The organism is Curtobacterium sp. MCBA15_007 (genome assembly GCF_001864905.1).
Lineage (GTDB): Bacteria > Actinomycetota > Actinomycetes > Actinomycetales > Microbacteriaceae > Curtobacterium > Curtobacterium poinsettiae.
The window spans coordinates 8074-119610 of the sequence record NZ_MJGM01000014.1 but is presented as its reverse complement, the minus strand read 5'-3'; the positions used below and the strand labels follow the sequence as shown (position 1 = coordinate 119610).

116 protein-coding genes and 3 pseudogenes (1 of these 119 only partly in view) are annotated in these 111537 nt (G+C 70.5%); 44 read left to right on the top strand and 75 right to left on the bottom strand.

The features are described from left to right. A protein-coding gene (locus BIU95_RS07970; protein ID WP_071251327.1) for an LLM class flavin-dependent oxidoreductase crosses the window boundary here: on the bottom strand, window positions 1-180 show its start. It extends 858 nt beyond the left edge of the window; only the first 180 of its 1038 coding nucleotides appear in the window; its start codon is at window positions 178-180; the stop codon falls past the left edge of the window. A gap of 50 nt (window positions 181-230) precedes the next feature. Between BIU95_RS07970 and BIU95_RS07965 the strand changes: the two genes are divergently transcribed. Next, a complete protein-coding gene (locus tag BIU95_RS07965; RefSeq protein ID WP_056069831.1) occupies window positions 231-563 on the top strand; it encodes a TraR/DksA C4-type zinc finger protein in 333 nt (110 codons plus the stop codon). 130 nt (window positions 564-693) lie between these two features. After that, the gene (locus tag BIU95_RS07960) at window positions 694-1143 is read left to right on the top strand and encodes a TIGR02611 family protein (protein WP_017886915.1); all 450 of its coding nucleotides are present in this window, start codon (window positions 694-696) and stop codon (window positions 1141-1143) included. A 134-nt stretch (window positions 1144-1277) separates the two neighbouring features. On the opposite strand, the gene BIU95_RS07955 is transcribed toward BIU95_RS07960, so the two are convergent. Then, entirely contained in the window at window positions 1278-2531 is a 1254-nt protein-coding gene (locus BIU95_RS07955; protein WP_042540827.1) for an MFS transporter, read from the bottom strand. 103 nt (window positions 2532-2634) lie between these two features. On the opposite strand from BIU95_RS07955, the gene BIU95_RS07950 reads away from it, so the two are divergent. Both BIU95_RS07950 and BIU95_RS07945 read left to right on the top strand, forming a co-directional pair. Further along, window positions 2635-3000 (top strand): helix-turn-helix transcriptional regulator, encoded by a 366-nt coding sequence (locus tag BIU95_RS07950; protein WP_071251325.1) that lies wholly within the window; start codon window positions 2635-2637, stop codon window positions 2998-3000. Continuing rightward, complete coding sequence (locus BIU95_RS07945) at window positions 2997-4604, top strand: methyltransferase (protein ID WP_254783314.1); 1608 nt, start codon at window positions 2997-2999, stop codon at window positions 4602-4604. The genes BIU95_RS07950 and BIU95_RS07945 overlap by 4 nt, the downstream gene beginning before the upstream one ends. Window positions 4605-4607: 3 nt before the next feature. On the opposite strand, the gene BIU95_RS07940 is transcribed toward BIU95_RS07945, so the two are convergent. Next, window positions 4608-5471, bottom strand: a complete 864-nt coding sequence (locus BIU95_RS07940; RefSeq protein ID WP_031259567.1) for an NAD(P)-dependent oxidoreductase — start codon at window positions 5469-5471, stop codon at window positions 4608-4610. Between the two features lie 113 nt (window positions 5472-5584). Then, window positions 5585-6175, bottom strand: coding sequence for a TetR/AcrR family transcriptional regulator (locus BIU95_RS07935; RefSeq protein WP_052481929.1), 591 nt, complete (start codon window positions 6173-6175; stop codon window positions 5585-5587). A gap of 175 nt (window positions 6176-6350) precedes the next feature. Between BIU95_RS07935 and BIU95_RS07930 the strand changes: the two genes are divergently transcribed. Further along, window positions 6351-8831 (top strand): glycoside hydrolase family 3 C-terminal domain-containing protein, encoded by a 2481-nt coding sequence (locus tag BIU95_RS07930; RefSeq protein WP_071251323.1) that lies wholly within the window; start codon window positions 6351-6353, stop codon window positions 8829-8831. 548 nt (window positions 8832-9379) lie between these two features. Here BIU95_RS07930 and BIU95_RS07925 read toward each other — a convergent pair. After that, on the bottom strand, window positions 9380-10393 hold the full coding sequence (locus tag BIU95_RS07925; RefSeq protein WP_071251321.1) for an LLM class flavin-dependent oxidoreductase: 1014 nt from the start codon (window positions 10391-10393) through the stop codon (window positions 9380-9382). 182 nt (window positions 10394-10575) lie between these two features. On the opposite strand from BIU95_RS07925, the gene BIU95_RS07920 reads away from it, so the two are divergent. Both BIU95_RS07920 and BIU95_RS07915 read left to right on the top strand, forming a co-directional pair. After that, window positions 10576-13146: an RNA helicase gene (locus BIU95_RS07920; RefSeq protein WP_071251318.1), complete on the top strand. Its 2571-nt coding sequence runs from the start codon at window positions 10576-10578 to the stop codon at window positions 13144-13146. A gap of 64 nt (window positions 13147-13210) precedes the next feature. Continuing rightward, window positions 13211-13462 carry a DUF6458 family protein gene (locus tag BIU95_RS07915; protein WP_071251316.1) on the top strand — a complete coding sequence of 84 codons (252 nt, stop codon included), beginning with the start codon at window positions 13211-13213 and terminating at the stop codon, window positions 13460-13462. Between the two features lie 237 nt (window positions 13463-13699). Here BIU95_RS07915 and BIU95_RS07910 read toward each other — a convergent pair whose 3' ends face one another. Both BIU95_RS07910 and BIU95_RS07905 read right to left on the bottom strand, forming a co-directional pair. Next, window positions 13700-14221, bottom strand: a complete 522-nt coding sequence (locus BIU95_RS07910; RefSeq protein ID WP_017886904.1) for a ribonuclease H — start codon at window positions 14219-14221, stop codon at window positions 13700-13702. A gap of 94 nt (window positions 14222-14315) precedes the next feature. Further along, a complete protein-coding gene (locus tag BIU95_RS07905) occupies window positions 14316-15146 on the bottom strand; it encodes a hypothetical protein (RefSeq protein ID WP_139179700.1) in 831 nt (276 codons plus the stop codon). A gap of 118 nt (window positions 15147-15264) precedes the next feature. Between BIU95_RS07905 and BIU95_RS07900 the strand changes: the two genes are divergently transcribed. Beyond that, window positions 15265-15603: a hypothetical protein gene (locus tag BIU95_RS07900; protein WP_017886901.1), complete on the top strand. Its 339-nt coding sequence runs from the start codon at window positions 15265-15267 to the stop codon at window positions 15601-15603. A gap of 6 nt (window positions 15604-15609) precedes the next feature. Here BIU95_RS07900 and BIU95_RS07895 read toward each other — a convergent pair whose 3' ends face one another. The 3 genes from BIU95_RS07895 to BIU95_RS07885 all read right to left on the bottom strand — a co-directional run bounded on the left by BIU95_RS07895 (window position 15610) and on the right by BIU95_RS07885 (window position 18444). Further along, window positions 15610-16176: a hypothetical protein gene (locus BIU95_RS07895; RefSeq protein ID WP_017886900.1), complete on the bottom strand. Its 567-nt coding sequence runs from the start codon at window positions 16174-16176 to the stop codon at window positions 15610-15612. A gap of 55 nt (window positions 16177-16231) precedes the next feature. Continuing rightward, entirely contained in the window at window positions 16232-17050 is an 819-nt protein-coding gene (locus tag BIU95_RS07890; RefSeq protein WP_071251312.1) for an aldo/keto reductase, read from the bottom strand. A gap of 188 nt (window positions 17051-17238) precedes the next feature. Beyond that, window positions 17239-18444, bottom strand: a complete 1206-nt coding sequence (locus BIU95_RS07885) for an MFS transporter (protein ID WP_056069857.1) — start codon at window positions 18442-18444, stop codon at window positions 17239-17241. Window positions 18445-18799: 355 nt separating this feature from the next. Between BIU95_RS07885 and nrdH the strand changes: the two genes are divergently transcribed. From nrdH to nrdF, 4 genes are all read left to right on the top strand, one after another. Next, a complete protein-coding gene (gene nrdH / locus BIU95_RS07880; RefSeq protein WP_017886897.1) occupies window positions 18800-19033 on the top strand; it encodes a glutaredoxin-like protein NrdH in 234 nt (77 codons plus the stop codon). 111 nt (window positions 19034-19144) lie between these two features. Further along, window positions 19145-19561 carry a class Ib ribonucleoside-diphosphate reductase assembly flavoprotein NrdI gene (gene nrdI, locus BIU95_RS07875; RefSeq protein WP_031259561.1) on the top strand — a complete coding sequence of 139 codons (417 nt, stop codon included), beginning with the start codon at window positions 19145-19147 and terminating at the stop codon, window positions 19559-19561. Window positions 19562-19578: 17 nt separating this feature from the next. After that, window positions 19579-21684: a class 1b ribonucleoside-diphosphate reductase subunit alpha gene (gene nrdE / locus BIU95_RS07870; protein ID WP_017886895.1), complete on the top strand. Its 2106-nt coding sequence runs from the start codon at window positions 19579-19581 to the stop codon at window positions 21682-21684. Window positions 21685-21774: 90 nt separating this feature from the next. After that, entirely contained in the window at window positions 21775-22749 is a 975-nt protein-coding gene (gene nrdF, locus BIU95_RS07865; RefSeq protein WP_017886894.1) for a class 1b ribonucleoside-diphosphate reductase subunit beta, read from the top strand. A 164-nt stretch (window positions 22750-22913) separates the two neighbouring features. Here nrdF and BIU95_RS07860 read toward each other — a convergent pair whose 3' ends face one another. The 4 genes from BIU95_RS07860 to BIU95_RS07845 all read right to left on the bottom strand — a co-directional run bounded on the left by BIU95_RS07860 (window position 22914) and on the right by BIU95_RS07845 (window position 27235). Further along, complete coding sequence (locus BIU95_RS07860) at window positions 22914-23765, bottom strand: carbohydrate ABC transporter permease (RefSeq protein ID WP_017886893.1); 852 nt, start codon at window positions 23763-23765, stop codon at window positions 22914-22916. Continuing rightward, complete coding sequence (locus BIU95_RS07855) at window positions 23762-24748, bottom strand: carbohydrate ABC transporter permease (protein ID WP_235045669.1); 987 nt, start codon at window positions 24746-24748, stop codon at window positions 23762-23764. Before BIU95_RS07855 ends, BIU95_RS07860 begins: the two co-directional genes overlap by 4 nt. Window positions 24749-24821: 73 nt before the next feature. Beyond that, window positions 24822-26147 carry an extracellular solute-binding protein gene (locus BIU95_RS07850; protein ID WP_071251310.1) on the bottom strand — a complete coding sequence of 442 codons (1326 nt, stop codon included), beginning with the start codon at window positions 26145-26147 and terminating at the stop codon, window positions 24822-24824. Between the two features lie 44 nt (window positions 26148-26191). Then, on the bottom strand, window positions 26192-27235 hold the full coding sequence (locus BIU95_RS07845; protein WP_071251308.1) for a hypothetical protein: 1044 nt from the start codon (window positions 27233-27235) through the stop codon (window positions 26192-26194). Window positions 27236-27422: 187 nt separating this feature from the next. Here BIU95_RS07845 and BIU95_RS07840 point away from each other — a divergent pair, with 187 nt between their 5' ends. Next, window positions 27423-28475 carry a LacI family DNA-binding transcriptional regulator gene (locus BIU95_RS07840; RefSeq protein WP_031259559.1) on the top strand — a complete coding sequence of 351 codons (1053 nt, stop codon included), beginning with the start codon at window positions 27423-27425 and terminating at the stop codon, window positions 28473-28475. Between the two features lie 223 nt (window positions 28476-28698). Further along, window positions 28699-29163, top strand: coding sequence for a hypothetical protein (locus tag BIU95_RS07835; RefSeq protein ID WP_139179699.1), 465 nt, complete (start codon window positions 28699-28701; stop codon window positions 29161-29163). Window positions 29164-29299: 136 nt separating this feature from the next. On the opposite strand, the gene BIU95_RS07830 is transcribed toward BIU95_RS07835, so the two are convergent. The 10 genes from BIU95_RS07830 to BIU95_RS07790 all read right to left on the bottom strand — a co-directional run bounded on the left by BIU95_RS07830 (window position 29300) and on the right by BIU95_RS07790 (window position 37885). Next, window positions 29300-30535: an acyl-CoA dehydrogenase family protein gene (locus BIU95_RS07830; RefSeq protein ID WP_071251306.1), complete on the bottom strand. Its 1236-nt coding sequence runs from the start codon at window positions 30533-30535 to the stop codon at window positions 29300-29302. Window positions 30536-30951: 416 nt separating this feature from the next. Beyond that, window positions 30952-31377: a hypothetical protein gene (locus BIU95_RS07825; RefSeq protein WP_071251305.1), complete on the bottom strand. Its 426-nt coding sequence runs from the start codon at window positions 31375-31377 to the stop codon at window positions 30952-30954. Window positions 31378-31473: 96 nt separating this feature from the next. Next, window positions 31474-32292 (bottom strand): CPBP family intramembrane glutamic endopeptidase, encoded by an 819-nt coding sequence (locus tag BIU95_RS07820; protein WP_254783320.1) that lies wholly within the window; start codon window positions 32290-32292, stop codon window positions 31474-31476. A gap of 194 nt (window positions 32293-32486) precedes the next feature. Then, entirely contained in the window at window positions 32487-32900 is a 414-nt protein-coding gene (locus BIU95_RS19210; RefSeq protein ID WP_368086288.1) for a DUF1648 domain-containing protein, read from the bottom strand. 11 nt (window positions 32901-32911) lie between these two features. After that, the gene (locus BIU95_RS07815; RefSeq protein WP_083389297.1) at window positions 32912-33874 is read right to left on the bottom strand and encodes a sporulation-delaying protein SdpB family protein; all 963 of its coding nucleotides are present in this window, start codon (window positions 33872-33874) and stop codon (window positions 32912-32914) included. Continuing rightward, window positions 33865-34419 carry an SdpA family antimicrobial peptide system protein gene (locus tag BIU95_RS07810; RefSeq protein ID WP_139179697.1) on the bottom strand — a complete coding sequence of 185 codons (555 nt, stop codon included), beginning with the start codon at window positions 34417-34419 and terminating at the stop codon, window positions 33865-33867. Before BIU95_RS07810 ends, BIU95_RS07815 begins: the two co-directional genes overlap by 10 nt. Continuing rightward, window positions 34419-34964, bottom strand: coding sequence for a hypothetical protein (locus BIU95_RS07805; RefSeq protein WP_071251297.1), 546 nt, complete (start codon window positions 34962-34964; stop codon window positions 34419-34421). Before BIU95_RS07805 ends, BIU95_RS07810 begins: the two co-directional genes overlap by 1 nt. A 27-nt stretch (window positions 34965-34991) precedes the next feature. Then, window positions 34992-35549 carry a hypothetical protein gene (locus tag BIU95_RS07800; RefSeq protein ID WP_071251295.1) on the bottom strand — a complete coding sequence of 186 codons (558 nt, stop codon included), beginning with the start codon at window positions 35547-35549 and terminating at the stop codon, window positions 34992-34994. Between the two features lie 292 nt (window positions 35550-35841). Further along, window positions 35842-36891 (bottom strand): methionine synthase, encoded by a 1050-nt coding sequence (locus tag BIU95_RS07795; protein WP_071251293.1) that lies wholly within the window; start codon window positions 36889-36891, stop codon window positions 35842-35844. A gap of 37 nt (window positions 36892-36928) precedes the next feature. After that, window positions 36929-37885, bottom strand: coding sequence for a putative oxygenase MesX (locus BIU95_RS07790; RefSeq protein ID WP_071251291.1), 957 nt, complete (start codon window positions 37883-37885; stop codon window positions 36929-36931). A gap of 120 nt (window positions 37886-38005) precedes the next feature. Between BIU95_RS07790 and BIU95_RS07785 the strand changes: the two genes are divergently transcribed. Beyond that, the gene (locus tag BIU95_RS07785; protein ID WP_056069929.1) at window positions 38006-38947 is read left to right on the top strand and encodes a LysR family transcriptional regulator; all 942 of its coding nucleotides are present in this window, start codon (window positions 38006-38008) and stop codon (window positions 38945-38947) included. A 74-nt stretch (window positions 38948-39021) separates the two neighbouring features. Here the strand turns inward: BIU95_RS07785 and BIU95_RS07780 are convergent, their stop codons facing one another. Both BIU95_RS07780 and BIU95_RS07775 read right to left on the bottom strand, forming a co-directional pair. After that, a complete protein-coding gene (locus tag BIU95_RS07780; RefSeq protein WP_071251289.1) occupies window positions 39022-40422 on the bottom strand; it encodes a family 20 glycosylhydrolase in 1401 nt (466 codons plus the stop codon). Window positions 40423-40673: 251 nt separating this feature from the next. Beyond that, complete coding sequence (locus BIU95_RS07775) at window positions 40674-41252, bottom strand: hypothetical protein (protein ID WP_071251287.1); 579 nt, start codon at window positions 41250-41252, stop codon at window positions 40674-40676. A gap of 207 nt (window positions 41253-41459) precedes the next feature. On the opposite strand from BIU95_RS07775, the gene BIU95_RS07770 reads away from it, so the two are divergent. Further along, on the top strand, window positions 41460-41975 hold the full coding sequence (locus tag BIU95_RS07770; protein ID WP_071251286.1) for a GNAT family N-acetyltransferase: 516 nt from the start codon (window positions 41460-41462) through the stop codon (window positions 41973-41975). A gap of 94 nt (window positions 41976-42069) precedes the next feature. Here the strand turns inward: BIU95_RS07770 and BIU95_RS18600 are convergent, their stop codons facing one another. Then, window positions 42070-42210 carry a hypothetical protein gene (locus BIU95_RS18600; RefSeq protein WP_156463817.1) on the bottom strand — a complete coding sequence of 47 codons (141 nt, stop codon included), beginning with the start codon at window positions 42208-42210 and terminating at the stop codon, window positions 42070-42072. A 9-nt stretch (window positions 42211-42219) separates the two neighbouring features. Continuing rightward, window positions 42220-43053, bottom strand: a complete 834-nt coding sequence (locus BIU95_RS07765) for an ornithine carbamoyltransferase (RefSeq protein ID WP_071251284.1) — start codon at window positions 43051-43053, stop codon at window positions 42220-42222. A 271-nt stretch (window positions 43054-43324) separates the two neighbouring features. Here BIU95_RS07765 and BIU95_RS07760 point away from each other — a divergent pair, with 271 nt between their 5' ends. After that, window positions 43325-44593: an MFS transporter gene (locus BIU95_RS07760; protein ID WP_071251282.1), complete on the top strand. Its 1269-nt coding sequence runs from the start codon at window positions 43325-43327 to the stop codon at window positions 44591-44593. A 16-nt stretch (window positions 44594-44609) separates the two neighbouring features. On the opposite strand, the gene BIU95_RS07755 is transcribed toward BIU95_RS07760, so the two are convergent. The 4 genes from BIU95_RS07755 to BIU95_RS07740 all read right to left on the bottom strand — a co-directional run bounded on the left by BIU95_RS07755 (window position 44610) and on the right by BIU95_RS07740 (window position 48993). Continuing rightward, window positions 44610-46343 (bottom strand): glycosyltransferase, encoded by a 1734-nt coding sequence (locus BIU95_RS07755; protein ID WP_071251280.1) that lies wholly within the window; start codon window positions 46341-46343, stop codon window positions 44610-44612. A 3-nt stretch (window positions 46344-46346) separates the two neighbouring features. Continuing rightward, a complete protein-coding gene (locus tag BIU95_RS07750; protein WP_017886877.1) occupies window positions 46347-47534 on the bottom strand; it encodes a hypothetical protein in 1188 nt (395 codons plus the stop codon). Between the two features lie 281 nt (window positions 47535-47815). After that, window positions 47816-48544 carry a hypothetical protein gene (locus tag BIU95_RS18180; RefSeq protein WP_139179696.1) on the bottom strand — a complete coding sequence of 243 codons (729 nt, stop codon included), beginning with the start codon at window positions 48542-48544 and terminating at the stop codon, window positions 47816-47818. Window positions 48545-48678: 134 nt separating this feature from the next. Further along, a complete protein-coding gene (locus BIU95_RS07740) occupies window positions 48679-48993 on the bottom strand; it encodes an SdpI family protein (RefSeq protein ID WP_017886875.1) in 315 nt (104 codons plus the stop codon). Window positions 48994-49308: 315 nt separating this feature from the next. Here BIU95_RS07740 and BIU95_RS07735 point away from each other — a divergent pair, with 315 nt between their 5' ends. Continuing rightward, the gene (locus tag BIU95_RS07735) at window positions 49309-49659 is read left to right on the top strand and encodes a hypothetical protein (protein WP_017886874.1); all 351 of its coding nucleotides are present in this window, start codon (window positions 49309-49311) and stop codon (window positions 49657-49659) included. On the opposite strand, the gene BIU95_RS07730 is transcribed toward BIU95_RS07735, so the two are convergent. Genes BIU95_RS07730 through BIU95_RS07715 form a run of 4 tightly spaced genes read right to left on the bottom strand, consistent with a single transcriptional unit; the run spans window position 49656 to window position 53214 of the window. Then, window positions 49656-50084 (bottom strand): hypothetical protein, encoded by a 429-nt coding sequence (locus BIU95_RS07730; RefSeq protein ID WP_042540680.1) that lies wholly within the window; start codon window positions 50082-50084, stop codon window positions 49656-49658. The two genes, BIU95_RS07735 and BIU95_RS07730, sit on opposite strands and share 4 nt — an antisense overlap. A gap of 46 nt (window positions 50085-50130) precedes the next feature. Further along, window positions 50131-50808 (bottom strand): DUF402 domain-containing protein, encoded by a 678-nt coding sequence (locus BIU95_RS07725; protein ID WP_017886872.1) that lies wholly within the window; start codon window positions 50806-50808, stop codon window positions 50131-50133. A gap of 40 nt (window positions 50809-50848) precedes the next feature. Next, complete coding sequence (locus tag BIU95_RS07720) at window positions 50849-51511, bottom strand: response regulator (RefSeq protein ID WP_071251278.1); 663 nt, start codon at window positions 51509-51511, stop codon at window positions 50849-50851. Next, window positions 51508-53214, bottom strand: a complete 1707-nt coding sequence (locus BIU95_RS07715; protein ID WP_071251274.1) for a sensor histidine kinase — start codon at window positions 53212-53214, stop codon at window positions 51508-51510. Before BIU95_RS07715 ends, BIU95_RS07720 begins: the two co-directional genes overlap by 4 nt. A 153-nt stretch (window positions 53215-53367) precedes the next feature. On the opposite strand from BIU95_RS07715, the gene BIU95_RS07710 reads away from it, so the two are divergent. Continuing rightward, window positions 53368-54861 carry a CitMHS family transporter gene (locus BIU95_RS07710; protein WP_139179695.1) on the top strand — a complete coding sequence of 498 codons (1494 nt, stop codon included), beginning with the start codon at window positions 53368-53370 and terminating at the stop codon, window positions 54859-54861. 33 nt (window positions 54862-54894) lie between these two features. Here the strand turns inward: BIU95_RS07710 and BIU95_RS07705 are convergent, their stop codons facing one another. Next, window positions 54895-55968 carry a low specificity L-threonine aldolase gene (locus tag BIU95_RS07705; RefSeq protein ID WP_071251272.1) on the bottom strand — a complete coding sequence of 358 codons (1074 nt, stop codon included), beginning with the start codon at window positions 55966-55968 and terminating at the stop codon, window positions 54895-54897. Window positions 55969-56055: 87 nt separating this feature from the next. On the opposite strand from BIU95_RS07705, the gene BIU95_RS07700 reads away from it, so the two are divergent. After that, entirely contained in the window at window positions 56056-56634 is a 579-nt protein-coding gene (locus tag BIU95_RS07700; RefSeq protein ID WP_071251361.1) for a TetR family transcriptional regulator, read from the top strand. Window positions 56635-56716: 82 nt separating this feature from the next. Here the strand turns inward: BIU95_RS07700 and BIU95_RS07695 are convergent, their stop codons facing one another. Next, window positions 56717-57361, bottom strand: coding sequence for a GntR family transcriptional regulator (locus BIU95_RS07695; protein WP_017886866.1), 645 nt, complete (start codon window positions 57359-57361; stop codon window positions 56717-56719). A gap of 97 nt (window positions 57362-57458) precedes the next feature. Between BIU95_RS07695 and BIU95_RS07690 the strand changes: the two genes are divergently transcribed. The 4 genes from BIU95_RS07690 to BIU95_RS07675 all read left to right on the top strand — a co-directional run bounded on the left by BIU95_RS07690 (window position 57459) and on the right by BIU95_RS07675 (window position 60531). Further along, complete coding sequence (locus BIU95_RS07690; RefSeq protein ID WP_017886865.1) at window positions 57459-58166, top strand: DUF969 domain-containing protein; 708 nt, start codon at window positions 57459-57461, stop codon at window positions 58164-58166. After that, complete coding sequence (locus tag BIU95_RS07685; protein WP_071251271.1) at window positions 58163-59245, top strand: DUF979 domain-containing protein; 1083 nt, start codon at window positions 58163-58165, stop codon at window positions 59243-59245. Before BIU95_RS07690 ends, BIU95_RS07685 begins: the two co-directional genes overlap by 4 nt. Continuing rightward, window positions 59232-60287, top strand: coding sequence for a DUF2891 family protein (locus tag BIU95_RS07680; protein ID WP_254783312.1), 1056 nt, complete (start codon window positions 59232-59234; stop codon window positions 60285-60287). Before BIU95_RS07685 ends, BIU95_RS07680 begins: the two co-directional genes overlap by 14 nt. Before the next feature lie 61 nt (window positions 60288-60348). Beyond that, on the top strand, window positions 60349-60531 hold the full coding sequence (locus BIU95_RS07675) for a hypothetical protein (RefSeq protein ID WP_071251269.1): 183 nt from the start codon (window positions 60349-60351) through the stop codon (window positions 60529-60531). A gap of 52 nt (window positions 60532-60583) precedes the next feature. On the opposite strand, the gene BIU95_RS07670 is transcribed toward BIU95_RS07675, so the two are convergent. The 4 genes from BIU95_RS07670 to pxpA all read right to left on the bottom strand — a co-directional run bounded on the left by BIU95_RS07670 (window position 60584) and on the right by pxpA (window position 63239). After that, the gene (locus BIU95_RS07670; RefSeq protein WP_017886861.1) at window positions 60584-60886 is read right to left on the bottom strand and encodes a putative quinol monooxygenase; all 303 of its coding nucleotides are present in this window, start codon (window positions 60884-60886) and stop codon (window positions 60584-60586) included. A gap of 63 nt (window positions 60887-60949) precedes the next feature. Beyond that, on the bottom strand, window positions 60950-61834 hold the full coding sequence (locus tag BIU95_RS07665; RefSeq protein ID WP_071251267.1) for a biotin-dependent carboxyltransferase family protein: 885 nt from the start codon (window positions 61832-61834) through the stop codon (window positions 60950-60952). Next, window positions 61831-62463 (bottom strand): allophanate hydrolase subunit 1, encoded by a 633-nt coding sequence (locus BIU95_RS07660; protein WP_071251265.1) that lies wholly within the window; start codon window positions 62461-62463, stop codon window positions 61831-61833. Before BIU95_RS07660 ends, BIU95_RS07665 begins: the two co-directional genes overlap by 4 nt. Continuing rightward, window positions 62460-63239 carry a LamB/YcsF family protein gene (pxpA, locus tag BIU95_RS07655; protein WP_056069985.1) on the bottom strand — a complete coding sequence of 260 codons (780 nt, stop codon included), beginning with the start codon at window positions 63237-63239 and terminating at the stop codon, window positions 62460-62462. The genes BIU95_RS07660 and pxpA overlap by 4 nt, the downstream gene beginning before the upstream one ends. 168 nt (window positions 63240-63407) lie before the next feature. On the opposite strand from pxpA, the gene BIU95_RS18595 reads away from it, so the two are divergent. Continuing rightward, window positions 63408-63578, top strand: a complete 171-nt coding sequence (locus BIU95_RS18595) for a hypothetical protein (RefSeq protein WP_017886857.1) — start codon at window positions 63408-63410, stop codon at window positions 63576-63578. A 211-nt stretch (window positions 63579-63789) separates the two neighbouring features. Continuing rightward, window positions 63790-65154, top strand: a complete 1365-nt coding sequence (locus tag BIU95_RS07650; protein WP_052481922.1) for an MFS transporter — start codon at window positions 63790-63792, stop codon at window positions 65152-65154. A gap of 99 nt (window positions 65155-65253) precedes the next feature. On the opposite strand, the pseudogene BIU95_RS19165 reads toward BIU95_RS07650, so the two are convergent. The 4 genes and pseudogenes from BIU95_RS19165 to BIU95_RS07635 form a co-directional block, all read right to left on the bottom strand. Continuing rightward, a pseudogene (locus BIU95_RS19165) lies at window positions 65254-65403 on the bottom strand (DivIVA domain-containing protein); the annotation flags it as partial. 9 nt (window positions 65404-65412) lie between these two features. Continuing rightward, a pseudogene (locus tag BIU95_RS18930) lies at window positions 65413-65508 on the bottom strand (DivIVA domain-containing protein); the annotation flags it as partial. 53 nt (window positions 65509-65561) lie between these two features. Continuing rightward, window positions 65562-65906, bottom strand: coding sequence for a hypothetical protein (locus BIU95_RS07640; protein WP_056069993.1), 345 nt, complete (start codon window positions 65904-65906; stop codon window positions 65562-65564). A gap of 145 nt (window positions 65907-66051) precedes the next feature. Then, window positions 66052-66912, bottom strand: a complete 861-nt coding sequence (locus BIU95_RS07635; RefSeq protein WP_071251263.1) for an alpha/beta hydrolase — start codon at window positions 66910-66912, stop codon at window positions 66052-66054. Between the two features lie 125 nt (window positions 66913-67037). Between BIU95_RS07635 and BIU95_RS07630 the strand changes: the two genes are divergently transcribed. Then, entirely contained in the window at window positions 67038-67643 is a 606-nt protein-coding gene (locus BIU95_RS07630) for an LppP/LprE family lipoprotein (protein WP_175470738.1), read from the top strand. On the opposite strand, the gene BIU95_RS07625 is transcribed toward BIU95_RS07630, so the two are convergent. After that, window positions 67637-68350 carry a hypothetical protein gene (locus BIU95_RS07625; protein WP_217639432.1) on the bottom strand — a complete coding sequence of 238 codons (714 nt, stop codon included), beginning with the start codon at window positions 68348-68350 and terminating at the stop codon, window positions 67637-67639. The two genes, BIU95_RS07630 and BIU95_RS07625, sit on opposite strands and share 7 nt — an antisense overlap. Before the next feature lie 9 nt (window positions 68351-68359). Between BIU95_RS07625 and BIU95_RS07620 the strand changes: the two genes are divergently transcribed. From BIU95_RS07620 to BIU95_RS07610, 3 genes are all read left to right on the top strand, one after another. Beyond that, on the top strand, window positions 68360-69391 hold the full coding sequence (locus BIU95_RS07620) for a YeiH family protein (RefSeq protein ID WP_071251256.1): 1032 nt from the start codon (window positions 68360-68362) through the stop codon (window positions 69389-69391). Between the two features lie 78 nt (window positions 69392-69469). Beyond that, entirely contained in the window at window positions 69470-70081 is a 612-nt protein-coding gene (locus BIU95_RS07615) for a hypothetical protein (protein ID WP_017886850.1), read from the top strand. Next, window positions 70081-70311 (top strand): helix-turn-helix transcriptional regulator, encoded by a 231-nt coding sequence (locus BIU95_RS07610; RefSeq protein WP_017886849.1) that lies wholly within the window; start codon window positions 70081-70083, stop codon window positions 70309-70311. The genes BIU95_RS07615 and BIU95_RS07610 overlap by 1 nt, the downstream gene beginning before the upstream one ends. Before the next feature lie 17 nt (window positions 70312-70328). Here BIU95_RS07610 and BIU95_RS07605 read toward each other — a convergent pair whose 3' ends face one another. The 10 genes from BIU95_RS07605 to BIU95_RS07560 are packed head-to-tail and all read right to left on the bottom strand — an operon-like array spanning window position 70329 to window position 81557. Further along, entirely contained in the window at window positions 70329-71147 is an 819-nt protein-coding gene (locus tag BIU95_RS07605) for a GntR family transcriptional regulator (RefSeq protein WP_071251254.1), read from the bottom strand. Continuing rightward, window positions 71144-71776, bottom strand: a complete 633-nt coding sequence (locus tag BIU95_RS07600) for a TetR-like C-terminal domain-containing protein (protein ID WP_042540652.1) — start codon at window positions 71774-71776, stop codon at window positions 71144-71146. The genes BIU95_RS07605 and BIU95_RS07600 overlap by 4 nt, the downstream gene beginning before the upstream one ends. Then, window positions 71773-72396 carry an isochorismatase family protein gene (locus BIU95_RS07595; protein ID WP_071251251.1) on the bottom strand — a complete coding sequence of 208 codons (624 nt, stop codon included), beginning with the start codon at window positions 72394-72396 and terminating at the stop codon, window positions 71773-71775. Before BIU95_RS07595 ends, BIU95_RS07600 begins: the two co-directional genes overlap by 4 nt. A 46-nt stretch (window positions 72397-72442) precedes the next feature. Beyond that, entirely contained in the window at window positions 72443-73900 is a 1458-nt protein-coding gene (locus BIU95_RS07590; RefSeq protein ID WP_052481919.1) for an MFS transporter, read from the bottom strand. A gap of 43 nt (window positions 73901-73943) precedes the next feature. Further along, the gene (locus tag BIU95_RS07585) at window positions 73944-75587 is read right to left on the bottom strand and encodes an amidase (RefSeq protein WP_071251249.1); all 1644 of its coding nucleotides are present in this window, start codon (window positions 75585-75587) and stop codon (window positions 73944-73946) included. Next, entirely contained in the window at window positions 75584-76495 is a 912-nt protein-coding gene (locus BIU95_RS07580) for a carbon-nitrogen hydrolase family protein (protein ID WP_071251247.1), read from the bottom strand. Before BIU95_RS07580 ends, BIU95_RS07585 begins: the two co-directional genes overlap by 4 nt. Further along, on the bottom strand, window positions 76492-77592 hold the full coding sequence (gene rutA, locus BIU95_RS07575; protein ID WP_042540642.1) for a pyrimidine utilization protein A: 1101 nt from the start codon (window positions 77590-77592) through the stop codon (window positions 76492-76494). The genes BIU95_RS07580 and rutA overlap by 4 nt, the downstream gene beginning before the upstream one ends. A gap of 43 nt (window positions 77593-77635) precedes the next feature. After that, window positions 77636-78673, bottom strand: coding sequence for an ABC transporter permease (locus BIU95_RS07570; RefSeq protein ID WP_071251245.1), 1038 nt, complete (start codon window positions 78671-78673; stop codon window positions 77636-77638). Then, window positions 78673-80379, bottom strand: a complete 1707-nt coding sequence (locus tag BIU95_RS07565; protein ID WP_052481918.1) for a sugar ABC transporter ATP-binding protein — start codon at window positions 80377-80379, stop codon at window positions 78673-78675. The genes BIU95_RS07570 and BIU95_RS07565 overlap by 1 nt, the downstream gene beginning before the upstream one ends. After that, window positions 80376-81557, bottom strand: coding sequence for a sugar ABC transporter substrate-binding protein (locus BIU95_RS07560; RefSeq protein WP_071251243.1), 1182 nt, complete (start codon window positions 81555-81557; stop codon window positions 80376-80378). Before BIU95_RS07560 ends, BIU95_RS07565 begins: the two co-directional genes overlap by 4 nt. Window positions 81558-82215: 658 nt before the next feature. Here BIU95_RS07560 and BIU95_RS07555 point away from each other — a divergent pair. Continuing rightward, window positions 82216-82728 carry an NADPH-dependent FMN reductase gene (locus BIU95_RS07555; RefSeq protein ID WP_017886838.1) on the top strand — a complete coding sequence of 171 codons (513 nt, stop codon included), beginning with the start codon at window positions 82216-82218 and terminating at the stop codon, window positions 82726-82728. Next, on the top strand, window positions 82725-83228 hold the full coding sequence (locus BIU95_RS07550) for a flavin reductase family protein (protein WP_017886837.1): 504 nt from the start codon (window positions 82725-82727) through the stop codon (window positions 83226-83228). The genes BIU95_RS07555 and BIU95_RS07550 overlap by 4 nt, the downstream gene beginning before the upstream one ends. Window positions 83229-83349: 121 nt before the next feature. Here the strand turns inward: BIU95_RS07550 and BIU95_RS07545 are convergent, their stop codons facing one another. The 6 genes from BIU95_RS07545 to BIU95_RS07520 form a co-directional block, all read right to left on the bottom strand. After that, the gene (locus tag BIU95_RS07545; protein ID WP_071251241.1) at window positions 83350-84426 is read right to left on the bottom strand and encodes an ABC transporter permease; all 1077 of its coding nucleotides are present in this window, start codon (window positions 84424-84426) and stop codon (window positions 83350-83352) included. Continuing rightward, a complete protein-coding gene (locus tag BIU95_RS07540; RefSeq protein WP_031259546.1) occupies window positions 84423-85304 on the bottom strand; it encodes an ABC transporter ATP-binding protein in 882 nt (293 codons plus the stop codon). Before BIU95_RS07540 ends, BIU95_RS07545 begins: the two co-directional genes overlap by 4 nt. 473 nt (window positions 85305-85777) lie before the next feature. Then, window positions 85778-86497, bottom strand: a complete 720-nt coding sequence (locus BIU95_RS07535; protein ID WP_071251239.1) for a response regulator transcription factor — start codon at window positions 86495-86497, stop codon at window positions 85778-85780. Then, window positions 86479-87753, bottom strand: coding sequence for a sensor histidine kinase (locus tag BIU95_RS07530; protein ID WP_175470737.1), 1275 nt, complete (start codon window positions 87751-87753; stop codon window positions 86479-86481). The genes BIU95_RS07535 and BIU95_RS07530 overlap by 19 nt, the downstream gene beginning before the upstream one ends. Before the next feature lie 82 nt (window positions 87754-87835). Continuing rightward, entirely contained in the window at window positions 87836-88144 is a 309-nt protein-coding gene (locus BIU95_RS07525; RefSeq protein WP_017886832.1) for a transcriptional regulator, read from the bottom strand. Beyond that, window positions 88141-88482, bottom strand: a complete 342-nt coding sequence (locus BIU95_RS07520) for a hypothetical protein (RefSeq protein WP_017886831.1) — start codon at window positions 88480-88482, stop codon at window positions 88141-88143. Before BIU95_RS07520 ends, BIU95_RS07525 begins: the two co-directional genes overlap by 4 nt. 195 nt (window positions 88483-88677) lie before the next feature. On the opposite strand from BIU95_RS07520, the gene BIU95_RS17720 reads away from it, so the two are divergent. Further along, window positions 88678-89046 carry a YciI family protein gene (locus BIU95_RS17720; protein WP_083389291.1) on the top strand — a complete coding sequence of 123 codons (369 nt, stop codon included), beginning with the start codon at window positions 88678-88680 and terminating at the stop codon, window positions 89044-89046. Here the strand turns inward: BIU95_RS17720 and BIU95_RS07510 are convergent. After that, on the bottom strand, window positions 88952-90154 hold the full coding sequence (locus BIU95_RS07510; protein ID WP_071251234.1) for an MFS transporter: 1203 nt from the start codon (window positions 90152-90154) through the stop codon (window positions 88952-88954). The two genes, BIU95_RS17720 and BIU95_RS07510, sit on opposite strands and share 95 nt — an antisense overlap. A 62-nt stretch (window positions 90155-90216) precedes the next feature. On the opposite strand from BIU95_RS07510, the gene BIU95_RS07505 reads away from it, so the two are divergent. Next, window positions 90217-90807: a TetR/AcrR family transcriptional regulator gene (locus tag BIU95_RS07505; protein ID WP_071251232.1), complete on the top strand. Its 591-nt coding sequence runs from the start codon at window positions 90217-90219 to the stop codon at window positions 90805-90807. Further along, window positions 90804-91697: an alpha/beta hydrolase family protein gene (locus BIU95_RS07500; protein WP_071251230.1), complete on the top strand. Its 894-nt coding sequence runs from the start codon at window positions 90804-90806 to the stop codon at window positions 91695-91697. The genes BIU95_RS07505 and BIU95_RS07500 overlap by 4 nt, the downstream gene beginning before the upstream one ends. Before the next feature lie 118 nt (window positions 91698-91815). On the opposite strand, the gene BIU95_RS07495 is transcribed toward BIU95_RS07500, so the two are convergent. Then, window positions 91816-92298: a RimK/LysX family protein gene (locus BIU95_RS07495; RefSeq protein WP_017886827.1), complete on the bottom strand. Its 483-nt coding sequence runs from the start codon at window positions 92296-92298 to the stop codon at window positions 91816-91818. Between the two features lie 87 nt (window positions 92299-92385). Here BIU95_RS07495 and BIU95_RS07490 point away from each other — a divergent pair, with 87 nt between their 5' ends. The 4 genes from BIU95_RS07490 to BIU95_RS07475 all read left to right on the top strand — a co-directional run bounded on the left by BIU95_RS07490 (window position 92386) and on the right by BIU95_RS07475 (window position 98407). After that, the gene (locus BIU95_RS07490) at window positions 92386-93564 is read left to right on the top strand and encodes a RimK family alpha-L-glutamate ligase (protein ID WP_042537686.1); all 1179 of its coding nucleotides are present in this window, start codon (window positions 92386-92388) and stop codon (window positions 93562-93564) included. A 69-nt stretch (window positions 93565-93633) separates the two neighbouring features. Then, window positions 93634-94707 carry a 3-oxoacyl-ACP synthase III gene (locus tag BIU95_RS07485; RefSeq protein WP_042537701.1) on the top strand — a complete coding sequence of 358 codons (1074 nt, stop codon included), beginning with the start codon at window positions 93634-93636 and terminating at the stop codon, window positions 94705-94707. 8 nt (window positions 94708-94715) lie between these two features. Beyond that, window positions 94716-97421 (top strand): alpha/beta fold hydrolase, encoded by a 2706-nt coding sequence (locus BIU95_RS07480; protein WP_071251228.1) that lies wholly within the window; start codon window positions 94716-94718, stop codon window positions 97419-97421. After that, window positions 97418-98407, top strand: a complete 990-nt coding sequence (locus BIU95_RS07475) for an NAD(P)-dependent oxidoreductase (RefSeq protein WP_071251226.1) — start codon at window positions 97418-97420, stop codon at window positions 98405-98407. The genes BIU95_RS07480 and BIU95_RS07475 overlap by 4 nt, the downstream gene beginning before the upstream one ends. Here the strand turns inward: BIU95_RS07475 and BIU95_RS07470 are convergent. The 10 genes from BIU95_RS07470 to BIU95_RS07425 all read right to left on the bottom strand — a co-directional run bounded on the left by BIU95_RS07470 (window position 98383) and on the right by BIU95_RS07425 (window position 104230). Then, window positions 98383-98958, bottom strand: a complete 576-nt coding sequence (locus tag BIU95_RS07470) for a gamma-glutamylcyclotransferase family protein (RefSeq protein ID WP_231564040.1) — start codon at window positions 98956-98958, stop codon at window positions 98383-98385. The genes BIU95_RS07475 and BIU95_RS07470 overlap by 25 nt on opposite strands. Before the next feature lie 100 nt (window positions 98959-99058). Then, window positions 99059-99475: an MFS transporter permease gene (locus BIU95_RS07465; protein WP_071251223.1), complete on the bottom strand. Its 417-nt coding sequence runs from the start codon at window positions 99473-99475 to the stop codon at window positions 99059-99061. Beyond that, window positions 99472-100404, bottom strand: coding sequence for an Asp23/Gls24 family envelope stress response protein (locus BIU95_RS07460; RefSeq protein ID WP_071251221.1), 933 nt, complete (start codon window positions 100402-100404; stop codon window positions 99472-99474). The genes BIU95_RS07465 and BIU95_RS07460 overlap by 4 nt, the downstream gene beginning before the upstream one ends. 78 nt (window positions 100405-100482) lie before the next feature. Further along, window positions 100483-100656, bottom strand: a complete 174-nt coding sequence (locus BIU95_RS07455) for a CsbD family protein (protein WP_017885408.1) — start codon at window positions 100654-100656, stop codon at window positions 100483-100485. A gap of 83 nt (window positions 100657-100739) precedes the next feature. Next, on the bottom strand, window positions 100740-101303 hold the full coding sequence (locus BIU95_RS07450; protein ID WP_071251219.1) for a hypothetical protein: 564 nt from the start codon (window positions 101301-101303) through the stop codon (window positions 100740-100742). After that, complete coding sequence (locus BIU95_RS07445; RefSeq protein ID WP_056070061.1) at window positions 101300-101875, bottom strand: DUF6286 domain-containing protein; 576 nt, start codon at window positions 101873-101875, stop codon at window positions 101300-101302. Before BIU95_RS07445 ends, BIU95_RS07450 begins: the two co-directional genes overlap by 4 nt. A gap of 9 nt (window positions 101876-101884) precedes the next feature. Continuing rightward, window positions 101885-102199 (bottom strand): hypothetical protein, encoded by a 315-nt coding sequence (locus BIU95_RS07440; protein WP_017885411.1) that lies wholly within the window; start codon window positions 102197-102199, stop codon window positions 101885-101887. After that, window positions 102196-102387 (bottom strand): DUF2273 domain-containing protein, encoded by a 192-nt coding sequence (locus tag BIU95_RS07435; protein WP_017885412.1) that lies wholly within the window; start codon window positions 102385-102387, stop codon window positions 102196-102198. The genes BIU95_RS07440 and BIU95_RS07435 overlap by 4 nt, the downstream gene beginning before the upstream one ends. Then, window positions 102384-102842 (bottom strand): Asp23/Gls24 family envelope stress response protein, encoded by a 459-nt coding sequence (locus BIU95_RS07430; RefSeq protein WP_017885413.1) that lies wholly within the window; start codon window positions 102840-102842, stop codon window positions 102384-102386. Before BIU95_RS07430 ends, BIU95_RS07435 begins: the two co-directional genes overlap by 4 nt. Before the next feature lie 161 nt (window positions 102843-103003). After that, window positions 103004-104230, bottom strand: a complete 1227-nt coding sequence (locus BIU95_RS07425) for a helix-turn-helix domain-containing protein (protein WP_071251217.1) — start codon at window positions 104228-104230, stop codon at window positions 103004-103006. A gap of 82 nt (window positions 104231-104312) precedes the next feature. Between BIU95_RS07425 and BIU95_RS07420 the strand changes: the two genes are divergently transcribed. The 5 genes and pseudogenes from BIU95_RS07420 (at window position 104313) to BIU95_RS07395 (ending at window position 111430) form a co-directional block, all read left to right on the top strand. After that, entirely contained in the window at window positions 104313-104603 is a 291-nt protein-coding gene (locus tag BIU95_RS07420) for a metal-sensitive transcriptional regulator (protein ID WP_027466001.1), read from the top strand. Next, window positions 104600-107083, top strand: a pseudogene (locus tag BIU95_RS07410) (heavy metal translocating P-type ATPase); the annotation flags it as partial. The gene BIU95_RS07420 and the pseudogene BIU95_RS07410, both read left to right, overlap by 4 nt. Before the next feature lie 237 nt (window positions 107084-107320). Beyond that, window positions 107321-109042 carry a glucose-6-phosphate isomerase gene (gene pgi / locus BIU95_RS07405; protein WP_071251213.1) on the top strand — a complete coding sequence of 574 codons (1722 nt, stop codon included), beginning with the start codon at window positions 107321-107323 and terminating at the stop codon, window positions 109040-109042. Between the two features lie 238 nt (window positions 109043-109280). Continuing rightward, on the top strand, window positions 109281-109817 hold the full coding sequence (locus BIU95_RS07400) for a hypothetical protein (RefSeq protein ID WP_139179692.1): 537 nt from the start codon (window positions 109281-109283) through the stop codon (window positions 109815-109817). A gap of 155 nt (window positions 109818-109972) precedes the next feature. Then, window positions 109973-111430: a sugar porter family MFS transporter gene (locus BIU95_RS07395; protein WP_042539908.1), complete on the top strand. Its 1458-nt coding sequence runs from the start codon at window positions 109973-109975 to the stop codon at window positions 111428-111430. Window positions 111431-111537 lie beyond the last annotated feature (107 nt).

The following is a 111537-nucleotide window of genomic DNA, read 5'->3' as shown; positions in this document are numbered from 1 at the left end:
TGCGGCCTGCTGCGGCGCGAAGTGGTGGACGCGGAAGTAGGCGCCATCGACGCCTGCTTCCTCCGCTGCGACGGCGAGGTCGATCGCCTGCACCAGGGCCTCTCGCCCGCTGCGCACCTTCGACCCCGGCACGTCACGCCAGTGTCCGAACGACAGGAACCCGATCTTCGTCATGTCCATGCGAACGCATCCGGGGGCGGGGTCATTCCGCCGCGACTACCGTGTCCGGGATGGAGGACCCCCGCCCCGCACTCGAAGCCGAACGCGCCCGCAACGAACGGCTGCTGACCGAGGTCGAGCGGAGCATGCGTGACGTCAGTGACGCCCGGCAGGATGCCAACTCCGACGACGAGCACGACCCCGAGGGTGCGACCCTGGCGTGGGAACGTGGCTCGCTCGGTGCGGTCCGCGACGGTGCGCAGCTGCGGATCCGCCAGGTGGACGCCGCGCTCGCACGGATCGACGAGGGCACCTACGGCCGCTGCACGGTCGGCGGCGAGCCGATCCCGGAGGCCCGGCTGGCCGCCGTCCCGTGGGCGGCGACGTGCGTCGCGCACGCCTGAGGGGTGGGCGGACGCTGCCGCGTGACGGACTGGAGGCGCGGCGCAACCCCGCCCCGCGCCTCCCGGCCTGCGCACCCCGCGTCCACCGCGTGCGCCGCTGATTCCCAGCCGCGCGCCCTACGTTTTCGGCATGGACGGCGACCCGAACGACCGACCCGGCGACGCCCGGGCCGATGGTGCGGCCCGACAGCGCTTCCAGTGGTTCCACCGCCTGCGCGCCTGGATCCACGAGCGGCCGCACGTGCACCTGTTCTACAAGGTGCTGGTCGGTCTGGTCGGCGGGCTGGTCGTCATCATCGGGCTGATCCTGGTGCCGCTGCCGGGCCCGGGGTGGCTCGTGGTGTTCATCGGTCTCACCGTGCTGGCGAGCGAGTTCCACTTCTTCCACAAGATCATCACGTGGCTCAAGGCGCAGCTGCACCGCTTCTGGGACTGGGCCAAGCGGCACGGGCCGAAGCGTCTGCGCGATGCGGCCGACCGGGGCAAGGCCGACGTCGATGCTGCGCACACCGGAGCGGCGCGGACCGTCGGGGTCCGTGCGCGCGCTCGCGGGGCGAACTCGGCACACCCGGGCCACTAGTCGGGCCGTCGCGGTCGGCACCGTGCGGTGCTGTTCACCGCGTGCGAGGTTGACGCCTCCGTGCGGCGCTGCAGGCTCGCACCGAGCGATCAACCTCGCACCGAATGGGCAGCGCCGCACCGTGCGGGGCGCGCCTACTCGGCCGCGACCCGCACCGAACCGGTGGCGGTGCGCTCGATGACCTCGGCAGCGCGCTCCTCGACCTCGGCGGCGTCCTTCGACGACAGCTGCAGCACGAGAGCGACGACCGCGGCGAGCACGATGAAGCCGCCGTAACCAGCGATGACCGGGACGAGGCCGACCGACGGCTCGAGCAGGCCTCCGATGACCGAGGGCACCCCGAACGCCAGGTAGCTGACGACGTAGATCGTGGAGAGCAATCCGGCGCGGTGGGTCGGTGCAGCGGTGGCGAGCAGCATCCGCAGCGGTGCCTGGAACCCGGCGCCGAAGCCGACACCGGCGACGGCGCTGCCGACGACCATGCCCGGCAGGGAGTGCGCGAACACGAACGACACGGTGATGATCGGGCCGAGCACGAGCGCCACGAGCCCGAGCAGGACCGCACGTCGGGTGTCCATCCGCTGGATCGCCAGGCCGGTCAGGGCACCGACACCGGTGACCACCGCGATGAGCGCACCGGCGGCGAAGTGGTTGGTGATGCCGAACACCGCGCCGAGTGCCGAGGGGACGAGCGACAGGAACATGCCGCCCAGCGCCCAACTGGCCACGAGCGAGCCGGCGACGCCGCGGAACAACCGACGCGATGACCGCGGCACGCTGATCGTCGGGCGCAGGGAGCGGAGTGCTCCTGGGCGACGCTCCACCTGCTCGGGGACGACGGACAGCGCGAGGACGAGCAGCACGAGGAGCGCGCCGAACAGCAGGTAGACGAGCTGCTCCGGCGCCGGACCCCACTGCACCAGGGCGCCGCTCGACAGCGCGCCGGTGGCCAGGGCGATCGGCGGGATGACACCGTTCAACACACCCGCCATGGTCGGGTGGCGTTCGAGGGAGTTGTCGATGAGGGCCGCGCCGAGTGCACCGATGAGCAGTCCGACCGAGACGCCCTGCACGATCCGGTCCACGATGAGCGCGACGACCCCGTCCGCCGCCGCGAACAGGCCGAGCGACAGTGCGACGCCCAGCCCGCCGACGACGAGCACGGGCTTCCGGCCGACGTGGTCGGACAAGCGCCCCGCGATGAGCAGGCTCGCCAGCAGGCCGGCGACGTAGATGGCGAAGACCCCGGTGAGCATGAGCGGCGTGAGGTGCCACTCGGCGGCGTAGACCGGGTAGATCGGCGACGGGACGGCCGACGAGGCGACCGAGACCAGGAGCATCGCCGCCAGGATCCAGAACCCGGCGACCGAACGAGCTGACTGGTGCATGCGCACCCCTTTCCATCTCCGTGCAGTACGACTGCATTCGTACCGCACTCGAACAGTACGACGCAAGTCGTACAGCGAGCCGAACGGTGGTAGCGTCCCGTCCATGCCCGCGCACGTCGATGCTCCCGAACGGTTGCCGCAGCCGTCCGTGGCCGAGATAGACCTCCCCGTCGTCATGGACGCCCTGAGCGACCCGATCCGGCTCGCGATCCTGCACCGCTACCTGGTCGACGCGGCCGGCGGCGAGCGCAGCTGTGGGTGGGTCGGCATCGACCGGCCGAAGTCCACGCTGACCCACCACTTCCGGGTCCTGCGCGAGGCCGGGTTGCTCGAGCAGCACCTGGAGGGCCTGACCCGCGTCAGCCGTGTCCGGGTGGAGGACGTGCAGCAGCGGTTCCCCGGGCTCCTCGACCTGGTGCTCGACTGGCAGGTCCCATCGGCCCTGCTCCGCGAGGGGCTCGCCTCGTGAGCGGCGAGCCCGACGCCGCCCCGAGCCCGACCGTGCACACGCTGCCGTCGATCGTCGCAGACCCCGCCGTCGCCACGGCGCTCGCCGCGGACCTGACGGCCGCCGGCTTCACCGTCGACCGGCTCGACTCCCTGTGGGGCGCCGAGGCTGCCGCATCGCTGCACCGCGGTTCGCGGGTCGCTGCGCTCCGTGCGCTCGCCGCCCGCGAGACCACGCCGCTCAGCACCCTGGCGACGCTGTTCGTGCTCGGGCTGCCGGTGGCGCGGGCTGAGGCAGCCGCCGCGTTCCCGACCGCCGGGCTCGACGCCGTCATCGCATCGGGTCTGCTGCGCAGCGAAGGCGAAGGCGACGGCGAAGGCGTCGGCGGCGCCCCGCTCGTCCACCCCACCGTCGACCTGCGCCCCTACGCCTTCGTCGACGACCTCGGCGCCGGCAGCTGGTGGATCGTCTCCGACCTGGGCGAGCTCGCCCTCGGACACGAGATCAGCGAGGAACACGTCCTCGGCATCGGCGGCGCCACCACGACGCTGAGCGGCCTGCAGGTGCCCGTGCCGGTCGAGCGGGTGCTCGACCTCGGCACCGGCTGCGGGATCCAGGCCATGCACGCGCGGCGGTTCGCCGACCACGTGGTCGCCACCGACATCTCGCGCCGTGCCCTCGACATCGCCCGCTTCAACGCGCAGTTGAACGGCATCGACGGCATCGACTTCCGGTTCGGTTCACTGTTCGAGCCGGTCGCGGGGGAGCGCTTCGACCGGATCGTCTCGAACCCGCCCTTCGTCATCACGCCTCGTCGCGAAGGCGTCCCGTCCTACGAGTACCGCGACGGCGGCATGGTCGGTGACGCCCTGGTCGAGACGGTGCTCCGGGGCCTCGGGGACCACCTGGAGCCCGGTGGCACCGCACAGCTCCTCGGCAACTGGGAGTACCACTGGGGCGTCGACGGCCTGGACCGCGTGCGCGCCTGGTTCGCCGACACCGGCCTCGACGTGTGGGTGATCGAGCGCGAGCGGCAGGACCCGACGTCCTACGCCGAGACCTGGATCCGCGACGGCGGCACCAAGCCCGGCACGGACGGGTTCGACACCCTGATGGGCGCGTGGCTCGACGACTTCGCGGATCGCCGCGTCACCGGCGTCGGCTTCGGTTACGTCGTGGTGCGTCGACCCCTGCCGGGAGGCCCGTCCGGCCTCCGCCGGTTCGAGCGCGTCCCCGAGGCGCTCGGCTCCAACCCCGCGGGTCTGGGGGCGACGGTCGCCCGCGTCCTCGACGCGGCCGCCTGGCTCGCCGCCCACGACGACGCCGCGCTCGCTGCCGCCCACCTGGCGGTGGCCGGTGACGTCACCGAGGAGCGGTACTACTGGCCGGGCAACGACGACCCCACCGTGATGACGCTGGTGCAGGGCGGCGGGCTCGGGCGCCGGGTGGACGCGGACACCGCACTCGCGGCGTTCGTGGGCGCGTGCGACGGTGACCTGTCCGTCGCGGCGATCATCGGCGCACTCGCGCAGATCACCGGCGTGGACGAGCAGGCCCTGGCCGCCGACCTGCTGCCGGCGGCGCGTGACCTGGTGCTCGACGGGCTGCTCGTCCCCGCCGCCTGACGATCAGGCGCGGTGGTCGCGCCAGCTGTGCTCGGGCGTGTAGCCGAGGAGTTCGCGGGCCTTCTCCGACGACAGCAGCGAGCTGACGCCGTCGATGTCCGCACGGCGCTCGATGTCCGGCACGAAACGCTCGACGAGTTCGATCGTCGGGGTGTCCATCACCGTGTCGGGGCTCGCGATGACGAACGCCTCGAACCCGGTGAGGTCCGCCTCGAGCGCACGGCGGACGGCCTGGGCCCCGTCGCGCGAGTCGATGTACGACCACAGGTTGAACGTCTTCGCCTCGGGGGTGGCGTCCCACGGGAACGCCGGGTAGTCGGTCTCGTCCATCACGTTCGAGAAGCGCAGCCCGATCATCTTCAGCTCCGGGTCCCAGCGCGTGAAGTGGCGGGCCATCTCCTCTTCCACCGCCTTGCCGAGCGAGTACGACGACTGCGGGCGGACGGCGAACTCCTCGTCGACCGGCAGGTAGGGCGGCAGGTGTTCGCCCATCGGGATGCCGAGCAGGGTCTCGCTCGACGCCCACACGACGTTCTTGATCTTGGCGGCACGGGCGGCGTGGAAGACGTTGATGGACGAGGTCACGTTGTTGGTGATCAGGGCCACGTCGGGCACCTGTCCCGGGGCCGGCACCGCCGCGAGGTGCACGACGGCGTCGACGTGGTCGTACCGGTCGTCGATGCCGAGCAGGGCGTTCAGGACCTGGCCGTGGTCGGTCAGGTCGATCCGCACGAACGGGACACGCTCGGGCTTGTCGGGCGAGGGGACACGGTCGAGCAGGACCACGTCGTACCCGTGCGCATCGAGGTCGCGCACCACCGCTCGTCCGAGCTTGCCGCTGCCACCGGTCACCACTACACGCGTCATCGCGTCACTCCACATCGTCGTCGGAACACACCCTGGCGGGCACCGACCATCCTGCCCCGCCTGCCCTGACACGACCAGGCCCTGTCCGTACCCCACTGCCGGGGCGGGGGCTGTCAGGCGGTGGGGGCGACCTGGGCGATCGCCAGACGGGCGACGAGCTCGACGTGCTCGGCCATGTCGCGGGTGGGGTCGAAGAGCCACTGGATCTGCATGCCGTCGGACACCGCGAGCAACACGCTCGTGAGCTCGTCGGGGTCGATGTCGGTCCGCAGCCGTCCGTCCTGCTGCATGGTGCGGAAGTCGGCAGACAGCACGCGGCGGCTGCGTTCGTAGCGCTCGCGGAAGTACTCGTGCGCCGGGTGCTCGGCGTCGGTGGCGGCCGCGGCGGACAGGTTGACGAACATCTGCACCAGCCCCGGGACCTCGGCGTTGTGCCGCACGATCGCCGCGAGCAGGGCCGCCGGGTCCGCGGCCTGCCAGTCGTGTGCCAGGTCGAGCTCGTCGCGGCGGCGGAGGATCTCCACCCAGAGTTCGTCCTTCGAGTCGAAGTAGTGCAGCAGGCCGGCCTGGGTCAGGCCCACGGCGTCGGCGATGTCCTTGATGCTCGTCCGCCGGAAGCCCTGCGACGCCACGAGGTCCAGCGCGACCGTGAGGATCTCCTCGCGCTTCGCGATGCCCTTTGCGTACGAACCCCGTCGTGCCATGGCCAGACTGTACCGCCCACGGGAGACCCAAAAAACCAACCAGCGGTCGGTTTTGGGTGGTACGGTGCAGGAGCTGCCAGCGCGGGCGGCGAACCCGGTGGATGGTGGGTGTGGGCGACGAGGCCCCGGCCGTCCAGGCGGCGCCCCGCGGCCCTGAACGAGAGGACCGACCACCGTGACCACCGTGAACGACGCGAGCACCGCCTCCAGTCCGTCGACGCCGCTGACCGAGCGCATCGATGCGCTCCTCGGCCAGTTGACCACCGACGAGAAGGTGCAGCTGCTCACCGGACGTGACTTCTGGACCACCTGGCCCGTCGAGAAGATCGGGCTGCGCCGGATCCTGATGTCGGACGGGCCGTCCGGCGTGCGCGGCGAGGTGTGGGACGAGCGTGACCCGTCCCTGAACCTGCCGTCGGCGACCGCGCTGAGCGCCTCGTGGGACCGCGCGATCGCGAAGCGCTACGGCGCCGCCGCTGCCGTCGAGGCCCGTCGCAAGGGCGTCGACGTCGTGCTCGGCCCGACCATCAACCTGCACCGGTCCCCGCTGGGTGGCCGGCACTTCGAGGCGTTCAGCGAGGACCCCGTGCTCACGGGTGACCTGGCCGCGTCGTACGTCGACGGTGTGCAGGAGAACGGTGTCGCCGCCACCCCGAAGCACTACATCGCGAACGACTACGAGACCGACCGCTTCACCGCGTCGACCGAGGTGTCCGACCGCGCGCTGCGTGAGCTGTACCTGCTGGCGTTCGAGAAGGCCGTGACCGAGGCGCACGCCTGGGCGGTCATGTCGTCGTACAACGCGATCAACGGCGTGACGGCGTCGGAGAACGACCTGCTCGAGACCCCGCTCAACTCGGAGTGGGGCTTCGACGGCATCGTCGTGTCCGACTGGACCGGAGTGCGTTCGGTGGACTCCGCGAAGGCGTCGCAGGACGTCGCGATGCCCGGACCGAACCCGTGGTGGAGCGAGGGGCCGCTGCTCGCCGCCGTGCAGTCCGGCGAGGTGTCGATGGCGGCGATCGACCGCAAGGTCCGCCGGATCCTGACCCTGGCCGCCCGCGTCGGCGCGCTCGAGGGCTTCGAACCCGTCGCCGCGTCGCCCGTGCACGTCGAGGACGGCATCGCGTTCGTCCGCGAGGCCGAGGCCGAGGGCACCGTCCTGGTCCGCAACACCGGTGTCCTGCCGCTCGACGCCCCCGCCGTGTCGCGCATCGCGGTGATCGGCCACAACGCCGACCAGGCCCGCACGCAGGGCGGTGGCTCGGCCACGGTCGTGCCGTCGCAGGTCGTGTCGCCGCTGGACGGCATCCGTTCGGCGTTCCCCGGCGCGAGCGTGGACTACGCGATCGGCGCCGTCGTGCAGGAGGGCATCGCGGAGTTCCCGCTGTCCACCATCACGAACCCCGGCACCGGTGAGCCCGGAGCGCGGGTCGCCTTCGTCAAGGACGGCGAGGAGCTGTTCGTCGAGGACCGCCGCGCGACGGCACTGTTCTGGTTCGGCGGTGACGCGCCGACGCGCGAAGCCGACCGGCTCGACATCACCACCACCTACACCGCCGAGTCGACGGGGACCGTGCGGTTCGGCATCGGCGCGGCCGGACGGTCACGCATGTGGATCGACGGCGAGCTGCTGCTCGACGAGGACGTGCCGTACGAGGGCGACCAGCTCGGCGCCGCGTTCCTGAACCCGCCGGCGCGGTCGGTGCCCGTGTCGGTGACCACCGGCCAGCAGGTCGCGATCCGGATCGAGTACGACGTCATCCAGGACGAGACGCTCGGCGGGGTGCTGGCGTACCAGTTCGGTACCGAGCCGTCCGACGACGACCCCGCCGTGCTGATCGACGCAGCGGTCGAGGCCGCTCGTGGTGCGGACGTCGCCGTCGTCGTGGTCGGGACGAACTCCAAGGTCGAGTCCGAGGGCTACGACCGCTCCTCGCTGGCGCTGCCCGGTCACCAGGACGACCTGGTGCGCGCGGTCGCCGCCGTGAACCCGAACACGGTCGTCGTCGTGAACGCCGGTTCGCCGGTCGAGATGCCGTGGCGGAACGACGTCGCCGCGGTGCTGCTGACCTGGTTCGGCGGGCAGGAGTACGGCAACGCCCTGGCCGACGTGCTGACGGGGCGGCAGGAGCCCGGTGGACGCCTGCCCACCACGTGGCCGGTCGCGATGGCCGATGTCCCCGTGCTCGACGTCACCCCGGTGGACGGCAAGGTCTCCTACGACGAGGGCGTCCACGTCGGGTACCGGGCCTGGCTGCGGGCCGGCACCGAGCCGGCCTACCCGTTCGGGCACGGCCTCGGCTACACCACGTGGTCGATCGACGGGGTCTCCGCGACGCCGACCGTGCGCGAGGGCGACGCCGTCATCGTCACGGCGACCGTCGCGAACACGGGCGACCGCGCCGGCAAGCACGTCGTGCAGGTCTACGCGTCCCGTGCGGAGTCGGCGGTCGACCGCCCGGTTCGCTGGCTGGTCGGGTTTGCCCCGGTCCGGCTCGGTGCGGGGGAGTCGACGGAGGTCTCGATCGAGGTCCCGGCACGCGCCTTCGCCCACTGGGACGGTTCGTGGCAGTACGAGTCGGGGACGTTCACGCTGCACGTCGGTGCCTCCGTCGTCGACGACGCCGGAACCGCGTCCCTCGAACTGGAGTGACGAAGTCGTCCGGTTTCCGCGCAGCTCCCGACTCTGTTCAGTAACATCGTCGTGCGCGAGTCGGCTGGTTACCGTCCGCGCACGCACCGACTACGGGGTCGCTGGGTGAGCGATTCGGCCTCCTGATCCGGCCGTTGTCGCCCTGGCTTCCCCGGTGCGTCCCAGAATGCGTCCCCGCGTCCGCGCGGGGGCGCATTCGTCGTTCCGGGTCGGAGCCGCATCGGTGCTCCGTGCCGGAACCTCGTTCCGCGGATCGTCCCGGACTCGGTGCGCACCGGTGAACCGGTTGCCGGACTTCGTGCCGGTCCGCAAAAACGAGTGACACTTGGTCAACTTCTTTGCTCCAGGGACGCAGATCGGTGTGACAAACCGGTCGGTAGGTGGAACGATGGGGGCACCATCTCGTGCGGATCAGGGACGAGATGGTCATCCGGCCGGGCTCTCGGGCTTCACCAACTCGATCAGAGCCCCGCCGGATGCCCTCGACTCTCGGTGGCGGCAGGGCCGCAGGCGATCAGGCTCCAGGCGTCTGCCCGCGTCGCTGGCCCTCAGGCCCGCAGCGCCGGAGCGACCTCCTCGGCCACGATGCGCAGGATCCGCTCGTGTGCCGCACGGTCGCCGTTCGCCGGCAGGGTGATGACGAGCTCATCGGTGGCGGTGACAGCCGGGTCGGCGAGCAGGGCGTCGACGATGGCCGCCGGTTCGCCGGACACGACCTTGCTGAAGCGGAACGGCGGCGTGCCCGACAGCGGTCGGCCCTCGTCGTCCATCCCGGACGCGTACCCGGTCAGGAACTCCTGGTGCACGGCGCGGTCGTGGTCGTCGAGGAGCGGCACCACGATCCGGCCCACGGCGACCTTGGACTCGCGGTGCGGGTGCAGCTCGGCGAACCGCTCGCGGTAGGCGGCGATCTGGTCGGCCTGCGCCTCGGCGAACGGCGCACCCGTGTCCTCGGTGTTCAGGGTCGAGCAGTGCAGCAGCAGCCCCTTCTCGGCCGTGCGCACCGCCGTGCCCATGCTGCCGCCACCCCACCACACGCGGTCGCGCAGGCCCGGGCTGAGCGGCTGCAGGGTCAGGTCGGACCCGGCGGGGATGCTCTCGTAGCCCTTGCCGGCACTGCCGAGGGGCTCGCCCTGCAGGACCTCGAGCAGCCGTGCTGCGCGGGCCTCGGCCTCGTCGCGGAAGCTGCGGTCGACGGTGCCGAACACCGGGTCGAGGATCGGCCCGTACCCGGCGATGCCCGTGCTGATGCCGAGCTGCACACGGCCGCCGCTGAGCAGGTCGACCGTGCTGGCATCCTCGGCCAGGCGCACCGGGTCCTCGTAGCGCATGCCGAGCACGGCGGTGCCGAACGCGATGGTGCTGGTGCGCTGCGCGGCGGCCGCGAAGAAGGTCATCGGGCTCGTCAGGTACGGCTCGAAGTGCCGTCCACGCACCCAACCTGTGCTGTAGCCGAGGGACTCGGCGGTCTCGAACAGGCGCAGGCCGTCCTCCAGGGCGCCGGCGGCGCCGTCGGTGCCGCCGTGGTTCGGGACGAAGGAGAGGAAGCCGAGTTCGCGCATGGCGCGAGTCTATGCGCACGTATTGAAATGCGCCTGAGTCGGCGACGGGGCGGACGGGAGGCCCGTGGCGGGCTGGCACCGCGCCTCTCCCCACCGGCACGGCCGGTCCGCCGCTGGCGCGTCGCCCCGGGACCGGCGGCGTGGGCCCAGTCCGTCATGGCCGCACCTGGGAGGATGGGCGCATGACCGACGTCACCGCCCCGCCCCCGCTCGTCGCCGCGATCCCGGCGGCGGTGGACGGCGTCGTCGACCCCGACGAGGTCTACGAGGCCTTCGCGGCCTGGGCCGCCGAGGGCGGCCGGCCCCTGTACCCGGCGCAGGACGAAGCGGTCATCGAGCTCGTCTCCGGCGCGAACGTCGTGCTGAGCACGCCGACCGGCACCGGGAAGTCGCTCGTCGCGGCCGGCGCGCACTTCGCCGCGCTCGCCGAGGGCAAGCGGAGCTACTACACGGCACCCATCAAGGCGCTGGTGTCCGAGAAGTTCTTCCAGCTCGTCGAGCTGTTCGGTGCGCAGAACGTCGGCATGGTCACCGGCGACTCGAGCGTCAACGCCGACGCACCCATCGTCTGCTGCACCGCCGAGATCCTGGCGAACCTGGCGCTGCGGCAGGGACCGGACGCCGACGTCGACGTCGTCGTGATGGACGAGTTCCACTTCTACGGCGACCCCGACCGCGGCTGGGCGTGGCAGGTACCGCTGCTCGTGCTCGAGCGTGCGCAGTTCCTGCTCATGTCGGCGACCCTCGGCGACGTCACCACCATCGCCGACGACCTGTCCCGCCGGACCGGCCGGCCCACCGCCCGCGTGACCGGTGTCTCGCGACCCGTGCCGCTCGAGTACCAGTACGTGATGACGCCCGTGCAGGAGACGGTGGAGCGGCTGCTCGAGGAGGGCAAGGCGCCGATCTACATCGTGCACTTCGCCCAGGCTGCCGCACTCGAGCGAGCGCAGTCGCTGATGTCGGCGAAGGTCGCCTCGCGCGAACGCCGCGACCAGATCGCCGACGCCATCGCCGGCTTCCGCTTCAGCGCCGGGTTCGGACAGACCCTGTCGCGCCTGATCCGGGCGGGCATCGGCGTGCACCACGCCGGCATGCTGCCGAAGTACCGACGACTCGTCGAGCAGCTCGCCCAGCGTGGCCTGCTGCCCGTCATCTGCGGCACCGACACCCTGGGCGTCGGGATCAACGTGCCGATCCGCTCCGTGCTGTTCACCGGACTGACGAAGTTCGACGGCACCAAGATGCGCCAGCTGTCCGCACGCGAGTTCCACCAGATCGCCGGCCGCGCCGGACGCGCCGGGTACGACACCGAGGGTGACGTCGTCGCCGAGGCCCCCGAGCACGACATCGAGAACGCCCGCGCCGTCGCCAAGGCCGGCGACGACCCGAAGAAGAAGAACAAGATCAAGCGGAAGAAGGCGCCCGAGGGCTTCGTGTCATGGGGGCAGGCGTCCTTCGAACGGCTGATCGCGGCCGAGCCCGAGCCGATGGCATCGCGCATGCGGATCACGCACGCGATGGTGCTGTCCGTCGTCGCCCGTGGCGGGGACGCCTTCGCCGACGTCCGGTCGCTGGTCTACGACAACCACGAACCGCGCTCCCGGCAGCTCGCCATGGCCCGGCGGGCACTCGTCATCGCCCGGACCCTCATCAACGCACGGGTGATCGAGAAGGTCGACGGCGCCTACCGCCTGACCGTCGACATCGCACCGAACTTCGCGCTCAACCAGCCGCTGTCGCCGTTCGCGCTCGCCGCGTTCGAGTTGCTCGACCCTTCTTCTCCCACTTATGCACTGGACATGGTCTCGGTCGTCGAGGCCACGCTCGACGACCCGCGGGCGATCCTGTCGCAGCAGCAGTTCAAGGAGCGCGGCGAGGCCGTCGCCCGCATGAAGCAGGAGGGGATCGAGTACGAGGAGCGGATGGAGCTGCTCGAGGAGGTCACCTGGCCGAAGCCGCTCGACGAGCTGCTGACCGCCGCCTACGAGGCCTACGCCGCCGAACAGCCCTGGGTGCTCGACTTCCAGCTGTCCCCGAAGGCCGTCGTCCGCGACATGTACGAACGCGCGATGACCTTCGGCGACTTCGTGCGCTTCTACCAGCTCACCCGCTCCGAGGGGCTCGTGCTCCGCTACCTGTCCGACGCGTACCGGACCATGCGGCAGACCATCGCCGAGGAACAGCGGACCCAGGAGCTCGACGACCTGATCGAGTGGCTCGGCGAGGTCGTGCGGCAGACCGACTCCTCACTCGTCGACGAGTGGGAGGCGCTGCTCAACGGCGACGTCCTGCTGGCCTCCGAGGAACACGAGGAGATCGCGCCGCCGCAGCCCGCACGGCTCACCGGCAATCCCAGGGCGTTCCGGGTGCTCGTGCGCAACGCCCTGTTCCAGCGGGTGCTGCTCGCCGCGGCCGACGACATCGACGGGCTCGGGGAACTCGACGCGACCGTCGGCTTCGACCGGTCGGCGTGGGACACCGTGCTCGAGGAGTACTACGAGGAGCACGACAGCATCGGCACCGATGCCGACGCGCGCTCGATGCAGTACCTGGTGCTCGACGAGAGCGGTGCCACGGCATCACCGCGGGTCTGGAAGGCACGGCAGATCTTCTCCGACCCCGAGGGCGACAAGGACTTCGGGTTCTCGGCGACGATCGACCTGGACGCCTCGGACGAGGTCGGCGAGGCCGTCGTGCGGGTCACCGAGATCGGTCGGTTCGACGGGTGGGCCGAAGTCGACGTCGACTGATCCGCGCGGGGGTTGTCGGACGTGTACCGTCTGCCGCACCACCCCGACCCGAGAGGACTGCGTCATGCGCATCGGATCCAGCATCGCCCTGATCGTCATCGGCGCGATCGTCGCCTTCGCGCTGAACATCCAGCTCGCCGGCGTCGACCTGCGCCTGATCGGCTACATCCTGATGGCAGCCGGTGTCGTGCTGCTCATCATCAGCCTCGCCGTGGCGTTCGGCGGTCGCCGCACCACGACCACCACGCGCTCGGGCGTCGACCCGGCGTCGGGGGAGCAGATCACGCAGCAGGATCGGCGCGACGGGACCTACTGACCCGCGGGGACAGGACTTACTGACCGCCCAGCTCGGTCTTCCCGTCAGCCGGGTGGAATTCGTCTGCCCCCAGAGCCGATGTGCGAGCGATGATCCGCTCGACGGCATGCGACTGAGCCCGTTCCACCTCTCCGTCGAAGGGGGCGGTGCTGTCGGGCATCAGATCTGCTTCCGGTTCGAGTGGAGGTTCGTCTGGCGGTTTCGATTCCGCCGAAGTCGCTGCTTGCCGCTCCGCCGTCAGAAGAGGGTCGCGGGCGGGGTGGCGTCGGGCAGCGCGGACGGCTCGGGGACCTCGACGTTGGGCCAGCCAGGACCGTGCGGCACGTCGGTGCCGTTCTGGAACGCGGTGGCAGCACCACGGGCACGGACGTCGGCAGCTTCGTTCATCTCGTGACCGACGTGGCCGCGGACCCACTCGAACGTGACCTTGCGACCCTGCAGTTCCGCGTCGAGTTCCTTGATGATCTCGACGTTGAGGACCGGCTTGCCGTCGGCCTTCCGCCAGCCCTTGCGCTTCCAGCCGGCGAGCCACTCGGTGCAGGCCTTGATGGCGTACTGGCTGTCGCACAGGATGTGCAGCGGCTCGCCGGTGTCCTTCGTGGCACGGAGCAGCTGCAGCACGGCGGTGAGCTCGCCGATGTTGTTCGTCGCGCGGGGCCAGCCTCCGGCCGCCCACCGGTCGTCGTCGACGTACCAGGCCCATCCGGCGGGGCCGGGGTTGCCGAGGGCTGAGCCGTCTGCGGCGGCGACGATCGTCACGATGGGACCTCCTGGTGGTGCCGAGTGCTCGCGAGTGCTGGTCAACCGTAACCGACCGTACGGACGGGCTCCGTCCGGCGGGGCGGCGACCGGATCAGCGCGCTGCGGGATCCAGGTTGAGATCGGTGTCCGTGATGAGTTGGTCGTCCGCTCCCGTCTGCAGCGACGGGTTCAGCCAGCGGAGTTGCGCGACGGTGATGCCCAAGCGCTCAGCGACCGTCACCTGCGCGTCGTCGCTCGACACCTGGTACGACACCGGCACGCCGTCACGTTCGTGCACCCAACCGTTCGCCCCGGGCCGCGATGCGCCCACGTCGACCTGCAGGTCCGGGTACGGGTCGGGGATCGTCCAGTGCAACGGAGCGATTGCGAGCACGGAGCCGATGCCGGTGCGTCCGGAATCGTCCCCGTCATCAGACGGCGCCGGCACGAGCGCGACGCTGTGCAGAAAGTCCGGAGTGGGGCCGGCGTCTGACAGCCCGACCGAGTCCGGAGCGCCGGTCTCCGGGTCCCAGATGACGACTCCGGCACGGTACCCGCTGGCGTCGCCGGCACCGTCAGCGTCACCTCCGCGGAACTCCAAGCTCATCCACTGCGGGTTCGTCGTGCGGTAGCCGGACAACTCGGCGTCGAAGGTACCGCTCTCGTTCGCGACGACCCGCACGTGGATCCGGGTGTCACCGCTCGCCGAGACGACATCGGTCTCGGCGGCGACCGTGCCGGCCGCCAGGACCTGCGGCGTGCTGACCTGTTCTGCGGCGGGAGTCGGGTCGGTTCCCGGGCTCCGGCTCGTCCCGTCGAGTGATGCCTGTCGCGTCGGCGTCGGGATCGCGTCGTCGCCGCCGAACGCCGTGCACCCGGCGAGCAGCAGCCCCACCAGTAGCGAGCCGATCACCGCGGTCGTCGCGGTCCGTGTTCGTCGCATCGTTCCCCCTCGTCGGCAGCGTAGCGGGGGCCAGGGGCGTCATCGAGTGCGGGGAGCGGACCGAGCCAGACTCGTTACACGGGGCCGAGGACTAGCGTCCGCTGCAGGAGGAAACACCATGAGCGACAGCATCCCGAAGGCCCCCGGCCCCGAGCCGTCCGACGACCGAGCACGCAACGATGCGCTCCGCGACGCGGCGCACAGCGACGACGTCGACGGGGTCAGCGGCCGCGAGCAGCGGGCGGCGGACACGTCGTACAGCCCGTCGAGTGAGCGCGAGATGGACGCGTCCCAGACGAAGCAGCGTGACGACGACGACCTGCGTGAGGACGGCATCGACCCGTCCAAGGTCATCGCGGCCCCCGGGACCGGCGGCGCGGACGACGCCGGCGACGTGGAGCCCGAACCGGGCGACCTGCACCTGCCGTGGCAGTCAGAGGAGGACCGCCGGGGCTGATCCGGGCTACCGGGTCGCGAGCTCGAGTGCGCGCACGAGTTCCTCGCCGTCGCGGACGTCCCAGAACGCCACGAGCTGCGGACCGAAGAATCCATCGAGTCCGGTGTTCGCGTAGATCTGCGTCTGCAGACCGCGGGTCACGCCAGCGAACGGACCGAACTGCTCCTGCCACTCGACCGTGCAGTGCCGTCGGTCGGCCGACCAGCGCGTCGTGCGGTCCGATCGGCCCACCGGGACGTCGCGGGTCCCACGCGCCGTGATGACCAGGGCGCGGCGGTCGGTCACGGCGTAGACCGTCGTCCGCTTCCGGTGGAGCTTCACGAGGAACCGGCCGAACAGCAAGTGGAGGCCGAGGACGAGGAAGAGCGGGAAGATGACGAGCTCTGGCCCGATCTGACCGTCTCGGAGGACGCTGACGGTGCCGAAGCCGACGAATCCGCACCAGAGCAGCGAGAACGGAATGAGGAAGCCGTCGCGGCCCGAGAAGAGCTTGGCCGGGTCACTGGTGCCCGCCCAGTACAGGTGCTCATCGGGACGCAGATGTTCACGGGCGGCCTGTTGAGGATCGATCACCCCTCGACAGTACGACCTTGCCCTCGCCGTGGCTGACCGGTGCGTACCCCGCCCGCTACGACACCGTGTCCGGGTGGGAGCCCGTCCGCTGGCCGGACTCGAGTGTCGCGATCGCCGCGAGCTCGTCGTCGGTCAGCTCGAACCCGTCCACGTCGAGGTTCGACCGGATCCGCGAGGGCGTGACCGACTTCGGCAGCACCACCACGCCCTGCTGGACGTTCCACCGCACGAGCACCTGCGCCACGCTCACGCCGTGCGCGTCCGCGATGCCGGTCAGCACTGGCTCGTCGATCAGGCGCCCGCGGCCGAGCGGGGACCACGCCCCGGTGACGATGTCGTGCTGCTCGTGGAACGCGATGAGCTCGCGCTGCGGCAGCCAGGGGTGCCGTTCGACCTGGTTCAGCGCCGGTACCTCGCCGGTCTCGTCGATGAGTCGCTGCAGGTGCGGCACCTGGAAGTTCGAGACGCCGATGCTCCGAGCCCGCGCCGACTCGCGCAGTTCCACCAGCGCCCGCCAGGTCTCGACGTAGCGGTCGTTCGCGGCGGCCGGCCAGTGGATCAGGTAGAGGTCGACGGCGTCGAGCCCCAGTCGCTCGAGGCTTCCGTCGAACGCCCGCAGGGTCTGCTCGCGCCCCTGGTGGTCGTTCCACACCTTGGTCGTCACGAAGACATCGTCACGGTCCAGCCCGGAGGCCCGGATCGCCTTGCCGACGCCGGTCTCGTTGCCGTACATCTCGGCGGTGTCGACGTGCCGGTAGCCGGCGTCCAGCGCAAGGCCGACCGCCGTCTCGGCCTGTGCGTCGTCGACCTTGTAGACGCCGAAGCCGATCGCGGGGATCGAGCGGCCGTCGCGCAGGGGAACTGAGGTGACCATGCACCCATCCTGCCGGTGCCTGGCGGGCGCGCGCCGGGCCTCCAGGCAATCTGTGGAGAACGCGACCCGTACGCCGGGCGCACGTTCCTTCCCATACCGGCGGCGATGGCGAGTGGAAACGGGCGTACCTGCTCAGAACTTCCGACCGGGTACGCCCGATTCGACCAGGTACGCCCGAAAGCGTCCGCTCAGGTCGGCAGGTGCACCGGCTCGGTGTCGGGGAGCGGGCTGGCGTCGCGGCCGCGCAGGTCGGGCAGCCAGCTCCGCATCGCCAGGGGGAGCAGCACGCCCAGGCCGGCCATCACGGCGCCGACGGTGAAGCCGCCGACGGGGCCGCTGCCGTCGATCAGGAAGCCGGCGATCGCCGAACCGCCGGCCGCGCCGATCAGCTGGCCGGTGCCCATCCAGCCGTAGGCCTCGGCCGTGTCGGAGAACTTGACGGTGGCGGAGACCGAACCGAACATCACCGCGAGGGCCGGCGCGATGCCCACACCCGCGATGACCAGGGCGAGGCAGAGCCACCAGAAGCCCGTGCCGCCGAGGGCCAGGGTGAGGCCGACGAACACGACGGCCATGCGCGTCCACAGGGTGTTGCGGGAGATCGGGCGGTGGCCGAACGCCAGGCCGCCGGCGAGCGAACCGACCGCGAACACCGCGAGGACGATGCCGGCGTTCGGGCTGCCCTCACCGAAGACGCTGGTGACGCTCGCCTCGACCGCCGCGCACGCCCCGATGAGCAGCAGACCGGTCAGGGTGGCAACGACGACGGCGGGGCGCTTCAGCACGACACCGAAGGCGCGCTTCGAACGGGGGATGCGGACGCGGCCGAGCTCGGGGGAGGCGATGAACCACGCGCCGCCGACGACCAGGAAGACCATCGCGACGACGATCGCCTCGACCGTGCCGACCTGGGTGGCGACGAAGGTGGTGATGACGGGGCCGGCGACCCAGATGAGCTCCTGCGCGCTGGCGTCGAGGGAGAAGAGGGGTGTGAGCTGCGCCGACGTCACCATCTTCGGGTAGATGGTGCGCACCGCCGGCTGCACGGGTGGAACCGCCAGACCGCCGAGGAACCCGACCACCACGTAGCCCCAGAGCGGCATGACCACGAACGCGATCACCACCATGCTGACCAGCGCGACGATGCTCGTCAGGATGAGGACGGGGCGCATGCCCCAGCTGCCCATCCAGCGGCTCGTCAGCGGCCCGGCCAGCGCCTGCCCGACACTCGTCGTCGCGAGCACCAGACCGGCGGCGCCGTAGGAGTGGAACACGTGCTCGACGTGCAGCAGGTAGGCCAGCGACAGCATGCCGAACGGGAACCGTGCGGTGAGCTGTGCGGCGATGACACGACCCACGCCAGGGGTCTTCAGGAGGGGCCCGTACGTACTCACGAGACGAGTGTACGGACCGGCCGGATCGGGGTGTCCCCCGTCCTGGGGAGGGGGCCTTCGCGACACGCCGATGGGCTGATTCCACATCTGTGGATCGGGACTGTCCCCCGGTGTGGAGAAGTGTCGGTGGCCGGCCGCAGACTGGCGGAAACTCGGGCCTCCCGGGAATCCACAGACTGTGGAGGGCGTTGTGGAGAACTACACGGCTGTAACACTCCCTCTTGTGGTCGGTGCTGCGGCTAGCCACTAGATGTAGTGTGGAGACATCGCAGCGGCCCCTCCCGGACACGACTGCGGACAGACATCAGCACCACCTCCACAGCACAGCAGAAACCAGTAGGAACCAGGGGAGAACATGGCCGTCACCGTCTACACCAAGCCGTCCTGCGTCCAGTGCACCGCGACGTACCGGGCCCTCGACAACAAGGGCATCGAGTACGAAGTGCACGACGTGTCCACGGACGAAGCAGCGCTCGAGCACGTCAAGAGCCTGGGCTACATGCAGGCCCCCGTCGTCGTCACGGACGACGACCACTGGTCGGGCTTCCGCCCCGACAAGATCGCGACCCTCAGCGCCGAACTGGCGTAGTCGTCCTGCGGGCCCCGAAGGGGCCCGCGGGCAGGGCATCTCGGGAGGCGCGACTCGCCGCTCCTGGCCCGCCCGGTCCGCCTGTCCGCACCTTTCCACGAGGAGCGCACCATGAGCCGATTGGTCTACTTCTCGAGCGTGTCCGGGTACACCGCACGCTTCGTCGAGAAGCTCGGCCGCGATGCGGACCGGATCCCGATCTACCCGAGCGAACCGTTCCTGCACGTGGACGAGCCCTACGTCCTGGTGCTGCCCACCTACGGTGGCGGCAACGGCGACGGGGCAGTGCCCAAGCAGGTCATCAAGTTCCTCAACGACGCCCACAACCGCTCGCTCATCCGCGGCGTGGTGGTGGGTGGCAACACGAACTTCGGCGAGGCGTACGGCCTCGCAGGGGACGTCATCGCACAGAAGTGCAACGTCCCCCTTCTCTACAGATTCGAACTCTTCGGGACCCCTGACGACGTGTCGGCGGTCAACTCAGGATTGGATGCATTTTGGACGCAGCAGTTGCAGACGTCGATCTGACGTCGCCGCAGACGGGGATGGACTACCACTCCCTCAACGCGATGCTCAACCTCTACGACGCGGACGGGAACATCCAGTTCGACAAGGATCGTGAGGCCGCCAAGCAGTTCTTCCTGCAGCACGTCAACCAGAACACCGTCTTCTTCCACAACCTGAAGGAGCGGCTCGACTACCTGGTCGAGAACGAGTACTACGAACAAGCCACGATCGACATGTACTCGCTGGACTTCATCCAGCGACTCAACGACCTGGCGTACTCGAAGAAGTTCCGGTTCCAGACGTTCCTCGGCGCGTTCAAGTACTACACGAGCTACACGCTCAAGACGTTCGACGGCAAGCGGTACCTGGAGCGCTTCGAGGACCGCGTCGTCATGACCGCCCTCGGCCTGGCCCAGGGCAACGAGCAGCTCGCCATCGACCTGGTCGAAGAGATCGTCGCCGGCCGCTTCCAGCCCGCGACCCCCACGTTCCTCAACACGGCGAAGGCACAGCGCGGCGAGCTCGTCTCCTGCTTCCTGCTCCGCATCGAGGACAACATGGAGTCGATCTCGCGCGGCATCAACTCCTCGCTGCAGCTCTCGAAGCGCGGCGGCGGCGTGGCCCTGCTCCTCTCCAACATCCGCGAGGCCGGCGCCCCGATCAAGCAGATCGAGAACCAGTCCTCGGGCATCATCCCCGTGATGAAGCTGCTGGAAGACTCCTTCTCCTACGCGAACCAGCTCGGTGCGCGTCAGGGTGCCGGCGCGGTCTACCTCAGCGCCCACCACCCGGACATCATGAAGTTCCTCGACACCAAGCGCGAGAACGCCGACGAGAAGATCCGCATCAAGACGCTGTCCCTGGGCGTCGTCGTGCCCGACATCACGTTCGAGCTCGCGAAGAACAACGAGGACATGTACCTGTTCTCGCCGTACGACGTCGAGAAGGTCTACGGCGTCCCCTTCGGCGACGTCCCGATCTCCGAGAACTACCGCGCGATGGTCGACGACTCGCGCATCAAGAAGACGAAGATCAAGGCGCGTGACTTCTTCACGACCATCGCCGAGATCCAGTTCGAGTCGGGCTACCCGTACATCGTGTTCGAGGACACGGTGAACAAGGCCAACCCGATCAAGGGTCGGATCAACATGTCCAACCTGTGCTCGGAGATCCTGCAGGTCAACACCCCGACGACCTTCAACGAGGACCTGTCCTACAAGGAGATCGGCAAGGACATCTCCTGCAACCTCGGCTCGCTGAACATCGCGCTGACGATGGACTCGCCCGACTTCGGCAAGACCATCGAGACCGCCATCCGCGGCCTGACCTCGGTCTCGCAGATGTCGCACATCACCTCGGTGCGTTCCGTCGAGGACGGCAACGACAAGTCGCACGCCATCGGCCTCGGCCAGATGAACCTGCACGGTTACCTTGCTCGTGAGCGCGTCTACTACGGCTCCGAAGAGGGCATCGACTTCACGAACATCTACTTCTACACGGTGCTGTTCCACGCCCTTCGTGCGTCGAACAAGATCGCGATCGAGACCGGCGAGACCTTCGACGGCTTCCGCGACTCGAAGTACGCATCGGGTGAGTTCTTCGACAAGTACACCGACCAGACGTGGACCCCCGCGACGGCTCGCGTCGCCTCGCTGTTCGACAACGCGAACATCACGATCCCGACGCAGGACGACTGGAAGGCGCTGAAGGCGTCCATCCAGGAGCACGGCATCTACAACCAGAACCTGCAGGCCGTCCCGCCGACCGGTTCGATCTCGTACATCAACCACTCGACGTCGTCGATCCACCCGATCGCGTCGAAGATCGAGATCCGCAAGGAAGGCAAGCTCGGCCGCGTCTACTACCCGGCGCCGTTCATGACGAACGACAACCTGGACTACTACCAGGACGCGTACGAGATCGGTGCCGAGAAGATCATCGACACGTACGCCGCGGCGACGCAGCACGTGGACCAGGGCCTGTCCCTGACGCTGTTCTTCAAGGACACCGCCACCACGCGTGACATCAACAAGGCGCAGATCTACGCATGGCGCAAGGGCATCAAGACGATCTACTACATCCGTCTCCGCCAGCTCGCGCTGGAGGGCACGGAGGTCGAGGGCTGCGTCAGCTGCATGCTGTAGAGCTGCCGCTCTGCTCCCTGGAGGCGCGGTGCCAACCCGCACCGCGCCTCCAGTCCGTCACTTAGTCACCATCTCTGTAAGGAACACACGTTGGTCGAGAAGCTGAAGCTCATTGATCGGGTCCAGGCCATCAACTGGAACCGCATTCAGGACGACAAGGACGTCGAGGTCTGGAACCGTCTCGTCAACAACTTCTGGCTGCCCGAGAAGGTGCCGCTGTCGAACGACGTGCAGTCGTGGAACACGCTGACGCCGGCCGAGCAGACCCTGACCATGCGCGTGTTCACCGGTCTGACCCTGCTCGACACCATCCAGGGCACCGTCGGCGCCGTGTCGCTCATCCCCGACGCGATCACCCCGCACGAGGAAGCCGTCTACACGAACATCGCGTTCATGGAGTCGGTGCACGCCAAGTCCTACTCGTCGATCTTCTCGACCCTCGCGTCGACGCGTGAGATCGACGAAGCCTTCCGCTGGTCCGAGGAGAACCCGAACCTGCAGAAGAAGGCGTCCATCGTGATGGACTACTACCAGGGCGACAACCCGCTGAAGCGCAAGGTCGCCTCGACGCTGCTCGAGTCGTTCCTGTTCTACTCGGGCTTCTACCTGCCGATGCACTGGTCGTCGCGCGCGAAGCTCACGAACACCGCCGACCTGATCCGCCTGATCATCCGTGACGAAGCCGTCCACGGGTACTACATCGGGTACAAGTACCAGAAGGGCCTCGAGACCCTCACGCAGGCCGAGCGCGACGAGCTCAAGGACTACACGTTCTCGCTGCTGTTCGAGATGTACGAGAACGAGGTGCAGTACACGCAGGACCTCTACGACGAGGTCGGTCTGACCGAGGACGTCAAGAAGTTCCTGCACTACAACGCCAACAAGGCGCTGATGAACCTGGGCTACGAGCCGATGTTCCCGAAGAACATCACGGACGTGAACCCGGCCATCCTCTCCGCCCTGTCGCCGAACGCGGACGAGAACCACGACTTCTTCTCGGGGTCCGGCTCGTCGTACGTCATCGGCAAGGCCGTGAACACCGAGGACGAGGACTGGGACTTCTGATCCTGGACTGACTCGACGGGGACGCCCCGCTGGCTTCGGCCGGCGGGGCGTCCTTCGTTCACCGGCCCCGCCGCCCGAGAGGCTTGCTGGCACCCCCGTCGAGGTTCAGCTCGGAAGGGGCGTCTGCGACCGACCGGTTCCACCTCGACTCGAGCAGGCGAGCGTCATCCCTTGACGGCCGAACCGGCGACACTCTGGATGAAGAACCGCTGGAACGCGAGGAAGACGATCAGGACCGGCAGCACCAGCAGGGTCCCGAAGGCGAACGTCTGTCCCCAGTCGACCGGCGTCTGGCCGGAGAACACGCTCATCTCGAGCGGGAGCGGGCGGGCGGTCGGATCGGACGTCACGATCGACGGCCAGAGGTACGACCCCCACGAGCTGAGGAACGTGAGGATGGCCACGGTCGCGAAGACCGGTCTGGCGTTCGGGACGACGACCCGGGCGAACGTGCCGAATGCCCCGAGACCGTCCAGGCGCGCGGCCTCCTCGATGCTCTTCGGCAGGTTGAGGAAGAACGTGTAGAACAAGAAGATCGAGAACGCGTTCGCCACGAACGGGATCATCTGCACGAACAGGGTGTCGCGCTGGCCGTTCAGCAGGAACAGCAGCGGGACCGCAACGGACTCGAACGGCACGATGATCAGCAGGACGACGATGACGAACACCGCGTTCTTGCCGCGCCACTGCAGGCGCGCGAAGGAGTAGCCCGCCATCGAGTTCACGACGAGCCCGCCGAGCACGATGACCAGCGAGATGGCGACGGAGTTGCCCATGAACCGCCAGAAGTACCCCGTCGCGTCCGAGTCGAGGGCCTTGAAGACCCCGAGGTAGTTCTGGAGCGACAGGTGGATGGGGAGGAAGCCGGTGAAGCCGTCGAGGACCTCGGAGCTCGGCTTGAAGCTGCCGATCAGCAGGTAGTAGATCGGCGAGAACATGACCGCCGACATCACGATGAGGATGGCGTAGGAGCCGGCCTTCGAGAGTCGCTTGCGGGTGGGTCGGATGGTGCTCAACTTTCGCTCCTCTGGCGCAGGACGGCTCGCTGGACGAGGGTGATGACGACGATGATCAGGAAGAGGACCACCGAGATGGCGGCAGCCTGGCCGACGCTGTTCTCGGCGAGGATCGCGTTCGTCGCCTGGTACAGGACCGTGCGGAGGGCGTTCTCGTTCCCGCCGGCGGTGGTGATCAGGATGTACACCTGGTCGTAGACCCGGAAGGCGAAGATCGTCGTGAGCAGCACGACGAAGATCAGGGTGTTCCGGACGCCGGGCACGGTGATGTAGCGGAACTGCTGGAAGACGTTCGCTCGGTCGAGTCGTGCGGCCTCGTAGCGCTCCTCGGGGATCTCCTGCAACGCCGCGAGGATGATCACCATCTGGAAGCCGACGCCCTGCCAGACCGACAGGACGATGACGGAGAGCATCGCCGTGTTGCCGGAGCCGAGCCAGTTGTGCGCGCCGACGGTCCCGCCGGTCACGGTCTCGACCGCGCTGTTCAGCAGGCCGTCCCCGCTGCGGTCGAGGATGACGCGCCAGATGACGGCGACGAGCGCCATGGGGAAGACGACGGGCATGAAGAAGAACGTGCGGAAGAACCTGATGCCCTTGAGCTGCTGGTTGAGCAGGACGGCGAACACGAGCGCCAGCCCGGTCTGCACCGGGATGACGACCGCGGCGAAGAAGAGGTTGTTGCCGAGAGCGCGGAAGAACTGCGGCGCCTCGACGGGGTCGGTGAAGAGGCGCACGTACTGCGTGAACCCGAGGAACGTCGGCGGACGCGGCGACCCGATCTGGACGTTGAAGAACGACAGCCCGATCGCGGCGACGAAGGGTACTGCGATGAACAGGACGATGCCGCTCATCGCGGGGAGGGCCATCAGCGGACCGGCGAAGGTGCCGCTCCGCTGCTTGCGCAGTTGTCGGGGAGCGCGGTGCTCCCGCGCCCTGGATGGCGTCGGCGGGGCATCCGACTGGGGACTGGTCGTGCTGGTCACTGGTGCTCCTGGTCGTCCTGTTCGGGGGCGGTGCCGGTGGAGACGTCGGGCAGGCCGACGTCTCCACCGCCGATCACTTGTAGTCGTTGCTGTCGGAGAAGGCCTGGTCGATGGACTGGGCCGCGGTGGTCAGCTGCTCCTTCGCGTCGGCGCCGCCCCAGACCGCGGAGAGCGCACTGGCGAACTTCGAGGTGATGACCGGGTAGCCCGGGGTCACCGGTCGGTAGACCGCGATACAGGAGTCCGTGATCGCCGTGGCGGGGCAGGACTGCTCGAGCTGTTGCCCCCAGAGGGCGAGGGCACCACCGGGCTGGTAGTCGGCCTGCTTGTCGAACACGGACTTCGTCGCTGCCGGAGCACCGTTCGCGTCCGTGATCGCCTTGACGCTGGTGTCGTTGAGCAGGTAGTCCATGAAGGCACCTGCGGCCTTGCCGTTCTTGGTGGCCGAGCTCATGCCCCAGGTCCAGGACCCGGCGCCGACCTTCTCACCCTTGCCGAAGTTCGGCAGCGGCAGGGCCACGAGGTTGCTGCCGACCGCCTTCGAGTAGGCCGGGTAGTTCCAGTGTCCGCTGAGGCTCAGCGCGACGCGGCCGTTCTGGAAGGCGTTGCCGTCCGTGTTCGCGTCGACGTAGGGCTTCCAGGACGCGATGTCCTCGAGGGCCTTGACCGAGGCGGCGGAGTTCATCACACCGGTGGCCTTGTCACCCTGGACGAGGTTGCCCCCGGCAGACTGGACCATCGGCGAGAAGCCGTACGTGCCCCACTCGGCGTTCAGCGACGCTTCGGTGAGGTCGAGCGCTTTCCCTGAGGAGTTCGCCGCGGCGAGCTTCTTCAGCGCCGCCGAGAACTGTTCCGGCGTCCACGCAGTGGACGGCGAAGTCGGGAGCTGAACACCGGCGGCCTTGAGGAGCTTCTTGTTGCCGTAGAGGCCCATCGCCGAGCTGTACTGCGCGAGGCCGTAGAGCTTGCCGTTGTCGGTACCCTCGGCGATCGAGCCGCTCGTGGCGTTGCTGACGGTGGACTTCGACACGTAGTCGCTGAGCGGAGTGAGCTTGCCGTTGTAGACGTAGCTCGCGAGCGTCGGGCCGTCGATCTCGAGCACATCCGGCAACTTGTTCGTCGGGGTGTTCGTCACGGTGCTGGTGTAGGTGTCGCCGGAGATGAGCTTCAGGGTCGCCTTCACCTTCTTCTGCGACGCGTTGAAGCCCTTGACGGCGTTCTGGATGGCCGCGACCTCGGAGTCCTGGCCTTGGTGGCCCCAGACGACGATGCTGCCGGTCCCGCTGCCAGCAGCACTGCTGGAAGCGGAGCCGGAGGAGCAGCCGGTGAGGGCAGCAGCGGCGACCGCGGCGAGGGCGATGACCGTTCCTGTCCGGCGGACGAGGGACGTGGTGTGCATGGTTCTCCTTGAGTGGGATCGGGTGTCGGTCGGTGGGACGGCGCTCAGGGAGCGGCCGTACCGCTGCCGGCGGGGCAGGGTTGGGTCTGGGTCTGGGTCTGGGCCGTGGGCGTCGCTGGACGGAGGGCCAGCCGACCGTCGACGACGTGCACGTCGACCGGGTCGTGCAGGAAGCCGGGCAGGGGTTCTCCGGCGCGGCCGTTCGCGAAGGTCATCAGGACGGGTGAGCCGTCGCGACGACGGACGATCCGGCCCGAGTAGCACGTCACGTCGGTCAGCGGCTCGGCATCCGTCACGTCGAACGGACCGAAGGGCCCGTCGATCGGGACCGACCAGGTGCCCGGTGTCTCGTCGGCGCGTGGATTGGCCGTGCTGAGGGCGTCAGCGGGGCAGGAGAACACCAGGAACCAGGCGCCGTCGACCTGCACGACCTGCGGTACCTCGAGGTGGACGAAGCCCGATCCGGGTGAGGTCAGCGGTGGCTGTACCTCCCAGCGCTCGAGGTCGGTGGACGTCGCGTGTCCGATGACTCCGCGGTCGTCGAGCGCTCCCTCGGTGGAGCGGGCGGTGACGAGCATGTGCCAGAGGCCGCCAGAGGGGTCCTCGTGGACCCACGGGTCGCGCCAGGCCTCTTCCGGGAAGAGTGCGCCGTCGACGTCGGGGTCGTTGCCGAGGGTCTCGTACCAGCGGGGGTCGGAGCGCGTCACAGGGCCGGGCAGCTTCTGCCAGGTGACGAGGTCGTCGGACACGGCGACCCCGACCGTCTCGATGTTGGTGTGGACGGGCTCGTCCTCGAGGAACCGTGTGCCGGTGTAGAACATCCGCCAGCGGTCGTCCTGGCCGCGCACGACGCTCCCGGTCCAGGTCGTCGTCCCGTCGAACGCGTTGTCGGGACCGGGCCCGAACGGTCCGTCCAGGATCGCCCAGTCGACGAGGTCGTCGGAGACGGCATGACCGATGCGGGCTGCACGGTGTCGACGGTGCTCGTCGCCGAGTGACCGCGGTGCGTGGAGGAAGAACACGTGGTGGCGGTCGCCGTCGTCGGCGAACCAGAAGTCCCACACCCAGTGGTCGGGGAGCCTCAGCACGGGAGCACCGTTGCCCGGAAGCGGCGTTGGCCGTCGGTCGAGGGAAGGTCGTGCACGGGGTTCCACCACTCATCATCGAGGGGTCCACCGCCATGGTGAACCGGTTAAGCACGTATGGTGTACCGGTTCACCACGGTCTGTCAAGCCCGTATGCTGGAGAGGTGCGAACAATGACGACGAGGTCGAGATGAGCGCCCGTCGAGTGACGCTCTCCGACGTCGCCGCTCGCGTCGGGCTGTCCAAGGCAGCCGTCTCGCAGGTGCTCAACTCCCACCCGGCATCGCGCGTCTCCGTCGACGCCGCAGCCCGCATCCGTGCCGCAGCGGGTGAACTCGGTTACCGACCGAACCTCACTGCACGGTCACTCACCACTCGCCGGTCCGGTGTCATCGGACTCGTCTCCGAGGCCATCACGACTGACCGGTTCGGGTCGGGCATGATCCGCGGCGCCCTCGCCGAGGCGAAGCGCCAGGGATACGTCCTCTTCATCACCGAGACCGAGGACCAGCAGGCCGGGATCGTCTCGTCGTTCGGTGTGCTCGTCGACCACCAGGTGGACGGGCTCATCTACGCTTCGATCCGACCGCACGCCGTCGAACTCCCTGAGATCAACGCGGACATCCCCGTCGTCATGCTCAACGCAGTCGCATCCCGTCCGACCGCCACCGTCCTCGCCGATGAGCACGCCGGCGGCGAGTCGATCGTGCGGCTCCTGCTCGACGCCGGCCACACCGAGGACGTCGTCATCATCGGCCGCGATCGGTCCGTCCGCCCGGCTTGGACCACCCGCGCGATCGAACGGCGCCTCGCCGGGATATCGGCGGCCCTCGCGGCCCACGACGTCGTGCCGATCAGTGAGATCGACATGCCCGAGTGGGATCCCGACCACGGCTACGAAGCCATGCGGGGCCTGCTCGCCAGCGGCCGTCGCCCTGGAGCGGTGATCGCCCTGAACGACCGGCTCGCCTTCGGTGTCTACCGTGCGCTGACCGAAGCGGGACTCCGGGTCTCCGAGGACGTCTCAGTCGTTTCCTTCGACGACGACGACATCGCGTTGTACCTCGAACCGACCCTGACCACCGCGGCGCTGCCGTACGAGGAGATGGGGGCCCTGGCGGTCCGCATCCTCCTTGACCCGGACTTGACCGTCGGTGAACAGCTCGTCCCGATGCCGATCCGGGTACGCGGTTCGGTGTCCGCAGTCCCGCAGGAGCTCAAATCGTTCGACAGGCCCCACTGAGTCGTCCAGCGACGGTCCGCGGCTCGGGACGTGCGGTCGCAGCCTGGGCCGAGCGGGCATCTCGTTCGTCGACGCCATGGTCCGTTCGGCGAGCGCCGAACCGCGAGCTGCCAACGTCGGACCAGGGGGGGTGTGATGCCCCGACGAACCCACGTGTGCCACGCTCAGAGGAGCGCGGATCACGATCACCTCTGTCGCCGACGAGCACGTGGAGGAGCCCGCCTTGATCATCACGAAAACCAACGGGTCGGTCAGCAGTGTGCTGAACGACACGTTCCGACCGCTCCCGGACCAGGTGCGACGTAGCCTCGGCCTTCTCGACAACGACGACCACTTCGCGTGGCTCGTCTTCTCCGCGCCGATCGACGACCAGACCTGGCGCGCCGGCCCGCAGGCGGTCATCGACGAGTACGGCGGCTCGTACCTGCAGGCCGGTGGCACCGCGGAGAAGATGAGCGTGGAGCTGCGCCGCCGTGAGGACGACGGCGAGTACCGCTTCTCCATCGTCGGCCGTGCCCACGATCTGTCGGAACCGCTCACGGAGACCATCGACGTGCAGGCGGCGCACGAGCCCCGGCATCCAGCCGAGCTGTTCACGGCCGACCAGGCTGCGCCGGTGTTCATGCACTACGTCGAACACCAGACGGTCCCCGACGGGTACACGCTCCGTCTCATCGCCGACATGTAGATGGTGGCGACGCCACCGTCGCGTGTTCGCGACCGTGTACCGGACGGGAGGCGCGGTGCCAGCTGGCACCGCGCCTCCCGTCCGTCGTGTGTCACGAGATCGCGTGCAGTCACGCGGCCAGCTTCCGGTGCAGGCGTCACGAGGTGCGGGTCGCACCGATCGCCCAGACGCGGGGCGGTTCGGCACCGTTGACCGCGTGGTCACCGATGATCCGCGCCTTGAACACCCACGGGTTGTGGCTGCCGGCGGTGCGAGCGTTCCGCCAGTGCCGGTCGAGGTTCTTCGTCGTGCTCACCCCGGACGCCGCGAGCGCGTCGAACAGGTGCGAGGTCGCCGTCGTCGCCAGCGTGGTCAGCGCCACCTGCGCCTGCGCGGTCGCGAGTTCGGCGCGGTCGTTGCGGCGCTCGTCCTCGGCTGTGTCGAGCCCGGCTCCCTCGTACGCACCCTGCAGGGCCGCGGCGGCCCGGTCGACGATGGCGGTGGCGGCGAACCCGGCCGCCGACACCTCGCCGACGACCTGGAGGATCTGCGGGTCTGCCGCGAACGTGTCGGCGTTGCCGTGGGAGAAGACGCGGGTGCGGTTGCGGACCTCGCGGGCGATCTCCCGTTCGGCTGCGAGTACGGACCCGGCGAGGACGCTCAACAGCACGCCCTGGTAGAACGCCGTCTGGTACTTGAACCGCTCGTCGAAGGGGATCACCCCATCGGCCTGCACGACGGCGTCGTCGAAGGTGCTGGTACCGGAGCCGGTGGTGCGCTGCCCGAACCCGTCCCAGTCATCGGTGTGCGTGACCCCGGGCTGGTGCGCGTCGACGATCGCGATGACCCGCTCGCCGGTGTCCGTGCGCTCAGCGTAGGTGTCGATCCAGTCGGCGAAGATGCTGCCGGTCGAGTAGTACTTCTGGCCGGTGATCCGGAACGTCCCGTCCGCCTGCGGGGTCACCTTCGTGATCACGTCGCCGACCTGCACTGACCCGACCTCGGTCCACGAGTTGCCGGCGATCTCACCGCGGCCGAAGCGGTCCAGCCACCCTTCGCGGTCTCCGGACCGGGCGACCAGCCGATCCTCCACCAGCGCGAAGTGACCGCGGAGCGCCTGGGGGATGTTGCTGTCAGCAGCGGCGAGTTCGGTCAGCAGGCGGAACAGCTGGGGCAGGGTCGCCCCGGCTCCGCCGTGGGCGACGGGGACGCGGACGGCGCCGAATCCTGCGGCGGCCAGTTCGCGGATCTCCTCGAACGGGAGGCGGTGGTCGCGTTCGCGCTCGGAGGCGCCGGCAGCGATGCGGTCGAAGATCGGACGGAAACGGGCGAGGAGCTCGTCGTCGGCGCCCTCGTCGATCGTGCTGTCGGCGGTCTGGTTGCTGATGGTCACGAGGACTCCTTCGTGGTCTGGGCTGCTACCTGTCGCGTGGTGTGGCGCCGGGTGGTGTCGATTCGTCCGGTGTGGGCGGACAGCCCGACCAGATGTGCGCCATGGCGAGACTGTGGCATCGCCGAACGCCCGCGAGAAGGGTTGTGTCGATGTGTGTCGGAGGGTGACTTCCCATGACACGTGACCACGCTGCGACGAGGTGGGGGTTCGCAACAGCCTCATCGCGGTGCTGCGCGTGTGTGATGGCCGCGGAGCCCGTCGGACGAAGACGGGCATGCTCCTCCGAGAAACCCGCGTCGGCCACGCTCAGAGGAGCGCGCATCATCGAGGGAACACGCGCTCGCCAGAGGACTGGCCGCTGCCTTGCTTGGTGTGGGCGATAGCCATGGTCTCGGCGCCGTTCACCCCAGTGGCGTTCAGGCCGGCGGGGTCGTCCCTGCGCCTTCGGTGTCGTCTGCGCCCGCAAGACCTGTCCCGGCCTGATCGAGGTTCTCGTGGGGGTCACCCATGTCCCCGGTTGCAGCGCCGGTGTGGGACAGCCCGAAGTGTTTGCGGACGGCGTTCGCCTCGGCGGGGGACAAGGTGCGTCCGGCTCCGAGGGACGGCGCGTCCTTGATCGCGTCCTTCGTGTACCCGACGTGCACGTCCGTGCCGTCGAACGTGGCGTCGTCGGCGGGGACGAGCGCCTGGTGTCGCCCGAGCAGTCCCGTCGCGACACAGACGTAGGCCGCACTGCCGTCCTCGTCGGAGGGGAACACCTGAACGACCTTGCCGACTGACACGCCGTTGCGATCCCGGACAGTCGCACTCTCGACCTGGTGGATGACGCCCTTGGTGATCATGACCGTAGTCAACGCCCTCGAATCTGACGCTTCGCAGACGCCGACCTTCAGGCCGGAGGGACCCGACCCTCCGGGTCCGAGGCTGCGGTGGTCCGCTCAGTCCCTCGGGCGTTCGCCCGGCGACTGGAACAGCTCGGTGCTGCGGACCACGGGCCTGCCCAGTTGCGAGCCGTGTCGCTGGCGAAGTCGAGTTGCCCGCAACACGCACGCCGCGATCAAGAGCGCCATGACGACCCATCCGGTGATGGCGAGCGGCCCGACAAGGCGTTCGTCGAAAGGCGGGAAGAGCATGGACTGGTACGAGGCGAAGCTGTTGAGTGCCGCATGGGCGAGCACGCAGGGCAGAAGCGATCCACTCGCAAGCCGAAGCCAGCCGATCAGCACGCCCGCGCCGACACAGCCGATCATCATCATGATGATCCCGAGGGGATTGCGTTCCTCGTAGTTCAGGCCGAGCAGGATCGCGGGAGCGTGCCAGAGACCCCAGATCGCGCCGCTCACGCACAGCGCCCATCCAGTGCCGAGCGGCAGCAGTTTCGGGAGGAGCCAGCCGCGCCAACCGACTTCTTCGCCGGTCGCAGCGATCGCGGTGATGGCAATCCCGATCGGGAGGTTCAGCAGTTGCAGCAGCGCCAGGAGCGCCATCGGCATCGGCGGTTGCTCGCCCGTGACTCGAACGATGAGTTCTTTCGCCATGGAGTGTTCGGGGTCGAGCTGCACCCACCCGAACAGCATCCCGAGGCCCCAGCTGCCGGAGATCAGCACAGCAGCTCCGGCGATGCCTGCGAGAGCGAAGCGCCAGCCTCGACGCGTGAAGAAGCCAGCCAGCCCGAGCGCAACCAGGATCGCTTTCCCGCGGCGACGTTCGAGCGTGACCGCGACCAGCAGCGCTGCGAGGCCCGGTGTGAACATCATCGCCACGGTCGCGATGTACGCACCAGGGTTCCCGACGGGGTCCGAGAGGTCCGCGCTCGCCTGGATCGCTGGCCAGAGCAACACCCACGCCGCACCGTAGGCCAGGCACACGAACACGCTGACCGCACCCCACCGAGTGCCCCGCGACCTCCCAGCTGCGGTCTCGCTCTCGTTCTTTCGCGCCCTGATCTCCCTCATGGTGCCTCCTTGTCGAGTCGTAGCAGCCAGTACGGAACGACTGCCCACGCCGGGCCCGCCAGGATTGCCCACCAAGCTTCTGGTGCCAAGGTCGAGGCCGCGACTCCCGCGATGATCAGCCAACTGATCGCCACAGCGGCGATGAATCCAGCGGTGACCGCGCAGGCGATCCGACCTTTCCGCCGCTCTCGAGCGAAGGCAGATCCGACCGCAGCGACGAGAAAGAGGGTCTGCACGGCAGCGAGAAGGCTCACCGTCCCCAACGGGGTCCCGTATCCGCCTGGGCTGCCGTCAGGACCGAAGGTCGTAGCGATCCGATCGGGGAGTCGGTTCCACCACGCACTCGTGACTGCGATCTCGATGAAGACGGGGACGGCCGCGGCGAGGGAGCCAAGAGACGCGCTACGCACGTGCTGCGCGCTCACCGGACCCCAGCGCCATTCACGCTAGGGCTGTGCACGGTACCGTGCTGCCTTCTGCCGAGGCGGGACCAGAACTGGTGCGTCTGCTCATGCGGCGTGTACGGCATCGCGGCGATGCCGACGATCGCAATCATGATCAGCCCGAAGCTCCAGAGCCCCATCGTGATGATGATCGCCCCGTGCAGCACCACGCACAGGACCAAGGCAATCGAACGACTTCGCGGGCCACACAGAATCAGCACACCGATCGCGATCTCCACTATCACCGCACCCCAGGTCACGCCCACCGTCACAGCGGGCAGCGTTGTTGCAGCTTGTAGGACAGGAGCAAGCGGTCCGCTCGCCCCGAAGAACGGGTCCCGAAGGACGTAGTACTCGGCTGTGCCGTTGACCCATTCGGGCGCGAACAGCTTGGCGATCGCGGCGTTGAAGTAGATCGCAGTGACCTGCACTCGCATGACCATGAGACCTGCGAGCGCCACTTGTCGGCGCCAGTTCGCAACGGTATGCGGCGGACCGAGCAGCCAGCGACGTCGGTCGGCGAAACTGACGGCGACGAGGAGCAGGGTGCACACCGCGGCCGCTTGGTCGCCCCCGTCGGGGAGCGAGATCGACCCAGCGATCGAGAACGCAACCCACGCGTGCAGGATCGCCATCACGGTCGGCGCAACCCCAGCCGCAACCCCGATGAGGATCATGACCATGGCGGATGTGACGAGCGCATCGGGCAAGGATCGTCCAAGGCAGTATGTCGAAGCGTTTCGAAGCCCATCACAAACCGGTCCGGCTCCGCTTCCCACCAGAGTCTGCATCAACGCGTCGTACGGCGTTGCCACGAGGATCGTGAGTTGAGCCAGCACGAGCGTCCCGCGAAAGCCGCTGAAGCGGAGCGTCTGAAGGTCCAACCCGCGGAGAGTGCGCCGCAGTCGGGGAGCGCTCACCTCAGCAAAGATCAGTTGCACGACACCTCCACACGTGCAGCCTGCAGCACCCGGAAATTCGGGAGATCGAAGCTACGGAACTCGAACGGAGTCGCCTTCTCCTGAGCGAGGAGGAGATCTCCGCAGAGAGTCTTCCGCTTCGCCCCATTCCTCAGAGCCTGCGGTCGCTCTTCGGCTGCCTGCCGGATGCACTTCTGAGACGCAGACTTGTCCACGCACTTCTTCCAGTTCGCCACCTGCTGATGCAGCGCTGCTAGCTCAGGACCCTGCGCACGCTGCGCGCGCGAGACGCCGAACATGTTCGCTTCTTTGCCTTGCGGCAGCGAAAGCGCCGATTCGCTTGTCTGCGTGCGGTAGGCGACGTACTGCCGGCCCTTTGACGACGCAGTGAAGAACTCCCAGCGCTGTGGCGCTATCGCCAGCACAGCATCTCGGACCGCCACGGCGACAGGTTCACGACTCGACAACGCGTGTGGGGACAGCGACTGCACGATGGTGAGCGCCGTCCAACTCATCAGCACCACGACCGTCGTGGCGAACGGCCAGAGCGCTCGTTCCGAACTCATCACCGCAGGGCGAGAGTTAGCTCCGAGGCAAAGGCAGCACTCGAATCGCGGTTTCCTGACTTCGGCCACAACTTCACCTTCACGGAAACAGCCGCCCAGACCAGGACGCCGACTGCGACGACGACGAGGCACTTGCCGTCGCCGGTGATGGTGGCAGAGTCCGAGGTGGCGATGAGGTTGGTCGCGGTTTCAAATGCGTGCAGCGCATCGAGCACCCGGTACGGGTCGCCGCTCTGCAGCGGGACGGTGATGTTGTCGTGAAACTGCGGGTAGGCGTTCTGGTACTCCTTGGTTACGGCGGAGATCTGCGCAGCTGTCAGCTTCTGCTCGCCGCTCGGTACGTACTTGACAAGCTCTGGGTGCTCAGCGATGACCCGCCCCTGCCCGGTGAACAGCTCGATCACGTTCCGATCGGAGAGCGGGGCTCGCTCGGCGGCGAGGTGATGCGTCGTCGGTGTTGCTGCCTGGGCAGGCAGCGCCGGCACCGTGATTGCAGCGGAAACGGTGACCATCACGGCCGCAGCCGCGATCATGATCTTCGACATCGAAGGTTTTTCCTCTCGAGGTTCTTGTCAGTTGCTCGACGGCAAAGCAGCCGTCAGCTCGGCCGCGAACTGTTCCTCGGTCAGGGCGGAGCCGGATCGGCCCGCGACCCAGACAAGGACGCCCAACCACAGCGTTGCAGCGACAGCAACGGCGACCAGCAGGGCGCACTTGCCGTCGCCGGTGATGGTGGCGGATTCCGAGGTTGCGATGCGTTCGGTTGCGGTTTCGAATGCGTGCAGCGCGTCGAGAACTCGGTACGGGTCGCCGCTCTGCAGCGGGACGGTGATGTTCTCGTGAAACTGCGGGTAGGCGTTCTGATACTCCGCAGTCACGGCGGAGATTTGCGCAGCTGTCAGCTTCTGCTCGCCGCTTGGTACGTACTTTGCAAGCTCCGGGTGCTCGGCGATGATCCGTCCCTGGCCGGTGAACAGCTCGATCACGTTGCGGTCAGAGAGCGCAGCCCGCTCGGCAGCGACCTGATGCTGCGTTGTCGGTGACGTTGCGTGGGCCGGTAGCGCCGGCACTGTGGCTGCAGCGGAAACGGTGACCATCACGGCCGCAGCCGTAATCATGAACTTCGACATCGAAGCCCCCTTCTCGCGCGGCCCCTCCGCGCTCGGTATGAACGTACATGATGTGAAGTTTGAAGCGCAACATATTGACTGATGGAAAATACGACGCTTGTAAAACCCGCTAACGCTGTTCGGGTTCGGGTTCGGGTTCGGGTTCGGGTCGCGACACCAGTACCAACGCACCCTGTCGTCCGGGGGGAAGCCGCGCCTCCAGGCCGGATCGGGAGCCGCGCACGCGGCGGACGCAACACGAACGGCGACTCTCCTCCTTCCGGAAGAGAGCCGCCGTGGTGTCTCGCAGTGGTCAGCGCCCCGACGGGACCGCCGCGCCGACGAGCTCAGCCCGGACGATGTCCGCTCCCGCGGACAGTGCGCCGAGCTTGTCCAGCGCCGCGCCCCGCGCCAGGGGTGCCATCCCGCAGTTGGAGCTGGGGATGAGCTTGTCCGCATCGACGAACTCGAGCGCCCGACGCAGCACCTCCGCGACCTCTTCCGGGGTCTCCACGGTCTCGGTCGCGACGTCGATCGCCCCGAGCATGACCTTCTTGCCACGGATGAGCTCGACGAGTTCAAGCGGAACGTGCGAGTGGATGCACTCGAGCGAGACGATGTCGATCGACGACTGCTGCAGCAGCGGGAAGGACTGCTCGTACTGCCGCCACTCGGCGCCGAGGGTCTCCTTCCACTTGTTGTTCGCCTCGATGCCGTAGCCGTAACAGATGTGTACGACGGTCTCGGCGCGCAGGCCCTCGGCTGCGCGCTCGAGCGCGGCCACGCCCCAGTCCTGCACCTCGTCGTGGAAGACGGTGAAGGCGGGCTCGTCGAACTGGATGATGTCGACGCCGGCGTCCTGCAGTTCCCGGGCCTCTTGGTTGAGGATCGTGGCGAACTCCCACGCCAGCTTCTCGCGGCTCTTGTAGTGCTGGTCGGAGAGCGTGTCGATCATCGTCATCGGGCCGGGGAGCGCCCACTTGATGGGGCGATCCGTCTGAGCCCGCAGGAACTTCGCGTCCTCGACGAAGACCGGCTTCCGACGGCTCACGGCACCGACGACGGTCGGGACGGCCGCGTCGTAGCGGTCGCGGATGCGGACGGTTTCCTTGCGCTCCAGGTCGACGCCGTCCAGGTGCTCGATGAACGTCGTGACGAAGTGCTGGCGGGTCTGCTCGCCGTCGCTGACGATGTCGATGCCACGGCGCTCCTGCTCGTGGACGGCGGACCGGAGGGCGTCCTGCTTGCCCTCGGTCAGTGCCGCACCCTGCAGCTCCCAGGGGGACCAGAGCCGTTCGGGCTCGGCGAGCCAGGACGGTTTCGGCAGGCTGCCGACGATCGAGGTGGGGAGGAGAGAACGCATGGGTGTGATGGTCCAGTCAGTCGAAGGGCAGAGGAAGTCAGCGCGCGAGGGCGAGGTCAGCCCACCGGGCGAGGCGTGCGTGGTGCGGCCGCACCAGGTGTTCCTCGGTCCACCGGCCCTGCGTGATCCCGAGGCGGCTGCGCTCCTCGCGGTCGTACGTCACCGGGGTCGGCGTGAAGTCGGTGTGGTCGAGGGTGGGGCGGTAGGTGCTGCCGGCCGGGGTGTTCGCGGCGTAGACCTCCGGGCGGTAGATCTTCTGGAAGGTCTCCATGGTGGCGATCGTGCCGACGAGCTGGAGGTCCGTGTAGTCGCCGGTCAGGTCCCCGCGCGTGTAGAACGCGAGCGGGGCAGCCGCCCCGGCGGGCTGGAAGTACCGGACCCGCATGCCCATCCGGCCGAAGTAGTCGTCGGTGAGCGAGGAGTGCTCGTGCTCGTACTCGGCGCCGAGCACCGGGTGGACGTACCCGTTCCGGCGGTAGGTCTGGCTCGTCGAGACGCTGATGCAGACGACGGGCTCGGCACTGAAATTCGAGTGGAACGCGGAGGACTCCAGGAAGCGCTGGAAGAGTGCCCCGTGCAGCGCCCCGAAGTCAGACGGCAAGCCCGGGGACGACGGCAGCAGCACCGAGAAGTCGTAGTCGCGCAAGTACGACGAGAAGTTGTTGCCGAGGATCCCGCGGTGGCGCTCGCCGGTGTGCTCGTCGACGATCGTGACGTCGAGCATCTCGAGCAGCGGGAACTCGGCGTCCGACCCGCTGTCTGAGAACTCCAGCGCCACCGAGACGATGTCGAGCTGCAGACGGTAGCGGTCGTGCGCCGCGGCCAGCTCGTTCGCGCGCCCGTCGATCATCGCCAGCGCAGCACGGAGGTTCTGCTGACGGCGCTCGCCGCGCGCCAGGTTGGCGAAGTTCGTGGTCAGCCGGGAGTTGCCGGCGGGGGAGTAGTCCTCGTCGAACCGGGTCCGGGTGATGCTGAAGGTGAGGTCGTTCGCCATGGTCGGCAATCTGTTCGTCGAGCGGCCCGTGGGCGCGGTGGGAAGGATGCATCGATCATGGCGGGAATGGTGAGCCATCAGGTAATACCGAGACGCTATGCACTGGTATAGCCTCGGCCTATGGCCCGGGTCTCGAACGACATCACCCTGCAGCAGCTCCGGTACTTCATCGAGGTCGCAACGGAGGGCTCGATCAGCGCAGCGGCCGACCTGCTCTACGTGTCGCAGCCGACGATGTCCGCGGCGATGAAGGACCTGGAGACGCGGATCGGACGCCCCCTGTTCACCCGGTCGGCCCGAGGGGTCGTGCTCACCGTCGACGGCGTCGAGTTCCTCGGGTACGCCCGGCAGGTCGTCGAGCAGGTCTCCCTGCTCGAGCAGCGGTACGTCGGCGGACAGCGGTCGCGTCGGCTGCTCGGGGTGTCCGCCCAGCACTACTCGTTCGCGGTGGAGGCCTTCGTCCGGATGGTCGAAGCGGCGGCTGCGGACGAGTACGAGTTCTCGCTGCGTGAGACGCGCACCTGGGACATCATCGAGGACGTCCGCACCCTGCGCAGCGAGGTGGGCATCCTCTACCGCAACGACTTCAACAAGCAGGTGCTCGGCAAGCTGCTGCGGGACGCCGGGGTCGTGTTCACACCGCTCTTCGTCGCGCAGCCGCACATCTTCGTGGCCCGGCGGAACCCGCTCGCGTCACGGGAGCGCGCGACCCTCGAGGACCTCGCCGACCTGCCGCGGCTCACCTTCGACCAGGGTGCCAACAACTCCTTCTACCTGGCCGAGGAGATCCTGTCGACGATGTCGAGCAAGCGGGAGATCCGCGTCTCGGACCGAGCGACGATCTTCAACCTCATGATCGGCCTCGGCGGGTACACGATCTCCACCGGACTCATCAGCGACGATCTCGACCCCGAGATCGTCGCCATCCCCCTCGACGTCGACGAACGCATCGAGATCGGCTGGATCGCGCACGCCTCGGTTCCCCTGACCGTGCAGGCGCAGGCGTACCTGGACGAGTTGCGTGCGGTGGTCACCAGCTACGGCGTCGAGCCGCTCGGGTAGGCAGGCGGCGCGTCCGGCGGGTCCGGCGGGTCCGGCGGGTCCGGCGATAGGCCTGGAGGCACGACACGCGTCCGTCAGGAGGCTGCGGTCTCGATCATCGCCGTCACGTGCGGTGCGCTCCACCGCAGGAGCGCGTCAGATGGCGGGTCCTCGAGGTCCTCACCCCAGATCGCGACGGCGGCGCCCGACATCGGAGCCGCGAGCAGCGAACCGGAGTCGCCGTCCCACGTCCGGAGTGACCAGTTCTCGCGGAGGTCGGCCACGGTGTACTCGCTGTCGGCCGGGTCGAGGTCGGTCGGTACCTCGTACAGGTAGTACGAGTTGTAGTTGAGCATGTCGATCCCGGCCTGCTGCAGGTCGACCGCACTCGCCCGCCGCGCTCGCCGTTCGCGCCGCTCGGCTGCGTCCTCGGTGTCGCCGTCGAAGCTCCAGTACGTGACGTGGATGCGCGGGTCCAGTCGCCCGACCGCGACCCGATCGATCCCGTCGTTCCAGGCCCAGACCTCGCGGTTGCCGAGAGCGGCCGCCATCGCGTTCATCCACGCGACCCGTTCGGCGGCCGAGACGTCGTCGCCCCACTCATCACCGCCGATGTGCACGGTTCGGCTGGCGGGGAAGGTCCGCTGCACCTCTGCGTACAGCTTCTTCGCCAGCGCGAGGCTCCCGGGCGTCGACGTGTCGAGTTCGTTCTCGCCCGAACGGATGCGGTCGACCCACTTCGTGCCGTGCTGCGCCTCGAGCAGGTCGAATGCCGCAGTCATGTGGCCCGGAGTGTCGATCTCGGGCACGATCGCGACACCCCGCCTCGCTGCGTAGTCGGAGATGGTGCGTGCCTGCGCGGCGCTCAGGAACGGACGACGGGTCACACGGCTCGTGTACACGCCTTCGTCGAGATCAGCGTTGGCGAGGGTCTGGCCGAGCACCGTGCTCTCGATCCCGACGTTCTGGTCATCGGTGAGGTGCAGGTGCAGGAAGCGCCCACCGTCGTCGGCGAGCAGGTCGATGTACCGCTTGATCAGCGCCACGGGGTAGTAGGCGCGAGCGACGTCGAGCATCACGCCCGTCTCCGGACGCGCGCGGGTCGTCGGCTTGGTGGTGACGGTCGCGGTCGACGTGCGGCACTGCTTCGCCGAGTACGCACCGGCGCAGGCGAGGACCGAGTACTCGCCGGCCGTGGCACGGGAGGGCGTCCCGCGGACTGCGGTGACGGACGTGCTCGAACCAGCGGCGAGTGCCTTCACCGCGACCCGGCCGAGTGTGTACTTCTTCGTGCCGGCGGACAGGTACAGCCAAGCGGAGGAAGCCGGCTTCCGCACGGCGGCAGTGTTCTTGATCTTGAGGGTGGTGCGAACGGCGGTGCCGGTGGAGCTGGCGGTGGTCGTCGCGGTGACCTGGGTGACCGTCACCGTCGAGGTGGTCGACCCGGCAGCTGACCCGGCGATCACATCGATGCCGATCAGGGCTGCCGCAGACACCGCGATCGCCAGACCGGCTGCGACGGTTCGTCTGACGTGGTGTGGCGCAGGCGCTGTGGACGATCGGGACGAGGTCCTGTTCTGACGTGCCACCACGCGCTCCCTCTCAGCCCTGCACGTCGTCGACCCGCGAGACGGCGCCATCTTTCTACCGCAGGTGGATCACACGGCGCAGGTTCGTATCCGAACCACGTCGAAGGCGCATCGCGGCCCACCGACATCGCGGTCAAGCGGAGCCGTGAGCCGACCCCTCAACGCACCTCCGCGCTCGACCACAGCTCACGCGCAAGACCCCGGACCCGGCGAAGAACGGATTCCAGGCTGAGGACGGCCGCGACGAGCAGTGTGCCCGCCTGCACGACCAAGAACGCCACGAGCGCCACCGGGACGAACGCAGTGACGATCCAGGCGGCGGCGAGCCCCAGGAGCATCACCGTCAGGGCTCGAACCGCGGCGAACTCCCGCTGGCTGTGGAGGGCGAGCAACCCGCCCGCGGCGAACGCCAACGGGACGAGGGCCTGCATCGCGATCGACACGGGGAGCCACATATGGCTCTCGGTCGCTGGTGACAGCGCGGCCACGAAACCGACGACGGCGACGGCGAGGAGTGCGCGTGCCCCGTCGCGAGTGAGCGCGGCGCCCGCAGCGGCTCCCACCCCGGCCGACACGGAGACCACCGCGACGGTCGTGACGAAGCCCGCCGCGATGAGGTGTGCACTGACGAATCCGAGCAGGTTGTCGATCGCGAGCAAGGCGGCACCGATGGTCGCCATCATCAGGGCGACGGTGGTGGCTCTGCGCACCGAGAGCCCGAATCGTGGCGTGCTCATCGCTCGTCCCCGTTGAGCGGCCTTCGTCATGTTCTTCCTCCACGCGTCGTCGCCGAGATCACGGCGAACCCAGCCAGAGTGCTGCATATCAATACGAAGCACAACCTTGCAGGTGCGATCTGCACCTCGAGCAACTATCGCCATCAGACCACGAGCGCGCGGCGCTTCAGCACCTCTCCGGCGAGGCCGCTCCCGTAGCGTCGTTCCATGGATCGAGACGTACTGACGGTCGAAACAGCCACGTCCGCGGATGTCTCCGCGGCTCAGGCGCTCATCGACGGCGCACGGCAGCGGCTCCGCGCGCGAGGGATCGACCAGTGGCAGGACCCAGTTCCCGACGCCGTTCTCCTGCGCGACGCAGAGCAGGGGCGTCTCTTCGTGGTGCGCCAGGACCAGGTGATCGTGGCGATGGTCACGGTGTCCGACTCCGACCCGGAGACATGGGGAGCGGACAGCAGTCCCGCGGTGTACGTGCACCGGCTGGCTGTTGCTCAGACGCACCGGGGCAGCAGGCTCGGGCAACGACTGCTGGCGTGGGTCGAGGCACGAGCTGCCGACCGTGGGGCTGCTTGCGTTCGTCTCGACTGCGCGACGGACAACGCGGGTTTGCGGCGCTTCTACGACCAGCTCGGGTTCCGGCACGTTCGCGCTGTGACGGTGACCTCCCTCGACGGCGGGCGCAAACTCGCGTCCAGCCTCTACGAACGCGGGTTGGCCCGGTAGCCGATGTTGAGCCGGACGCGAGTCCGACGGCCGCACCGGCGGGTTGTCCCGCCCAACCGGCCCGATGCCGACACGGCCATGACGGCCGCGTGCATCAGTAGTCGGGGTCCTGACGGTCCTGGTCCTGCCAGGGGAGCATCCGACCGGCGACGAGCGCGAGCACGCCCCCGAACAGGTACACGAGCGCGACGGCCCAGCACGGGTTGCGTCGGACAGGCTTCGGCTTCGGCTTCACGCCGCCAACCTACGGCGTCGCGGACGGCAGTTCGAGGCAGTGTGCCATGACGGCTTGCTGGACCGGCAGCAGCGCGGCCTTGAAGGCGTGCCCGACGAAGGCAGGGTGTTCGAGCGCATCGGTGCTGAACTCCCGACCGCGCACGAAGGGTGGACACGGGTCGAGCAGCACCCCTGTCGGCGCGAGGTCGAGCAGGGCCGCGGTGATCCGGAACGGTTCGAGGGCTCGGGCGTGCTGACCGGGGCCGTCGGTGAGGATCACGTCCGCCGACCGGACGGCGGTCTCCAGGTCGTCCGTCCACACGGCACCCGGGGAGGCGAGCTCGGCGGGGCAGCACTGGACCAGATCGAGCTGCAGGACCCGAGCCGCTTCCTGCCACGCCCGAGCGATGTTGCCGTCAGCACCCACGAACAGGTATCGGAGCGACGAGATGTCGCCTCGCTGCCGCAGCGCGTACAGGTCCGACAGCACCTCGCAGGGGTGGTTCTCGTCGGTCATCGCGTTCACCACGGGCAGTGCCGCTGCTGCGGCCAGACCCTCGACGACGGCGAGGTCGTGATGGCGCACGACGAGGATGTCAGCCCACGCAGCCAGGTACTGCGCGACGTCCGTCAACGCTTCCGGCTTGTCCAGCGTGGTGTCGGGGAACACGATCGGCTGCAGGCCCATCAGGGACGCGCCCCGTTCGAACGTGACCCGGGTCCGCAGGCTCGTGGACGGGAAGAACATCACCGCGGAGCCCGCCGTCGCGGGCCCTCGGCCGTCGCGGTAGTCGTCGGCCAGGTCGAAGACGGCGTCGACGTCGGACCTGCTCCAGTCATCGAGCTTGGTGAGCGATCGCATCCCACCACCCTAGGGACGCGCCGGCGCGCCCCCGACGTGACCGGAAGGCGGCCTGGAGGCGCGTGGCGGCGCCGCCACGCGCCTCCAGACCGTCGTGTGGTCGGTCCGACAACGCACCAGCGCCGTCGGCCCCGCTTGGGTGGTTCCCTTTCCACTCCCTCATGGGAAGGCGCGAGCAGGCGTCCTACTGTCGTCTCAACCCGAGGTGCCCCAACGCCGGCTGGGACGTCGGCGGCGGCTGCGGGGCTCGGCGGAGGTGAGGAGGAGAGCGATGCCCCTGCGCGTCTTCTTCCCCCTCGTGTCGCTGACGTACGGGATCGGGAACTGGTTCACCTACCTGGCGCTGATCGTCTACGTGCAGACCCAGGCCGGGTCGACGGCGAGCGCGGGGCTGTTCCTGGCGCAGACGGTCCCGGCACTGCTCGTCGCCGGTCACATCGCTCGAGCCGTTCCGATCGAGGGCGTCCGCAGGGCGTGGATCGGCTGCCAGGTCACCCTGGCCGTGATGACCGTCGGCGCGGCGTTCTTCGTCGAGCACCTGTGGGTGGTCTACGTCTACGCGGGGTCGACGATGATCGTCCGCGCGGTCGCGAATCCGCTCCTGATGTCGCTCGTGAGCTCGTCGGTCACTGCTTCCGAGCGGCCGACGGTGCTCCGCTCGGTGAGCGCGACGTCGGCAGTCACCCTCGCCGTCGCGCCGGCCGTGGGAGGGTCTCTGCTCCCGGTGATCGGGCCGACGTGGCTGCTGCTGTGCAACGCGCTGACGTTCGTCGCCGTCGGAGCAGCCATGTGGGCCCACGGCGGTGTCGGACGCGCGTTGCGGGCGGCTCGCGAACACGGAGCGAGGACGGCGACCGAGGTGCGTCGGGGGAGCTGGTTCCGCTTGCCGGGATTCGCAGCCCTGGTCCGTGTGGAAGGGGCGGATCTGTGGGCCTGGCGACAACCCGCCACGCGGCTGTGGATGCTCCTGCTCATCGCGGGCGCGGTCCTCAACATCATCGAGACGCCCCTCGTGTTCCAGGTGGTGAAGCTCGGTGAAGCCACGTTCGGATGGATGCTCGCCGCCTACGGATGCGGTGGCCTCGTCGTGCTTCTCAGCAACCTGCGACGGAGTCGCGCGCAGGATCTGGTCCCCGGGAACGACCGTGTGCCCACGTCGATCTCAGCAGTGGCGCTGGCCGCAGGCTTCCTGGCGGTTTCGGTGCTCGCCGTGGCGAGACCGTCGGACGTCACCACGGTGGTGACGGCGGTCGGCGCTTTCTTCCTCCTCGGGTACGGATCGAGCTGGCTCTCGGGGTCGTCGCGGGCGTGGCTGAACTGGTCGTTCCAGGATCAGAGCGACACCGTCACGAAAGCGATGTGGACCTGGGCTTCGCAGGTCACGCTCGCGATCAACCTCGTCGTCTACCTGGCGTTCTTCGTCGTCTACTCGATGGTCCCGACCGGAGCGTGGATGCTGGTGCCTGCCCTGGTCGCCTACGGCACGCTCCTGGTCACCCTTGCGCGGACCCGATCGCCACGAACGCTCGTCGTGGGCTGAGCCGAGGGCCTGCCCGTCAGCTCGTCGTGTCCGCCGCAGGCCCCTGTGTCGTCAGCCCGTGCTCCGTCTTCTCCCAGTAGTGCGGCCGGGTCAGGAGCTGCCAGAGCGCCTTGTAGGCGGCGATGGAGTGCAGCGTCCAGTACACGGGGTTCAGGAGCGACCAGAGGATCAGGTGGAAGGTCCCGCGCTTGAACGGGCCCATCATCGACAGGTAGATCATGATCGCGTTGCCGACCAGGAAGTTGAACAGGCACAGCCACAGCACCCACACCGGGAACAGCGCATCGACGGTCTCGCGCGGCAGGAAGAACGTGACGACGGTGAGCGCGTAGAACGGCAGCACGCAGAGGAACGTCGCCGGGGTACCTGCGATGAGCAGGACGAACGCCGCGAACCGGACGAGTCCGATCTCACGGACCAGTGCGACGGGCCGCCGCGCGTGGACGAGGCTCGTCTGCATGTAGCCCTTGATCCACCGGGACCGCTGCCGGATGAAGTTCGGCACCGAGGTGTTGGCCTCCTCCATGGTGGTGGAGTTGATGACGCCCACCCGGTACCCGACAGCGCTCGCCCGGATGCCGAGGTCGGCGTCCTCGGTCACGTTGTAGGGGTCCCAGCCGCCGAGCTCGATGAGCGACGCCGTGCGGAAGTGGTTCGACGTGCCGCCCAGGGGGATCGGCAGGGACGCGTGGTCCAGACCGGCCAGCATGTAGTCGAACCAGTACGAGTACTCCAGCGTGAACATGCGGGTGAGGACGTTCTCGCGGGCGTTGAAGTAGTTCAGCGCCGCCTGCACGCACACCGTGGCCTCGCCACCGCGCTCGAACGCGATCAGTGCCTTCTTCAGCTGGTCGGGGTCGGGGGTGTCCTCGGCGTCGTAGATCACGAGGAAGTCGCCGGTCGCGACGTAGAGCCCGACGTTGCAGGCACGTGGCTTCGTCTGCGGGTGCCCCTTCGGCACGCTGATGACGCGGAAGTGCGGCGGTGGGTTCGCCGCGGCGATCGCGTCCCGTGTCTCCTGGTCCTCTTCCTCGGTCAGGATGATGACCTCGAGCTTGTGTACCGGGTAGTCCAGGCCGCCGAGGTTGTCGATCAGCTGGGCGACGATGTTCGCCTCGCGGAACACGGGGACCAGGACCGTGTACCCGGGCAGGTCGGCGTCGTCCAGAGCGGCGACCTCGGTGTCGGTGATCCGTTCGACGACGTCGTAGCGGGCGCCCTGCGTGGCGACGACGAACTTGAAGCCCGTCCCCGCGAGGAACACGAGGCTCGCTGCGATCAGTGCTGCGATGGCGGTCTGGACGGGCCAGACGATCCCGCACGCCACGGCGATCACGGCGAGGACGATGCCCGAGGCCTTCTGCGACCGCGAGAAGACGACGCGGGCGGAGAGCGTCGGGTTCCGGTCGTGGAGTTCGTTCGCGGCAGCGTCGGCGACGGCGCCGTGGAACTGGCTCAGCACGGCACGGCGGAGCGTCCAGCTGTCGACCGAGACGAACGTGACCGGAGCCCCGAGCTCCTCGGACAGCGCATCGCCGAGGGTGGCGTCGTCGGCTCGGCCGGAGGTGAGGACGAGGATGCTGCCGTCCTGCAGCACGCGCACCGGCATCCAGTCCTCGGCGAGGTACCGCTGTCCGGATCCGGGGCGCTGCAACGCCGGGTCGATCCCCGAGGCCTCGAGTTCGGTGAGCTCGTCGGGTCGGGACGTGGCCGTGTGCCGGCCGAGCCCGGAAGGGTGCGGGGTCGTCACGCGTCACCACCACCCGAGCGATGCACCGATGGCGGCCATCCACTGCAGCGTGATCGGCCGGTTGAACGCAGCCGCCCACGCGATCACGATCTGCGCTGCGCCCACGGCAGCGATCAGGCCACTCACCCGGGTGGTCCGGGCGGCGGGGACCACGGCGATGCCCATCATCGTCATGATGAGGAACACGTTGCCCGCGGAGTTCACCGGGATGAGGCCGCCCACGTAGCCGATGATCAGTGCCCCGAAGACGAACACCGAGATCAGGACCGAGCCGGGGCGCCGGCTCAGCAGCGCCAGGGCGCAACCGCTCACGACCGGGGCGAGGATGAGCAGCCCGTTGAGTGTCGTGACGAGCTCCGGGACGAGCGCCCAGAGCGCGGGGTCGTAGTGGACGGCGTTCTGGAACACCAGCAACGGGTTCCGTCCGAACAGCGCCTCGAGGAACATCACCGCCCCGAAGACCGCGATCGTCGGGAACAGCACGATGAGCACGTTCGACCATCGCGCCCCCGACTCGCTCCGCCGGGCGACGGAGAGCAGTGGGGCGGTGATCGCCGCCGCGACCACGAGGACGAGCCCCGAAGCATCCGCCAACGCCGCGAGCATGAAGAGGATCCCGGACTCGAAGCCCGCCTTGGTGTTCCGGCTGGAGACGAAGCGGACCATGTTGATCGCGCCGATCCCGAACAGTGCGATGCCGAGGAGCGCTTCGAAGTTGCCCGTGGCGGTGTATGCGAAGAGCGGGTTCGCGCCGATCGCGACGAGGAAGACCGTGCTCTTCCACCAGGGGAAGCGTCGCTGGACCATGGCCTCGAGCAACTGCTGCAGCAGGATCCCGGCGACCAGGGCCCCGGCCGCCGCGAGGCCGGCGGCGCCACCGGGGATGAGCCGCACCAGGACCGTGCCCAGCGGCGGGTAGAGCTCACTGAGCCACGAGACGTCCGCCCGGTCCCAACTCAGTGTCGCGACGTGGTCCACGACGGAGCGGTTGACGGTGACGTCGGCCACGGTGGGGTCGGCGCTGACGACGGCGAGGATCAGGAACGGGACGGCGAACGCGAGCCGGAGCAGCCACCGTGCGCCCGCGCGGCTCGGGAACGGTTCCAGCCGTGTGCGCGCGTGGCCGTCCGCACGCGCGGCTTCCAGCTCGCGCCGCAGGGAGCCTGCACGTTCCGCTTCCAACAAGACCACTGGGGCCACCTCACAGCAAGGCCGACTCGGTCTTGTTTGAAATCGATATCCGCGCACGACACGCAAGTCGTGGACGCCGCGGCAGTGCGGACGCGAGCGAATCCTCTCACCTCCAGCCGATCGCCGACCCGGGCCTCGGTCTGTCTGACCGCACGTGACGTCGAGCACGCGGCTGTCGGGTGCTCGTACCGGCCGGTCGAGGCGGTTCGACCGCGTCGTCGAGGCGATCGACGTGTTCGCCTCCCGCCCAGACGCCACCCGTGCGGGCATGCGTTCCGCGGCTATCGTCGAGGTCGCCCGACGGTCGTTCCGTCAGGCCTGACGAGTTCATTCACATCGGTCACTGACGACGGCTCGGGCACCGGATCGAACATCGCCACGCGGAGCGGAACACGACCATCGCAGTTCGGGAGCCCGGCGAACGAATCGACTCGCACCACTCCGTTGCCATCACGCTCGAGCCGGTACTCGACTCCGTACCCGGCATCGAGGCTGCCGAGCGATCGCCCCGGGGTCATGGTCCAGTTGCGCGCCTTGCAGCCGCGGACAGCTGCCACGTCCTCACCGTTGTTCCCGTTGCCCAGTTCGACCTCTGTGGGTGCGAACGGCCAGGGGCCGGCGAAGAGGTCGGTGTCGTGGTTCTGGCGGAGCGTCTCCATCGCCACGCTGGCGAGGCGATCGATGTAGGAAGGCGTCGCGCTGTGAGCGAGTTCGGGGATGCTGAAGTCGTTCCGGTTGCGCGCCACAGCCTCCGCTTCGAGCTCTGCGCGGACTGCTCGTACCCAGGGGTCCTTCTCGAGCGGCCCCGATGGTGCTGCGCCAACCCACCGGACGTCTGGGTAGACGGCCGGGGGCTCGTCTTCGGCGCATCCTGCGAGCGTGAGGACTGCGCAGCCGATCGCAAGCGGCACCCACACCACACGCCGCAGCCGACGACGTCTTCCGCGGCTCGAACTCCCCGATGCCACTGCTGCGAAGCGCTGTGTCCCCGACTTCCCCCAGGTCGCCATGGAGTCGAATCTACACACCGGGGTGTCCGGCCCGACGGTGCTGCGCCCCGAGATGCCCGCGCGGGTGCAGATCGTCACGGGACCACCTGACGGTCTGGAGGCCGCTTGCGGCGCCGCCCCGTGCCTCCTGTCCGTCATCTGGTCGCGCGGCCTGCGGCGACCACGCTCCAGAGCGCCCCGCCGACGAGGGTGACGGCGCAGGCGACGAACGCGGGAACGTCGTCGGCGCGTCCGAGTCCGACGGAGACCAGGCCCACGACCACCGTCGCGCCACCGGCGATGCTCGTCGGGACGACCGCTGCGCGGTGGCCGAGGAGCCAGTTCTCGTCGCTGCGCATGGTTGCCCTGGTGCGGATGCCGGCGATCCCGTTCCTGCCGATGACGCCGCGCGCCGGCAAGGCGACTAGGACGACGGTTAGCGCGGCGGCGACGATCTCGATGGCGATCATGTGCGGTCTCCTTCCGGGGTCGTTGCGCGCTCAAGCGGACTTGCAATGCACCCGCTGCGTCGCACGAGTCCAACCTGCCGGTATCCGGTGAAATACGCAAGGGGTTGAGTCGGCGAGAAGTGGGCAGCGCGGCTGTGGGGGTACTCATTGCGCTGGTGCGAGGTCGTGCGCTTCGCTTGCCGAGACCGCCGGACCGTCGGACCGTCGGCGGCAGTGTGAGGGGTGCAGGTGCGGACGAGCAGGCTGCCGGGGCGTTCGCCGCTCCTGACGCGCACCCTCGCTACGACCATCGTGGTGACAGCTGGGCTGGCACTGATGACCGGGTGCAGCTCGCCCGACCTGCCGCCGTCGTCAGCGTCTCCGGTCGAGGTGACGAAGGCGTACCTCGCTGCGGCCGAGGCGCAACGGTGTGACGTGACGAAGGCGTTGACGCTCGACAGCACGTGGGCGTGGTGCCGGAACCCGACGCTGCGGAAGTACACCGTCGCGGACAAGGCGGAATCGGTGCCGTTCAACCCCGGCCACACGACAGAGTCCTGCGTCGACACGACGGTGACGAGTCGAGCGTCGGAGGAATCGGAGCCGATGAACGGGACGCGCACCTGGAGCTTCTGCTTCACGAAGACGGCGTCCGGATGGCGGCTCACGGACCAGGGACAGGGCTAGGGCGTCCGCCCCTCCCGTGTCGGCCGGAAGGGCCAGGCGTCAGCGTGCGTGTGTGGCACCGCGACGACCTGGACCGCGTCCCGGTAGACGATCCGACCCGGCGAGCGGGTCACGAGCTGCATCCACGGGATCCCGTGGCGGTCGAGGAGTTCCAGGTACGGGCCGACCATCTCGAGCAGCTCGACGGCGTCGGCGGCGAACCAGGCCCGGGCCCCGGGGTTGCGGGTCTCGTCGTAGCAGTCGGGCTGCACCGTGGTCGGGTCCGTGTACATCGCGGTCGCGTGCAGGTTCGCTTCTCGGAGCCACCTGGTCTCGGCGTCACTGAGCCTGCCGTCCCGCTGCAGACCGTTGGCGAGGGCGAAGACCCCCGGGAACCGCCCGCGACGGTTGGGAACGGCGCTCTGGTACCGGACGAACTCGCTCACGACAGCGAGCGTAGGAGGCTGTGCAACGCTGCACCGACTCCGCGGATCACTGCACGGCGCTCCACTCCTGGGGGAGCGCAGTCGTGCCCCACGCCGGGTCGGGCACCCAGCCGGACCAATCGGTGTCGAACGGGAAGCGCTGCGCGACCGCGAGTTCGGTGGCTTCTTCGCCAGCGCGCTCGATGATCGCCCGCATCGCCGCCGGCCAGTACCCGCCGGCCGCGTAGAACTCGAGCTCGTCTTCGTCCTTGTACCGGACGGACCACGAACCGTCGGGTTCGGTGGTCGCCACCACGTCGAGTGTCCAGTCCTGACTGTCGAACCCGATCGGCGTCCGCACCCACGGCAGCTCGAGGTTGACGTACCAGTCGGGAAGCCAGTCCGACCCGTCGTGCCAACGCCAGACGGACCAGCGCGTTCCCTTCTGATGGACGCGGACGACGCTGGAGCCGACCCACCGGTCGTCGACGTAGGAGCCGTCCCAGTCCTCGGGAAGCACGAGGCGTCCGTTGGGGCCGCTCCCGACGCCCGCTCGTCGTCGGACGGCCGAGCCGACCGTCGTGGCGACCACCGCGAGCTCGTCGTCGTCCACCAGGACCCGGCCGGCGACCGCGAAGCCGACCGCTTCGCCGCGCTCGCCGAAGTCGTTGAGGCTTCGGAGCGCAACGGGAGTCCCCGAGGGGAACGGATCAGTCCTGGTGTCGGATCGCGCAGCGTCGGTCATCCACCGATGGTGCCACGGCGCAGTCTTCGGAACGGCTGACTCACCGCCGCACGTACCGGTGCTCCGGCCGCCCCGCAGCCCCGTACCGCAACTGCATCGCCACCGTCCCGTCGGCCGTGAGCTGCGCCAGGTACCGCTGCGCCGTCGCCCGCGAGACCCCGATCGCCGCAGCGACCTCGGCGGCCGATCGTTCTTCACCGGCGACGAGCTGCTCGAGCACCAGCGCAGCAGTGGCCGCCCGGGACGGGGATGCCCCACCGCTGTCCCCGGCGTGCAGGATCCGGAACGCCCGCTCGACGGCTTCCTGGTCGAGCGTCGACCGCTCGTCGAGCACGTTCCGCGACCGCGCGTACGCCTGCAGCCGCTCGGCCAGCACCCCGGCTGCGAAGGGCTTGATCAGGTAGGCGAGCGCTCCGCTCCGCATCGCCCGGCGCACGGTGCCGGAGTCCGAGGCCGCGCTCAGCACGAAGGCGTCGGCGCCGGTGTCGATCGACCGCAGCAGGTCGAGGCCGCTGCCGTCGGGCAGGTACACGTCGACGAGCACCAGGTCCACGGCTCTGCTCGACAGCGCGGAGCGGGCGGCCGCGAGGGTCCCGACGGGCTCGAGCGCCCGGAACCCCGGTACCTGGTCGACCTGCCGCCGGTGCAGGTCTGCGACGTGGAAGTCGTCGTCGACCACCAGCACGGTGAACACGGAACTCACGACACCACTCCTTCCAGTCGGGCGCAGAACACCGCGCCGTGGTCGTCGCCGCCGGGGGAGGCGAGCCACACGTCGCCACCGTGCCGCCGGGCGATCTCCCGCGACAACGGCAGTCCGATCCCGAGCCCGTGCACCTGCGCGACGTCCCCGGACGCGGCGGTCGCCGCACTTCGGACGAACAGCGAGTCCGCGGCACCGTCCGGCACCCCCGGCCCGGAGTCCATCACCGACAGGTGCAGGGTCGTGCCGTCGTCGAGCACCTCGACCTCCACCCACGGGGAGCCCCCGTCACGCGTGCGCTCGTCCCCGCGGAGGGCCGCCGTCACCGCGTTGTCCACCAGGTTGCCGAGCACGGTCGTGACGTCGCCCGGCTCGGTGATCGTCCCCTGCACGAGCGTCTCCGCCCCGACCCGCAGCAGCACCCCGCGCTCGGCGGCCTCGACGCCCTTCGCCCCGAGGAACGCCTGCAGGTACGGCTCGGTCAACCGGTCGGCGTGCTGCACCGGGTAGCGCAGCGGTCCGCGCTCCTGCACGTCCGCCAGGTACGCCCGCGCCCGTGCGGTCTCGCCGATGTCGAGCAGCCCCGAGATCGCGTGCAGTCGGTTCGCGAACTCGTGGCGTTGCGCCCGGAGCGCTGTGCTCATCGCTCCGACGGCGTCGAGCCGCCGGGTCAGGGCTTCGACGTCGGTGCGGTCGCGCAGGACAGCGACCCGGCCCAGGTCGCGTCCGTCGCGGGACACGGTGCGGACGTCGACGAGCAGCACCCGGTGCCCGGCGACGATCGTGGCGCTCGCCGGAGCGGCGGAACCCCCGTCGAGCATCGACCCGAGCGGCGCGGGCAGGTCGAGGGAACCCACCGGCTGCCCGACCGGGTCCGCCAGCCCGAGCAACTGCACGGCTTCGGGGTTGCAGACGGTGACGGCCCCCGACGGGCCGATCGCGATGACGCCTTCACCGACCCCGCCGAGCACGGCCTGCTGGTTCTGCACGAGCGTCACGAGCTCCTCCGGCTGCAGCCCGAGCGTCAGCCGCACCAACCTGCGTCGGATCAGCACCGACGCGATCAGCGCGAGCAGGACCGCCGCCAGCCCGGCACCGATCACCGGCATGCTGTCCTCGACCAGGGTGTCGTAGACGCGTGCCCGGGTGAACCCGACGCTCACCTCGCCGACGACGGTGGACTGCCTGGAGGCGCGGCTCGTCCCCGCCCCGCCGGCTGCGGGTGCGGAGACGGGCACCTTCGCCCGCGCCGACTCGCCGAGCGTGCCGCGGGCCCAGGACACGGTCTCGCGTCCGGCGAGTGCGGCGTCGGGGGAGGTGCTCACCATCTCGCCGATGCGGTCGACGTCGGGGTGGGCCAGCCGGACACCCCGGTCGTCGGTGACCACGACGAAGAGCGCCCCGGTCCGGCGCTGGGCGGCAAGGGCAGCACGCTGGACGGGCCCGTCGGCGAGGGTCGCTCGGTCGAGGACGGTGCCGTCGACGCTGAGCCGGGCGACCGCGGCCCGGACGTCGGACTGGGCGGCGACGCTCTGCGCGATCGCCAGTGCGGTCCCCTCGGCAGCGCGCTCGAGCCGGGTGACCTCGATCCGGACGAACACGGCACTGGTCAGGGCGACGACGGCGACGACCACGGCGAGCTGCAGGACGAGCACCTGGGTGGCGAAGCGGAGCCTGGGGCGCCGTGAACGGTCGTCGGTCACGACCCCAGCGTACGGAGGGTGCGCCGACCTGCTTGCGCACAATGCGCAGAATGCGGTCAACGCGCGATGGTGCGCCAATGTGCAGAAGCGCGCCGCGCCTCCAGGCCGGGTCGTAGCGTGCCCGGACCGCCAGACACGGACGAAGGAGTCCTGATGCTCGTCATCCTCGGGTACGCGATGGTCCTGACCTTCATGGTCCTGATCATGACCAAGCGCATGTCGCCCATGCTCGCGCTGATCATCGTGCCGACCGTGTTCGGCCTGTTCGCGGGGGCGGGCCTGGGACTCGGCGACATGGTGACCGAGGCGATCGGCACCCTGGCGCCGACGGCTGCGCTCCTGATGTTCGCGATCATGTACTTCGGGCTGATGATCGACGTCGGCCTGTTCGACCCCCTCGTCCGGTTCATCCTGCGGGTGACCGGCAACGACCCGGCGAAGATCGTGCTCGGGACGGCCCTGCTGGCGGGCGCGGTCTCGCTCGACGGGGACGGCTCGACGACGTTCATCGTGGTGACCGCGGCGATGTTGCCCATCTACCTGAAGCTCGGCATGAGCCCGGTCGTGATGACGTGCGTCGCCGGTCTGACGAACGGCACGCTCAACATCGTGCCGTGGGGTGGTCCCACCGCCCGGGCCGCCGCTGCACTGAAGATCGACCCGACGGACATCTTCGTCCCGCTCGTGCCGTCGCTCGTGGTGGGGCTGCTGCTGTGCTTCACGTTCGCGTGGACGATGGGGCTGCGGGAGCGGAAGCGCCTCGGGCTGATCGAGTTCACCGAGGCCTCGCGGGGTGCAGGGGTGCCGGAGCGCGCGAACGCCCGGGCCGGGTCGCGCGTGCTCGCGGCGGTCGGCGGGACCGGCGGCGGGATGTTCACGAGCCCCACGGTCGCGCTCGGGCTGCGCGGCGGGAAGGCCGACGGCCGACGTGCGGACGGCGACGGCGTGGACGGAACCGGTGCGACGGACGAGGGCGCGGGCACCGGCACGATGGCCGAGACGATGCTCGACCCGAACCGTCCGACCCTGCGCCCGAAGCGCATCTGGTTCAACCTGGCACTGACCGTCGCCGTGATGGTGGCGCTCGTGATGGGCCTGCTGCCGCTGCACTTCGTGTTCATGATCGGCACGGCGATCGCCCTGCTCGTGAACTTCCCGCAGCTCAAGCAGCAGACCGCGCAGATCGTCGCGCACGCCCCGAGCATCGTCGGTGTCGTGTCGATGGTGTTCGCCGCCGGGGTGCTGATCGGGGTGCTCGACGGCACCGGGATGGTCGCTGCGATGGCCGACTGGCTCGTTGCGGTCATCCCGGACTCGATGGGCCCGTACCTGGCGGGCATCACCGGCATCCTGAGCATGCCGCTGACGTTCTTCATGAGCAACGACGCGTTCTACTTCGGGATCCTGCCGGTGCTGTCCGAGAGCGCTTCGGCGTACGGGATCACACCGGCGGAGATGGCCCGTGCCTCGGTCGTCGGGCAACCCGTGCACATGCAGAGCCCGCTCGTCCCCGCGATCCTGCTGCTGGTGTCGCTCGCCAACGTGAACCTCGGCGACCACCACCGGAAGGTGCTGTGGCGGGCCGCCGTGGTCGCGATGGCGATGCTCGTGGTGGCGATCGTGGTGCGGGTCATCCCGTTCGGGTGATCTGACCGCCACGCCGGAGTGCGCCGGGCCGGCTCAGGCGGGGTCGAGCTCGCGCGTCAGGGCTGCGACGAAGTCGTCGACGTCCTGCTCCGAGGTGTCGTACGCGCACATCCACCGCACCTCGTTGCGGCTGGCGTCCCAGTCGTAGAACCGGAAGTGCTCCCGCAGCCGGTCGGCCACGCCGGCGGGCAGGGTCGCGAAGACCCCGTTCGACTGGGTCTGCTGGCTGAAGCCGACACCTCGGATGCTGCCGTCGGCGATGCCGGCCTCGAGTGCACCGCGCAGGCGGGCGGCCATCGCGTTGGCGTGCCCGGCGGAGCGCAGGTACAGGTCATCGCTGAGCATGGCGATGAGCTGGGCGGAGACGAACCGCATCTTCGACGAGAGCTGCATGTTCATCTTGCGCAGGTAGTGCAACCCCTCGGACGCGGAGGGGTTCAGCACGATGATCGCCTCGCCGTGGAGCATGCCGTTCTTCGTCCCGCCGAAGCTCAGCACGTCGACGCCGGCGTCGGTGGTGAAGTCGCGCAGGGGCACCCCGAGCGATGCCGCGGCGTTCGAGATGCGGGCGCCGTCCATGTGCAGCGTCATGCCGAGCGAGTGCACGTGGTCGGCGATCGTCCGGATCTCGTCCACCGTGTAGGCGGTGCCGAGCTCGGTGGTCTGGGTGATCGACACGACGAGCGGCTGCGCACGGTGCTCGTTGCCCCAGCCCCAGGCCTGCCGGTCGATGCGCTCGGGGGTGAGCTTGCCGTCCGGTGCATCGACCGTCAGCAGCTTGATGCCCCCGATGCGCTCGGGTGCTCCGGCCTCGTCGGTGTGGATGTGCGCGGTCGAGGTGCACACCACCGCACCCCAACGCGGCAGCATCGACTGCAGGCCGACGACGTTCGCGCCGGTCCCGTTGAACACCGGGAACGCTTCGGCCTGCGACCCGAAGTGCTGCCGGACCACCTCGTGGAGACGCGCCGTGTAGACGTCCTCGCCGTACGCGGTCTGGTGTCCGTCGTTGGCCTCGGCGATCGCCGCGAGGATCTCGGGGTGCACGCCGGCGTAGTTGTCCGAGGCGAAGCCCCGCAGGTCCAGGTCGTGGAGTCGGAGGGTCACTCGCTCATCCTAGGTTCGGGGGATCAGGCGGCCCTGAGCGACGGTCGCACCCGCGTCGCGGGCCGCGTGATCGGTACGGTGGTCGCCATGGCCCGATTCACGCCCCCTGCTGCCGACGCGATGCGCGCACGACTCCTGCTCGCCGCGCGGGACGAGTTCGCCGCGGTCGGACTGGCCGCGGGCAGGGTCGAACGGATCGGCGCGGCGGCGTCGAGCAACAAGGCGCAGGTCTTCCACTACTTCGGCAGCAAGGAGGGCCTGTTCGACGCCCTCGTCGCGGAGACCGTGACCGAGACGTTCGCCGACGCCCCACTCGACACCGCCGACCTCGCCGACTGGGCCGGGCTGGTCCACGACTCGTACGTCCGTCGCCCCTGGGCCCAGCGGCTCGCGACCTGGCACCGCCTCGAGCGCGCCGACGTCCCACTCGAGTCCGTCGCGACCAGCTACGCCGACGCGGTGGCCGAGGTCGAGCACGCGCAGCGCGCCGGGGTCCTGCCGCGGGCGTTCCGTCCCGCGGTGCTGCTCGGGCTCGTCCTGCACACCGCGGCGTTCTGGAGCGCGACCGCTCCGGAGTACGAGCCGCTGGTGCAGGCCGTGACGCCGCCGCGGCGTCGCCAGGTCGTGGTGGACGCGGTGACGGCGCTGCTCGGCGGGAAGTCCTGACCGAGGGCTCGACCGGCACCAGCGCGACCGCGATCGGACCGGGCGGGCGGGACGGAGCCGCGCCGGGCCTCCTGTCCGTCCCTCAGCCGGTTGCGCCGGCGGCGACCCGCAGCGTCCGCTCCGCGTCGTCGAGGTAGACCGCGAGCAGTGCCGAGGCGGCGTCCTGGTCGCCACCGCGCAACGCGGACACGATCGCGTCGTTGCGTTCGACGAAGTCGGCGTGGAACGACGCCGGGTCGGCGGTGGTCAGGAACGCGAGTCGCATCTCGGCGAGCAGGCCGTCCATCAGGGCGTGGATCCGCTCGCTCGGCACCGCGCGCACGAGTTCGGTGTGGAACCGGATGTCGGCGGTGCCGACGGCGCCCCAGTCGCCCGCGGCTGCTGCGGCCCGGGCGTCCGCGACCGCTGCGGCGGCCGCGGCAAGGGCTGGCGAGTCGGGGGAGCAGGCACGCACAGCGGCTTCCTCGAGAACCCGCCGAGCCGCGTAGAGATCGGTGACGTCGGCGGCGGAGAGTCGTCGGACGAACACCCCGCGGTTGAACACGTGCTCGACCAGTCGGTCGCGGGCGAGCAGCCGGAATGCCTCGCGCAGGGTGTTCCGCGACACCCCGAGCTGATCGCTCAACCGCTCCTCGGACAGCTGCGCCCCGGGGGAGAAGTCGCCCGACGCGATCATGGTGCGCAACCGCGTGGCCGTGGAGTCAGCGCCGCCGACGGTTCGGGTCATGGCACCGATCCTGGCACGGGCGGCGTTTGTGAAGGGCGTGTTACAGAGCAGAACCGGCTCTTGCGATTGTTGAACAATGCGGTCCAGACTGTCCCGCATGTTCGTCCTCATCGGCGTCGCCGTCGTCATCGTCGGCTTCGCGTTGCGCGTCAACGCGCTCCTCGTCGTCACGGTCGCGGGCATAGTGACCGCGGCCATCGGCGGGATCGGTCCCGTCGGCATCCTCGACGCGTTCGGCAACGGGTTCGCCTCGAGCCGGTCCGTCACGACCTTCGCGCTCGTCCTGCCCGTCATCGGCCTGATCGAGCGCTACGGCCTGCAGGACCAGGCGAAGCGTCTGATCGCGAAGCTCGACAAGCTCACGACGGGTCGTCTGCTCGCCGGCTACCTGGTGATCCGGCAGGTCACCGCGGCGGTCGGCCTGACCAGCATCGGTGGCCCGGCGCAGACCGTCCGCCCGCTGGTCTACCCGATGGCCGAGGGCGCGGCGACGAAGAAGTACGGGCGGATCGATGACCGCATGCGCGAGAAGATCAAGGGCTACTCGGCCTCGTCCGACACCGTCGGGGTGTTCTTCGGCGAGGACGTCTTCGTCGCGGTCGGCTCCATCCTGCTCATCACGACGTTCGTCGACGCGACCTACGGGCTGTCGCTGGAACCGATCGACCTGGCCCTGTGGGCGATCCCGACGGGCATCGCGGCGCTGATCGTCCACGGCGGACGCCTGCTGCTGTTCGACCGCCGACTCGACAAGATGGCGGCGGACGCCCGTGCCGACGCTCCGACCCTGGGGGCCGCAGCGTGATCACCAGCGAATGGCTCTACTGGCTCATCGGCGCGTTCTTCATCGCCGTCGCCGTCCTGATCGTCACCGACACCGCGCACGCGAAGCGCGTCGGCAACGCCGCGTTCTGGGGCATCCTCGGCCTGTCGTTCTTCGCCGGCACGTTCGTCGCCGCTGGCAGCATCCCGGCGTGGACGCTCGGCATCGCCGTCCTCGTGATGGTCGCGCTCGCCGGACTCGGCTTCACCGGCACGACCAGCCGCACCCGGGTCGCGAGCATCCCCGGCGCCGGTACCGGTGCGGAGACCGGCCCCGCCGAACCCACCGGCGTGACGCAGAAGATCACGAGCGCGGGCAGCGGCAGCACGAGTGTGCTCGCCACCACCAGCCCGGACGAGCGTGCCGCGTTCGCGACGAAGTACGGCAACCGGCTCTTCATCCCGGCCCTGGTGGTGCCCGTGGTCGCCGTGCTGGTCGCGACGCTCGGCCCGCTCGTCTCGTTCGGCGGCGAACCGCTGCTGGCCGAGGGGAGCGCGACCCTGACCGGCTTGGGCATCGGCTCGGTCCTCGCCGTGGTCGTGGCCGTGTTCGTCCTGCGCCCGCCGAAGATCGCCACCCCGATCCGCGAGGGCGGTCGGCTCCTGCAGGCGATCGGCTGGGCGGCGCTGCTGCCGCAGATGCTCTCGACCCTCGGCATCGTCTTCACCCAGGCGGGGGTCGGCGACGCGGTCGGCACGATCATCAAGTCGGTCCTCCCCGACGGCTCATTGCTCGCCGCAGTGGTCATCTACTGCCTGGGCATGGCCCTGTTCACGATCATCATGGGCAACGCGTTCGCCGCGTTCCCGATCATGACGGCCGCGATCGGCTGGCCCGTCCTGGTGCAGGGCTTCGACGGCAACCCGGCCGCGATCTTCGCGATCGGCATGCTCGCCGGCTTCTGCGGCACGCTCGTCACCCCGATGGCCGCGAACTTCAACCTGGTGCCGGCCGCCCTGCTCGAGATGCGGGACAAGTACGGCCCGATCAAGGCGCAGATCCCCACCGCCGCCATCCTGCTCGTCGTCAACATGGGAGTCATGTACCTTGTCGCATTCTGATGCCGCCCCGATCGACCTGACCCGGGCGGCCTGGGCCGACCGCTTCGCGGCCGTCGCCGCGGACAACACGACCCGTGAGTACCCGTACGCCGCGCACCACGCGACGTCCGGGCCGGACGACCGGGCACTGCCCGTCGAGCTCCACCCCGCCTTCGCCACGTCGTACGACTGGCACTCGTCGGTGCACATGCACTGGCTCGCGGCGCGCCTGGTCGCGCACGGTCTGCCCACCGACCTGGAGGCCCGGCTCACCTCGATCCTGCAGGCGCACCTCACGACGGATCACCTGGCGACCGAGGCCGCTTACCTGCGCGAGACACCGCACTACGAGCGCCCCTACGGCTGGGCCTGGCTCGCACGGCTCGCCGCCGAGGTGTCGGCATCCGAGGCGCCCGCCGTCCGGGCACTCGCACCGGGGTTCGCGCCCGTCGTCGACGTCCTCGAAGACCTGGTCGTCCGGTGGATCGACGGTGCCGCGCACCCGGTCCGGCACGGCGTGCACTCGAACTCGGCGTTCGGGCTGCTGCTCGTGCTCGAGGCCGCCCGGTCACTCGACCGTCCGGCCCTGGCGGCAGCGGTCGAGGGGGCAGCACGGGACTGGTTCGGCGCGGACGCCGGGTGGCCGTTCGCCTGGGAGCGGAGTGGGCACGACTTCCTGTCCGCCGGTCTCGCCGAAGCCGACCTGATGCGTGCGGTGCTGCCCGCTGCGGAGTTCGCGACGTGGGCCCGTGGCTTCTTCGCCGCGGTGCAGCCGGGCGACGCGATCCTGCGGTCGACGGTGGTGCGCGACGAGAACGATCCGCAGCAGGTGCACCTGTTCGGGCTCGACCTGTCGCGGGCGGGATCGGCCCGGCGCATCGCGGACGCACTCCGTGCCGGCAGCTCGGACGACTCCTGCATCGCGGACCTGCTCGACGACGCCGCCGACCGGCTGCTGACCTCCGGGCTCGCGGCGAGCGTGGGCGAGGAGTACTACTCCACCCACTGGCTGGCGAGCTTCGCCTGGGACGCCATGGAGGCCCGGGAGCACGCCGCTCGATGACCGGCTTCGGGGTGGTGATCGTCTGCGGACACACTGAGGATCCGGAGGTACCTTCGGGGCCATGAGCGATCCGAAGGACGACGAGACCCTCGACGACTTCCGCGAGGCGCAGGAGACCGACTACGAACCGGAGCCCACCGTGCTCGACCCCGACGACCTCCCGGTGGTCGACGACGCGAACGACGAAGTGCTCCCCGACGACGAACGGCCGGTGCCGCTCGACACCGACGACGACGTGGTCTGACCGACCGCGGCCGACGCCGACCCATGCGCCGTGGGGCGGGGCCGGTGTCGGCTCAGTGGAGCGGGATGGTCCGCGCGAAGGTGCGGGTGACCGGTGTCGCTTCGAGGAACGGTGCCATCGCCGGAGCACCCTCGGGCGTCGCACGCCAGGCCACGTACGTGTCGTGGTCCGCGGCGGTCGTCCACGACTCGACGACGACCATGCGCGCCGGGTCCTCGTCGTCGACGAGGACCTCGAGCGACTCCAGGCCGTGGAACGACGCGGTCTGTTCGAGCGTCTCGCGGATCGCACCCTGGAGCGCGTCTTCGGGGGCGTCGCTCTGGAACTGGACCTCGAGCAGGACGGTGATCGACATGGGGAACCTTTCGTCAGCGGTGTCCAAGCCAACTCCGGACCCCCTGCGCTTGTTCCGGGTCGGTCAGTCGAGGATGCGGAACCGGAGCGGATCACCAGGCCGGAGCTGCGCGGCACGGTCGACCGACCGGGGCGTCAGGACCGCGACGACCGGGTAGCCGCCGGTGACCGGGTGGTCGGCGAGGAACAGCACGGGGAACCCCTCGGGCGGCACCTGCAGCGATCCCGTCTCGACACCCTCGCTCGGCAGCTCGCGTGTCACGGAGCGGGCGAGCGGCGTCGCAGCCGTGGTGCGGACCCCCACGCGGTCGCTGTCCGCACTGACGGCGAAGTCCTGACCGGTCAGGGTCGATCGCCACTCCGGGGTGAACCAGTCGTCGCGCGGCCCGGGCACCACGTCGAGCACGACCGGCTCGTCCGGCCACCGCGGTTCGGGCTGCGGCACCGCGTCGACGACCGGCCACGAGACCCGGGCTCCGCCGACCGGCAGGAGGTCGCCGGCCGACAGCGGCGGCGGACCGAGGCGCGCCAGGGAGTCCCACGAGCGGCTGCCGAGCACCGGTTCCACCGCGAAGCCCCCGAGGACCGCGATGTAGGCGCGCAGGCCCACGGTCGCGGTGCCGATACGGAGCGTGTCGCCCGGGGCCAGCAGCAGCACCTCGTGCGAGGCCGCCCCGCGGACCGATCCGTCCGCCCGCTCGACCTCGACCGGGCAGGCCGCGCCGGTGGCGGCCGCCACCACGTACGCGTCGGTGCGGAGCGTGACGGAGCCGAGCACGGCCTCCAGGACGGCCGCGTCGGCACGGTTGCCGACCAGTCGGTTGGCGAGTGCCGCGGACCCGCGGTCGGCCGCGCCGGCCGCCCCGAGGCCCATGTCGCTGAAGCCCGGGCGACCGAGGTCCTGCGTGGTCACGCCGTAGCCGACCTGCACGACGGTCAGCGCGCTCATGCCGCACCCGCCACGACGAAGCGGACGAGGGTGCCGGCTGGCGCGAGCGCCGGGGGCGTGCGCTCGAGCGACCACATCGGCACGTCGGTGCGGCCGATGAGCTGCCAGCCGCCGGGCGAGGTCCGCGGGTAGACGGCGCTGAACTCGCCGGCCACCGCGACGGCACCGCTCGGGACGGCCGTGCGGGCGGTGCTGCGGCGGGGCAGGTCGAGCGGTCGATCGCTGCCGGTCAGGTAGCTGAAGCCCGGGGCGAAGCCACAGAAGGCGCTCGTCCAGAGCTGCCCGGTGTGCCACGCCACGAGTTCGTCGCGCCGCATGCCGGTCAGTTCGGTGACGGTGTCGAGGTCCTCGCCGTCGTAGGTGACGGGGATGACGAGCGGTTCGGCGTCGTGCGCTTCGAGCGTGGCGCTGACCGGGATGACGTGCGCCAGCTCCGAGCGGAGCCGACCGGCGTCCGTCGTCGCGGGGTCGAACCGGAACAGCAGCGTCCGGGCGCCGGAGACGACCTCGGTCAGGCCGGGCAGGGAGGCCTCGTCGAGCCCGGCGCGGAAGGCGACGACCTCGGCGAGGGACTCGAACGTGGCGAGGAGTGCGGTGCCGCCAGCGGAGCGGACGTCGGGACCCGTCACGGCGCGAGCGGTGCGGGCAACACGAACGGCGCGATCGTCACGCCGTGCTCGGTCAGGAGTGCTCGGATCGCACGGGCCATCGCGACCGCGTCGGGGGAGTCGCCGTGCACGCACACCGAGTCGGCACGCACCGCGATCTCGGACCCGTCGACGGCGATCGCGACGCCGTCGGTGACCATGCGGAGCACCCTCGCCGCGACCTCGTCCGGGTCGTGCAGCACCGACCCCGGCTGCTTCCGGGACACCAGCGAGCCGTCGGGTTCGTAGGCGCGGTCGGCGAAGGACTCGCTCACGGCGCGGAGCCCGTGTCGTTCGGCCGCCAGCAGCAGTTCCGACCCGGGCAACGCCAGCACGGCGAGCGACGGGTCGACGTCGGCGACGGCGCGGACGACCGCCTCGGCCTGCACCGGGTCGGCGCAGGCGGTGTTGTACAGGGCGCCGTGCGGCTTGACGTAGGTGACGGCCGCGCCGGCGACGTGCGCGGTGGCCGCCATCGCCCCGAGCTGGTGGACGACGTCGGCGTACAGCTCGTCCGGTGTGACGTGCACGGGGCGGCGGCCGAAGCCGATCAGGTCCCGGTAGGCCACGTGGGCGCCGATCGCCACACCGCGTTCCGCGGCGGCGCGGGCGGTGGTGAGCATGATCGTCGGGTCGCCGGCGTGGAACCCGCACGCGACGTTGGCGCTCGAGACGACGTCGAGCATCGCGGTGTCGTCGCCCATGGCCCAGGCGCCGAAGCCCTCGCCGAGGTCGCTGTTCAGGTCGATCGTCGTCACGGGTGCTCCCTGTCGTCGCGGGTTGTTGAACAATCTACCGAGAGCCCCGGCCCGTGTCATCCGCTTCCCCCGCTCGGACGGTGGATTCCGAGGCGGGGCACGTACTGTCCGAGTCCTCAGTACCCCGGTGGCGGTGCCGCCGGGTCGATCCCTGCACTGGAGCAGCTCATGACCGACAGCAGCAACACGCACGACGCCCCGAAGAACGACCCCGAGGGCACCGAGAAGCCGGGCGGCCTCGGCGACGACAACACCATCCCGAACAACCCCGACGGCCTGGCCGCGGGCCACTCGGGCGACGACTCGCACTTCAACCCGGAAGAGGACGGCGAGCAGTAGCGGCTCCTTTCCGGCCTGCGGGTCGATGCAGAACGACACCGTCGTTGTCCTCCGACAACGGCGGTGTCGTTCTTCGTCGGCACGCATCCGCACCGACGAAACAATCAGAGCAAAACCTTCCGGCCTGCGGTTTCCGGTGCTACAGTCCCGATCACCTAGCAGCGCTAGGTATTCGAGGGCCCCGAAGCCCCCTATGACTCGAGGAGGAGTCATGTCGACACCGTCGTCGAAGGAAGAACCCACCCGCGGCATCGCCGGGACCGCGTCCCCCGCGGTCACCGCAGCCGCCGGAGCCACCGCCACGGACGCTGCTGCGTCCCGAGCGTTCTCGGTCGAGGGCATCACACAGTCCGTCAGCACCGTCCGGGTGGGTCGCGGGTACCTCTGGGGCCTGAGCTTCGCCCAGTTCGGCCTGTTCGTCGCCCTGCTCACCCCCGTCTTCGTGAGCATGTCGATCAAGGCCACGGAGCTGAACCCGACGAGCCCCGAGACCGTCGTCGGCTCGGTCCTGCCGTTCGGAGCGCTCGGTGCCCTGTTCGCCAACCCGCTGTTCGGTGCGCTCTCCGACCGCACCCGAACGCGGTGGGGTCGTCGTCGCCCGTGGATGGTCGGCGGCGTCGTGGTCTTCGTCGGATCCCTCGCCTGGCTCGCGTTCTCGCCCGACGTGCTGCAGCTCACCCTGGCCTGGGTGCTCGCGCAGGTCTCCGCCAACGCGGTGCTCTCGACCCTGACGGCGAGCTTCGCCGACAACGTGCCGGAGTTCCAGCGCGGCAAGGCCTCGAGCGTCATCGCGCTGGCGCAGAACATCGCGATCCTCGCCGGGCTCTACCTGGCCGTGTACCTGGTCGGCAACCTGCCGGTCCTGTTCATCGCACCGGGTGTCCTGGCGATCGTCGCGGTCCTCGTCTACTCGTTCGTCGCCCGTGACGACCTGCCGACGACTCCGGTCAAGCCCTTCAGCTGGGTCAACCTGATCAGCTCGTTCTGGACGAACCCGATCAAGCACCGCGACTTCGGGCTCGCCTGGTGGGGCCGCTTCCTCATCACCTTCGGCACGTTCATGTTCACGACGTACCGACTCCTGTACATGCAGGACCGCATCGGGCTCCCGCAGGGCGAGGCAGTCGGGGTCGTCGCGTTCGGCGTGCTCCTGTACACGATCGCCCTGCTCGTCAGCGCAGCGGTCTCCGGCTGGGTGTCCGACCGGATCCAACGTCGCAAGGTCTTCGTCTGGGGCTCGACGGCCATGACCGCCGTCGGTCTGGTGATCCTGGCCCACGTCGACACGGTCGGCGGGTTCTACTTCGCCGAGATCGTCCTGGGCTTCGCCTTCGGCATCTACGCCGCCATCGACACGGCCCTGGTCGTCGACGTGCTGCCCGACCCGGAGCGCCCCGGCAAGGACCTCGGCGTCATCAACATCGCGAACGCGTTGCCGCAGTCACTCGCCCCCGCCGTCGGCCTGTTCCTGCTCGGTATCGGTGGTGGCCAGAACTACACGCTCATGCTCTGGGGTGCCGGCGTCGCCGTCATCCTCGGCGCCCTGGTGATCCTGCCCATCAAGTCGGTCCGCTGACCGACGCGACCGCCTGGAGGCGCGACCTGCGTCCGTGACGCACGCCGCGCCTCCAGGCGGTCACCTGCACCGCCGGTGACCGCTTCAGCGGGCGCCGTGCTGGCGCAGTGCGACGACGACCTCGTCGAGGAAGTCGTCGACCTGCCCCTGGTCGTACCCCTCGCGGAACTTCGTCGGCTGGAACCGCACATCCATGACCTGTTGCGGCGTGAGCGGGTCGACGGGCCGCCGCTGCTCGTACCCGGTCAGGGTGGCCTGGATCCGGTCGAGGAACGCATCGACCTGGCGCTGGTCGTACCCGTCGCGGAACTTGGTCGGTCGGAACCGCTTCTCGGACACCTCTCGTGCGAGCATGTGCTCCCCCTTCTGTCTGTCCGGCAATGCTCCCACGGGCCGGTTGCCGAGGGTCAGCGCTGCGGCGTCCGCTTGCCGAACAGTGCGTCGAGGAACCGCGAGAACCGGGACTCCGGCTCGTGGATCGTCTCGATCGAGCGGGTCGGCGACCGGAACGCCAGGTCGTGCAGCATGTTCCGCTTCGAGCCATCCCAGTTCGCGAACAGGTAGGTCCCGCCGATGAACGACATGCTCCGGACCGGCGCGCGCTTCCACGAGTCGGCAGCCACGTAGTACCCCGCGTGGCCGGCGCGGATGTGCTGGATCACGGTGTCCACGTCGATGACACCGGTCGGTGTCACGACGGCGGTGATGCCCGTGCGGTCGCGGGCGACGTACTCGATGAGGTGTTCGGTCACGATGGAACTCTTCGTCACGGTGGTGAGGCGCCACGGGGGAAGCGTGGCGAAGGGGATTCGGAACCGCCGTTGCTTCCGTTCCCAGAGTACGTCCGCCTCGGGCGCGGCGTTCCCCGATGTCCGCCGTTCGTCCGTGGAAGAGCGCTCAGCGGATGGGCGTGTGGTGGTCGGGCGTCCGGTGGTCGGGTGTCCGATCCGCCCACGCGGCGATGCGTTCGATCGTGTCGTCGAAGTCCCGCGTGCCGGGTCGGTTGAGGAACGCGTGACGGCTGTCCGGCAGGACGTGGCGTTCGACGGGGACGCCCGCGTGCACGAGGTCGCCCGCGAAGCGTTCACCCGACACACGCATGACGTCCCGCTCGGCGTCGACCATCAGGGTGCGAGGGAACCGGGTGAGGCCGTCGGACGCCGGGTAGACCGCAGCGGGGTGGCCGCCCGCGTACGCCCGGTTGCTCAGGTCCAACAGCACCGGGGCGTGCGTGAACCACCGGTGTCCGCGGACGAGTCGCCGCACCGCCCGGTCGCGGGGGAGTCGAGCGTGGAAGAACCCGTAGGTCAGCACGAGGCCGACCAGTGCCGGGGCGGTCGCGACCGCGGAGGCCGCCAAGCACGCACCGGCGCTCGCCCCGCCGAGCAGCAGGCCGGCGGACGGCGTCTCGTGGTGCAGGTGGCGGAGCACGGCCACGATCTCGTCCCGCGCGTGCGGTGCCCGTCGTCGCCCACGTGGTCCACCCCGGCCGAGCCAGGGCAGTCCGGGCAGCGGTCCGAGGCGGTAGTCGACGGTCACGACCGGCAGCCCGCGCTCGGCGAGTGCGCGTGCGACGGCGTCGGACTCCGGCAGGTCGAGGTCGCCCCGGAAGAACCCGCCGCCGTGCACCCAGACCAGGGTCGGGGATCCCGTGCTGGCGCTCGGATCGGCCGGTCGGTACCGACGGATGGGCACTGGTCCGTGTGGTCCGTCGATCTGGTCGTCCCGGACCTCGACCCGGACGGTCCCCTGGTGCATCCCCCGCATGGGAGCAGTGTGGCAGCACGTCGGCGGACGCCACAGGCACACCGCTGCAGCGTCCGGAGGGACACATCCCGGTAACGATGCGGGCGACCGTTCGGCGGCGCAGGCAGCGTGGAGGGATGCGCCTGACGAGAACCGCCCTGATCCTGACCACTGCGACCCTGGCCGCACTGCTGACGGGGTGCTCCGGCGCGGACGGGGCGGACGGCAGCGCGGCGACCCCGACCGTGACCGAGACCGTCACCGCCCCGCCCTCCGACGCCGCGAGCACGCCGACCTCGACGCCGACGCCGACACCGGCACCGACCCCGACCTGCGGGCCGACGAGCGGCGCCGAGGCTGCCGCCGCGGGCATCGCGGCCCTGCCACTGCCCGCCGGTCTCGAGGACGCGAAGTGGGACGCCGCGAACGCCGACTACTCCGGCTACGACGCCTGCGCGCCGCTGTCCTGGTCCGTGGTCGAACCCGAGTTCGCCACAGCCGGCTCCCCGTACGCGATCCTGCTGTTCCACGAAGGCCGGTACCTCGGCACCGCCACTGCCGAGCAGTACGCCTTCGAGCCGACGATCGAACGACGGAGCGAGTCGGCCGTGACGGTGACCTACAAGTTCGCGAAGGCGGGCGAACCGAACGCAGCACCCTCCGGCCGGACCACGGCCACCTTCACCTGGAACGACGAGACCGGCCGCGTCGACATGACGGGTGACACCCCGCCCGCTCAGTGACGGTCTGACGCCGCAGGTTCCACGCCCAGCTCCCGCTGCAGTCCGCGCAGGACCCGCACGAGGGTGGCGAGCTGGTCCGGTCGGGCCTCGAACCCCCGCCCGAGGGCAGGTCGCGGCTGCACGACCACATCGTCGCCGTCGGTCGTCGTGATCCAGATGCCGAAGTCGGCGCGCTGGCCGCGGGATTCCCGCGTCGCGACGGAGAACCGCCGGATGCGCGCCCACGGCAGGTCGAACACCGGCGCCTCCCGCGACGGTGCCCACGCGTGCAGGCCGAACTCGTCGGCGGTCCAGATCTGGGGCCGGGGTCTCGGGAAGTCGTCGGAGGTGCGCAGGCCGGACGTCGTGACGGGCAGGTGGAACCTGGGCGTCCTCCCCGCTCCGATGCGCGCCGACGTCCGTCGATCTGCTCGGCCGGCGGACAGCGTCGACACGGCCAGCAGCAGTCCGATCCCGACCACGATCAGCGGCCAAAACACGAACGCCCCCTGCTTCCGCGCGCTCTCGATGCCGCGCAGGAAGTCCGGGAACGCGAACTCTGCGACGAGCGCGGCGAGCCCCACCGCCGTGCTGATCGTCGCCGCGAGCAGCACCGGCCCCCGCTTCGGCATCTCCCCGTCGCGCAGTCGCTGCACCCACCGTTCCCCCGAGTAGTCCACCGTGCCATCCTGCCCGTCGCGCCGACGGACGGCCCGCGGGCACGACATGCTGTCCTCATGCAGTCCGTCCGTGCAGCCGCCCCCGGTGTCGCCCTCGCCGTCGCGATCGGCATCGTCGCCACCCTGGTCGGCCGGGTCGTCCCGGTGGTCGGCGGCCCCGTCCCCGCAGTCCTGATCGGTGCCGTGGTGGGGTGGCTCGTCCGGCGTCGCACCGGTGGCACACTCGCGGTGCTCGCCCCCGGGGTGAAGTTCTCGTCCAGCCGGGTGCTGCAGTTCGCGGTGGTCCTGCTCGGCGCGCAACTGTCCATCGGCGAGGTGCTGCGCATCGGCGGTGAGACCCTGCCGGTGATGCTCGCGACGCTCGTCGTCTGCCTGGTGGCCGCGTGGGGGATCGGTCGACTGCTCCGGGTGTCGGGCGCGCTCCGCACCCTGATCGGTGTCGGGACCGGCATCTGCGGCGCCTCGGCGATCGCCGCCGTCACGCCGATCATCGGCGCGGTGAGCGCCGACGTTGCCTACGCGATGTCCACGATCTTCCTCTGCAACATCGCCGCCGTCTTCGCCTTCCCGCTACTCGGGCACGCCCTCGGCCTCAGCCAGCACGCCTTCGGCGTCTTCGCGGGCACCGCCGTGAACGACACGTCGTCCGTCGTCGCCACCGCGACCGTCTACGGTCGCCAGGCGACCGACACCGCGGTCGTCGTGAAGCTGGTGCGCACCCTGATGATCATCCCGATCGTCATCGGGCTGGCCGGGCTGGAGGCCCGCCGCGCCTCCCGCGAGCAACTCGCCCCCGCCTCGGGGTCGGGCCGCGGATTCCGCGTGTTCCGCTTGGTGCCGTGGTTCCTGATCGGGTTCCTCGTGGTGGTGCTGCTCCGGACGGTCGGGGTCCTGCCCGCGTCCGTGGCACCGGGGTTCGCGACCGCCGCCTCGTTCCTCATCACGGTGGCGCTCGCCGCGATCGGCTGCTCGACGGACTTCGCGGCGCTGCGACGTGCCGGGTTCCGTCCGATGCTGCTCGGCATCGCGCTCTGGGTCCTGGTGGCGGGGACGAGCCTCGGCGTGCAGGCGGCGTTCGGGCTGCTGTAGGGGCTTGCCCGAGCCGGACCCATCGTTTATCGTTGCATCGAAATTCGATGGTATCGATGATCGACAGGGGAAGCAGCCATGACCACACCCGTCTACGAACCGCCCCGCGGGCGGAACTCCTACTTGGCCTACGTCGTTTCGTGCGCCATCGGCATCGTGTTCGTCGTCTGGCGGTACGTCGAACAGCTCGTCCAGTCGATCACCTCGGGCACGGTGGCGGTGCCGATCCGGATGCGTGAGACGAGGGCCATCCCGCAGCCCCCGGGTGGCGCGACGGTGACGTCCGACCAGCTCGTGCTCCGGGCGCCGGTCGCCGACCTGCCGGGTGGTGCGATCGGGTGCATCCGCGTCGGCGACGCCCTCGAGGTCCTGCTCGTCAGCGTCCTGATCGCCCTGGTGGCGGCGGTGGCCTGGAAGATCTCGCGCGGCGGGCTCTTCGACCGCTCGACCCCCCGGATCCTCGACTGGCTCGCCGGCGCGGTGCTGGCCGCCGGGTTCCTGCCGTCGTTCGTCCGCCGGATGGGGTGGAACTGGGTCGTGTCCGGGCTCGGCTGGGACGGGTACCTGCCCACGCCGGTGGTCGATCACCAGTTCCTGCCCGTGTACCTCGGCCTGCTCGTCGTCGTCTGCTTCCGGTTCGCGCTCACCGCCTCGCAGCGGATGGTGCGGGACCAGGCCGGGCTGGTCTGATGCCCCCGGAACAGGAGGACGGCCACGCGGTCGTCTGTCACCTCGACGATCTGCTGGCCGCGCGGGGGATGACCCTGACCGAGCTCGCCGACCGCGTCGGTGTGACCGTCGTCAACCTCTCGGTGCTCAAGAACAACCGGGCCCGCGCGATCCGGTTCTCCACCCTCACCCGACTGTGCGAGGTGCTCGGCTGCCAGCCGGGCGACGTCTTCTCGGTGCGCACGGACTGACGATCCCCGCCCGTGCCTCACGTGATCCGGGAGTCGATCACCGCCCGGTCGCCGCGGTACCGCGAGAACCCGTACTCGACGGGTGTCCCGTCGGCCAGGCACATCAACCGTTCGATGTGGAAGATCGCCTGGCCGGGATCGATGTCGAGCAGGTCGGCCGTCCACTGGTCGGCGTTCACGGTGCTCAGGAGCAACCGTCGTGCCTCCGGCCGCGCGCCGGCCTTCCTGACGAGCACGTCCGGCACGTACTCGGTGAGCGGTTCGGCGACCAGGTCGGGGAAGCGCTCGTGTGGGACCCAGCTCGTCCGGACCCGGCTCGGTTCGCCGTCGAACGAGATGAGGCTCTCGACGAAGAACGCGCTGCTGCCGGTCATCTCCAGGTTGCGCCGGACGGTCTCCGGCGCGGTCACCTGCTGCACGCACAGGTGCACGATGCTGAGCCGGGGCGACTCGAACACGCTGCCCCCGGCCGTCTCGCCGTAGATCGTGACCTCGTCGGACGTGCGGGCCAGGCTCACCGAGGCGACGGGCCGCACACCGAACGTGCCTGATCGCGGCGCACGGGTGAGCAGCCGCTGTTCCTTGAGCAACGCGAGGGCAGCTCGCAGGACGTTCCGCGTCGTGCCGTACAAGTCGAGCAGCTCCCACTCGTACGGCAGCGGACCGGTGAACCGCCCCGCGACGATGTCGGCCCGGATCAGGTCGGACACCTGGCGGGCCGCGTCGGATCGTCGGTTGAACCCGATCCAGTGCCCCGGCGTCGACGGTGTCGCCCCGACCCCCATGTCGGTCCAGGCAGCGGACGGGGCGAACCCCTCCGGCACGGTCCCGGTCACGAGGTCACCCCCACCGTCGACAGGTCGCCGGTCCAACCGGCCCACCGCAGGAACTCCCGGGCCAGCCGCACCGGGTAGTCGGGTGCCTGGATGTCGAGCGAGACGAACACGCGTCGGTAGAACGTCGGCCCGCCGAGCAGGTCCACGGCGATGCCGAGGTCGACGTCCGGTCGCAGGTCGCCCGCGTCCATCGCCCGCTGCAGCATCGCGTTGACCCGCAGCCGCCGGTCCAGGTGCCACTCGGCGACGGCCTCGGCGACCCGCGGCTCGTGCGACGCGGTCTCCACGATGAGCGGGAGCGCCCGACCGACCGGCGTCGCGACGAGGGCGTGCACCCATCCCCGGGTGAGTCCCAGGACACCCTCGGCGATCGGGGCGTCCTGCACCGTCGGGATGTGCGCCTCCATCAACCGGATCACGGTCTCGGTGAGCAGGACCTCCTTGCTCGACCACCGCCGGTAGATCGTCGCCGCACCCACGCCGGCCGCGTCGGCGACGGCCCGGATCGTGAACGCGCGGGGGTCGCCCTCGGCCAGGATCTCGACGCACGCGGTGTACACGGACTCGCCGACGGCAGCGCTCCGCGGCCGGCCCCGGACCGGCGCCTCGACTCGCGTCGTGGTGCTCATGCCGCGTCCCAGTGCTCGAGGACCTGGTCCATGGGCCAGACCTCGCCGATCTTGGCGGCGATGTCGAACAGGTTGGCCTCGTGCACGCTCGGCAACCGGTCGCCGACGGCTTCGCGCACGACGATCGGCACGAACCCGTACTGCATGGCGTCCGTGGCGGTCGCGCGGATGCACCCGCTCGTCGACAGCCCCGCGATGAAGAGCGTGTCGACGCCGCGGGCGACGAGGTCGGCGGCCAAGGACGTGCCGAAGAACGCGCTCGGGTACTGCTTGGGCACCAGGGTGTCGCCGTCGAGCGGTTCGAGCCCGTCGACGAACGCTCCGGTCGACGCGCCGGGCAGGTACGCGGCGAGTGCCGGCACCTTGCGGAAGAACACGCCGGCGTTGGACCCGTCGGCGGAGAGTGCCATCGTCGTGATCGCCACGTGCACCCCGGCGGCGCGGGCAGCGGTGGTGAGCTCCCGCATCCGCTCGACGGGTTCCTCGACGCCGGCGTAGAGCCCGCAGTCGGGGTCGACGTAGGCGCGGACCGGGTCGACGACGACGAGCGCAGCGCGTCGTCCTGGCTGCAGCGTGCCGGTGAAGCCGGCTGCCGCGTAGTCCTGGTGGTCGTCGGTCATGGCGTCCTGCTTCCGTCGTGGGTGGTCGTTGCCAGGGTGGGGACGGTCACGTGGACGCCCCCGGCTCGGGGATCGGCCCCGACCTGTCGGGCCGGAGTGGCGCCTCCCGGTCGGGAGGCCCGAACGGCCCGAACGCGACGATGAGCGCCCCCAGGGCCGCGCAGCCGGCGAACGTCAGCGCCGCGGCGCGGACGCCGTCGACGAACACCTGGACGTCGCCGGACGGCAGGCTGAGCAGGCTGCCGTCGTAGGCCGCAGCCGCCTGTGCCGCGGACAGGCCGCCCGTCGCGATCGCGAGGCCGAGTGCCGTCGAGAACAGGAAACCGGCGTTCTGCAGGGCCGAACGGATGGCGTTCGCGATGCCGCGGCGGTGCTCCGGGACGCGGGTCATCAGTGCCGACGTGCTCGGCGTCATGAACACGCCCGTGCCGACCCCGACGGCGCCGAGGCCGGTGGCGGTGACGGCGTAGGCGTCGCCGTCGGCGAGGGACACCGCGAGCACCGCGGCGCCGAGCGCGATCAGGAGCATGCCGATGGTCGACAGCGTCCGCGCGGCGACCCGGCGGGCGAGGAACCCGGCGCTCACCGCCGCGACCGTCGTGCCGATGGGCGTGGGCAGCACCCAGAGCGCGGCGTCGACGGCGTCCTTGCCGTCGACCGCCTGGAACGACAGGGAAGCCAGCAGGACCAGTGCGTAGCTGGACAGGGCGCACAGCCCGGCGGCGGAGAACAGGGTGATGGTGGTGCGGTCGCGGAAGATCGCCGGGTCGACCAGGGGGTGCGCGACCCGGCGTTGGGTCCACACGAACACTCCGCCGAGCACGACCGCGCCGGCGGTCATCGCGACGACGGGGACGGCCGACCAGCCGACCGAGCCGCCGGTCGAGACCGCACCGACGAGCAGTCCGACGGCGGCGACGGACAGGACTGACCCCGGCACGTCGAGGCGCTCGCCGGAAGGGGGACGCGTGCTGTGCGGGATCAGCCGGAGCGACCAGATGAGTCCGGCCAGTGAGATCGGCACGCCGGCGAGGAAGATCCACCGCCACCCGAACGACTCGGCGACCAGCCCGCCCACGACGGGCCCGATGACCTGGCCCACCGCGGCGACCGTGGCGTTCAGGCCGAGGCCGAGCGACAGGATCGACTCCGGGAAGACATCGGTGAGCAGCGCGGTCGTGTTGGTGACGATCGCTGCCGCCCCCACGCCCTGCACGAGTCGGGCACCGAGCAGCACCGCGGCGTCCGGGGCGAAGCCGCAGGCGAGGGAGGCGAGCAGGAAGACGAGGATGCCGGCGATGTACAGACGGCGCCGACCGACGAGGTCGGCGATGCGCCCGAAGACCAGGATGAGGGTGGTCGTGGTGAGCATGTAGCTGAGGAGCACCCAGCTGGACTGCACGGCGCTGGCGTCGAGGTCACGGCTGACGTCGGGGAGCGCGATGAGGAGCGCGCTCGAGGAGATGAAGACGAGGACGACGCTCAGGCTCGACGCGCAGAGCACCTGCCAGGCGCGTCGCCGGGCGGCGCCCTCGTCGATGGTGCGGCTACCGATCGGTCGGCCCTCGCACGGCGGACGACGGCGGCACCAGGCGGTGGTGCGTCGTGACCCGCTGGAAGGCGGCGGCCGCGGACAGCACCAGGCGGTCGTCCCACGGCCGCGCGACGAGCTGCACGCCGACGGGCAGGCCGTCCGGCGCGGTGCCCGCCGGCATCATCAGCGCGGGGAACCCCACGTAGTCGAACAGCCGGGTGTTCCGGGGGATGACGTCGTGCAGGTTGAACCGCTCGCCGTCGACCGACATCGTCAGGTCGTCGAGCCGCGGGGCGGTGGCGCCGATCCCGGGGGTGAGCACCACGTCCACGCCGGCTTCGTCCATCCGGGTGACCATCGCGGCCTGCACGAGCGGGCGACGGCGGAGTGCCCGGAGGTAGTCCGCCGCGGTCGGCAGGAATGACACGTCGAACCGGGCGCGGGTCCCGGCGTCGAACAGGTCGGCCGTGCCGGCGTTGGCCTCCTGGTTCGCGGCGAGCTCCCCGTAGAACACCGTCCAGCACTCGGAGTCGATCGACTCCAGGTCGTCGAACTCGATCGGCACGAGTGTCGCGCCGAGCTCGCGGAAGCGCTCGACCGCCGCGGCGTGTGCGTCGAGCACCGCGCGGTCGACGCGTTCGGTGAACCAGTCGAGCGGGACCCCGATCCGGAGCCCCTCGACCCGTTCGGGCGCGGCCTCGATGAGCGGAACGGTGGGGAACGTCGTCGGGTCCTCGCCGTCGGAGCCGGCGATGACCGCCAGGACGAGGGCGAGGTCCTCGGCCGAGCGAGCCATCGGGCCGACGTGGTCGAGCGTCCACGACAGGCTCGCGACCCCGGTGCGCGGCACGAGGCCGTACGTCGGCTTGATCCCCGTGGTCCCGCAGAGGGCGGACGGGACGCGGATCGATCCGCCGGTGTCGGACCCGAGCGCGAGCGGGACGATCCGGGCGGCCAGCGCCGAACCCGACCCGGTCGAGGAGCCACCGGTCCAGCGCTCGGGGTCCCACGGGTTCCGCACGGCGCCGTACCGGGCGTTGTGCGGCCCGCCGCAGGCGAACTCGGTGGTGGCCGCCGTGAACACCGGGATCGCGCCGGCGGAGCGGAGCCGAGCCACGACGGTGGCGTCCTTCGGGGCCACACGGTCACCGGTCTGGAGCGAGCCGCTCGTGACGATCGTCCCCGCGACGTCGATGATGTCCTTCACCGCGAACGGGATCCCCTCGAGCGGTCGGGCGTCGTCGTCCGCCCAGCGGCGGGTGGACTCGGCGGCGGCTTCCTCGGCCCCCTGCACCAGGCGCAGGACGGCATCGGACCAGACGTCGTCGCTCGTCCAGTGCGGGGCGAGTGCGGCGAGGACCTCGGAAGGGGTCGTGGTGCCGGACCGGTACGCGGCGAGGAGTTCGACGACCGAGGCGCCAGCGGGGTCGGTGGCAGCCCGGCACACCGCCAGGTCGTCGTCCGGACCGGCAGCGGTCGGCGCCGGGGCCCCGTCGATCGCCGCGCCGAGGAGCCCGCCGAACAGCTGCGCGCTGTGAGCCGGTTCCGCGGGCAGCGCCGACGGAGCCGCGGGCAACGGGTTCGCGCGACTCGCGGCCAGCGCGCGGTCGAGCTGCGGTGCGATGGTGCCGCGGACCAGGGCGGCGACGTCCGTCACGCGGGGACCGCCGCCGCTGCGTGGGCGTCGGCGAGGTACCGGAACACCCCGGGCTGCCGGTCACGTCCGAGCGGGAAGTCCCGGCGGGCTGCCGCGACCTCGCCGACGTCGATGGTGGCCCGGATGATCGGTCCCGCCTGGTGGGCGGGGGCCGAGACGACCAGGTCACCCCGTGGTGAGACGACCGAGGACCGACCGAAGTAGCTGACGGTCTTGCCGTCGACGGTCTCTTCGCCGCCGCGGTTCGGGGCGAGGACCCACGTCTGCGTCTCGAGCGCGCGGACCTGCAGTTCCTGGGTGAACAGGGTCTCGCGGAAGCCCATCGACGACACGAGCACGAGCATCACCTCGGCCCCGGCGGCACGTGACGCGAGCCAGTACTCGGGGAAGCTCCGGTCGTAGCAGATGAGCATGCCGAAGCGGGTGCCGAGCGCGTCGAACACGACCGGTCCGGAACCGGCGGCGAAGTAGTGCTTCTCGTCGACGTCGGAGATCGCGTTCGTCGGGATCGACGTCTTGCGGTACGACGCCACGCGGTCGCCGTGCACGTCGGTGCCGTGCACGAGCGTGCCGTCGGCGTCGATGAACACCGCGCTGTTGTACTGCGCGTCGCCCGCGTCCTCGTAGAGACCGAAGGCGACGGCGGTGCCCAGCCGCTTCGCCGTGCTCGCGAAGCGGGCGGTCGCCGGACCGGGGACGGGCTGTGCCCAGGACTTCCGGCTGTCGTTGACCACGCCGCAGAAGTAGGGCGTGGTGCAGAGCTCGGGGAACACGACCAGGTCGGCACCCTCCGCGGCCTGCTCGAACAGGGTGATGAGTTCGTCGAGTGCGGTGTCGCCGTCAGCGGGGGTCCCGCCGGCCTGGACGACCGCGACCTCGATGACCGGACGGCTCGCGGCGGCGCTCATGCGGTGACCGCGCTCGGAGCAGCGGACGCGACGCCCTCGCGGGTGCGCATCAGCGGCTGGATGCGGGTGCCGAAGTCGTCCATCCCCTGCAGGAAGTCGTCGAACACCAGCATGATGCCCTTGGTGCCCTCGACGGCGGCGGCTTCGTCGAGCATCGCGGCGACGTGCTCGTAGGAGCCGACGAGCGTGCCCATGTTCATGTTCACGGCCCCCTCGGGCAGCGAGATCCGCTTGGCCGTGTTGCCGTCCTCGCCCTCGGCATCGGTGAGCGCCTGGCCGGTCATCCAGGCGATCGCCTCGACGTCGACCCCATCGCTGTACCGCTCCCACTTCGCCTGGGCGGCCTCGTCGGTCTCGTCGGCGATCACCATGAAGAGCACGTAGGAGCCGACGTCACGGCCGGTCTTCTCGCGTGCCTCGAGCAGGGCCTGGTTCTGTTCGGCGTAGGCGGTCGGGGTGTTCACACCGACGCCCATCGAGAAGTTGTAGTCCGAGTACTCCGCGGCGAACGCCATGCCCTGGGACGACTGACCGGCCGAGACGATCGGGATGTGCGACGTCGGCCGCGGCAGCATCCGGCAGTCGTCCATCTGGAAGTACTCGCCGTGGAAGTCGCTCCGGCCGGTCTCCCACAGCTCCTTCATCACCTGCATGTACTCGGTCTGGTACGCGTAGCGGCGCTTGAAGTGCACCTCGTCACCCGGCCACAGGCCCATCTGGTCGTACTCCGCCTTCTGCCACCCGGCGACCAGGTTCAGCCCGAAGCGGCCGTGCGAGATCGAGTCGACGGTCGCCGCCATGCGTGCCGCGATCGCCGGCGGGATGGTCAGGACGGCGGTCGTCGCGAACAGGCGGATCCGTTCGGTGCGGGCGGCGAGACCGGCCATCAGGGTGAAGGACTCGAGGTTCTCGTCCCAGAAGCCGCTCGGGCCACCGAAGCCGCGCAGCTTGATCATCGACAGGGCGAAGTCGAAGCCGTACGCCTCGGCCTTCTGCACGATCTCGAGGTTCAGGTCGAACGACGGCTTGTACTGGGGCGACGTGGTGGAGATGAGCCAGCCGTTGCTGCCGATCGGGATGAAGACTCCGATGTCCATGGGGAACTCGCTTTCTGTGGTGGGTGTCGAAGGGGGAGCAGGGTCAGGGACGCTTCGCGGCGGCCTTGGCGGCGGTCGCGACGGAGTGCCGCCGGATGGTCTGCGAGACGGCGACGGCGACGATGAGGGCGCCGCCGTAGAAGAGCTGCTGCACGAAGTTGTCGGCGCCGAGCATCTGCAGACCGACCACGCCGGAGAACAGGAAGTACACGGCGATGAACGTGCCGATCGCGTTGAAGCGCCCCGGGACGATCGCGGTCGCACCGAGGTAGCAGGCGGCGAACGCGGGGAGCAGGAACGACTGTCCGCTCGACGGGTCGGCGCCGCCGAGGGTGCCGGCGTAGACGACCCCGGCCACCGCGGCGGTGAAGCCGGCGCCCACGAACGCACCGACCCGGAGCCGTCGGACGTTCAGCCCGGAGAGTTCCGCGACGGTGCGGCCGGTGCCGACGAACAGCAGCCGTCGGCCGACCGGGGTGGCGCTCAGGACGACCAGGACGACGACCGTGGCGATGAGGCCGTAGACGAACGCGAGCGGCAGGCCTGCGAGCCCGCGCCACCCGACCGTGGCCTGCACGAGTGCCGGGTCGATGCCCGTCACCGAGGACGACACGCTCATCCACTGGATGATCCCGATCATGAAGGTCGACATGCCGAGGGTGACGATGAACGAGTCGATGCGGAACCCGACGGTCAGCAGCCCGTTGACCAGGCCCACGACGACGCCGATGACCAGGCCTGCGGCGATCGCGGGCACGAGCGGGACGTCCATCTTCGCGTTGAGCACGGCGATGGTCATGGCGGAGAGCGACATCGTCGAGGCGCCGGAGAGGTCGAACTCGCCCGCGGTGAGCGGGAACAGGAACCCGAGCGCCAGGATGAGCAACACCGACTGGGACCCGAGGATGTTCTGCAGGTTGCCGAGGGTCGGGTAGGTGTCGGGCAGCGCGATGCTGAACGCGATGACGATGACGAGCCAGGCGCCGAGCAGCGCGTACCGCTCGGTGTGCCCCCACGAGAAGCGGGGACGGGTCGGACGGACGATCGAGGTCTCGAGGACCGGGTCGGCGGTGGTGGACATCAGGCGTTCTCCTTGACTGCGGAGGAGGCATCGGGGGAGGAGGGCACGGCAGGGGACGCCGGGGCGTCGTCGTCGACGAGGCTCGCCACGACGGCAGCCGCGATGACGTCGCGGTCGATGCGGTCGTCGGTCAGCACGTCGTGCACGCGGCCGTGGGCGAGGACGACGACGCGGTCGCACACCTGCGCGAGCTGGTCGTAGTCGGTGGAGGCGCAGACGATCGTGACGCCCTGCTCCGCACTCCGGCGGAGCATCGAGAAGATCGCGGCGCGGGCCCCGACGTCGATGCCCTGGGTCGGTTCCTGCAGCAGCACGAGCCTCGGGGCGTCCTGCATCCACTTGGCCAGGACGGCCTTCTGCTGGTTGCCGCCGGACAGGGTCCCGAACAGGGCGGCCGGGTCGGCGGGCCGGACGTCGTAGTCGCGGACGAGTCCCGCGACGTGGGCGCGTTCCCGCGCGGGCGACAGGCCGAGCAGCCCGCGGAGCTTCCCGAGGACGGGGAGCGTGACGTTCTGCTCGACGGACAGGGTGAGTGCCCCGCCCTCGCGCTTGCGGTCCGCGGGGACGTACACGACGCCGCGGGCGATCGAGGAGCCGGGCGTCACCCGTGCCAGGTCGACCGGCGCGGGCGTCGCCCCGTCCTGCCGCACGGCGAGCGAGCCGGTCGCGGGCCGTGCGCCGTACAGGCCGGGCAGCACGTCCTCGACACCGGAGCCGGCGAGCCCGGTGATGCCGACGACCTCGCCGTCCGCGACGTCGAAGGACAGCCCGTCGACGACACCGACCCGGAGGTCCCGCACCGTCACGACGGCGTCGCCGGTGGTCGCCGGGCGCGGAGTCCTGGCGGCGGGACCGTCCAGTCCGCGTCCGACGATGAGGGAGACGAGCTCGTCGGCCGTCGTCGAGGTGGTGTCCCGGTGCGCCTGGACCCGGCCGGCCCGCAGGACGGTGACCCGGTCGGCGTGCTGGAGGACCTCGGACATGTCGTGCGACACCAGCAGCGCCGAGGTGCGGCCGTCCGCGACGAGGTCCTTCACGACGCGGAACAGCAGGTCGGCGTCCTCCTTCGGGAGGAAGACCGTCGGTTCGTCGAGCACGATGAGCGCTCGGTCGTCGCCCAGCTCGGCGACGGCCCGCAGGATCGCGACGAGGGCCTTCTGGGTGTCGGTGAGTTCGTCGATCCGTGCTCGTGGGTCGATGTCGACCCCGTACCGAGCGAACAGCTCGGCCGCGGCACGGTGCTCGGCGCCCCAGCGGACGAAGGGTCCGCGCCCGGCCACCACGGTCGCGAGCCGCAGGTTCTCGGTCACGCCGAGCGACGGCACGAGTGCGAGGTCCTGGTGGACGAAGCTGATCCCGACGCGGCGGAAGTACCCGGGAGGCAACGGCAGGGGCAGCCGGGCGCCTCGGACCTCGATCGTCGCGCCCGGCTCCGGCGCGTACGTGCCGGACAGGATCTTGATGAGGGTCGACTTGCCGGAGCCGTTCTCGCCGAGCAGTGCGTGCACCTGACCGGGCAGGACCTCGAGGTCGACGTCGTCGAGCGCGGTCAGCCCGCCGAAGCGCTTCGTGAGCCCGCTGATCCGCAGGACCGGCGCGGTGTCCGCGACGGACCCGACGACCGCACCGGACGCGGTGTCCGCACCGGACCCGACGACCGCAGCGGACGATGCGGAGCCGAGCCGTGCCTCCCGGGTGGCCGTCACTCGGCCGCGCCCCAGATCGCTTCGTACCCGGTCTTGTACGCGTCGCCGTAGCCCTTGCTCGGCGCCGGCGGCGTGCCGGTCTCGTCGACGTTGTCCTTCGTGAAGACCTTCAGCGGGGTCTTCTCGTCACCGTCCTCGATGATCGGCGTGCCGGTCAGGACACGGCCGGCCTGGTCGAGCGTCGCGTAGGCGAGCCACTCCATGTTCTCGCCGATGTCCATCGTGAGGACGCTGCCCTCCTGCAGGATCTTCAGCACCGCGGGGGTGCCGTTGTACGAGGAGGTGAAGACCTGGCCGGTCTTGCCGGCAGCGGTCACGCCGGCCTCGACGTACAGCGTCATCGAGTCGTAGACCGGCAGGACGTAGTCGAGGTTCGGGTCGGACTGCACGGCGGACTGCACGGTCGACGAGATCTTCGTCGCCCAGTCGGCGACGGGGACGTTCGTCACCTTCACCTTGCAGCCGTCGCACTGCGCCTCGAACTCGTCCTGCATCGCCTTGACGATGCCGTCGGACGGCGGCACCTCGGACGACGTGATGATGAGGACGTCGCCCTGGCCCTTGGTCTCCTTGATGGCCCAGTCGGCGTTGAGCTTCGCGGCTTCGTGGAACGGGGCGGTCACCTGCGCGGCGACGAGGTCCTGCAGCTGGTCCGGCAGCGCCTGCCCGGTCTGGTAGGTGTGACTGATCAGCACGGGGATCCCCGCTGCCTTCGCACGCTTCAGTGCCGGGACGATCAGTTCGCCGTTGACGCCCTGCGCGAGCACGATGATGTCGGCTCCGCGGCTGATCGCCTGGTCGATGCCGGCGGAGTGCTCGGTGGGCGTGCCCTGGTTCGTGTACTCGATCCACTTCGCGCCGTACTGCTCGGCGACCTTCTCGCCGGCCTCGTCGACCGCGGTGATGAACGGGACGGCTGACGAGTTCGGGATGTTGAAGATCGTCTTGCCGGCGATCCCCGACATGTCGAAGCGCGCGCCCTCGAAGGTGAACGCCGGGTCGACGCTGGCGGCCTCGATCTGGCTCGTGGCGTGCTCGACGCCGGCGGTGACGTCACCGGAGCTCGTCGACGCAGTCGAGGTGGCGGAGCACGCGGACAGGAAGAGCACGCCGGAGATCGCGGCGGCGAGGAGCACGGGACGCGACGGACGCGTTCGGGACGGAGCGGGGGACGACATCGGTCGGGGACCTCCTGGACGGGTGGAGCAGGGAAGGTGCGGGGGGCGGGGGAGCCGGTGCGGGGACGGGCGGCGGGGACGCCGAAGGCCCCGCGGCGCGGGGTGGAGCGTGCAAGGGAGCCGGGGACGGGCGGCGGGGCATCGGATCGGGGCGGGGCCGACGTGTGGCGGATCGCCGGTGACGCCGGCCGCTGCAGTGGGGCTGATGCGAATGTAACGGCCGCGGGGTGCCGACAGAGGGTCGCCCGGTAACGGTCCTGTTAGGCGTTTGTTTCGCTGGTGTTAGGCCACCTGCGGCGCCCGACGCGGAGGGTCGTCCGCCCCACGGATCCGGGGCGGACGACTGCGCCACCGACCCGCGTGCAGGGGCGGATCCGGGCGGTGACGGGCCGGCGACGGCGGGGCGAAACACGCCGGACCCATCCGAGGCGACTTCCGGAAACGGCGCTCTCACAATCCGGCGCGGTCAGTGGGGACGACGCCTGGCGGAATGGCGGAGCGGCCCGGACGCGCAGCCCCGCTGACCGGGACATTCGGGTGCCGCAGGGCCGGGGCAGCTGGCGTAACCCAGCCGATACGGACGCGGTACGGCGGCGAAACGAACGAGCGGTGGACTGCACCAAGCACCCACCACCCGCCCATCGACAGGAGCACCCCGATGATCACCACCGTCGTCGCCGGCAACCCCAAGCCGGCCTCACGGACACTCGACGCCGCGACGGTCGTGCTCGAGCGGCTCACCGGCCGGGCCCCGGACCACGTCGTCGACGTCATCGACCTCGGTGCCGGACTGCTCGGCTGGGGCGACCCCGCCGTCTCGGACGCCGTCCGCACCGTCGCCGGCTCCGACCTCGTCGTCGTCGCGTCGCCGACGTTCAAGGCGACGTACACCGGCGTGCTCAAGCTGTTCCTCGACCAGTTCGGCACCGGCGACGGACTCGCCGGCGTCGTCGCGGTGCCGCTCATGCTCGGTGCCGGTCCGGCGCACGCCCTCGCTCCGGAGGTCTTCCTCAAACCGGTGCTGGTCGAACTCGGCGCGACCGTCGTCGCCCCAGCCCTGTACCTGAACGACAAGCACTACTCGGACCCCGCATCGACCGACGTGTGGCTCGCCCGCTGGCAGGACGTCGTCCTCGCCGCCGCCGCTCACCAGGAAGGAACCGCGTCATGATCAGCCCCTACTCCACCGAGGCCCCGGACCGCTCCGCGCTCAAGCAGGCGTTCTCCGGGTTCCCGTGCGGTGTCGCCGCGCTCTCCGCCGTCGTCGACGGCGAACCGACCGTGCTCGTCGCGTCCTCGTTCACGGTCGGCGTCTCACAGGACCCACCGCTCGTGATGTTCGCCGTGCAGCACACGTCGACCACGTGGCCGGTACTCCGCGACGCCGGCACGATCGGGGTCTCGATCCTCGGTGAGGGGCACGCGCAGGTCACCCGGCAGCTCGCATCGCGGGACAAGTCGATCCGGTTCGTCGGTGTCGACACGACGGTCGCCGAGACGGGCGCGGTGTTCCTGCAGGGGGCGCCGATCTGGCTGGAGTGCTCGGTCGAGCACACCTACCCGGCCGGCGACCACGACATCGTGGTGCTCCGGGTGCTCGGACTCATGTCCGACTTCGCGCACAATCCGCTGGTCTGGCACCGGTCCGCCTTCGCGACGCTGACCGCCTGACCGGCGCCGGGCAACGGACGGGAGGCCCGCCCCACGTGAGCAGGTCTGCTCACGCTGGGCGGGCCTCCCGTCCGGGGCAGCCGGGTGCGCCGGGTGCGCTGGGCCTGCCGGTCCTGCGGCGTCAGCCGCGCAGCGCCTCCGACAGCTTCACGCGACTGCCGGTGCGGAGCAGCGCGTTCTCGTAGACGCGGGCACCGATGACCACGACCGCGACCACCGAAGCGGCGACGATGACGAGCGACAGGATCGGCTCCCACCACTCGGCCGTCCCCAGGAAGATCCGCATCGGCATGCCGATCGGGGCGCTGAACGGCACGTACGACATGATGCCGAGGATCGTCGGGTTGTCGTACGCGACGATGATCAGGAAGTACGGGATCATCACGAGCATCATCACCGGGGTGGTGACGCTGCCGACGTCCTCCTGCCGGGACACCAGCACGGCGGCGGCCGCGAACAGGGACGCCAGCAGCACGAACCCGATCGCGAAGAAGCCGATGAACCACAGGATGCTCGGGCCGAGCATCGCGAACGTGTTGTCCTGCCCGGTCACCGCCAGGGTGACGATGGCGGCGACGGCCACCGCGACGATCTGGGCGAACGCCATGACGCTGTTGCCGAGCACCTTGCCGGCGAGCAGCGCCCGGGCCGGGATCGCGGACATCAGGATCTCGACCACCCGCGTCGACTTCTCCTCGACCACGCTCTGCGCGATCGACTGGCCGAACGTCACCGCCGACGCGAAGTACACGACGCCGAACGCGATCGCGATGAGGTAGACCAGCCCACCCGGCAGCGCGTCCGGGTCGAGCAGCTCGATGCGCGGGGTGACGCTCAACGCCGAGACGACCTCGGACGGGGCCTCGTCGAGCCCGACGACCTTGTAGCCGAGCGGGTCGTCCGACGGCACGATCGCGGCGTCGACGTCGCCCTTCGTGACGAGCCGTTCGGCGTCGTCGACCGATGCCGACTTCGTGACGTCGAGCCCACTGGTGGTCGGCAGCGCGACACCGTCGACGACCGCGACCGCGGTGGTGTCGTCGGCGGTGGCCTTGCTCACGATCCCGCCGACGACGATCGAGGCGACCACCATGCCGATCAGGATGAGTGCCGAGACCACGAAGGCCTTGCTGCGGATGCGTGCCTGGATCTCGCGTGCGGAGACGAGCCGCACGGCCTGCACGAAGGAGCTGTTCATCGGACGACCTCCCGGAAGACCTCGCTGAGCCGCGGCACCCGCGGCGAGAACGACCCGACGGAGCCGTGCTGGACGGCACGCTGCAGGACGCGCTGGGCGGTGGCGGCGTCGGCCTCGAAGACCGCGTAGCCGCCGTCGAACTCCCGCACGGCCACACCCGGCTCGTCGCGGAGCCAGGCGACGTCGCCGTCGACCAGCAGCTCCCACGCGGCGGGGCCGGCCTGCTTGCGGAGTTCCTCCTGCGGACCGGCGGCGCGGATCGTGCCACCGGCGATGACCACGACGTCGTCGCACAGCCGTTCGACCACGTCGAGCTGGTGGCTCGAGAACAGCACCGGGACGCCACGGGCGGCGGTCTCGCGCAGGACACCGAGCACCGTGTCGACGGCCATCGGGTCGAGGCCCGAGAACGGCTCGTCGAGCACGAGCACCTCGGGGTCGTGGGCCAGCGCCGCCGCGATCTGCACGCGCTGCTGGTTGCCGAGCGAGAGCTTCTCGACGGCGTCGCCTGCGTGCTGCGTGAGCTCGAGTCGTTCGAGCAGTTCGCCGGTGCGGGTCGTCGCGGTGCGCTTGTCGACGCCGTGCAGCCGGGCCAGGTAGGTGATCTGCTCGGCCACCGGCATCTTCGGGTACAGGCCGCGTTCCTCGGGCATGTAGCCGAAGCGGCGGCGGTCGGCGGGACGGACCGCGGTGCCGTCGATCGAGACCGTGCCCGCGTCGGCCTGGAGCACGCCGAGCATGATGCGCATGGTGGTGGTCTTGCCGGCGCCGTTGCCGCCGACGAAGCCGGTGAGGCGGCCGCTGCCGACCGTGAACCCCACGTCGTCGAGCACCTGGCGGTCACCGAAGTGCTTGGTCACCCCTTCGATGGTGAGCATGTCGTTCCCCTTCGTCACGACGCTGGTCGTCGCTGCGTCCGACGCTATTGGCCGGGAGGCACGCCCCGCCTCCGCCGCCGGGCGGGACTTGGGCGGGGGCCGGCTCCACCGCGTGGGGGAGGAGCGTGCGGGGTGGGTGCGGGCGGGGTGCGGGGTGCGTGCGTCGAGTCGGCACGGTGCGGGCTTGTTCGGCTCGTGCGGGTTCGGTTGCTCGGTGCGTCGTGGTGGCGGGGCACGGTGCGGTCGACGCTGCACGGGTTGAACGATGGCGCACGGTGCGGGCGTGGGGTGCGGTGGTGGGCACGGTGCGGGCTTGTTGGGCTGGTGCGGGTTTGGTTGCTCGGTGCGTCGTGCTGGCGGGGCACGGTGCGGTCAACGCTGCACGGGTTGAACGATGGCGCACGGTGCGGCGATGTCTGCGAACTCGGCACCGTGCGGACTTGTCCCGCCGGTGCCGGATCGGTCGGGCTCGGTCAGCCGGCGACGCCGTGCTCGAACGCCCAGACGACCGCCTGGATCCGGTCGCGCAGTGCGAGCTTCTGCAGCACGTTCGACACGTGGGTCTTCACGGTGGCGTCCCCGACGTAGAGCTCGGCGGCGATCTCCGCGTTGCTCAGGCCCCGGGCGAGGAGCCGCAGCACCTCGGTCTCCCGCTCGGTGAGGCCGGCGGCGGTGAGCGCATCCCGGCCGGACGTCGCTGCCGTCGCGGTGGTCGCCGGCTCGGGCCGGGTCTCCGGCAGCGTCGTCGCCGTCGCCCGGCTGATCACCCGCCGCGTGACGTCCGGCGCGAGCAGGGCGTCCCCGGCTGCGACGGTCCGCACCGCGTCGATCAGCCGCTCGGGGGAGGCGTTCTTCAGCAGGAACCCGCTCGCTCCCGCCTCGAGCGCCTGGAACAGTGCAGCGTCGCTGTCGAACGTCGTGAGGATGAGCACCGCCGGCGGGTCCGGCAGCGCCGCGATCCGCCGCGCGGCCTCGAGCCCGTCGACGCCGGGCATCTGCACGTCGAGGCAGACCACGTCGGGGCGAAGCGCCTGCACGGCCTCGACCGCCCGCGCTCCGTCCGACGCCTCTCCGACCACCCGGAAGCCCGGCTCGGACTCCAGGATCACGCGGAACCCGGCACGGACGAGTTCCTGGTCGTCGGCCAGCACGATGGTCAGGTCGGCCGTCCCGTTCACGTCGTCGGCAGCCATGCACGCACCAGGTAGCCTCCCCGGGCGCGTGGCCCGATCTCGATCCGTCCGTCCACGGCGTCGACGCGTTCCCGCATCCCGACGTGCCCGAGCCCGCTGCCGGAGGTGCTCTGGGCTGCACGGGCACCGAGTCCGTCGTCCGCGACCTCGACCTCGACGCTGTCGTCCAGGTACCGCAGCCGGACGTCGGCGCGGGCGGTCGGTCCGGCGTGCTTCAGGATGTTCGTCACCGCTTCCTGCACGATCCGGTACGCCACGGCGGCCACCGTCGGTGGCACCGGGCGCTCGGTACCCACGACGACGTACTCGGCGGGGTGGCCGGCCACCCGGGCCGACTCGGCCAGTTCGGCGATCCGCGTGATGCCCTCGGTGCTCGGCCCGTCGCCACCGGTCGTCCCGCCGCCGGCCGCATCGTCGTCGGAGCGCAGGGTACCGAGCATCCGCCGCAGCTCCTCCACCGCGGTACGGGCGTTCTCCTCCACCACCTCGAGCGATGCGGACGCCTGCCCCGGGTCGCGGTCGAGCACGCGCCGTGCCGCACCCGCCTGCACACCCATCAGCGACACGTGGTGGGCGACGACGTCGTGCAGCTCGCGGGCGATCCGCACCCGCTCGATCGTGACCGCTTGCGCGGCCGACCGTTCCCGCTCCGCGGCGAGTTCGGCGGTGCGCTCGGCGAGCTGGTGCCGCGCGACGGCGGAGGCCCAGGCGCGGTTGCCGGCGTACCAGGCGGCGCCGAAGTAGATCACGTTGATGAAGATGTTGAGCAGCGAGATCGCCACGTACGGCGCCACGGGCGAGTCCGTGTCGTTCGGCAGGGAGTTCGGTGACGCCCACCCGAACGAGATCGCGATGAACAGCCACGCGAACATGCCACCGATGACGACCCAGCGCACCGCTTCCGACCGGACACGGTCCGAGCACCACGCTCCGACCGTGTACAGCGCGATGAAGAGCGTGAAGTTGACGAGGAAGACCTCGGGGACACGGAGCAGCTGCGTCGCGGCGAACGCCACCGCCGACACCAACGCCACCGACATGGGGAACCGTCGGCGGAACGCGATCGGTGCCGCGTTCGCGACGATCATCAGGGCCGAGACCCACCAGACGGCCTGGTCGTCGCCGTACGTGCCGGCCGACCCGTACAGGAACGTCGTGAGCGCGAGCCCACCGGCCAGCACCACGGCGAGCACCGTGTCCTGTCGGTACTCGTGCCGCCCCACCGGCAGTCGCGACCACTCCGCCGTCGTCCCCACTCGCGAAACGCTAGCGGAATCCCGGTGCGATGTCGCCATCACGCTGGACTGCTCGGCGTCCGCTCGCTTCACGGTGCTCTGGTCACCCGTCGGGTTCGGCGATCGCCAGGATGACGGCGACGTGCCGCTCGAACGCATCTCGTCCTGCGTCGGTGAGGGCGAGCCAGCTCCTCGTGCTCCGCCCCACGCGAAGCCTGCGGACGCGGAGGAACCCCGCCTCGCCCAGAACCGCCGCTGCTTGGGACAGTGTTGAGTCGCTGACCTCGAGTGCGTCCCGGACGACACCGAACTCCGCTTCGTCCACCGTCCTGAGCAGGGCGAGCAGTGAGAACCGCACCGGCGAGTGGATCCGGTCGTCGAGTTCGTGCCGAGGGTGGGCGCCGCTCGTCATCGGCGCCGCGGCCGAGCCTGCGCTGCCGCCACGATGAGTGGAGCTGCGACGACGAGCGAGGTCGCTCCCCATGCCATCAGCGACGTCGACCCGTCGAGTCCTCGGAGCACCGCGGCGTCGAGCGGAGCAACGGCGAGGACGTAGAGGACGCCGGTTGCGACCCAGGCGACGGTCATCAGTCGGTTGCCTCCGCGGGGGACGACCCGCCGGGTACTCGCGACGAGCCACAGTGCGATGACGGCGACAGCGGCAATCGCGAGGACGGGCAGCCGCGGGGCACCCAGCCCCTCGGCCACGAACACGAAGGACGCGACCAGGGCGGCACTGCACAGGAACACCGGCGTCTGCCAGCCGCGCCCTTGCCTGAGGCGAGTCCCGGCTGCAGCTCCTCGAGAGGACGAATTCATGTTCACAGAGGGTAAACGTGAAACTGCCGCATCTGCGGATGTCCCAGTGGAACCGCAGCTTCGGGGCGAAGAGGCCGGTCAGTGCGCGACGAGAGTAGCCTCCCGCCAACGAGCAGGGGAGACGCCATGCAGTTCCTCGTCAACGTCATCGACGACGGCCAGGCCGCCGCCGTCGGCAACACGTACTCCGCGACCGACGCCGAAGCCGCCGCGGTCGACGCCTTCAACGCCCGGATGGCCGACGCGATCGTGTTCGCGGCCGGGGTCTCCGCACCGGCCGACGCCACCCTGGTCGACGCCCGTGCAGGTGCGGGCGACGCGGCCACCGGACCCGCGACGGCCGGGCGCGCCACGACCGGACCCGCGACCGCCACCGACGAGTACGTCGCCGGCTTCTGGGTCATGGAGCTCCCGGACGCCGAGACGGCGGCCCGGGTGGCGCACCAGGCGTCGCAGGCGTGCAACCGGAAGATCGAGCTCCGCCCGCTGCTCTGACGGCACGGACCCCACCCGGCCGACGGACCACCGCGGGGACGGCGCTCGCCGCGGTCACGACGGCCCCGACCACGAACGTCGCGACGAACCCGATCGCACCGACGAGCGCTCCGGCACCCGCCGCGCCGACGGCCTGCCCGAGCACGAGTGCGACGAACAGCATCGACGTGCCGGCCGACGACCGCTCGGAGTCGATCTCGGTCGTCCACGCGATCAGCGCCCCGGTCGCCGCCGTGTAGCCCCAACCGAACACGGCACACGCCAGCAGTGCTGCGACCGTCGACTGCGGCAAGGCCCCCAGCACGACGACGGCGACGGCGACCGAGCCCGCCGTGACCGCCCAGAGGGTCCGGGCGTGCAGTCCGTTCGTCCACCGCGCAGTGACCACGACGGCCGCTCCGCCGACCCCGAGCGCGATCCAGGCCGACACCGAGACCACGACCGACGCACCGGCGTCCACCAGGGCCGAACGACCGTAGGTCCAGACGACGGCGGACCCGGCCCCGAACAGCAGCGCCAGCACGATGACCCCTCGGTGCGCCGCGAACCACGGAGCACCGGGCAGCGGGGGCCGGGATGTCGCCGCACCACCCCGGGACACCACGAGCAACAGGGTTCCGACGGCCAGGGCGAACACCGCGGACACCGCCCAGGCCGTCCGCCAGTCGGGCAGCAGCACGAGCGCGAGGACCCCGGCGCCCACGAGCCCCGGTCCGGTGCCGGCGTTCACGACCGCCTGCGCTCGACCGAGCAGCGCGGACGGCACCTGCTCCGCGACGAGTCGCACGAGTGCGGGGGACGCGAGCCCGGCGCCTGCCGACGCGAGCACTGCGCTGACACCGAACGGCGCCGGACCGTCGGCGGTGGCCATGGCGATCGCACCGACCCCCGCCACCAGCGTGGCAACCGCGACGAGGACCCGGGGCATCCGTGCGGCGAGCAGGAACCCGGCGACCGCACCGACGCAGTACAGCGCCGAGGCGCCCGACGAGACCCATCCGGCGGCGTCGGACCGGAGCTCCAGGTCGCGTTGCACGTCGGGCAGGAACAGCCCGTACGCCAGCCGCACCAGGCCGTAGGTGGCCGCGATCAGGCCGAGTCCGCTCACGAGGAGCAGTCGATGTCGCAACGAAAACGATCGTTTCACTTTTCAGACCCTAGGGTGCTGTCATGGTGATGCGCCCAGGAACCGAGCAACGGCTGCTCGACGCCGCCGAGGAGCTCTTCTTCTCGCAGGGGATCGCCGCCACCCCGATCGACGCCGTCCTCGAACGGGCCGGGGTCTCGACGGCGACGCTCTACCGCGGCTACGCGAGCAAGGAGGCACTCGTCGCCGCGGCGCTCACCCGTCGCCACGACGACTGGATCGCCACCTGGGACCGTGCGGTCGCCGCAGAACGGGACGACCTGGGCCGGCTGCTGGCCGTGTTCGACGCCCTCGACGACTACCGCTCGACGCCCACGGGCTCCCGCTGGTGCGCCTTCCTCGGCACCGCCGCCGAGTACGCGGACGCGCCAGCCGAGGTCCGGCAGGTCCTGGACCTCGAGACCACCACGTTGCGGCAGCGGCTCGTGTCGCGGGCCGCGCCGGTGGTCGGTCCCCGTGCCGAGGCCCTCGCCGACCAGCTGCTCCTCATCGTCTCCGGTTCCCTTGCGATGCGGTTGCGCGACCCCGCGCTCGACACGACGACGGCACGGTCCGTCGCCACGTCCCTCATCCGGGAACACACCACCCCCGACGGAACGGCGCCCACCCCATGACCCGATCGCGTGCTGCCACGATCACCCGCCGCTCCCTGCTGATCGGCGGGACGGGCGTCGTCGCCGCGGGAGCCGTGGCCGAGGCGATCAACCTCGGACTGCTGCCCGGGCGCTCGACCATGTACCGGGTCCTCGGTCTGGACGGCACCGACGGCACGGTCCCCGACGTCGAGCCCGTCCCCACGACCTCCGGCACCTTCGTGTCGGCGGCGCGGAAGGGCCGCACCGTCGGCTGGACGATCGCGGCACCGGCGTCCGACACCCCCTTGCCGGTGGCGGTCGCGCTGCACGGGTACGGCGACGACCACACCTCGTTCTTCGGGCGCAGCCTGGGCTACGACCGGTTCCTCGCGGCGCACGTGGCCGCCGGCGGAGCCCCGTTCGCGATCGCCTCGATCGACGGTGGCAACCGCTACTGGCACCCACGGGCCGACGGGGACGACCCCGCCGCGATGGTCGTCGACGAGTTCCTGCCCCTGATCGCCCGCCGCGGGTACGACACCGACCGCCTCGCCGTGACCGGCTACTCGATGGGTGGCTTCGGCGCGCTCCGGCTCGCAGGGGTCCTCGGCGCCGCGCGCGTCCGGGCCGTCTCGGCCATCAGCCCCGCGCTCTGGAAGTCGGCCGCCGACACCGCCCGCGGCGCCTTCGACGACGCGGCCGACTTCCGCGCGAACACCGTCCTCGGGCGGCAGCGTGCGCTCGACGGCGTCGCGGTCCGCGTCGACTGCGGCAACGGCGACGGGTTCGCGCCGGTGGTGCACGCCTACGTCGACGGCTTCGCCGAGCCGCCGGCCGGGGGCTTCGCACCCGGCGGCCACACGCACGGCTACTGGCGCCGTCTGGCGCCGCAGCAGCTCGCCTTCCTCGGCCGGCACCTGGGTCGCTGACCCGACCAGCGCCCGAGACGCGCGCCGAGGCGGACGGGAGGCCCGTGGCGGCGCCGCACCGCGCCTCCAGGCCGTCGACCGGTCGCGGCAACGGCCCGTGCCGGGTGACCAGGACCGCTCAGGCGCGCCCGCGGTTGCGGCGCCGGATCTCCTTCGGAGCCCGCCCGGCCACGAAGGACCGCGCAGGATCGACGAGGAAGCCCTGCCGGAGCGCCTCGCGCCCGACGAGCATCCGGAAGCCCATCTGGTCGCGGTTGCTCAGCGTGACCTCGGACTCGACGACGCGCCCGGCCAGGGCGATCTGCGTCAGCACCACGATGCGTTCCTGGGTGTGCCCGGTGGAGCTGCGGACGACGCGCCGGTCGTGCACGTCGCACTCGATCGTGGCGGCGTCGGCATCGGTGTCCTGCCAGGGGTGCAGCGAGAACCGGACCCGCTCGCCGGGCAGTTCCTCGAGGTCGAAGGCGTGCAACGCGGAGCTCCGGGCGCCGGTGTCGAGCTTCACCTTGATCCACGGCACGCCGAGGTCCGGCAGGCCCGCCCACTCCCGCCACCCGGCGACGACGAGCCCGCTGTCGGAGGACTTCGGAGCTCGGGCCATGTGCCCATCCTGTCGCATGCTCCGCGGCCACGTCCGCATGCTTTGATGGAGCGTCGCCGTCGATCCGACCCAGCGGAGAACCCCTCGATGAAACTCGCCATCCTGTCGCGTGCGCCCCAGGCGTACTCGACCCAGCGCCTCCGCGCAGCGGCACTCGACCGCGGGCACGAGGTCAAGGTGCTCAACACGCTGCGCTTCGCGATCGACCTGTCCGGTGACGACCCGGACCTGCTCTACCGCGGCAAGCTGCTGAGCGACTACGACGCCGTGCTGCCGCGCATCGGCAACTCGATCACCTACTACGGCACCGCCGTCGTGCGGCAGTTCGAGCAGATGGACGTCTACACGCCGAACACGGCGAACGGCATCACGAACTCGCGTGACAAGCTCCGGGCGAACCAGATCCTGTCGCGGCACGACATCGGCATGCCGGCGACGACGTTCGTGGCCGGGCGCAACGACGTGCGCGGCGCGATCGAACGGGTCGGCGGCGCGCCCGTCGTCATCAAGCTCCTCGAGGGCACGCAGGGCATCGGCGTGATCCTGGCACCCGAGGCGAAGGTCGCCGAGTCGATCGTCGAGACCCTGCACTCCACCAAGCAGAACGTCCTGATCCAGCGGTTCATCGCCGAGAGCCGCGGCCGGGACATCCGGGCCCTGGTCGTCGGTGACCGGGTCGTGGCGGCGATGCGCCGGACCGCCTCGGGTGACGAGTTCCGGTCGAACGTGCACCGCGGCGGCACCGTCGAGAAGGTCACGCTCACGCCCGAGTACGAGGCCGTGGCCGTCCGCTCGGCGCAGATCATGGGCCTCAAGGTCGCCGGCGTCGACATGCTCGAGGGCAACGACGGGCCGCTCGTGATGGAGGTCAACTCCTCACCGGGGCTCGAGGGCGTCGAGCGCGCCACGGGCCTCGACATCGCCGGTGCGGTCGTCGACTTCATCGCGAACCAGGTGGCGTTCCCCGAGATCGACGTCCGCCAGCGGCTGTCCGTCTCGACCGGCTACGGCGTCGCGGAGCTCCTCGTGCACACCAACGCGGACCTGGTCGGCAAGACGATCAAGGAGTCCGGGCTCTGGGACCGCGACATCACGGTCCTCACCCTGCACCGTGGCTCGAACGTCATCCCGAACCCGCGCAGCGGTGTCGTCCTGGAGCCGGGTGACCGCCTGCTCTGCTTCGGCAAGCTCGAGGAGATGCGCTCGATGATCCCGGAGCGTCGCAAGCGGCGCGCGAAGGTGCGGAAGCTGCCGAAGGACGTCTGATCCGGAGCCGTCCAGCGCATCCGGATCGCGCACACAGGCCAGATGCGGAAGTATGTGTCGGTGACGATCATGACGGAACGGCCGGTCGACCAGGCATCGAGCAGTGAACCGGAGCAGCCGGGCAACGCCACGGCGAAGCACCGGAACGTCTCACTGCTCTCCGTGGCGACCACCACGGCGGAGCGTGTGACGACCTCGGCCGACATCGAGGCCAAGCTCCGTGGGGTCCTCCGTCGTCTCCGTCTGCCGATGGGGCTGCTCGAGCGCGTCGCCGGGGTCATCGAACGTCGCAACTGGGGCGAGGGCCAGACCTTCCAGGACGCCGCGATCGACGCCGGCCGCCGTGCCATGGCCGAGGCCGGGGTGCGTCCGGACGAGATCGGCCTGCTCATCAACACCTCGGTGACCCGTCCGCACCTGGAGCCGTCGGTGGCCGTCCGCCTGCACCACGGGCTCGGGCTGCCGTCGTCGGCCATCAACTTCGACATCGCGAACGCGTGCCTCGGGTTCGTCAACGCCATGAGCGTCGCCGCGGGCATGATCGACTCCGGGCAGATCAAGTACGCGCTCGTCGTCGACGGCGAGGACGCCGACCAGGTGCAGCTCAACACCATCGACCGCCTGAACCAGGGCGGGCGGAACCGCAAGGACTTCATGAGCGAGTTCGCCAGCCTGACCCTCGGGTCCGGCGCCGCGGCGGCCGTGCTCGGCCCGGCGGACCTGCACCCCGAAGGACACCGGATCGTCGGCGGCGTCACCCGCGCGGCGACCCAGTGGTACGACCTGTGCGTCGGCAGCGTCGACGGCATGTTCACGGACGCCAAGATGCTGCTCAAGGGCGGCATGGAGCTCGTCGTCGCCGCCTGGACCGAGGCCCGCGCCCACTTCGACTGGGCCGACATGGACCGCTACGTGCTGCACCAGGTCTCCGACGTGCACACCAACGCCTTCGTCGAGGCGATCGGCATCCCGCGCGACAAGGTCCCCACCACCTACCAGCGGTTCGGCAACGTCGGCCCCGCGTCGATCCCGATCACCCTGGCCGACGAGGTCGCCTCCGGCGGCATCCGTCGCGGTGACCGCGTGTTCCTGGGCGGCGTCGGCTCCGGCATCAACACGGCGATGATGGAACTCCACTGGTGAGGTCCCGGTTGCCCCGCGTCGCCGCGAGCACGGCTCCGGCGACGCAGCCACCCTCCCTGCCCGGCCTCGACCCGGCGTGGTCGCGTCTGGTCACGGTCCCCGCGTGGTCCGGAGATCGCAGGGGAGGAACGGATCGCGCCGCGCGCACCTGGCACCTCCTCGACACGGCCGGGTCCCTGGCCGCGCTCGGCGTGGAACCGGTCGGCACCATCCTGTGCGTGCACGGCAACCCGACCTGGTCGTACCTCTGGCGGTCGGTGCTCCGCACCTCGCTCGAGGTCGCCCAGGCCGGCGGCCCGGCCTGGCGCGTGGTCGCCGTCGACCAGCTCGACATGGGCTTCTCGGAGCGCACCGGCGTCGAGCGGGGGCTGCCGCAGCGCGTCGCGGACCTCGGTGCCCTGACCGACGAACTCGGGCTGACCGGCCCGGTCGTCACCCTCGGCCACGACTGGGGCGGTGTGGTGTCGCTCGGCTGGGCGGTCGACCACCCGGACGTCCTGGCCGCCGCGATGACGTGCAACACCGCGGTGCACCAGCCCGACGACGCCCCGATCCCCGCCCCGCTGCGGCTCGCCCTCGGCCCCGGCATGCTCGGCCGCGCGACGGTCGTGACCCCCGCGTTCCTCGAGACCACCCTGGCCATCGCGCACCCGAAGCTCGACCGTGCCACGGCCGACGGCTACCGGGCGCCCTACCGCGGTGCCGCGCGGCGCGGTGGCATCGGCGGCTTCGTCGCGGACATCCCTGTCGACGCCCGGCACCGGAGTGCGCCGGAGCTCGACCGCATCGCTGCGGGTGTGGCGGCGCTCGACGTGCCGGCGCTCCTGCTCTGGGGTCCGCGTGACCCGGTGTTCCTCGAGCGCTACCTGGACGACCTGACCGAGCGGATGCCGCACGCCGACGTCCACCGGTTCGAGGGCGCTGGGCACCTGCTGCCTGATGACGCCGACGTGGCGGGCGCGGTGTTCGACTGGCTCGGTGACCGCCTGCCGGACGGTGGCCGTCCTGCACAGGCCGACCCGGGCCTCCAGTCCGGACCCGTGGACACGGACCGGCCCGCCGCGGCGACGCCGCCGCTCTGGGCGCGGCTCGACGAGCTGCGGGGGAGTGACGACCCCGCCCTGGTCGAGATGGCCGCCGCGGGCGGTCCCCGCACGATCACGTGGCGGCTGCTCGCCCGACGGGTCGACGAGATCGCCGCCGGGCTGGACGACCTGGGGGTCCGGAGCGGCGACCGTGTCTCGCTCCTGGTGACCCCCGGTGCCGACCTGACCGCCGTCCTGTACGCCTGCGTGCGGATCGGGGCGGTCGTCGTCGTCGCCGATGCCGGACTCGGCCTCAGCGGCCTGACCCGCGCGGTCCGCGGTGCCCGACCCGACTGGATCATCGGCGCGCTGCCCGGCCTCGGTGCCGCGCGTGCCCTCGGCTGGCCGGGGCGACGCATCGCGACGGTCTCGCTGCCCGCACCGGCACGGAGGGCGCTGCGCGTCGAGCACACGCTCGTCGACGTGGCCCGACGTGGTGCGCGTCGTCTCGCACACGGGGCGGAACTGCCGGCAGCGCCGTCGCCGGACGCGCCCGCCGCGGTGCTGTTCACCTCGGGGTCGACCGGCCCGGCGAAGGGCGTCGTGTACACGCACGGGCAGCTGAGCGCCGTCCGGGACGCCCTGGCGACCCAGTACGACGTCGGGGTCGGCACCGGACTCGTCGCCGGGTTCGCACCGTTCGCGCTGCTCGGCCCGGCCCTCGGCGCCAGGTCGGTCGCGCCCGACATGGACGTCACCGCGCCGCGCACGCTCACGGCGAAGGCGGTCGCTGCGTCGGTCGGCGCCGCCGATGCCACCGTGGTGTTCCTGTCGCCGGCAGCGCTGGCCAACGTCGTCGAGACTGCGTCGGAGCTCACCGACGCCGACCGTGCGGCGCTGCGGGGCGTGCGGCTGTTCCTGTCGGCCGGCGCTCCCGTGTCGGCCGCGCTGCTGACCGCGGCGACCGAGCTGATGCCGAACGCCACTGCCCACACCCCCTACGGCATGACCGAGGGGCTGCTCATGACCGACGTCGACCTGGACGGGGTCCGCGCCGCCGGCCGGTCCACCGACGAGGGGATCTGCGTCGGGGCGCCGGCGGAGAACGTCCGCGTCCGCATCGCGCCGCTCGACGGTTCCGGTCGCGCGACCGGAGCCCTGACGGACGCGCCCGGGGTCACCGGCGAGATCGTCGTCGCGGCACCGCACGTGCGCGACCACTACGACCGGCTCTGGCGCACCGACCGGGTCTCGCGGCTCGGGGTCGACGACCCGCGCGGACACCGCACCGGGGACGTCGGACACCTCGACTCCGCGGGACGGGTGTGGGTCGAAGGCCGGCTGCAGCACGTGCTCACCACGCCCGACGGGGTCGTCACACCGGTCGGGCCGGAGCAGCGGATCGAGGGCGTCGACGGTGTCGGACGTGCCGGGGTGGCGGGCATCGGTCCGATCGGCACGCAGCAGGTTGTGGCCGTCGTCGAGACCGAACCCGCCGGGCGCCGGCCGGGTCTGGCGTCGCCGCAGCTCGCCGCCGCGGTCCGCGCTGCCGCCGGGGTCCGGCTCGCCGCGGTGCTCGTCGTGCCCGTGCTGCCGACCGACATCCGGCACAACTCCAAGGTCGACCGCACCCGGCTGTCCCGCTGGGCCGGCTCGGTGCTGTCCGGCGGACGGATGGTCCGGCCGTGAAGGTCCTGGTCACCGGGGCCAGCGGGTTCCTCGGGCAGGCCACCGCCGCCGCCGTGCGGGACGCCGGACACGAGGTCCGCACGTTCCAGCGCCGTCCCTCGGGCGTCGCCGGGGTGCAGGACGTCGCCGGCACGATGACCGACGACACTGCGCTCGCCCGCGCGGTCGACGGGGTCGAAGCCGTCGTGCACCTGGCCGCCAAGGTGTCGCTCGCCGGGGACCCAGCCGACTTCGCGCGCGTGAACGTCGACGGAACGCGATCACTGCTGCGAGCCGCCCGTGCCGCCGGGGTCGCGCGCTTCGTCTTCGTGTCGTCGCCGTCGGTCGCGCACACCGGGTCGTCGCTCGTCGGGGCCGACGCCGGACCTGCCGAACCGTCCCGTGCCCGTGGCGACTACGCCCGCACCAAGGCCGCGGCGGAGCTGCTGGCACTCGACGCCGACGCCCCGGACTTCGCCGTCGTGGCGGTCCGGCCGCACCTGGTGTGGGGGCCGGGTGACACGCAGCTCGTCGGACGGATCGTCGAGCGGGCCCGGGCCGGACGACTCCCACTGCTCGACTCCGGCGCCGCGCTCATCGACACGCTCTACGTCGACAACGCCGCGACGGCCATGGTCGCGGCGCTCGAGCACGCCACGGACGACGGCGTCCACGGCAACGCGTACGTCGTCACGAACGGTGAGCCCCGCCCGGTCGCCGACCTGCTCGCCGGCATCTGCACGGCGTCGGGCGTCCGACCGCCGCAGTGGCACGTGCCGGCGGCGGTCGCCCGGATCGCGGGCTCAGTGGTCGAGGCCGTCTGGCGTGTCCGACCGGGCGAGGACGAGCCGCCGATGACCCGGTTCCTGGCCGAACAGCTCTCGACCGCGCACTGGTTCGACCAGCGGCGGACCCGGCAGGACCTGCGGTGGACCCCGTCGGTGTCGATCGACCAGGGGCTGGAGCGGCTGCGCGCCGCGGCTCAGGCCTCGTCGGCCGCCACGTAGACCCAGGCTGTCCAGCCCGATGCCAGCGTGACCTGGATGCGCTGGTAGTCGGCGACCTCGTAGTCGTCGACCGCGCGGAGCTGCCACTCGTACCCGAGCGTCAGGGCCACGCCCTCGACGACGTCGCCCGCGGCGCCGCGGCGCAGGATCGGGTGCCGGTCGGAGCCGCTCGTCCGGATGACGTCCGGGTCGGTGATCGTCACCCAGTCGAGTCGCCAGCCGGGCAGGGAGTCCGCGGTCGTCGGGACGTGGTCGCCGAACAGGGACTCCTGCACCAGGGGCTGCTGGAGGGTGCCGTACGAGAAGACCCGGTGCGTCGCTCCGGGGCGCGGCGTCGGACGCTTGACGGGACGCGGCGCGATCGCCGGGGTCGAGGTCCAGACGAGTGCACCGGCCAGGCCGGTCAGGCCGAGGTGCAGCAGCCCGATGATGCCGACGACGCCGCCCCAGGGGAAGCCGACCGCGAACGCAATGACGCCGACGACGAGACAGACGAGCGCGAACGCGCCGAGACCGATGACCCAGCGCTGGCCGGGGGAGAGACGCTTCACGTCGCGAGGCTAGCGGACGGGCAGTGGACCGGAGGACCACCCGGGTGCGCCGACGTGGGCGGGTGGGGCGGGCCTCCAGTCCGGGACCGCGTGCACGACGTCAGCCGGTGAAGCGGTTCCAGAGCTCCGTGACGATCGGCCAGACGTCGCCCGCGCGGTCGGCGGACCCGACGGCGACCAGGACGACGGGGACCAGGGTGACGGCCACGCTCACCAGGACGGCGAGCACGACGGCGGTCGTCGCGGTGGCGGTGTGCCGGCGGGTCAGGGCGAGCAGGAGCAGGGCGAGCACCACGACCGCGCCGAGCAGGGCGATGAGGGTGACGCGGACGAACGGGAACGGCACGAGGCCGGCGGTGGTCGCGGTGACCCCGCCGAGGAACCCGACCAGCGGCAGGAAGCCGCCGACCGCGATGGCGAGCACGAGGAAGACCCCGATGCCGCCGGCGATCCAGACGCCGCGGGGTCGGGGGCGCCGGTCGCGGGACCGGCGCCCTCCGGACCAGGCGGTGGTCACGGCTGGTCCCGGTGCCGCGGTGCCGCTGCGGCGTCGGCGGCCGAGTCAGCGGCGTCAGCGGCGTCGTCAGCCGCTTCGGCCGCGGCACCGGCGACGTCGGCGGCCCGGTCGCGGGTCGTGCCGGCTGTCTCGACGACGACGTCGCGGGCCTGTTCGGCGGCGTCCTTCGCGGACGATGCCGCGTCGGCGGCCTGCTCCGATGCGCGGGCGAGGGACTCCGAGGCGGAGTCGCGAACACGCTCGCCGGTCTCGGCAGCGGCGTCGACGGCACGCTTCGTCGTGTCGGCGGTGGCGTCGGCAGCGCGCTTGGTGGCGTCGGCGGTGGCGGACGCTGCCTGTTTGGTGGCGTCAGCGGTGGCGTCGGCAGCCTGCTTCGTCGCGTCCGCCGTGGCCGTGGCAGCGCGCTTCGTGGCGTCCGCGGTCGTCTCGGCGGCCCGCTTGACGGCGTCGCCGGTCGACTCGGCCGCCTGCTTGAGGGCGTCGGTCGTCTGCTCGGCGGCGCGACCCAGCGGGGACTGCTCGTCGTCGAACGGGCCGTGCACGTCGAGGACGCGCACGTCGACCGTGGTGTGCAGGTCGGACAGCTGGCGCGTCGCTGCGCGCACCTGCTGCCGGACCTCGGCGGCGACGTCGAGCACCGGGTGCGGGTAGCTGACGACGACGGCGACCTGGACACTGAGCTCGCCGTCCTGTTCGTCGACCTGCACGCCGGCGGTGCCCGCCGAGCGGCCGAGCTGCTTCCGCAGCTGGTCGGCGGCACGGGCGGCGATCCCGCCGAGGTGGTGCACGCCGGGCACGCCGAGTGCGGTCTCCGCCGCGGTGCGCGCGACGATCGTCGCGGTGCTCGCGTCGTCGGGCAGCGGCTCCGTCAGTGCTGCGGGCAGGGCCACCTCGGTGACCTGCGTGTTCGCATGGGGGTCGTGCTGCATGGTTCCTCCTCGTTCGGGATCAGCGCGGGGACGCGTCGGGGCACCCGTTCGACGGGTGCCCCGACGCGGTCGTGCGACCTACTTCTTGAAGACGTCCTTGACGTCCTCGCCGGTCTGCTTCGCGCTCGCAGCGGTCTGGTCCTTCTTGCCTTCGGCGACCTTGGCGTCGTCGTTGGTCAGGTTGCCGACGGCTTCCTTCGCCTTGCCGGCGAGGTCCTGAGCGGCGTTCTTGATCTTGTCGTCGAGTCCCATGACGGGTCCTTTCGTGGGTGGGCGTGTGCCCGGTGGTGTGGAGGTGGGCCGGGAGGCCCGGGGGTGCGTCCGGCTGACGGGTGTCAGTGGACGCGGGTCGCCTTCGCGAGCGCGGAGCGGGTACCGCCGGTCAGGTGCACGAGCACCGGGACCGGACGGCCGAGGGTGCGGTCGAGGACCGCGACGGCTCGGTCGACGGCGTCGACCACGGTGACGGCGTCCCCGCCGCGGCGGACCGCGACACGGATCCGTGCGGCGCGCTGCCGGCGGACGAGGTAGGTGTCGACGCGGGAGCCGACCACGTCGCGGACACCCGCGAGTTCGTGTTCGACGACGTCCCGGACGAGTGCGACGTTGATGGTGACCGCGTCGTCGCCCGAGCGTTCCCGGACGGCGACGGACGTGCCGCCACCACCGCGGGTGGACGCCCACACGAGTGACAGGACGACCACGAGGGCCGCGGCCCCGGCGACGATCCACAGCGCGGACGCGGGCATGTCGAGGCTGCGGGGGAGGTCGACGTACGGCTTGAGCGCATCCTGGACGGCGGGCAGGACACCCGCGCCCATCGCGATCCCGACGACGACGGCGACCAGGCCGAGGACGAACAGGATGATCCGGTTGAGGGTCCGGTTGCTCTTGGTCATGCGAGGGTTCCCTTCTCCTCGACCCGGACGCGGACGCGTCGGCCGAAACGCTCGTCGAGGCCGCTCAGGCGCTCCACGACGGCGGCGCGGACGGTCGCCTCGTCGACCGGCACACCGGTGACGGGGACGATGCGGACCTCGGTGGAACGGCCGCGGGCGGTGGCGGAGGCGTTCCCCTCGGGGACGCCGGCCGCCATGCCGGCGGCGTTCGCCGCGGTGGAGGCGACGATGCGGGAGTCGATGACGACCGCACCACGCTCGTGCTCGACGACCGATCGGTGCTGGCGACCGGGCTTGAGGGCCAGGACGACCAGCACGACGCCGAGGACGACGAGCACGCCAGCGATGACCTCGACGATGGTGACGAACGCGGCGTCCGGGCGGAGCGCCGTGTCGACCACGGTCTGGGGGTCGGCGACGAGCGGTGGGCGTCCGATGGCACTGAGCACCGACTCGGTGCCGATCCAGGCGGCCACCAGGGCGAGCACCACGAGGGCCACCGCCACTGCTGTGGAGCGGGAGCGGTGCACGCTCCGACGACGGATGCGTCGTTCGACGGAACCGTTGCTCATGATGGCCTCCTAGCGGGCACGGGACTCGTGCTCGCGCACGATCCCGGTGAGTTCGATGTGGGCACTGCCGACGCGGCGCCCGGTCAGGTCGCTCACGCGGCCCTTGACCTGGTCAGCGATCCGGATCGACCCGGAGACGATGTCGTCGCTCGCGGCGATCGGCCCGGTGATGTCGAGGGACAGTGCTCCCGACGCGTCGCCGAGTCCGACGCGCACCCGCTTGGCGGGGGCGCCGAGCCCTTCGGCTGCGACGGCCCGCGCCAGCGAGGTGAGCGCGCGTGCGGTGATCTCGACGCGGCCCGGGACGTCCGGGCCGGCGTTCACCGGGAGCTCCGGCGTCCGGTCAGCACGTCGGTCAGGGCGCCGCGGTCGATGCGACCGGTGGCGAGGGCGGCCACGAGGGCCCCGATCGCACCGAACACGATCACGAGCACGAAGCCCCAGAACCCGAACTGCAGTGCCACGACGGCGAGGACTGCGCCGATGAGGGCGCCGATCAGCGTGTTGCTCATGCGACTCGCGCTTCCTTCTTCTCGTCGTCGTTGTCGTCGTCGTCACCCGGGATGTAGACGTCCTGGACGGTCACGTTGACCTCGGCGACCTCCATGCCGACGATCTGCTCGAGGGCACGGGCCACACCGGTGCGGACACCGTCGGCGACCTGCTGGAGCGACACCGGGTACTCGGCGACGATCACGATGTCCGCGGCGACCTGCTTCTCGCCGACCTCGACCTTGACGCCCTGACCGAAGTCGCGCTGGCCGATCGCGTCGCGGATGGCGCCGATGGCACGGGCTGCGCCGTTGCCGAGGGAGTGCACGCCGTTGACCTCGCGGGCGGCGATGCCGGCGACCTTCGACACGACGGTGTCGTCGATGACGGTCTTGCCGGTGACGCCGCTGGTGCCGGCGTGCGAGGTGGCACGGGTCGCCGTGGTGGCCGGGGTGGGGGTGGTGGTGTCAGCCATGGTTCATTCCTTCCGTTGACCCGCCGGGCGTTCCCAGCGGTTGCTGTTCACGGATGAGACGGGCTGTGGAAGAGATTCGTCACACACGACTTCTCGGATTCGGGAAAAATCCAGGGATCCCCGGAAATCCGGGGATCTGCGTGTACCCCCGGGGCGTTCCGTCAGGCCGTTTCGCCGATTCCGGCCGCGTCGTTGCGTTCGGCAGCGGCCCGCATGGCGCGGACACAGGCCATCGGGGACTGGCCGCGCTCCTCGCGGAAGAGCTGCTGCAACCGACGGGGGAGCACCCCTGCGGCGGCTGCGATGTCGTCGAGCGTGAGCGGGTCGTCGAGGTGCTGTTCGATGTAGGACACCGCACGACGGACACGCCACGACGCCCTGCCGGCCTCCGGCTGCGCCGCGAGTGCCGCGCGCTTCGTGGTGGCCGGGTCCTCGCCGAACCGTTCGCGGTAGGTCTCGGCGAACCGGCCGGGGTTCGTGAAGCCCCACCGCCGGGCGATCACGGCGATCCCCGACGACACGAGCGGGCAGTCCGCTGCAGTCGCGCCGCCGCGGTCCGCGCGCAGGAGCTCTTCTCGCACCCGGTCCAGGCGGTGGTCGCGGAGGAACCGGTGCGGAGTGGTGTCGAGCGTCCGGGCGAAGACGTCCTGCAGTCCACGCTGGCTGAGCCCGCAGGCGGCGGCGATGGTGGGGATCGAGGGGCGTTCGGCGGCGTGCAGCTCGATGAACCGGACGGCGTCACGCAGCCGGTTCGCCACGGGGACGTCGTCGCCGCGGTTGCGGATGGGGAACGTGTCGAGGATGACGACGGCCAGCCGACGGTTCAGCGCGGTCCGCATCGGGCCGAGCACGCGGTCGTCGACCAGTGCCGGGCCGAGTTCGCGGATGAGGTGCCGGAGCGGTTCGCGCCGGGCGATGACCTCGTCCTGCTGGTCGAACAGCAGCGGACCGTCCGGCAGCCGGTAGCCGAGGTCGCGGCCGACGCTCCGCAGGAAGCGGTCGGACACGTGCACGCCGTTGTAGACGGTGCCGTCGGACTCGAACCGGTACGCCTCGGACGCCGAGGCGATGTACGGGCTGCCCGGCTCGACGACGCGGGTGCGGTCGGCGAAGTGCATCTCGAGCCGGCCCTTGGTCAGCCAGAACACCACGTGGTCGTCCCGCACACCGATGACCCCGCCGCGTCGCCCGCCCTCGGCACGCATGGTGCGGAGTGACAGGTCGTCGTCGCCGACGACCGTGTACTCGTACCGGGTGTCGTCGGTGGCGAAGGTCTCCGAGGCGAAGTCCGAGCCGCCGTACTCCGCGGCGAAGATCTCGGAGTAGTCGGAACCCTCACCGTCGGAGAACCGCAGCCGGCGGAATCCGTTCGTCGTCGAGGTGTCCATGCGCCGATCATGCCATCAGTTGCACCAGACAAGGAAAGGAATACCCTAGGGGGGTACCGTATTGAGAACGGTGGAGGCGGACATGCACGAACACGTCGGGTACATCGGCGACAAGGACGACCTGCTCAAGCGACTCCGTCGCGCCGAGGGGCAGGTGCGCGGGATCGCGCGGATGGTCGAGGACGAGACGTACTGCATCGACGTCCTGACCCAGATATCCGCGGCGAACCGGGCGCTCGAACGCGTCGCGCTGTCGTTGCTCGAAGACCACCTGGCGCACTGCGTCGCCGAGGCCGTCGCCGAGGGCGGGGACGCCGCCGACGAGAAGGTGCGCGAGGCCAGCCAGGCGATCGCCCGGCTCGTCCGCTCCTGACCCCTGACGATCGATCAACCAGAAGGAGACACCATGACCACCGAGACGCTGCTCGTCGAGGGCATGACCTGCGAACACTGCGTGATGAGCGTCACCGAGGAACTCTCCGAGGTCGACGGGGTGACGGGCGTCGACGTCCGACTCGTCCCCGGCGGCTCGTCCGAGGTCACCGTCAGCTCCGCGGCGCCGGTCGATGCGGACGCCCTGCACGCCGCGGTGGCCGAGGCAGGCTACGAGGTCGCGCGCTCGTGACGGACCGCACCGTCGAACTCGACATCACCGGGATGACCTGCGCCTCGTGCGCGAACCGCATCGAGCGAAAGCTCGGCAAGCTGCCCGGCGTCACCGCCACCGTGAACTACGCCACCGAGAAGGCGCAGGTGCAGGTCGCGGCCGACGGCACCGCCGACCCCCAGTCGCTGATCGCCGCGGTGGAGTCCGCCGGTTACGGCGCCACGGTGCCGGCGCCGCCCGCTGCCGCCGACGCCGAGCCCAGGGCCGACCAGGACCGGGCGGAACCGCTGCGACGACGCCTGGTCGTGTCCGCCGTGCTCGCGGTGCCCGTCGTGGTGCTCTCGATGGTGCCGGCCCTGCAGTTCCCGAACTGGCAGTGGCTCGCCCTGACGCTCGCGGCACCCGTCGCGGTCTGGGGTGCGCTCCCGTTCCACCGTGCCGCATGGGTGAACGCCCGCCACGGTGCCGCCACCATGGACACCCTGGTGAGCGTCGGGGTCCTCGCCGCGTTCGGGTGGTCGCTGTACGCCCTGTTCCTCGGGGACGCCGGCACGACCGGCATGCACATGACGTTCTCGTGGTTCGCCACCGACCCCGAGGCCGCCGACCTGTACCTCGAGGTCGCGACCGCCGTGACGGTGTTCATCCTCGCCGGCCGGTACATGGAGGCCCGTGCGAAGACGCAGTCCGGTGCCGCACTCCGGGCGCTGCTCGAACTCGGTGCGAAGGACGCCACGGTCCTGCGCGACGGTGCCGAACACCGCGTGCCGACCTCGTCCCTCGTCGTCGGCGACGTCGTCGTCGTGCGACCCGGCGAGCGGATCCCGAGCGACGGCCTGGTGCAGGACGGCTCCTCGGCCGTCGACCGCAGCATACTCACCGGCGAGTCCGTGCCGGTCGAGGTCGGACCGGGCGACCGTGTCACCGGCGCCACGATCAACGTCGGCGGCCGACTCGTCGTCGCCGTCACCCGCATCGGTGCCGACACCGAGCTCGCCCGCATGGGGCGCCTGGTCGAGGACGCCCAGACCGGCAAGGCCGAGGTGCAGCGTCTGGCCGACCGCGTGTCCGGCGTCTTCGTGCCGATCGTCATCGCGCTCGCCGTGTTGGCCTTCGTCGGCTGGCTCGTGCTCGGCGGCTCGGTCACGGCGGCCTTCACCGCCGCCGTCGCCACCCTGATCATCGCGTGCCCGTGCGCCCTCGGGCTCGCCACGCCCACCGCGCTGCTGGTCGGCACCGGTCGGGGCTCGCAGCTCGGGATCCTGATCGGCGGCCCGCAGGTGCTCGAGCGCACGCGCGGCGTCGACACCGTCGTGCTCGACAAGACCGGCACCGTCACCACCGGGTCGATGACCCTGCGGTCCGTGACCGTCGTCGACGAGACCGAGGACGCCGTGCTCCGGCTCGCCGCCGCGGTCGAGGACGGCTCGGAGCACCCCGTCGCCCGCGCCGTGACCACCGCGGCCCGCGCCCGGGCCACCGACCTGCCCGCGGCCGAGCAGTTCACCGCCACCGCCGGTGCCGGGGTGCAGGCCGTCGTGGACGGTGACGTCGTCCTGGTCGGCACGACCCGCTGGCTCGCCGACGCATGGTCGATCACCCTGCCGCCGGTGCTCGCCGACGTGGTGGACGGCGCCGAGGCCGACGGGGCCACCGCGGTCGTCGTCGCCCGGAACGGCAGCGCCCTGGGCGTGGTCGTCGTCGGCGACACCGTGAAGCCCGAGGCCGCCGACGCGATCACCCGCTTCCGCGCGCTCGGCCTGCGCCCGGTCCTGCTCACCGGCGACAACGACGGCGCAGCACGTGCCGTCGCCGCCCGGGTCGGCATCGACGAGGTGCACGCCCGCGCGACCCCGGCGTCGAAGCTCGAGGCCGTCCGCCGGCTGCAGTCCGAGGGCCGGAGCGTCGCGATGGTCGGCGACGGCGTGAACGACGCCGCCGCGCTGGCAGCCGCAGACCTCGGCATCGCGATGGGCGCCGGCACCGACGCGGCCATCGCGGCGAGCGACATCACGGTCGTGAGCGGTCGGCTCACCGTGGTGGCCGACGCCGTCCGGCTGTCCCGCGCGACGCTCGGCGTCATCAAGGGCAACCTGTTCTGGGCGTTCGCGTACAACGTGGCGGCGATCCCGCTCGCGATGGCGGGGCTGCTGAACCCGGTGCTGGCGGGTGCGGCGATGGCGTTCTCGTCGGTCTTCGTCGTGACGAACAGCCTGCGCCTGCGCCGCTTCGCACCGCAGTCGTGAACCCGGCCACAGTCGTGAACCGGGCAGGCCGACCGCAGCCCTGAACCCGGCAAGCCGACCGCGGCGATGAACGCGACCGGCCGGGAGGCGTGACGCGCGCAGCGAACGCGAGCCGCGCCTCCCGTCCGACTGTGCGCACCACCTGCCGGAGCGCACTACGCTCGAAGACGGTCCGCGACGCAGCGCTGCGTGACCCGCGGGCTGTACGTCTCGAACGTGATCCCCAGGAGGACCGAAGTGACCGAATCCGCTCCCGTCGACCCCACATCGACCGAAGGCTGGAAGAAGCTCGACAGCATCGCTGCCGGCTTCACCCCGGACCTGCGAGGGTGGTTCGACAGCGACCCCGGTCGTGCCGAGCAGTACACCTTCCAAGCTGCCGACCTGACCGTCGACCTGTCCAAGGGCCTGGTGACCGACGAGGTCCTCGCCGCGCTGCTGCAGGTCGCGGAGGACACCGGTGTCGCCGAGCGCTTCCAGGCGATGCTCGCCGGTGAGCACATCAACGTCACCGAGGACCGCGCCGTACTGCACACCGCGCTCCGTCGTCCGAAGGCGACCGAGGGCCTCGTGCCGGCCGCGCCGCTGACCGTCGACGGCCAGGACGTCGACGCCGACGTGCACGCCACGCTCGACAAGGTCTACGGCTTCGCCGAGCAGGTCCGCAGCGGTGCCTGGACCGGTGTCACCGGCAAGCGCATCGAGACCGTCGTCAACATCGGCATCGGTGGCTCCGACCTCGGCCCGGTCATGGTCTACGAGGCGCTCAAGCCCTACGTCCAGCCCGGCCTCGGGGCCCGCTTCGTGTCGAACATCGACCCGGCGGACATCTACGAGAAGACCGCGGACCTGGACCCCGAGACCACGCTCTTCATCGTCGCGTCGAAGACCTTCGGCACGCTCGAGACCCTGACGAACGCGCGCCTCGCCCGCCAGTGGCTGTGGGAGAAGCTCGGCCTGACCGACGCCGCCGACGACGAGAAGAAGAACGCCGTCGCCAAGCACTTCGTCGCCGTCTCCACCGCGCTCGACAAGGTCGAGGCGTTCGGCATCGACCCCGAGAACGCCTTCGGCTTCTGGGACTGGGTGGGCGGCCGCTACTCGGTCGACTCGGCCATCGGCACGAGCGTCGTCATCGCCATCGGCAAGGAGAACTGGGAGCAGTTCCTCGCCGGCTTCCACGCCATCGACGAGCACGTCCGCACCACGCCGCTCGAGCAGAACGTCCCCGTCCTGATGGGCCTGCTCAACGTCTGGTACACGAACTTCCTCGGTGCGCAGAGCCACGCGGTCCTGCCGTACACGCAGTACCTGCACCGCTTCGCCGCGTACCTGCAGCAGCTCACGATGGAGTCGAACGGCAAGCGCGTCCGCTGGGACGGCTCGCCCGTCACCACCGAGACCGGCGAGGTCTTCTGGGGTGAGCCCGGCACGAACGGCCAGCACGCGTTCTACCAGCTCATCCACCAGGGCACCCGCCTGATCCCGGCCGACTTCATCACGGTCGCCAACCCGGCCCGTCCGCTGCAGGACGAGACCGGCGACGGCGAGGGCGTCGCGCCCGGCACCGACGTGCACACGTTGTTCCTGGCGAACTTCTTCGCGCAGACCAAGGCGCTGGCGTTCGGCAAGAGCGCCGACGAGGTCCGCGCCGAGGGCACCACCGACGAAGGAATCGTCGCGGCCCGCACGTTCCCCGGCAACAAGCCGACCACGTCGATCATCGCGCCGGAGCTCACCCCGAGCGTGCTCGGCCAGCTCATCGCGCTGTACGAGCACATCGTGTTCACCGAGGGCACGATCTGGGGCATCGACTCGTTCGACCAGTGGGGTGTGGAGCTCGGCAAGCAGCTGGCGCTGCAGGTCACGCCGGCCGTCGAGGGCGACCAGGCCGCGCTCGACGCGCAGGACCCGTCGACCAAGGCGCTCATCGCGAAGTACCTGGAGCTGCGGAAGTAGCGCACGCCCCCACCTGACGGACGGGAGGCCCGTGGCGGATCCGCCACGGGCCTCCCGTCCGTCGTGTGCGTGCGCTGCGGCCGCGGGCCGGTCGCCGGGCCGGTTTCGCGCTCAGCGACACCTCATGCGCGCGCCGTCCCGTGCGGTGTCGCTCAGTGCGGAACGCGGCTGGTCGCGGTGCCCCGCCACCGCGACGGACGGTCCGCCGGTGTCGGTCGGAGCGGCTACGGTCGAGGGCATGGAGCGTTCGGAGATCCTCGCCGCGGCTGCCGCCGCGCACGCCGCCCGCATCGCAGCGGCGGGTGGTGACGACGCCGCGGCGCGTGAACGGGCCGACAGTGTCCGGCGCCGGGCCGACGGGCTCACCGACCGGTACGACACGGTCGAGGGCACGGACACCGAGTCCGACGCCCGTGACGCCGCCCGCCGTCGTGCGGGAGAGGCGGACCGCGCGGCCTCGCGCACCGAGGGCGTGCTGTCCGACTGGCACCGGATGGGCACTCGTCGTGGCGTCACCCCGGACGCGCAGGTCCGCACGGCCTGGACCGTGACCGGGGTCCCCGAGCGGGGTGACGCCCGTGCGCTGGCGAACGTGCTGCTCTCGACCGCGGGGCACGCGGGCCGCGTCGCCGACGCCGCTCGGCGCAACCCCGCCCTGTCCGGCGCCGCCAGTGCGGCCGCTCGACGCACCGTCCGCCGCTACACCGACCACGGTGCGGACATGGCGTCGTTGGGGGACGTCCTCGGCGACGGCCCCGTCGACGACGACCGCTGACGCTGCATCGCAGATTGGACCGCTCCCGTCCTCATCAGGTGTTCTGTGGACCGATCCAAACGACCTGACGACAGAATGTCCAATTGACAGGACATGGAATCGGGTTACGATCGGTCCACGCACTGACGCGCGATCACCGACGAAGGAGTCACCGAATGGTCGACATCAAACCGACAGCCCCGACTGTCGCACTGCCCCCGTTGGGGACCGGGCCGCACCGCCGACGTCTCGGCGTGCTGGCCCTCGTCGCCACGTTCGGCGGGTTGCTCTTCGGGTACGACACCGGCGTCATCAACGGCGCCCTGAACCCGATGAAGACGGAGCTCGGCCTCACCAACTTCACCGAGGGTGTCGTCACGAGCTCGCTGCTGTTCGGCGCCGCGATCGGTGCCATGCTCGGCGGCCGCATCGCCGACGGCTGGGGGCGCCGCAAGACGATCATCCTGCTCGCCGTCACGTTCTTCGTCGGCACGCTGATCTGCGTGTTCGCGCCGACGTTCGAGGTCATCGTCATCGGTCGTGTGCTCCTCGGCCTCGCGGTCGGTGGCGCGTCGACGGTGGTGCCCGTCTTCCTCGCCGAACTCGCCCCGTACGAGATCCGCGGATCCCTGTCCGGCCGCAACGAGCTGATGATCGTCATCGGCCAGCTCGCGGCGTTCGTGGTCAACGCGGTCATCGGCAGCGTGTGGGGTGAGGGCAACGGGGTGTGGCGCGTCATGCTGGCCGTCTGCGCGCTCCCCGCGATCGCCCTCTTCGTCGGCATGCTCCGGGTGCCGGAGTCGCCGCGCTGGCTCGCGTCGAAGAACCGTTACGACGAAGCACTCTCCGTCCTCGAGCAGGTGCGGACCACCGACCGTGCCCGTGCCGAGCTCGACGACATCAAGCGGAGCAACGACATCGAGGCGAAGGTCGAGCGCGTCAGCGGGTGGCAGACGCTGCGCGGGAACAAGTGGCTCATCCGCATCGTGCTCATCGGCGCCGGACTCGGCGTCGCGCAGCAGCTCACCGGCATCAACTCGATCATGTACTACGGCCAGACCGTGCTCATCGAGTCCGGGTTCCAGGCATCGGCAGCCCTCATCGCGAACATCGCACCCGGTGTGATCGCCGTGGTCGGTGGCGTCATCGCCCTGTACAACATGGAGAAGATCAACCGCCGGACGACGCTGATCCTCGGGTTCACGCTGACGACGACCTGCCACTTCCTGATCGGCATCGCGTCGGTCGCACTGCCCGAGGGCAACCCCGCTCGTCCGTGGGTGATCCTGTTCCTGGTCGTCGCGTTCGTCGGCTCGATGCAGACCTTCCTCAACATCGCCGTGTGGGTCGTCCTGTCCGAGATCTTCCCGACCCAGATCCGCGCGCTCGGCATGGGCATCTCGGTGTTCTGCCTCTGGATCGCGAACGCGTTCCTCGGGCTGTACTTCCCGACCATCGTCGCCGCGACCGGCATCACCGGGACGTTCTTCGGCTTCGGGATCGTCGGGCTCCTCGCCCTGCTCTTCATCTGGAAGTTCGTGCCAGAGAGCCGCGGCCGCACCCTGGAAGAGGTCGAAGAGGGCGTCACCACCGGCAACATCTTCACCGTCCCCGTAAAGGCGTCGCGCCGCTAGGCCGCACCACGCTGCACCGAGTGCGCAGAAGACGTCGGGTCGCCCCAGGGCACCCGGCGTCTTCTGCTCATTCGGTGTGCGACGAAGCACGCAGACGGACGGGAGGC

What these genes read in the sequence shown, in the direction of transcription:
- BIU95_RS07965 (WP_056069831.1), top strand. Translation starts at nt 231, where the DNA reads ATGGAGGACCCCCGCCCCGCACTCGAAGCCGAACGCGCCCGCAACGAA.
- BIU95_RS07960 (WP_017886915.1), top strand. Translation starts at nt 694, where the DNA reads ATGGACGGCGACCCGAACGACCGACCCGGCGACGCCCGGGCCGATGGT.
- BIU95_RS07955 (WP_042540827.1), bottom strand. Translation starts at nt 2,531, where the DNA reads ATGCACCAGTCAGCTCGTTCGGTCGCCGGGTTCTGGATCCTGGCGGCG.
- BIU95_RS07950 (WP_071251325.1), top strand. Translation starts at nt 2,635, where the DNA reads ATGCCCGCGCACGTCGATGCTCCCGAACGGTTGCCGCAGCCGTCCGTG.
- BIU95_RS07940 (WP_031259567.1), bottom strand. Translation starts at nt 5,471, where the DNA reads ATGACGCGTGTAGTGGTGACCGGTGGCAGCGGCAAGCTCGGACGAGCG.
- BIU95_RS07935 (WP_052481929.1), bottom strand. Translation starts at nt 6,175, where the DNA reads ATGGCACGACGGGGTTCGTACGCAAAGGGCATCGCGAAGCGCGAGGAG.
- BIU95_RS07925 (WP_071251321.1), bottom strand. Translation starts at nt 10,393, where the DNA reads ATGCGCGAACTCGGCTTCCTCTCCTTCGTCCCGAACCACGGCGGCACC.
- BIU95_RS07920 (WP_071251318.1), top strand. Translation starts at nt 10,576, where the DNA reads ATGACCGACGTCACCGCCCCGCCCCCGCTCGTCGCCGCGATCCCGGCG.
- BIU95_RS07915 (WP_071251316.1), top strand. Translation starts at nt 13,211, where the DNA reads ATGCGCATCGGATCCAGCATCGCCCTGATCGTCATCGGCGCGATCGTC.
- BIU95_RS07905 (WP_139179700.1), bottom strand. Translation starts at nt 15,146, where the DNA reads ATGCGACGAACACGGACCGCGACGACCGCGGTGATCGGCTCGCTACTG.
- BIU95_RS07900 (WP_017886901.1), top strand. Translation starts at nt 15,265, where the DNA reads ATGAGCGACAGCATCCCGAAGGCCCCCGGCCCCGAGCCGTCCGACGAC.
- BIU95_RS07890 (WP_071251312.1), bottom strand. Translation starts at nt 17,050, where the DNA reads ATGGTCACCTCAGTTCCCCTGCGCGACGGCCGCTCGATCCCCGCGATC.
- nrdH (WP_017886897.1), top strand. Translation starts at nt 18,800, where the DNA reads ATGGCCGTCACCGTCTACACCAAGCCGTCCTGCGTCCAGTGCACCGCG.
- nrdI (WP_031259561.1), top strand. Translation starts at nt 19,145, where the DNA reads ATGAGCCGATTGGTCTACTTCTCGAGCGTGTCCGGGTACACCGCACGC.
- nrdE (WP_017886895.1), top strand. Translation starts at nt 19,579, where the DNA reads ATGGACTACCACTCCCTCAACGCGATGCTCAACCTCTACGACGCGGAC.
- BIU95_RS07850 (WP_071251310.1), bottom strand. Translation starts at nt 26,147, where the DNA reads ATGCACACCACGTCCCTCGTCCGCCGGACAGGAACGGTCATCGCCCTC.
- BIU95_RS07840 (WP_031259559.1), top strand. Translation starts at nt 27,423, where the DNA reads ATGAGCGCCCGTCGAGTGACGCTCTCCGACGTCGCCGCTCGCGTCGGG.
- BIU95_RS07825 (WP_071251305.1), bottom strand. Translation starts at nt 31,377, where the DNA reads ATGATCACCAAGGGCGTCATCCACCAGGTCGAGAGTGCGACTGTCCGG.
- BIU95_RS07820 (WP_254783320.1), bottom strand. Translation starts at nt 32,292, where the DNA reads ATGATGTTCACACCGGGCCTCGCAGCGCTGCTGGTCGCGGTCACGCTC.
- BIU95_RS07810 (WP_139179697.1), bottom strand. Translation starts at nt 34,419, where the DNA reads ATGAGTTCGGAACGAGCGCTCTGGCCGTTCGCCACGACGGTCGTGGTG.
- BIU95_RS07805 (WP_071251297.1), bottom strand. Translation starts at nt 34,964, where the DNA reads ATGTCGAAGATCATGATCGCGGCTGCGGCCGTGATGGTCACCGTTTCC.
- BIU95_RS07800 (WP_071251295.1), bottom strand. Translation starts at nt 35,549, where the DNA reads ATGTCGAAGTTCATGATTACGGCTGCGGCCGTGATGGTCACCGTTTCC.
- BIU95_RS07795 (WP_071251293.1), bottom strand. Translation starts at nt 36,891, where the DNA reads ATGCGTTCTCTCCTCCCCACCTCGATCGTCGGCAGCCTGCCGAAACCG.
- BIU95_RS07790 (WP_071251291.1), bottom strand. Translation starts at nt 37,885, where the DNA reads ATGGCGAACGACCTCACCTTCAGCATCACCCGGACCCGGTTCGACGAG.
- BIU95_RS07785 (WP_056069929.1), top strand. Translation starts at nt 38,006, where the DNA reads ATGGCCCGGGTCTCGAACGACATCACCCTGCAGCAGCTCCGGTACTTC.
- BIU95_RS07775 (WP_071251287.1), bottom strand. Translation starts at nt 41,252, where the DNA reads ATGAGCACGCCACGATTCGGGCTCTCGGTGCGCAGAGCCACCACCGTC.
- BIU95_RS07770 (WP_071251286.1), top strand. Translation starts at nt 41,460, where the DNA reads ATGGATCGAGACGTACTGACGGTCGAAACAGCCACGTCCGCGGATGTC.
- BIU95_RS07765 (WP_071251284.1), bottom strand. Translation starts at nt 43,053, where the DNA reads ATGCGATCGCTCACCAAGCTCGATGACTGGAGCAGGTCCGACGTCGAC.
- BIU95_RS07760 (WP_071251282.1), top strand. Translation starts at nt 43,325, where the DNA reads ATGCCCCTGCGCGTCTTCTTCCCCCTCGTGTCGCTGACGTACGGGATC.
- BIU95_RS18180 (WP_139179696.1), bottom strand. Translation starts at nt 48,544, where the DNA reads ATGGCGACCTGGGGGAAGTCGGGGACACAGCGCTTCGCAGCAGTGGCA.
- BIU95_RS07740 (WP_017886875.1), bottom strand. Translation starts at nt 48,993, where the DNA reads ATGATCGCCATCGAGATCGTCGCCGCCGCGCTAACCGTCGTCCTAGTC.
- BIU95_RS07735 (WP_017886874.1), top strand. Translation starts at nt 49,309, where the DNA reads ATGACCGGGTGCAGCTCGCCCGACCTGCCGCCGTCGTCAGCGTCTCCG.
- BIU95_RS07725 (WP_017886872.1), bottom strand. Translation starts at nt 50,808, where the DNA reads ATGACCGACGCTGCGCGATCCGACACCAGGACTGATCCGTTCCCCTCG.
- BIU95_RS07710 (WP_139179695.1), top strand. Translation starts at nt 53,368, where the DNA reads ATGCTCGTCATCCTCGGGTACGCGATGGTCCTGACCTTCATGGTCCTG.
- BIU95_RS07700 (WP_071251361.1), top strand. Translation starts at nt 56,056, where the DNA reads ATGGCCCGATTCACGCCCCCTGCTGCCGACGCGATGCGCGCACGACTC.
- BIU95_RS07695 (WP_017886866.1), bottom strand. Translation starts at nt 57,361, where the DNA reads ATGACCCGAACCGTCGGCGGCGCTGACTCCACGGCCACGCGGTTGCGC.
- BIU95_RS07690 (WP_017886865.1), top strand. Translation starts at nt 57,459, where the DNA reads ATGTTCGTCCTCATCGGCGTCGCCGTCGTCATCGTCGGCTTCGCGTTG.
- BIU95_RS07675 (WP_071251269.1), top strand. Translation starts at nt 60,349, where the DNA reads ATGAGCGATCCGAAGGACGACGAGACCCTCGACGACTTCCGCGAGGCG.
- BIU95_RS07670 (WP_017886861.1), bottom strand. Translation starts at nt 60,886, where the DNA reads ATGTCGATCACCGTCCTGCTCGAGGTCCAGTTCCAGAGCGACGCCCCC.
- BIU95_RS07665 (WP_071251267.1), bottom strand. Translation starts at nt 61,834, where the DNA reads ATGAGCGCGCTGACCGTCGTGCAGGTCGGCTACGGCGTGACCACGCAG.
- BIU95_RS18595 (WP_017886857.1), top strand. Translation starts at nt 63,408, where the DNA reads ATGACCGACAGCAGCAACACGCACGACGCCCCGAAGAACGACCCCGAG.
- BIU95_RS07650 (WP_052481922.1), top strand. Translation starts at nt 63,790, where the DNA reads ATGTCGACACCGTCGTCGAAGGAAGAACCCACCCGCGGCATCGCCGGG.
- BIU95_RS07635 (WP_071251263.1), bottom strand. Translation starts at nt 66,912, where the DNA reads ATGCACCAGGGGACCGTCCGGGTCGAGGTCCGGGACGACCAGATCGAC.
- BIU95_RS07630 (WP_175470738.1), top strand. Translation starts at nt 67,038, where the DNA reads ATGCGCCTGACGAGAACCGCCCTGATCCTGACCACTGCGACCCTGGCC.
- BIU95_RS07625 (WP_217639432.1), bottom strand. Translation starts at nt 68,350, where the DNA reads ATGTCGTGCCCGCGGGCCGTCCGTCGGCGCGACGGGCAGGATGGCACG.
- BIU95_RS07620 (WP_071251256.1), top strand. Translation starts at nt 68,360, where the DNA reads ATGCAGTCCGTCCGTGCAGCCGCCCCCGGTGTCGCCCTCGCCGTCGCG.
- BIU95_RS07615 (WP_017886850.1), top strand. Translation starts at nt 69,470, where the DNA reads ATGACCACACCCGTCTACGAACCGCCCCGCGGGCGGAACTCCTACTTG.
- BIU95_RS07610 (WP_017886849.1), top strand. Translation starts at nt 70,081, where the DNA reads ATGCCCCCGGAACAGGAGGACGGCCACGCGGTCGTCTGTCACCTCGAC.
- BIU95_RS07600 (WP_042540652.1), bottom strand. Translation starts at nt 71,776, where the DNA reads ATGAGCACCACGACGCGAGTCGAGGCGCCGGTCCGGGGCCGGCCGCGG.
- BIU95_RS07595 (WP_071251251.1), bottom strand. Translation starts at nt 72,396, where the DNA reads ATGACCGACGACCACCAGGACTACGCGGCAGCCGGCTTCACCGGCACG.
- BIU95_RS07580 (WP_071251247.1), bottom strand. Translation starts at nt 76,495, where the DNA reads ATGAGCGCCGCCGCGAGCCGTCCGGTCATCGAGGTCGCGGTCGTCCAG.
- rutA (WP_042540642.1), bottom strand. Translation starts at nt 77,592, where the DNA reads ATGGACATCGGAGTCTTCATCCCGATCGGCAGCAACGGCTGGCTCATC.
- BIU95_RS07570 (WP_071251245.1), bottom strand. Translation starts at nt 78,673, where the DNA reads ATGTCCACCACCGCCGACCCGGTCCTCGAGACCTCGATCGTCCGTCCG.
- BIU95_RS07560 (WP_071251243.1), bottom strand. Translation starts at nt 81,557, where the DNA reads ATGTCGTCCCCCGCTCCGTCCCGAACGCGTCCGTCGCGTCCCGTGCTC.
- BIU95_RS07555 (WP_017886838.1), top strand. Translation starts at nt 82,216, where the DNA reads ATGATCACCACCGTCGTCGCCGGCAACCCCAAGCCGGCCTCACGGACA.
- BIU95_RS07550 (WP_017886837.1), top strand. Translation starts at nt 82,725, where the DNA reads ATGATCAGCCCCTACTCCACCGAGGCCCCGGACCGCTCCGCGCTCAAG.
- BIU95_RS07545 (WP_071251241.1), bottom strand. Translation starts at nt 84,426, where the DNA reads ATGAACAGCTCCTTCGTGCAGGCCGTGCGGCTCGTCTCCGCACGCGAG.
- BIU95_RS07540 (WP_031259546.1), bottom strand. Translation starts at nt 85,304, where the DNA reads ATGCTCACCATCGAAGGGGTGACCAAGCACTTCGGTGACCGCCAGGTG.
- BIU95_RS07535 (WP_071251239.1), bottom strand. Translation starts at nt 86,497, where the DNA reads ATGGCTGCCGACGACGTGAACGGGACGGCCGACCTGACCATCGTGCTG.
- BIU95_RS07525 (WP_017886832.1), bottom strand. Translation starts at nt 88,144, where the DNA reads ATGACGAGCGGCGCCCACCCTCGGCACGAACTCGACGACCGGATCCAC.
- BIU95_RS17720 (WP_083389291.1), top strand. Translation starts at nt 88,678, where the DNA reads ATGCAGTTCCTCGTCAACGTCATCGACGACGGCCAGGCCGCCGCCGTC.
- BIU95_RS07505 (WP_071251232.1), top strand. Translation starts at nt 90,217, where the DNA reads ATGGTGATGCGCCCAGGAACCGAGCAACGGCTGCTCGACGCCGCCGAG.
- BIU95_RS07500 (WP_071251230.1), top strand. Translation starts at nt 90,804, where the DNA reads ATGACCCGATCGCGTGCTGCCACGATCACCCGCCGCTCCCTGCTGATC.
- BIU95_RS07495 (WP_017886827.1), bottom strand. Translation starts at nt 92,298, where the DNA reads ATGGCCCGAGCTCCGAAGTCCTCCGACAGCGGGCTCGTCGTCGCCGGG.
- BIU95_RS07490 (WP_042537686.1), top strand. Translation starts at nt 92,386, where the DNA reads ATGAAACTCGCCATCCTGTCGCGTGCGCCCCAGGCGTACTCGACCCAG.
- BIU95_RS07485 (WP_042537701.1), top strand. Translation starts at nt 93,634, where the DNA reads ATGACGGAACGGCCGGTCGACCAGGCATCGAGCAGTGAACCGGAGCAG.
- BIU95_RS07460 (WP_071251221.1), bottom strand. Translation starts at nt 100,404, where the DNA reads ATGCAGCACGACCCCCATGCGAACACGCAGGTCACCGAGGTGGCCCTG.
- BIU95_RS07455 (WP_017885408.1), bottom strand. Translation starts at nt 100,656, where the DNA reads ATGGGACTCGACGACAAGATCAAGAACGCCGCTCAGGACCTCGCCGGC.
- BIU95_RS07450 (WP_071251219.1), bottom strand. Translation starts at nt 101,303, where the DNA reads ATGACCAAGAGCAACCGGACCCTCAACCGGATCATCCTGTTCGTCCTC.
- BIU95_RS07445 (WP_056070061.1), bottom strand. Translation starts at nt 101,875, where the DNA reads ATGAGCAACGGTTCCGTCGAACGACGCATCCGTCGTCGGAGCGTGCAC.
- BIU95_RS07435 (WP_017885412.1), bottom strand. Translation starts at nt 102,387, where the DNA reads ATGAGCAACACGCTGATCGGCGCCCTCATCGGCGCAGTCCTCGCCGTC.
- BIU95_RS07430 (WP_017885413.1), bottom strand. Translation starts at nt 102,842, where the DNA reads ATGGCTGACACCACCACCCCCACCCCGGCCACCACGGCGACCCGTGCC.
- BIU95_RS07425 (WP_071251217.1), bottom strand. Translation starts at nt 104,230, where the DNA reads ATGGACACCTCGACGACGAACGGATTCCGCCGGCTGCGGTTCTCCGAC.
- BIU95_RS07420 (WP_027466001.1), top strand. Translation starts at nt 104,313, where the DNA reads ATGCACGAACACGTCGGGTACATCGGCGACAAGGACGACCTGCTCAAG.
- BIU95_RS07400 (WP_139179692.1), top strand. Translation starts at nt 109,281, where the DNA reads ATGGAGCGTTCGGAGATCCTCGCCGCGGCTGCCGCCGCGCACGCCGCC.
- BIU95_RS07395 (WP_042539908.1), top strand. Translation starts at nt 109,973, where the DNA reads ATGGTCGACATCAAACCGACAGCCCCGACTGTCGCACTGCCCCCGTTG.